Annotated in this window: 72 protein-coding genes, 1 tRNA gene and 4 pseudogenes; 42 read left to right on the top strand and 35 right to left on the bottom strand. The window is 70.2% G+C overall.

Annotated elements, in window-relative coordinates:
* Nucleotides 1-256: 256 nt before the first annotated feature.
* The 4 genes from ACFYW9_RS30490 to frc all read right to left on the bottom strand — a co-directional run bounded on the left by ACFYW9_RS30490 (nt 257) and on the right by frc (nt 5,308).
* The gene (locus ACFYW9_RS30490) at nt 257-415 is read right to left on the bottom strand and encodes a hypothetical protein (RefSeq protein WP_389157010.1); all 159 of its coding nucleotides are present in this window, start codon (nt 413-415) and stop codon (nt 257-259) included.
* Nucleotides 412-1,803, bottom strand: coding sequence for an OFA family MFS transporter (locus ACFYW9_RS30485; protein WP_351862295.1), 1,392 nt, complete (start codon nt 1,801-1,803; stop codon nt 412-414). Before ACFYW9_RS30485 ends, ACFYW9_RS30490 begins: the two co-directional genes overlap by 4 nt.
* A 123-nt stretch (nt 1,804-1,926) precedes the next feature.
* Entirely contained in the window at nt 1,927-4,074 is a 2,148-nt protein-coding gene (locus ACFYW9_RS30480) for an acetate--CoA ligase family protein (RefSeq protein ID WP_389157005.1), read from the bottom strand.
* Between the two features lies 1 nt (nt 4,075).
* On the bottom strand, nt 4,076-5,308 hold the full coding sequence (gene frc / locus ACFYW9_RS30475; RefSeq protein WP_389157002.1) for a formyl-CoA transferase: 1,233 nt from the start codon (nt 5,306-5,308) through the stop codon (nt 4,076-4,078).
* Between the two features lie 164 nt (nt 5,309-5,472).
* On the opposite strand from frc, the gene sucC reads away from it, so the two are divergent.
* The 3 genes from sucC to ACFYW9_RS30460 all read left to right on the top strand — a co-directional run bounded on the left by sucC (nt 5,473) and on the right by ACFYW9_RS30460 (nt 9,324).
* Entirely contained in the window at nt 5,473-6,603 is a 1,131-nt protein-coding gene (gene sucC, locus ACFYW9_RS30470; RefSeq protein WP_389156999.1) for an ADP-forming succinate--CoA ligase subunit beta, read from the top strand.
* An 11-nt stretch (nt 6,604-6,614) separates the two neighbouring features.
* Nucleotides 6,615-7,553 (top strand): succinate--CoA ligase subunit alpha, encoded by a 939-nt coding sequence (gene sucD / locus ACFYW9_RS30465; protein WP_389156996.1) that lies wholly within the window; start codon nt 6,615-6,617, stop codon nt 7,551-7,553.
* 142 nt (nt 7,554-7,695) lie between these two features.
* Nucleotides 7,696-9,324 carry an aldehyde dehydrogenase family protein gene (locus ACFYW9_RS30460; protein WP_389156993.1) on the top strand — a complete coding sequence of 543 codons (1,629 nt, stop codon included), beginning with the start codon at nt 7,696-7,698 and terminating at the stop codon, nt 9,322-9,324.
* A 150-nt stretch (nt 9,325-9,474) separates the two neighbouring features.
* Here ACFYW9_RS30460 and ACFYW9_RS30455 read toward each other — a convergent pair whose 3' ends face one another.
* Nucleotides 9,475-10,809: a DUF2254 domain-containing protein gene (locus ACFYW9_RS30455; RefSeq protein WP_351862301.1), complete on the bottom strand. Its 1,335-nt coding sequence runs from the start codon at nt 10,807-10,809 to the stop codon at nt 9,475-9,477.
* Between the two features lie 141 nt (nt 10,810-10,950).
* On the opposite strand from ACFYW9_RS30455, the gene ACFYW9_RS30450 reads away from it, so the two are divergent.
* A tRNA-Leu gene (locus ACFYW9_RS30450) sits at nt 10,951-11,035 on the top strand.
* A 189-nt stretch (nt 11,036-11,224) separates the two neighbouring features.
* Here ACFYW9_RS30450 and ACFYW9_RS30445 read toward each other — a convergent pair.
* The gene (locus ACFYW9_RS30445) at nt 11,225-12,448 is read right to left on the bottom strand and encodes an Ig-like domain-containing protein (protein ID WP_389156989.1); all 1,224 of its coding nucleotides are present in this window, start codon (nt 12,446-12,448) and stop codon (nt 11,225-11,227) included.
* A 200-nt stretch (nt 12,449-12,648) separates the two neighbouring features.
* Nucleotides 12,649-13,263, bottom strand: a complete 615-nt coding sequence (locus tag ACFYW9_RS30440) for a 2'-5' RNA ligase family protein (RefSeq protein WP_389156986.1) — start codon at nt 13,261-13,263, stop codon at nt 12,649-12,651.
* A gap of 289 nt (nt 13,264-13,552) precedes the next feature.
* On the opposite strand from ACFYW9_RS30440, the gene ACFYW9_RS30435 reads away from it, so the two are divergent.
* Entirely contained in the window at nt 13,553-16,333 is a 2,781-nt protein-coding gene (locus ACFYW9_RS30435) for a SpoIIE family protein phosphatase (RefSeq protein WP_389156983.1), read from the top strand.
* A gap of 60 nt (nt 16,334-16,393) precedes the next feature.
* Here the strand turns inward: ACFYW9_RS30435 and ACFYW9_RS30430 are convergent, their stop codons facing one another.
* The gene (locus tag ACFYW9_RS30430; protein WP_389156980.1) at nt 16,394-17,119 is read right to left on the bottom strand and encodes an ABC transporter substrate-binding protein; all 726 of its coding nucleotides are present in this window, start codon (nt 17,117-17,119) and stop codon (nt 16,394-16,396) included.
* A gap of 498 nt (nt 17,120-17,617) precedes the next feature.
* Here ACFYW9_RS30430 and ACFYW9_RS30425 point away from each other — a divergent pair, with 498 nt between their 5' ends.
* A complete protein-coding gene (locus ACFYW9_RS30425) occupies nt 17,618-18,412 on the top strand; it encodes an SGNH/GDSL hydrolase family protein (RefSeq protein ID WP_389156976.1) in 795 nt (264 codons plus the stop codon).
* A pseudogene (locus tag ACFYW9_RS30420) lies at nt 18,295-18,813 on the top strand (HupE/UreJ family protein); the annotation flags it as partial. The gene ACFYW9_RS30425 and the pseudogene ACFYW9_RS30420, both read left to right, overlap by 118 nt.
* Before the next feature lie 527 nt (nt 18,814-19,340).
* On the opposite strand, the gene ACFYW9_RS30415 reads toward ACFYW9_RS30420, so the two are convergent.
* The gene (locus ACFYW9_RS30415) at nt 19,341-21,326 is read right to left on the bottom strand and encodes an N-6 DNA methylase (RefSeq protein ID WP_389156972.1); all 1,986 of its coding nucleotides are present in this window, start codon (nt 21,324-21,326) and stop codon (nt 19,341-19,343) included.
* Between the two features lie 143 nt (nt 21,327-21,469).
* Between ACFYW9_RS30415 and ACFYW9_RS30410 the strand changes: the two genes are divergently transcribed.
* The 4 genes from ACFYW9_RS30410 to ACFYW9_RS30395 all read left to right on the top strand — a co-directional run bounded on the left by ACFYW9_RS30410 (nt 21,470) and on the right by ACFYW9_RS30395 (nt 31,447).
* A complete protein-coding gene (locus tag ACFYW9_RS30410; RefSeq protein ID WP_389156969.1) occupies nt 21,470-22,411 on the top strand; it encodes a serine/threonine-protein kinase in 942 nt (313 codons plus the stop codon).
* A gap of 98 nt (nt 22,412-22,509) precedes the next feature.
* Nucleotides 22,510-23,775: a serine/threonine-protein kinase gene (locus tag ACFYW9_RS30405; protein WP_389156966.1), complete on the top strand. Its 1,266-nt coding sequence runs from the start codon at nt 22,510-22,512 to the stop codon at nt 23,773-23,775.
* Between the two features lie 140 nt (nt 23,776-23,915).
* Complete coding sequence (gene drmD / locus ACFYW9_RS30400) at nt 23,916-27,155, top strand: DISARM system SNF2-like helicase DrmD (RefSeq protein WP_389156961.1); 3,240 nt, start codon at nt 23,916-23,918, stop codon at nt 27,153-27,155.
* Nucleotides 27,152-31,447, top strand: a complete 4,296-nt coding sequence (locus ACFYW9_RS30395) for an Eco57I restriction-modification methylase domain-containing protein (protein WP_389156957.1) — start codon at nt 27,152-27,154, stop codon at nt 31,445-31,447. The genes drmD and ACFYW9_RS30395 overlap by 4 nt, the downstream gene beginning before the upstream one ends.
* 85 nt (nt 31,448-31,532) lie before the next feature.
* On the opposite strand, the gene ACFYW9_RS30390 is transcribed toward ACFYW9_RS30395, so the two are convergent.
* From ACFYW9_RS30390 to ACFYW9_RS30380, 3 genes and pseudogenes are all read right to left on the bottom strand, one after another.
* Nucleotides 31,533-31,739: a DUF397 domain-containing protein gene (locus ACFYW9_RS30390; protein WP_389156954.1), complete on the bottom strand. Its 207-nt coding sequence runs from the start codon at nt 31,737-31,739 to the stop codon at nt 31,533-31,535.
* Nucleotides 31,736-32,158 carry a DUF5753 domain-containing protein gene (locus ACFYW9_RS30385; protein ID WP_389156951.1) on the bottom strand — a complete coding sequence of 141 codons (423 nt, stop codon included), beginning with the start codon at nt 32,156-32,158 and terminating at the stop codon, nt 31,736-31,738. The genes ACFYW9_RS30390 and ACFYW9_RS30385 overlap by 4 nt, the downstream gene beginning before the upstream one ends.
* Before the next feature lie 196 nt (nt 32,159-32,354).
* A pseudogene (locus ACFYW9_RS30380) lies at nt 32,355-32,597 on the bottom strand (helix-turn-helix domain-containing protein); the annotation flags it as partial.
* Nucleotides 32,598-32,760: 163 nt separating this feature from the next.
* On the opposite strand from ACFYW9_RS30380, the gene ACFYW9_RS30375 reads away from it, so the two are divergent.
* The 6 genes from ACFYW9_RS30375 (at nt 32,761) to ACFYW9_RS30350 (ending at nt 39,448) form a co-directional block, all read left to right on the top strand.
* Nucleotides 32,761-33,264 carry an ATP-binding protein gene (locus ACFYW9_RS30375; protein WP_389156948.1) on the top strand — a complete coding sequence of 168 codons (504 nt, stop codon included), beginning with the start codon at nt 32,761-32,763 and terminating at the stop codon, nt 33,262-33,264.
* A 160-nt stretch (nt 33,265-33,424) separates the two neighbouring features.
* Nucleotides 33,425-35,275, top strand: coding sequence for a hypothetical protein (locus ACFYW9_RS30370; RefSeq protein ID WP_389156945.1), 1,851 nt, complete (start codon nt 33,425-33,427; stop codon nt 35,273-35,275).
* A gap of 265 nt (nt 35,276-35,540) precedes the next feature.
* Nucleotides 35,541-36,245: a hypothetical protein gene (locus ACFYW9_RS30365; RefSeq protein ID WP_389156942.1), complete on the top strand. Its 705-nt coding sequence runs from the start codon at nt 35,541-35,543 to the stop codon at nt 36,243-36,245.
* Nucleotides 36,246-36,619: 374 nt separating this feature from the next.
* Nucleotides 36,620-37,870: a hypothetical protein gene (locus ACFYW9_RS30360; RefSeq protein WP_389156939.1), complete on the top strand. Its 1,251-nt coding sequence runs from the start codon at nt 36,620-36,622 to the stop codon at nt 37,868-37,870.
* Nucleotides 37,871-37,965: 95 nt separating this feature from the next.
* Nucleotides 37,966-38,208 carry a hypothetical protein gene (locus tag ACFYW9_RS30355; RefSeq protein ID WP_389156936.1) on the top strand — a complete coding sequence of 81 codons (243 nt, stop codon included), beginning with the start codon at nt 37,966-37,968 and terminating at the stop codon, nt 38,206-38,208.
* A 160-nt stretch (nt 38,209-38,368) separates the two neighbouring features.
* A complete protein-coding gene (locus ACFYW9_RS30350) occupies nt 38,369-39,448 on the top strand; it encodes a hypothetical protein (protein ID WP_389156933.1) in 1,080 nt (359 codons plus the stop codon).
* Between the two features lie 108 nt (nt 39,449-39,556).
* On the opposite strand, the gene ACFYW9_RS30345 is transcribed toward ACFYW9_RS30350, so the two are convergent.
* Entirely contained in the window at nt 39,557-41,569 is a 2,013-nt protein-coding gene (locus ACFYW9_RS30345; RefSeq protein ID WP_389156930.1) for a serine/threonine protein kinase, read from the bottom strand.
* A gap of 287 nt (nt 41,570-41,856) precedes the next feature.
* A complete protein-coding gene (locus tag ACFYW9_RS30340; protein ID WP_389156927.1) occupies nt 41,857-42,225 on the bottom strand; it encodes a hypothetical protein in 369 nt (122 codons plus the stop codon).
* 192 nt (nt 42,226-42,417) lie between these two features.
* Here ACFYW9_RS30340 and ACFYW9_RS30335 point away from each other — a divergent pair, with 192 nt between their 5' ends.
* The gene (locus ACFYW9_RS30335) at nt 42,418-44,787 is read left to right on the top strand and encodes a hypothetical protein (RefSeq protein WP_389156924.1); all 2,370 of its coding nucleotides are present in this window, start codon (nt 42,418-42,420) and stop codon (nt 44,785-44,787) included.
* Between the two features lie 3 nt (nt 44,788-44,790).
* Here ACFYW9_RS30335 and ACFYW9_RS30330 read toward each other — a convergent pair whose 3' ends face one another.
* Both ACFYW9_RS30330 and ACFYW9_RS30325 read right to left on the bottom strand, forming a co-directional pair.
* Nucleotides 44,791-47,340, bottom strand: coding sequence for a DUF262 domain-containing protein (locus tag ACFYW9_RS30330; protein ID WP_389156921.1), 2,550 nt, complete (start codon nt 47,338-47,340; stop codon nt 44,791-44,793).
* Nucleotides 47,341-47,506: 166 nt separating this feature from the next.
* Entirely contained in the window at nt 47,507-48,346 is an 840-nt protein-coding gene (locus ACFYW9_RS30325) for a hypothetical protein (RefSeq protein ID WP_389156917.1), read from the bottom strand.
* A 393-nt stretch (nt 48,347-48,739) separates the two neighbouring features.
* Here ACFYW9_RS30325 and ACFYW9_RS30320 point away from each other — a divergent pair, with 393 nt between their 5' ends.
* Nucleotides 48,740-54,730, top strand: a complete 5,991-nt coding sequence (locus ACFYW9_RS30320) for an AAA domain-containing protein (protein ID WP_389156914.1) — start codon at nt 48,740-48,742, stop codon at nt 54,728-54,730.
* A 99-nt stretch (nt 54,731-54,829) separates the two neighbouring features.
* Here ACFYW9_RS30320 and ACFYW9_RS30315 read toward each other — a convergent pair whose 3' ends face one another.
* Nucleotides 54,830-57,001 carry a UvrD-helicase domain-containing protein gene (locus ACFYW9_RS30315; RefSeq protein WP_389156911.1) on the bottom strand — a complete coding sequence of 724 codons (2,172 nt, stop codon included), beginning with the start codon at nt 56,999-57,001 and terminating at the stop codon, nt 54,830-54,832.
* Between the two features lie 181 nt (nt 57,002-57,182).
* On the opposite strand from ACFYW9_RS30315, the gene drmA reads away from it, so the two are divergent.
* The 5 genes from drmA to ACFYW9_RS30290 all read left to right on the top strand — a co-directional run bounded on the left by drmA (nt 57,183) and on the right by ACFYW9_RS30290 (nt 65,586).
* Entirely contained in the window at nt 57,183-61,013 is a 3,831-nt protein-coding gene (gene drmA, locus ACFYW9_RS30310) for a DISARM system helicase DrmA (RefSeq protein WP_389156908.1), read from the top strand.
* Complete coding sequence (gene drmB, locus ACFYW9_RS30305; protein WP_389156905.1) at nt 61,010-62,902, top strand: DrmB family protein; 1,893 nt, start codon at nt 61,010-61,012, stop codon at nt 62,900-62,902. The genes drmA and drmB overlap by 4 nt, the downstream gene beginning before the upstream one ends.
* Nucleotides 62,899-63,663 (top strand): DISARM system phospholipase D-like protein DrmC, encoded by a 765-nt coding sequence (drmC, locus tag ACFYW9_RS30300; RefSeq protein WP_389156902.1) that lies wholly within the window; start codon nt 62,899-62,901, stop codon nt 63,661-63,663. The genes drmB and drmC overlap by 4 nt, the downstream gene beginning before the upstream one ends.
* Nucleotides 63,664-63,977: 314 nt before the next feature.
* Nucleotides 63,978-64,529 carry a beta-class carbonic anhydrase gene (locus ACFYW9_RS30295; protein ID WP_389156899.1) on the top strand — a complete coding sequence of 184 codons (552 nt, stop codon included), beginning with the start codon at nt 63,978-63,980 and terminating at the stop codon, nt 64,527-64,529.
* A 202-nt stretch (nt 64,530-64,731) separates the two neighbouring features.
* Nucleotides 64,732-65,586 (top strand): acyl-CoA dehydrogenase family protein, encoded by an 855-nt coding sequence (locus tag ACFYW9_RS30290; RefSeq protein ID WP_389156896.1) that lies wholly within the window; start codon nt 64,732-64,734, stop codon nt 65,584-65,586.
* Between the two features lie 47 nt (nt 65,587-65,633).
* Here the strand turns inward: ACFYW9_RS30290 and ACFYW9_RS30285 are convergent, their stop codons facing one another.
* A complete protein-coding gene (locus ACFYW9_RS30285) occupies nt 65,634-66,323 on the bottom strand; it encodes a GntR family transcriptional regulator (protein ID WP_389156893.1) in 690 nt (229 codons plus the stop codon).
* A 383-nt stretch (nt 66,324-66,706) separates the two neighbouring features.
* On the opposite strand from ACFYW9_RS30285, the gene ACFYW9_RS30280 reads away from it, so the two are divergent.
* The 5 genes from ACFYW9_RS30280 to oxc all read left to right on the top strand — a co-directional run bounded on the left by ACFYW9_RS30280 (nt 66,707) and on the right by oxc (nt 73,867).
* Complete coding sequence (locus ACFYW9_RS30280) at nt 66,707-67,186, top strand: NAD(P)H-dependent oxidoreductase subunit E (RefSeq protein WP_389156890.1); 480 nt, start codon at nt 66,707-66,709, stop codon at nt 67,184-67,186.
* Complete coding sequence (locus ACFYW9_RS30275; RefSeq protein ID WP_389156886.1) at nt 67,183-68,835, top strand: formate dehydrogenase beta subunit; 1,653 nt, start codon at nt 67,183-67,185, stop codon at nt 68,833-68,835. The genes ACFYW9_RS30280 and ACFYW9_RS30275 overlap by 4 nt, the downstream gene beginning before the upstream one ends.
* Nucleotides 68,832-71,702: a formate dehydrogenase subunit alpha gene (fdhF, locus tag ACFYW9_RS30270; RefSeq protein ID WP_389156883.1), complete on the top strand. Its 2,871-nt coding sequence runs from the start codon at nt 68,832-68,834 to the stop codon at nt 71,700-71,702. The genes ACFYW9_RS30275 and fdhF overlap by 4 nt, the downstream gene beginning before the upstream one ends.
* A gap of 1 nt (nt 71,703) precedes the next feature.
* Nucleotides 71,704-71,916, top strand: coding sequence for a formate dehydrogenase subunit delta (locus tag ACFYW9_RS30265; protein WP_389156879.1), 213 nt, complete (start codon nt 71,704-71,706; stop codon nt 71,914-71,916).
* Nucleotides 71,917-72,115: 199 nt separating this feature from the next.
* Nucleotides 72,116-73,867 (top strand): oxalyl-CoA decarboxylase, encoded by a 1,752-nt coding sequence (gene oxc, locus ACFYW9_RS30260; RefSeq protein WP_389156876.1) that lies wholly within the window; start codon nt 72,116-72,118, stop codon nt 73,865-73,867.
* A 59-nt stretch (nt 73,868-73,926) separates the two neighbouring features.
* Here oxc and ACFYW9_RS30255 read toward each other — a convergent pair whose 3' ends face one another.
* From ACFYW9_RS30255 to ACFYW9_RS30245, 3 genes are all read right to left on the bottom strand, one after another.
* Nucleotides 73,927-75,552 (bottom strand): serine/threonine-protein kinase, encoded by a 1,626-nt coding sequence (locus ACFYW9_RS30255; RefSeq protein WP_389156873.1) that lies wholly within the window; start codon nt 75,550-75,552, stop codon nt 73,927-73,929.
* 66 nt (nt 75,553-75,618) lie between these two features.
* A complete protein-coding gene (locus ACFYW9_RS30250) occupies nt 75,619-77,244 on the bottom strand; it encodes an aromatic amino acid ammonia-lyase (protein ID WP_389156870.1) in 1,626 nt (541 codons plus the stop codon).
* Nucleotides 77,245-77,352: 108 nt separating this feature from the next.
* Nucleotides 77,353-78,255 (bottom strand): ABC transporter substrate-binding protein, encoded by a 903-nt coding sequence (locus tag ACFYW9_RS30245; RefSeq protein WP_389157016.1) that lies wholly within the window; start codon nt 78,253-78,255, stop codon nt 77,353-77,355.
* A gap of 401 nt (nt 78,256-78,656) precedes the next feature.
* Here ACFYW9_RS30245 and ACFYW9_RS30240 point away from each other — a divergent pair, with 401 nt between their 5' ends.
* Genes ACFYW9_RS30240 through ACFYW9_RS30225 form a run of 4 tightly spaced genes read left to right on the top strand, consistent with a single transcriptional unit; the run spans nt 78,657 to nt 82,764 of the window.
* Nucleotides 78,657-81,209, top strand: coding sequence for an ATP-binding protein (locus tag ACFYW9_RS30240; RefSeq protein WP_389156867.1), 2,553 nt, complete (start codon nt 78,657-78,659; stop codon nt 81,207-81,209).
* 2 nt (nt 81,210-81,211) lie between these two features.
* Nucleotides 81,212-81,685, top strand: a complete 474-nt coding sequence (locus ACFYW9_RS30235) for a roadblock/LC7 domain-containing protein (RefSeq protein ID WP_326790727.1) — start codon at nt 81,212-81,214, stop codon at nt 81,683-81,685.
* 58 nt (nt 81,686-81,743) lie between these two features.
* Nucleotides 81,744-82,175 carry a DUF742 domain-containing protein gene (locus tag ACFYW9_RS30230; protein WP_351862340.1) on the top strand — a complete coding sequence of 144 codons (432 nt, stop codon included), beginning with the start codon at nt 81,744-81,746 and terminating at the stop codon, nt 82,173-82,175.
* Nucleotides 82,126-82,764: an ATP/GTP-binding protein gene (locus ACFYW9_RS30225; RefSeq protein ID WP_389156863.1), complete on the top strand. Its 639-nt coding sequence runs from the start codon at nt 82,126-82,128 to the stop codon at nt 82,762-82,764. Before ACFYW9_RS30230 ends, ACFYW9_RS30225 begins: the two co-directional genes overlap by 50 nt.
* A 127-nt stretch (nt 82,765-82,891) precedes the next feature.
* On the opposite strand, the gene ACFYW9_RS30220 is transcribed toward ACFYW9_RS30225, so the two are convergent.
* The 4 genes from ACFYW9_RS30220 to ACFYW9_RS30205 all read right to left on the bottom strand — a co-directional run bounded on the left by ACFYW9_RS30220 (nt 82,892) and on the right by ACFYW9_RS30205 (nt 86,419).
* Nucleotides 82,892-83,566, bottom strand: coding sequence for an ABC transporter permease (locus ACFYW9_RS30220; protein ID WP_389156859.1), 675 nt, complete (start codon nt 83,564-83,566; stop codon nt 82,892-82,894).
* A complete protein-coding gene (locus ACFYW9_RS30215; protein ID WP_389156854.1) occupies nt 83,563-84,273 on the bottom strand; it encodes an ABC transporter permease in 711 nt (236 codons plus the stop codon). The genes ACFYW9_RS30220 and ACFYW9_RS30215 overlap by 4 nt, the downstream gene beginning before the upstream one ends.
* Nucleotides 84,270-85,409 carry an ABC transporter ATP-binding protein gene (locus ACFYW9_RS30210; RefSeq protein WP_389156851.1) on the bottom strand — a complete coding sequence of 380 codons (1,140 nt, stop codon included), beginning with the start codon at nt 85,407-85,409 and terminating at the stop codon, nt 84,270-84,272. The genes ACFYW9_RS30215 and ACFYW9_RS30210 overlap by 4 nt, the downstream gene beginning before the upstream one ends.
* Nucleotides 85,410-85,612: 203 nt before the next feature.
* Nucleotides 85,613-86,419, bottom strand: coding sequence for a CDP-alcohol phosphatidyltransferase family protein (locus ACFYW9_RS30205; RefSeq protein ID WP_389156848.1), 807 nt, complete (start codon nt 86,417-86,419; stop codon nt 85,613-85,615).
* A gap of 108 nt (nt 86,420-86,527) precedes the next feature.
* Between ACFYW9_RS30205 and ACFYW9_RS30200 the strand changes: the two genes are divergently transcribed.
* From ACFYW9_RS30200 to ACFYW9_RS30180, 5 genes and pseudogenes are all read left to right on the top strand, one after another.
* On the top strand, nt 86,528-87,508 hold the full coding sequence (locus ACFYW9_RS30200; RefSeq protein ID WP_389156845.1) for a zinc-binding alcohol dehydrogenase: 981 nt from the start codon (nt 86,528-86,530) through the stop codon (nt 87,506-87,508).
* A 137-nt stretch (nt 87,509-87,645) separates the two neighbouring features.
* A complete protein-coding gene (locus tag ACFYW9_RS30195; RefSeq protein WP_328446223.1) occupies nt 87,646-88,044 on the top strand; it encodes a 6-carboxytetrahydropterin synthase in 399 nt (132 codons plus the stop codon).
* The gene (locus ACFYW9_RS30190) at nt 88,041-89,264 is read left to right on the top strand and encodes a glycosyltransferase family 4 protein (RefSeq protein WP_389156841.1); all 1,224 of its coding nucleotides are present in this window, start codon (nt 88,041-88,043) and stop codon (nt 89,262-89,264) included. Before ACFYW9_RS30195 ends, ACFYW9_RS30190 begins: the two co-directional genes overlap by 4 nt.
* A complete protein-coding gene (locus ACFYW9_RS30185) occupies nt 89,192-90,193 on the top strand; it encodes a class I SAM-dependent methyltransferase (RefSeq protein ID WP_389157013.1) in 1,002 nt (333 codons plus the stop codon). Before ACFYW9_RS30190 ends, ACFYW9_RS30185 begins: the two co-directional genes overlap by 73 nt.
* Nucleotides 90,112-91,203 (top strand): annotated as a pseudogene (locus ACFYW9_RS30180) (lysylphosphatidylglycerol synthase transmembrane domain-containing protein); the annotation flags it as partial. The gene ACFYW9_RS30185 and the pseudogene ACFYW9_RS30180, both read left to right, overlap by 82 nt.
* A 137-nt stretch (nt 91,204-91,340) precedes the next feature.
* On the opposite strand, the gene ACFYW9_RS30175 reads toward ACFYW9_RS30180, so the two are convergent.
* Complete coding sequence (locus ACFYW9_RS30175; protein WP_387300717.1) at nt 91,341-92,102, bottom strand: creatininase family protein; 762 nt, start codon at nt 92,100-92,102, stop codon at nt 91,341-91,343.
* Nucleotides 92,103-92,140: 38 nt separating this feature from the next.
* Between ACFYW9_RS30175 and ribA the strand changes: the two genes are divergently transcribed.
* Nucleotides 92,141-92,848, top strand: a complete 708-nt coding sequence (gene ribA / locus ACFYW9_RS30170; RefSeq protein ID WP_351862347.1) for a GTP cyclohydrolase II — start codon at nt 92,141-92,143, stop codon at nt 92,846-92,848.
* A 238-nt stretch (nt 92,849-93,086) separates the two neighbouring features.
* Here the strand turns inward: ribA and ACFYW9_RS30165 are convergent, their stop codons facing one another.
* Genes ACFYW9_RS30165 through ACFYW9_RS30155 form a run of 3 tightly spaced genes read right to left on the bottom strand, consistent with a single transcriptional unit; the run spans nt 93,087 to nt 96,391 of the window.
* On the bottom strand, nt 93,087-94,310 hold the full coding sequence (locus tag ACFYW9_RS30165; protein WP_389156837.1) for a serine hydrolase domain-containing protein: 1,224 nt from the start codon (nt 94,308-94,310) through the stop codon (nt 93,087-93,089).
* 30 nt (nt 94,311-94,340) lie between these two features.
* Nucleotides 94,341-95,810: an MFS transporter gene (locus tag ACFYW9_RS30160; protein ID WP_389156834.1), complete on the bottom strand. Its 1,470-nt coding sequence runs from the start codon at nt 95,808-95,810 to the stop codon at nt 94,341-94,343.
* The gene (locus ACFYW9_RS30155) at nt 95,807-96,391 is read right to left on the bottom strand and encodes a TetR/AcrR family transcriptional regulator (protein ID WP_389156831.1); all 585 of its coding nucleotides are present in this window, start codon (nt 96,389-96,391) and stop codon (nt 95,807-95,809) included. The genes ACFYW9_RS30160 and ACFYW9_RS30155 overlap by 4 nt, the downstream gene beginning before the upstream one ends.
* Nucleotides 96,392-96,515: 124 nt before the next feature.
* Between ACFYW9_RS30155 and ACFYW9_RS30150 the strand changes: the two genes are divergently transcribed.
* Entirely contained in the window at nt 96,516-96,977 is a 462-nt protein-coding gene (locus tag ACFYW9_RS30150) for a PPOX class F420-dependent oxidoreductase (protein WP_389156828.1), read from the top strand.
* Nucleotides 96,978-97,140: 163 nt separating this feature from the next.
* Here ACFYW9_RS30150 and ACFYW9_RS30145 read toward each other — a convergent pair whose 3' ends face one another.
* Nucleotides 97,141-98,493, bottom strand: coding sequence for an MFS transporter (locus ACFYW9_RS30145; protein ID WP_389156825.1), 1,353 nt, complete (start codon nt 98,491-98,493; stop codon nt 97,141-97,143).
* A 252-nt stretch (nt 98,494-98,745) separates the two neighbouring features.
* Nucleotides 98,746-99,411: a TetR family transcriptional regulator gene (locus tag ACFYW9_RS30140; protein WP_328446205.1), complete on the bottom strand. Its 666-nt coding sequence runs from the start codon at nt 99,409-99,411 to the stop codon at nt 98,746-98,748.
* 209 nt (nt 99,412-99,620) lie between these two features.
* On the opposite strand from ACFYW9_RS30140, the gene ACFYW9_RS30135 reads away from it, so the two are divergent.
* Entirely contained in the window at nt 99,621-100,496 is an 876-nt protein-coding gene (locus ACFYW9_RS30135; protein WP_351862352.1) for a shikimate dehydrogenase, read from the top strand.
* A gap of 75 nt (nt 100,497-100,571) precedes the next feature.
* Complete coding sequence (locus ACFYW9_RS30130; RefSeq protein ID WP_389156820.1) at nt 100,572-102,455, top strand: bifunctional sugar phosphate isomerase/epimerase/4-hydroxyphenylpyruvate dioxygenase family protein; 1,884 nt, start codon at nt 100,572-100,574, stop codon at nt 102,453-102,455.
* Between the two features lie 26 nt (nt 102,456-102,481).
* On the opposite strand, the gene ACFYW9_RS30125 is transcribed toward ACFYW9_RS30130, so the two are convergent.
* The 4 genes and pseudogenes from ACFYW9_RS30125 to ACFYW9_RS30110 form a co-directional block, all read right to left on the bottom strand.
* Entirely contained in the window at nt 102,482-102,937 is a 456-nt protein-coding gene (locus tag ACFYW9_RS30125; protein ID WP_389156817.1) for a tellurite resistance TerB family protein, read from the bottom strand.
* A gap of 86 nt (nt 102,938-103,023) precedes the next feature.
* Nucleotides 103,024-103,635: a histidine phosphatase family protein gene (locus ACFYW9_RS30120; RefSeq protein WP_389156814.1), complete on the bottom strand. Its 612-nt coding sequence runs from the start codon at nt 103,633-103,635 to the stop codon at nt 103,024-103,026.
* Nucleotides 103,636-103,644: 9 nt separating this feature from the next.
* Nucleotides 103,645-104,523 carry a phosphogluconate dehydrogenase (NAD(+)-dependent, decarboxylating) gene (gene gnd / locus ACFYW9_RS30115; protein WP_389156809.1) on the bottom strand — a complete coding sequence of 293 codons (879 nt, stop codon included), beginning with the start codon at nt 104,521-104,523 and terminating at the stop codon, nt 103,645-103,647.
* Nucleotides 104,524-104,532: 9 nt separating this feature from the next.
* Nucleotides 104,533-105,078 (bottom strand): annotated as a pseudogene (locus tag ACFYW9_RS30110) (glucose-6-phosphate isomerase); the annotation flags it as partial.

Genomic DNA, 105,078 nt, shown 5'->3' with positions numbered 1-105,078 from the left:
CTACTACCCCGTCCTCAACGCCAACAGCTGACCTCCTCCGCGGGGGGGGGGGGGGGGGGGGGGGGGGGGGGGGGGGGGGGGGGGGGGGGGGGGGGGGGGGGGGGGCGGGGGGGGGCGGGGGGGGGGGGGGGGGGGGGGGGGGGGGGGGGGGGGGGGGGGGGGGGGCGGGGCGCGGGGCCCCCCCCCCCCCCCCCCCCCCCCCCCCCCCCCCCCCCCCCCCCCCCCCCCCCCCGCTTCCACCCGGGCCCGCGGGCGCTCAGCCCACCGGCCGCGGCTGTGGCGCCGAGCTGTCCGCGGTGCTGCGCCCCGGCTGCCGCAACCGCAGGGCGACCGCGATCACCATGGAGATGCCGCCGGCCGTCGCGTGGGCGCCGTCGTAGCCCCAGGCGGCGACCACCACGGGTTCCGCCGTCATGACGCCATCTCCTCTCCGAGCGGCTGTGGATTGGGGACGACACCGCGGGACCCGGGCCGGTCCGGTGACTTGAGGAACAGGGCCAGCACGGCGGACGCCAGACCGATGGACCCGGCGAGCACGAAGGCGCCGCTGTAGTCCCACGCGCCGACGACGACCGCGCCCATGCCGGAGCCCACGAGGCCCGAGATCAGCTTCGAGCTGTAGACCATCCCGTAGTTGGAGGCGTTGTTGTTCTCGCCGAAGTAGTCCGCCGTCATGGCCGCGAACAGCGGGAAGATCGCGCCGCCGCCGAAGCCGGAGACCATGGAACAGAAGAGGAAGAACGGCATGCTGCCCATCTGGCCGGAGACCAGCACACCGAACTGGGCGGAACCCAGCACCAGACACACGATGATCAGCGTGTGGCGCCGTCCGACGCGGTCGGAGATCCAGCCGATGATCCCGCGCCCGGTGCCGTTGACGATGGCCTTCAGCGACATCGCCGTGGCCACGATCCCGCCCGCGAAGCCCATGTCCTTGCCGAACGGGACCTGGAAGGCGATGCCGAAGATGTTGATCCCGGCCGTGCACAGCAGACAGAACCACATCATCCACAGAACAGGGGTACGCGCGGCCTCCCTCGGGGTGTACTGCTTCACCGCCGGCGGGTTCTTCTCCAGCGCCCGCCGGACCTTCGGGTCGTCCGGCACCTTCAGCGGGTCCACGCCCGGCGGCCACCAGCCCTTCGGCGGGTCCTTGAAGAACCAGCCGGCCGCCGCGACCACCGCGCAGCAGAGCAGACCGACACCCACCAGGACACCCCGGTAGTTGCCCAGATCCATGTACGAGGTGAACAGGAAGACGAAGGGCACGGACCCGTAGGCGAAACCGCCGTTGACGAAGCCCGTCTTGCCGCCCTTGCGCTCCGGGTACCACTTGCCGACCATGTTCACGCAGGTCGCGTAGACGAGACCCGCCCCGATGCCGCTGCACATGCCGAAGCCGAGATAGGCGACCGTCACATGCGGCGCGAAGGCAAGGGACACATAGCCGAGCAGGGTGCCGAGCGCGCCCAGCAGCATCGCCGTACGGGCGGGGAGCCTGCCGCTCTCGCGCAGTTGCCCGGCCGGGAAGGCCACGGCCGCCTGGAAGAAGATCCAGACGCCCATCAGCCAGAAGATGTGCCCGCTGCTCCACAGATGAGCCTCGTGCAGTGTGTCCTCCGCCGACGTGAACGCGTACTCGGCGGAGCTGATGCCCATCATGCCCGCCCAGGGCAGGAAGACCATCCAGGCGCGTTTTCGGCCCATGATGTCGATGTCGGTCTCACCGACGCGGTACACGCGTCCGTTCCGGTCCCGCACCTCGCGATGTGGCACCGATGTCGAGTAGCCGGTGGTTGTCATGTCGATCGAGATCCCCTTGCGTCGAAAGATCTGGTCAGCGCCCCCTGCCACATGCCTTTCGTGCGCTCACGGGTCCCGGGGGCGGCCGACGCGCACCGTCGGCCGGCCCCCCGCGTCCTCAGGTCATGAACGACCCCCCAACAGCCCCGCCGCACGCGCCCAGCGGTACTTCGCGCCGAGGACGGCCACCGGCATCTCGGTCGTGTACGGGTAGGCCACGACCCCCCGCTCGTACAGGTACCGGCACGCCTCCTCGACCTCGACGTCGCCCGCGAGCGACGCCACCACGGGCTTCTCGATGCCGCGTTCGCGGAACTCGGCCACCACGCGCGCGGTGAGCTCGGCGAAGACCATGGGAGGGGTCACGACGGTGTGCCAGTAGCCGAGGACGAGCGCGTGGACGCGCGGGTCCTCCAGTCCGAGCCGGATCGTCGCCTCGTACGTCGACGGCGGCTCGCCGCCCGTGATGTCCACCGGGTTGCCCGCGGCCCCGAAGGGCGGGATGAACTCCCGGAAGGAGGCGTCGAGGTCCGGCGGGATCTCCATCAGGGACAGCCCGTTGTCGGTGACCGCGTCCGACAGCAGGACGCCGCTGCCGCCCGCTCCGGTGATGATCACGACGTTGTCGCCCCGGGGAGCGGGCAGCACCGGCAGGGCCCGCGCGTACTCCAGCATGTCGATCAGCCCGGGAGCCCTGATGACGCCGGCCTGCCTGAGGATGTCGTCGTACACGGCGTCGTCGCCGGCGAGCGCTCCGGTGTGCGAGCCCGCGGCCCGCGCGCCGGCGGCGGTCCGCCCGGCCTTCAGGACGACGACGGGCTTCTTCGGGACGGTGGCGCGGGCCGCCTCCACGAAGGCGCGGCCGTCCTTGAGGTCCTCCAGGTGCATCGCCACGCACCGGGTGTTCGGGTCCTCGCCGAACCAGGTGAGCAGGTCGTCCTCGTCCAGGTCCGCCTTGTTGCCGAGCCCCACGATCGCCGAGACCCCCGTCTTCGTGGTCCGGGCGAACCCCAGCACGGCCATGCCGATCCCACCGGACTGGGAGGAGAGCGCGACACCGCCCTTCACGTCGTAGGGCGTGCAGAACGTGGCGCACACGTCCTGCCAGGTCGAGTAGTAGCCGTAGATGTTCGGGCCGAGCAGCCGTATGCCGTACCGCTCGCCGATGGCCGTGATCTCGTCCTGGAGCGCCTGTTCACCGGTCTCCGCGAAGCCGGAGGGGATCAGGACCGCGTTGGGGATGCTCTTGCGTCCCGCCTCCTCCAGGACCCGGGCCACCGCCCGGGCCGGGACGGCGAAGACAGCGACGTCCACCTCGCCGGGAATGTCCGCGACGCTCGCGTAGGCCTTGCGTCCCTGGATGTCGTCGGCCCTGGGGTTCACCGGATGGATCTCGCCCGCGAAGCCGCCGTCAACGAGGTTCTTCAGCACCGCGTGGCCGATCTTGCCCGGGACGTCCGAGGCGCCGATCACGGCGATCGACCGCGGCCGCATCAGCCGGTCCATGGAGGCGAGGATCTCGTCCCGGGTGTACCGGCGCCGGCCGGCCGGAGGCCCCGCGCCGAGAATCACGCGGATGTCCGCCGCGATCGCGCCCCGCGGGCCGGCGATCACCGGGTTGAGGTCCACCTCGGCGATCTCGGGGAAGTCCGTGACGAGTTCGGAGACCCGGCGGATCTGTTCGGCGAGGGCCGACCGGTCCACCGCGGGCCCGCCGCGCACCCCGCGCAGGATCTGCGCCGCGCGGATCGAGTCGAGCATCGACAGCGCCTCGTCCGCGTCCACGGGAGCGAGCCTGAAGGTGACGTCCTTGAGCACCTCGACGAGCACACCGCCGAGTCCGAAGGCGACGACCTTGCCGAAGGTCGGGTCGGTCACCGCGCCGACGATGACCTCCTGTCCCGGCGGGATCAGCTCCTGCACCTGGACGCCGTCGACGCGAGCGCGGGCGTCGTACGCGCGGGCGTTGTCGACGATCGTCCGGAAGGCGGCCCGTACGTCCGCTTCCCCTTCGACCCCGACCAGCACACCGCCCGCGTCGGTCTTGTGCAGGATGTCGGGGGAGACGATCTTCATCACCACGGGGCCGCCGAGGCGTTCCGCGTGTGTGACCGCCTCGTCCTCGTCGCGGGCCAGTTCCTCGCCGGGTACGGCGATCCCGTAGGCGTCGGCGATCCGCTTGCCCTCCGGTGCCGTCAGCGCGGTGCGTCCCTGGCGCCGCACGCCGTCGAGGAGCGCCCGCACCCGGGCCACCCGGTCCTGATCCGCCATCTCAGATCACCCCGCCCGACTTGAGAAGCCGCAATTCCTCGTCGCCGAGGCCGAGTTCGCCGATGTAGATCTCCTCGTTGTGCTCACCGAGCAGCGGAGAGGCGGTGATGTCGACGGGGGAGTCGGAGAGCTTGAGCGGGCTGCCGACGGTGACGTAGGAGCCGCGCTCGGGGTGCTCGACCTCGACGACCATGTCGTTGGCGGCGAGCGAGGAGTCCTCGATGATCTCCTTGGTCGACAGGATCGGTCCGCACGGGATGCTCTCGGCGTTGAGCTTCTCCAGCACCTGCCATTTGGGCAACGTCGCGGTCCATTCCTCGATGAGCTGGAACATCTTGGCGAGCCTCGGCAGCCGGGCCCCCGGGGTGGCCCAGCCGGGGTCCTCGGCCAGTTCGGGCCGGCCGATCAGCCGGGTGATGGGTTCCCATCCGGCGGGCTGGACGATGACGTAGACGTAGTCGTTGGGGCCGCCGGGCGCGCACTTGACGGCCCAGCCGGGCTGGCCGCCCCCGGAGGCGTTGCCCGAGCGGGGGACCTCGTCGCCGAAGTCCTCGTTGGGGTACTCGGCGAGCGGTCCGTGGGCCAGGCGCTGCTGGTCGCGCAGCTTGACCCGGCAGAGGTTGAGGACGGCGTGCTGCATGGCCACGTTGACGCGCTGGCCGCGTCCGGTGCGGGTGCGCTGGAGGAGGGCCGCGAGGACGGCGGCGACGGCGTGGACGCCGGTGCCCGAGTCGCCGATCTGGGCGCCGGTGGCCATCGGCGGGCCGTCCTCGAATCCGGTGGTGGCCATGGAACCGCCCATGGCCTGCGCGACCACCTCGTACGCCTTGAAGTCGGTGTACGGGCCGTCCCCGAAACCCTTGATGGAGGCGTAGACGATCCGCGGGTTGATCTCGCGGATGCGGTCCCAGGTGAAGCCCATGCGGTCGATCGCGCCGGGACCGAAGTTCTCCACCATGACGTCGGAGCGGCGGATCAGCTCCGTCAGAAGCTGTTTGCCGCGCTCGGTCTTGGTGTTCAGGGTGATGCTGCGCTTGTTGCTGTTGAGCATGGTGAAGTAGAGGGAGTCGGCGTCCGGGATGTCCCGCAGCTGGGCGCGGGTGATGTCACCGGTCGGCGCCTCCAGTTTGACCACGTCGGCGCCGAGCCATGCCATCAACTGGGTCGCCGAGGGACCGGACTGAACGTGCGTCATGTCCAGGACCCGGATGCCTTCGAGAGCCTTGGTCGTCACAGGTCACCTCACTTGTCCGTTGCCTTGAGCCGCCCCGGTACGGCGGCGGTGGGCCAGGTTCGGCACATTGCATACAGTCGACGAATACTGTATGAAGATTGTTATCCCGCATCCGATGGGTGATGTCCAGGGGTCGTGCACCACTTTCAGGACGGAGCCGAAACGTGGACCTGTACGAACATCAGGCGCGGCAACTCTTCGAAGAACAGGGCATCTTGGTGCCGCGCGCCGAGGTCACCGACTCGCCCGGCCGGGCCCGCGACATCGCCCGCGGGCTCGGCGGCCGGGTCGTCGTCAAGGCCCAGGTGAGGACGGGCGGGCGCGGCAAGGCGGGGGGAGTGCGGCTCGCCGAGGACCCGGAAGCCGCCGAACGCACGGCGCGCGAGATGCTCGGCATGAACATCAAGGGCCACCCGGTCCGCACGCTGATGCTCGCCCGACCCGTCGACATCGAGAGCGAGTTCTACGTCTCGTACGTCCTCGACCGGGCCGCCGGACGCTTCCTCGCGATCGCCTCCGCCGAGGGCGGCACCGAGATCGAGGAGGTGGCCGCGCTCCGGCCGGAGGCGGTGGCGCGTGTCCCCGTGGACCCGGCGGAGGGCGTCACCCCTCGGAAGGCCGCCGAGATCGTCCGGGCGGCCGGACTGCCACCGCGCTCCGCCGACGTCCTCGTCCGGCTCTGGCGGGTGCTCGTCCGTGAGGACGCCCTCCTCGTCGAGGTGAACCCCCTCGTCCGCACCGTCCAGGGACAGCTCATGGCCCTGGACGGGAAGGTCACGCTCGACGGCAACGCCCGCTACCGCCAGGCGCGTCGGGACGGACAGGAGACCTCGCACGACGACCCGCTGGAGGCCGCGGCGGCCGCCAAGGGACTCAACTACGTCAAGCTGGACGGCGAGGTCGGTGTCATCGGCAACGGCGCGGGCCTCGTCATGTCGACGCTCGACGTCGTCGCCGGCAGTGGCGCCCGCCCCGCCAACTTCCTCGACATCGGCGGCGGGGCCTCCGCGCGGATCATGTCCGACGGACTGTCCGTCGTCCTGTCCGACCCCGGCGTCAGGTCCGTCCTCGTCAACGTCTTCGGCGGCATCACCGCATGCGACGCCGTCGCCGACGGCATCGTGCGGGCGCTGGACGCCGTACGGCCGACCAAACCGCTCGTGGTCCGGCTCGACGGCAACAACGCGGCCCGGGGCCGCGCCGTTCTCGCGGAGCGGGCGCACCCCCTGGTGCACCAGGCCGCCACCATGGACGCCGCCGCCCGCCTCGCCGCCCGACTGGCCCACATCAGCTGAAGGAGCGGGACATGGCCGTCTTTCTCACCGAGGAGTCCAGGATCCTCGTCCAGGGCATGACCGGCGCCGAGGGCATGCGGCACACCCGGCGCATGCTCGCCGCCGGCACGGACGTCGTCGGCGGCGTCAATCCGCGCAAGGCCGGCCTCGCCGTGGCGTTCGACGTCCCTGGCCCCGAGGGCCGGGGAACCGCTCCGCGGACCGTCCCCGTCTTCGGGTCGGTGCGCGAGGGGATCGAGGCGACGGGAGCCGATGTGAGCGTGGTGTTCGTGCCGCCCGCCTTCGCCCGTGCGGCCGTGCTGGAGGCCGCCGACGCCGGGATCGGGCTCGCCGTCGTCATCACCGAGGGCATCCCCGTCCACGACTCCGTCGCCTTCTGCGCGCACGCCGCCGACCGGGGCACCCGTGTCATCGGCCCGAACTGCCCCGGCATCATCTCCCCCGGACGGTCGAACGCGGGCATCGTCCCCGCGGACATCACCGGGCCCGGGAGCATCGGCCTGGTCTCCAAGTCCGGCACCCTCACCTACCAACTCATGCACGAACTCAGGGACATCGGCTTCTCGACCTGCGTGGGCATCGGCGGGGACCCCGTCGTCGGCACCTCGCACATCGACTGCCTCGCGGCCTTCGAGAAGGACCCCGACACCGAGCTGATCGTGCTCATCGGGGAGATCGGCGGCGACGCCGAGGAACGGGCGGCGGCGTACGTACGCGATCACGTCACCAAGCCCGTCGTCGGCTACATCGCCGGATTCACCGCCCCCGAGGGCCGGACCATGGGGCACGCCGGGGCCATCGTCTCCGGCTCCTCGGGTACCGCCCAGGCCAAGAAGAAGGCCCTGGAGGCGGCCGGGGTGCAGGTCGGCGACACCCCGACCGACACGGCACGGCTGGTCCTGGCGCGGCTGGCGGAGCGAGCGACCCCGAGTGACGTCACTCATAGTTGACGTGAGGTGACTGCCGGAAACCGGCGGACCTCAATACCTTCCCTGACGTACGCGACGACTGTTCGCGCCGGCCCGCGCGGCCCGCCGTTCCGGCCGGATCCGGGCCCCCGCCCCCGACTGTGCACCGAGAGCGGAGACACCCATGACAACCCACGACCCCACCCCTCCTGCCCCCACCCCTTCCACCCCCACGCCGCGCCATCGCGGCCCCCTCGCCCCCGCCCCCCTCGCCCCCGCCCCCCTCGTCCTCAAGTCCGGCACGTCCTGGGCCGACGCCTGGCGGCGGTCCCTCGCCGTCGCCCCCGAGGCGTTCCGCGACGACCGGGTGCTCAACCTCTGGAACTCCGGATGGCAGGCGGACGGCCGGGCACTGCCCGCCACCAGCCCCGTCGACGGCGGCCCCGTCGCGGGACCGCCCCGGCTCGACGGCGCCACCGCCCAGGCGGCCGTCCGCGCCTCGCTCGACCGGCACCGCGCCTGGCGCCATGTGCCCCTCGCCGAACGCCGGGCCCGCGTGGCGGCGACCCTCGACGCCCTCACCGAACACCGTGAACTGCTCGCCCTCCTGCTGGTCTGGGAGATCGGCAAGCCCTGGCGGCTGGCCCAGGCCGACGTGGACCGCGCGATCGACGGCGTGCGCTGGTACGTCGACGGCGTCGAGCCCATGGTGGAGGGCCGGGCCCCGCTCGACGGGCCCGTCTCCAACATCGCGAGCTGGAACTACCCGATGAGCGTTCTCGTCCACGCGATGCTGGTGCAGGCGCTGGCGGGCAACGCGGTCATCGCCAAGGCCCCGACCGACGGCGGTGTCGCGTGTCTGACGCTGGCCTGCGCGCTCGCCGTGCGCGAGGGCATCCCCCTCACCCTGGTCAGCGGCAGCGGGCGTGAGCTGTCGGAGGCGCTCGTGCGCGCGCCCGAGATCGGCTGCGTCTCCTTCGTCGGCGGCCGGGACACCGGCGCGGCGGTGGCCACCGCCGTCGCCGACCTCGGCAAGCGCCATGTCCTCGAACAGGAGGGGCTCAACACCTGGGGCGTCTGGAACTTCAGCGACTGGGACGCGCTGACGGCGGTCGTCCCCAAGCTCTTCGACTACGGCAAGCAGCGCTGCACCGCCTATCCGCGCTTTGTCGTCCAGCGCGCGCTGTTCGACGACTTCCTCGCCGCGTACCTCCCGGCCGTCCACACCCTGCGCACCGGCCACCCGCTCGCCGTCGAGCACCCCGACGACCCCCACCCCTCGCTGGACTTCGGCCCGCTCATCAACGCGGCCAAGGCCAAGGAGCTGAACGACCAGGTCACCGAGGCCATCGACCGGGGCGCGGTCCCGCTGTACCGCGGCAAGCCGTCCGACGCCCGCTTCCTGCCCGGCCAGGACACGGCGGCGTACGTCCAGCCCGTCACGCTCCTCAACCCGCCGCCCTCCTCTCCGCTGCATCACGCGGAACCCTTCGGACCGGTCGACACCATCGTCCTGGTCGACACCGAGGCCGAACTGCTCGCGGCGATGAACGCGTCGAACGGGGCGCTGGTCGCCACGCTGTCCACGGACGACGAGGCGACGTACACGCGGCTGGCCCCCCAGATCCGCGCGTTCAAGGTCGGTCACGGCAGGCCCCGCTCCCGTGGCGACCGCGACGAACTGTTCGGCGGCTTCGGCGCCTCGTGGCGCGGCGCGTTCGTGGGCGGGGAACTCCTGGTGCGAGCGGTGACCCGGGGCCCGGCGGGGGAGCGGCTGCCGGGGAACTTCCCGGAGTACCACTTGATGCCGTGAGCTCGGCCGGGTGATCGGGCGACCGGGTGTCCAGGTGTCCCCGTGTCCGGGTGGCGGGGTGAGTCCCGTCGGCCGGGCGCGGTCCCGGGGGTGAGCGGGGCGGCGTCCGTGTCGGGGGCCGCCCCCGCGCGGTTCGGTGCGCCGGGGCGGCTACCCGATGCCCTGCCGGTCCGGTCGCAGCGCGAAGGCGCGGTCCGAGGGCTCGGCGACCGAGCGCTCCACGGCCTCGACGAGCAGGACGCGGTGCCGGAGCAGGGGCTCACGGCGGTCCGCGGGAGCGATCGCGGCGAGATCGTCCAGGCCGGCGACGAGGCGCCGGGTGACCTGCGGAGTGCCCACCGCACAGCCCCGGATCTCCGCGAACCCGAGATCGACCAGCTCCGTCCAGCCCGGTACGGGCTGCACCAGCCGTACGTCCCCGTGCCGGTCCCGGTGGAGCGCCGCGTCGAGGGGCCGGCCGGCGACGGCGGCCAGGAACTGGACGATGCGGTCGATCGCCTGGACGGCCGTGGTCGGGTCGTTCACCGCGGCCGACAGCGCCCGCAGCCCGATGTCGGCCAGCTGGCGCATCCCGAACGCGAAGTCCTGGTGGAAGGTGCGCTCCACCCCGACCGACACGGTGCGGCTCAGGGGCCGCCGGCCCACGGGAGCGGGACCCCCGTGCACGGCGAACAGCGGTGTGCCCGGCACGACGAAGTCCCCGATCCGGGGGATCAGCCTCAGTACGACACCTTCCCGCCGGGCCGCCCGCACCAGCCGGGCGATGTTCACGTCCCGCAGAACGCCGGCCCGCCCGTGGTGGGCCACCTGGGCGGTCTCGGGCCCGAGCGCGTCCTCCTCGCCGGTCGAGCGGGCGACGGGCATGTGCGCGACGACCTTGAACGCCTCGTGGGTGATGCGGTCGATGACATGGCTGATGCGCATGAGCCGCAGGGTCTGGTTCACGTACAGCACGAAGAGCAGCAGGCTCAGCCCCAGCATCGCCAGCGTCAGAACCGACTGGATCAGCGGGATGGAGGTCACGTACCGCGCGTCGGCCTGCCCCTCGTACGAGGTCAGCACGAGGAGCGACAGCAGGAACGTGGCCAGGAACACGGCGAAGGTGGCCTTGGTGATCCGGCTCCGTACGAAGATCCGCACCACGCGCGGACTGAACTGCCCGCTCGCCATCTGCACGGCGACCAGCGAGATGCTGAAGACCACACCGATGAACGTCATCATCGCCGAGCTGACCACGGTCACCACGGCCTTCGCGTCGTCGGCCAGACGCAGCAGATCGTCCAGGGTGTCGTAGTCGCGCGCCTCGTGCAGCGAGCCGACGATCGCGGTGTCGGCCGCGGTCGCCGCCGCCCACACCACGAAGACCAGCAGCATGGCCGCGGTGGGCGCGAACCAGAACGTGTCCCGCAGATGTTCGCGCAACGGCGACAGCGTTCTCGGCCGCCGCCCTTCCCGCAGACCCCCGGTAGTCATCCAGTCACCCATGGTGCGACTGTAGGCGCACCCTCACCCGGCTCCGTGGACCCGCTCCGGAGCCCGGATACGCAGGTGAAAGGCACTCCGAAACCTTGGTATTGTTATCCATGTCGCCGCGGGGAACACCCTCGGCCAGGCGACAGACACCTTGTCCGGGTGGCGGAATGGCAGACGCGCTAGCTTGAGGTGCTAGTGCCCTTTATCGGGCGTGGGGGTTCAAGTCCCCCCTCGGACACTCTCTGTAGCGATACACGAACGAGGACCACGACCGTCAGGTCGAGGTCCTCGTCGCGTTTTCCTGGCTCGAGGACTTCCCGGGGTGAGGGCCGTCCGAGCGTCCTCGGCACCGCGGGCGGCGGCCGGTGGTGTGCCGGCCGCCGCCTGACGGAAGGGAATCGGACTCGCGTGCGCGAGTGGCGTGGCGTCAGTTCGAGGCGCTGCCCGAGACCCACTGGCTCCACGGCATGTTCCAGTCGCTGAGGCCGTTGTCCGGGGACACCGTGGCCTTGTCCGCGGAGTTCTTGACGATCACGACGTCACCGGTCATCGAGTTGTCGAAGAACCACGCGGCGGGCTGCTTGCCGTCGCCGGCGTTCCTGACGTCCTTCAGGCCCACGCAGCCGTGGCTGGTGTTGACCTTGCCGAAGACCGAGTCGCCGCCCCAGTAGTTGCCGTGGATGAACGTGCCCGAGGCGGTCAGGCGCATGGCGTGCGGTACGGCCTTGATGTCGTACGAGGGCTTGCCGTTCTTCTCCGTGAGGCCGACGGTCGCACCGTTCATGTGGATCTGCCGGTACTTCTCGGAGATGACCATCTGACCGTTGTACGTCGGGTGCTCGGCGCTGCCGGACGAGATCGGGATGGTCTTGATCGTCTTGCCGTCCCGCTTGACGGTCATCTGCTTCGTCTTGGCGTCGACGGTGCTGATCTGGCTCCGGCCGATCTTGAACGTGACCGTCTTCTCGACGCCGTCGAGGTTCATCCTGACGGTGACGGTGGAGCCGGGCTTCCAGTAGTGCTCGGGGCGGAAGTCCAGACGGCTGTTGTTGAGCCAGTGACCGACGACCTGCTCACCGCTGCTGGTGCTGACCTGGATCTTCGACTCCACGGCGGCCTTGTCGCCGATCGCCTTGTCGAAGTTGAAGGACACCGGCATGCCCACGCCGACGGTCGAGCCGTTCTCGGGGGAGAGGTGCCCGAGGAAGTCGTTGGCCGGGGAGACGGTGGAGACCGTGGCGTTCTCGGTGGCGGAGCGGCCCTTCGCGTCCTCGGCCTCCGCGGCGACCTGATACCGGGTGGCCTGCTTCAGCGGGCCGTTCGCCTTCCAGGACGTGCCGTCCGCGGCCAGGGTGCCCCGGACCTCGGTGCCGGTCGCGACGGCGGTCATGGTCACCTTGGTGAGTCTGCCGTCGCTGACGGTGACGTTCACGGGGTCGTTGACCCCGAGGCTGTGGACTCCTTGCCCGGGCGTGATCCTTATTCGGGCGTCGGAAACGTCTTGAGCGTCCGCCTGAGGCGACTGTGTCTGCGCCTCCGGGTGAGTCCCGGTGTCGTTGGTGGCCGCGTAGCTGGTACCGCCCAGCGCCGTGAGTGCGAGTGCTCCGGCCGTAGCCATCAGCCCGGTGCGTCGCTTGCTTACGGTGATCAAACGCTTCTCCCATGCCGCTGGTCGTTGAATCTCGGGCTGACCGCCAGGTGGGCCATCAACCCCAAAGAAGCATTTTTGCGCATTAGTCCGTTTTGAGGGGTGGATTGTGGTGGGTTTCACGCGTTGTGCGTGCGCCGCCGGAGCTCCTCCGGCCCGCCGTCAGGCCGCCGCTCCCGGCATCGGACCACCCGGCCGTGGCCTCACCTGTCGGAGATCCCGGAGAGCCATGCCGTGTCCTCCGGGCCGGGCGCTTCGGGGCCGGGTGCGGGCAGCCGGCGGACCTCGCCCGTGCGCAGGGCGATCGTGGCCCGCGGCCGCATCGGCCCGTGACCCCTGCGCGAGAGCAGGACCAGTTCCCAGACCGTCGCCGTCATGGTGTCGAGCCGGGCGGCGCAGTCGGCGCCTACGCGCCGCGGATCCCGGGTCCGGCCCAGGGACAGGTGTGGAGTGAAGTTCCTGGCGGGCCCGTCGCGGAGAGGGAACCGCTGCCGCAGTACGTGGTACAGGTCCGCCCAGGGTTCCTTGCCGGCCGCCGCCGGATCGAGCCACACGGTGGAGTACGCCCTGTGCCGGAAGGTCCGCACCCCGTCCAGCCGGGCGGTGAAGACCGGTGTCCCGGCCGTCGCCGCGGCGAGCAGCGGGGCGGCCCGATCGAAGTCGGACTCGGGCACGAAGGGGAAGAGCACGTTGACATGCGGCGGCCAGCGGTGGATCTGCGGATCGTATTCCCGGCGGATGTCCTGGATCGGCCGCCACAGCTCCGCGGGCGGGATCCAGGCCACCGCCGAGTGACGCATCTCGTCGCTGGTTCGCATCCCGTGTCCACTCCCGCCGTCACCGCTTCCTCCTCCAGGGTGCCGCGCGTCCGGCCTTCGGCGGTCGCCCCTCACGCGCCGCGCGCCACGCTCGGGTGCGGTGCGCGATGGAGCCGCCGACTCGCGGGGGCGCCTCGGCCCGGCGCCCGTGCGTGGAGGCCGCGGACGTCCTCGACGGCGTCATCGCCGCCGAACGGCGGGCCGGACCCGGTCGGCCGCTTCGCCCCGGGAACCCGGGACCGGCCTGTCCTGAGCCGCGCCCTCCGAGCAGGTCACTGATACTGAGAAAATGGGCAAACTTGGGCGAAACGTCCCAGCGAGTCGACGGGGCGACCGCGTTCCGCCGAAGGCCGGGCCGCCGGAAGCCGGCCCGGAAGCCCGTCGCCATTCCCGCGGTCGACGTCTGCTGCCGTTCCGGAAGCCGCGCAGCGTCGCCGGTCAGGTCTTCCTGCTGCAACTGGTGGTCATCCTGCTGCTCATCGCCACGGCGGTGGTGGTGCTCGTCATCCAGGACCGCAACCGCGCGATCCAGGAAGCCGGCGACCGGTCACTGGTGGCGGCCGAGTCGTTCGCGAACGCCCCGGGCACCGCGGAGGCGATGAAGAGCGACGACCCGACGGCGGAACTCCAGCCCCATGCCGAGGTGGTGCGCAAGAAGACCGGCGTCGACTACGTCGTGTGCCTGAGCCCCTACGGCTTCCGGTGGACCCACCCGGACCCGGACCAGATCGGGAAGCACGTCTCCACCGCCTACGGCCAGGCGCTCGGAGGCGAGCCCCACCAGACCACGTTCGACAGCAGTCTGGGGAAGGCGGTCGACTCGACGGTGGCCGTCTTCGACGAGAAGGGGAACGCGGTCGGCCTCGTCACCGTGGGGGTCACGGTCGACAAGGTGACCAGTGTGGTGCAGCGCCAACTGCCGGTGATCTTCGTCTCCGGCGGTGTCGCGCTGCTGCTGGCCGCGGGTGGGTCGGCACTGGTCAGCGGGCGTCTGCGGCGCCAGACCCGGGGCCTGGGGCCGGTGGAGATGACCCGTATGTACGAGCACCACGACGCGGTGCTGCACGCGGTCCGTGAAGGCGTGATCATTCTGGACGGTGACGGAAGGCTGCTGCTGGTCAACGACGAGGCGCGCCGGCTGCTCGCACTGCCGCCGGAGGTCGAGGGCAAGCCGGTCACCGGACTCGGGCTGAGCCCGGCCCTGGCCGCACTGCTGGGATCGGGCCGGGCGGCCACGGACAAGGTCTTCCTGGCCGGGGACACCCTGCTCGCGGTCAACGTGCGGCCGGTCGGCGCGAAGGCGGGCAGCGTGGCCACCCTGCGGGACACCACGGAGCTGCGCGCCCTCGCGGGCAGGGCGGACGTGGCGGGCGGACGCCTGCAACTGCTCTACGAGGCCAGCACGCGGATCGGTACCACCCTCGACATCAAGCGCACCGCCGAGGAACTGGCCGAGGTGGCGGTCCCGCGCTTCGCCGACTTCGCCACCGTCGAGCTGGGGGAGCCCGTGATGCGCGGTGGTGACCCGACGGGGACGAATATGGAAATGCGCCGCATCGTGGCCGAGGGCATCCGGGACGACGCGCCCCTTTACCCCATCGGGACGCGTATGCCCTACGTGCCCGACAACCCCGTGGCCATCGGTATGACCGCCGGCCGACCGGTCCTGGTGACGCAGCTCGCCTCGGCGGACGGATGGCGGGCCCAGGACCCGGAGCGGGCCCAGCAGGTCATCGAATACGGTATCCACTCCATGATCTCGGTGCCGCTCCGGGCCCGCGGCCAATTGCTGGGGGTCGTGGACTTCTGGCGCTCGGAGCAGGACCCCTTCGAGCCGGACGACCTGTCCCCCGCCGAGGAACTCGCCGCCCGGGCGGCCGTGTGCATCGACAACGCGCGCCGCTACACCCGCGAGCACACCACGGCCGTCACCCTCCAGCGCAGCCTGCTGCCCGGCATGCTCCCCGAGCTGTCCGCCCTGGAGGTCGGGCACCGTTACCTGCCCGCCCAGGCGGGGGTGGGCGGCGACTGGTACGACGTCATCCCGCTGCCGGGCGCCCGGGTGGCCCTGGTGGTCGGCGACGTCGTCGGACACGGTCTGCACGCCGCCGCGACGATGGGTCGCCTGAGGACCGCGGTGCACAACTTCGCCGCCCTGGACCTGCCGCCGGACGAGCTTCTCGCGCACCTGGACGACCTGATCGCCCGGATCGACCAGGACGCGGCGGCGGAGGGCAGCACCGAGGCCGTCACCGGTGCCACCTGCCTGTACGCGGTCTACGATCCGGTGACCGGGCGGTGTGTTCTCGCCCGCGCCGGTCATCCAGGTCCGGCGCTGGTCTCACCCGACGGCTCCGTGACCTTCCCCGACATCCCCGTCGCCCCGCCACTCGGCGTGGGAGGAGGCCTGCCGGTCGAGACGGCCGTACTCCGGCTGGCCGCCGGCAGCCAGCTCGTCCTTTACACCGACGGCCTGGTCGAGGCCCGCGGCCGCGACATCGACGTCGGGCTCGGCATGCTCAGGGAGGCGCTCGCGGAGACGGACGGCGACACCCCGGACGAAACCTGCCGGGCGGTGCTCGACGCGATGCTGCGCACCAGGTCGAGCGACGATGTCGCCCTGCTCGTCGCACGCACCCGGCTGCTCGACCCGGAGCAGGTCGCGGAATGGGAGGTGCCCGACGACCCCGCCGCCGTCCCCCGGATCCGCGCCGAGGCCACCCGCAGGCTGGAATCCTGGGGGCTCGGCGAGGCCGTCTTCACGACCGAGCTGATCCTCAGCGAACTGGTGACGAATGCCATCCGGTACGGAGGAAGCCCCATCAGTCTGCGGCTGCTGCGCGACCGCGACAGCCTGATCTGCGAGGTCGCCGACGGGACCAGCACCTCCCCGCACCTGCGCCGCGCGGCCTTCACCGACGAGGGGGGCCGTGGTCTGTTCCTCGTCGCGCAGATGTCCCGCCGCTGGGGGACCCGGTACACCGACCGAGGCAAGATCATCTGGGCCGAGCAGTCGCTCGACGCCGGAGCCGTAGGGGACCTGAGCGGTCTTCTGATGGCGGACCTGTGAGGCGGGACGGAGGGACGGAGACCGGACCGCCGCCCCGGGGCATGCGTACGCCCAAAGCGGTCAGGAGCTTTCGTCGACCGTGAAGTACGGGATCTTGGCCGGGTCCTGGCCGAAAGCGGCTCCGAGATAGACGGCCGACAGTTTGGTGAGCGTCCCGTCGTCGATCAGCTGCTTGATGATCCGGTCCAGCTCGTCCTTGTTGACCGACCCCTTCGGGTACAGGGCGCCGTAACCCTGGTCGGTCCTGTACTGGCCCACGAGGCGCACCTTGCCCTCCCGTTTCTGGGGGTACGCCAGCAGGATCGTGGTGTCGTGGACGACCGCGTCGATCCGCCCCTCCTCCAGCGCCGTGACCATGTCCGGGTCGTTGGGGAAGGAGGTGACGGGCTTGGTCGGCTTGAGGCGCTTCTCGACGAACTCCTCGCCCGTGGTGCCCTCGGCCACGCCGATGCGGACGTCACGGATGTTGTCCTCGTTGATCTTCTCGCCGTCCCTGATCAGCACTCCCAGGGTCGAGGAGAGGTAGGGCGGGGAGAACTCGGCGACCGTGCTCCGTTCCGGGGTGATCGTGATCTGCGCCAGGGCCAGGTCGAAGTCCTTGGTCTTGCCGGACACGACCTCCGGGAAGGGAGCGTTCTCCACCTTCACCCGGTCGAGTCCGGACCGGTACGCGATGTTGGCGGCCATGCAGTACTCGTAGCCGCTCTTGACGGAGTCCGGCGTGTCGCCGTTCCACCAGCCGGGTGCGGGCAGGGTCGTCTTGACCGTGAGGGCGCCCGCGGTCATGGGTGACAGGTGAAACTCCCCGTGACGTCCCGAGATCTCGCAGTCGCCGTAGCGGGCCTTCGGTGACTCCGACCCGCCCTGGTCACAAGCCGATGTCGCGACGATGAGCGCCACGCTGACAGCCAGAGAGACGGTCGCTGCCGCGGCGCGCATCATTGCACCTCCGGTAGGGGCATACTCCTTGATTCACCATAAATCACCCCGAACCATACGACTGCGGGAGCCACGTGGGAGGACTCCGGAGCGCGGGTCGGGTTCCCCTCTTCCGGCGGTGTCGCCGCGGCCGGCCGCGAGCGCGAGCCGTTCCGGCGGAGCCGTCTCCCGGCCGGGCCGTGTCCCGGCCGTGCCGCACCCGGTGTGATCGGCCGGGCGGCTTCCCGTGCCTCCCGGCCGTGAAACGTGACGTTAACCCTGGAAACAGTTTTGACATGAACACTTCCTTTAAGTGGTTGCCTGTTGTACCAAATGAGGGCCAGCTTTCCCGCTCAGGGAGGTCTCGTGAGACGCGTCAAACTGCTGTCAGCCCTTGCCACGTTCGGCCTCGCGATGATGTTCAGCCTGGCGCTGACCGGTCCGGCACATGCTGCCGGGCCGGCCTATGTCGCGCTGGGTGACTCGTACTCGGCAGGCAACGGCGCAGGAAACTACGACAGTTCGAGTGGAGGCTGCCACCGCAGTCTCAGCGCCTACCCCTATCTGTGGAAAAACGCCCACGCACCGTCCTCGTTCGCCGACACCTCCTGCTCGGGCGCGGTCACCACGGACGTGACGAACAGTCAGCTCGGCCCGCTGAGCTCCGCCACCGGGCTCGTCTCCCTCACCGTCGGCGGCAATGACGCCGGCTTCTCGGACGTCATGACCACCTGCGTGACCGGCTCCGACGCCAGCTGCGTCGCCCGGGTGAACCAGGCCGAGAGCTACGCCCGGAACACGCTCCCCGCCCGCCTCGACGCCACCTACGACGCCATCCGCGCCAAGGCACCGAACGCCAAGGTGGTCGTTCTCGGCTACCCGCGCATGTATACGCTCAACGTCTTCTGCGTCGGCCTCAGCAGTACCAAGCACAGCAAGATCGACGAGGCCGCTGACGTCCTCGACAGTGTCATCGCCGCCCGTGCCGCCGCCCACGGCTTCGTCTTCGGAGACGTCCGCACCACCTTCGGCGGCCATGAACTGTGCTCCAGCGACGACTGGCTGCACTCCCTGGTGGTCTCCCCGAGCTGGGAGTCGTACCACCCCACCGCCACCGGCCACGCCAGCGGCTACTACCCCGTCCTCAACGCCAACAGCTGACCTCCTCCGCGGGCGCGTCGCCCCGCCCTGACTCCAGGGCGGGGCGACGCGCCCGTTTCGTCTCGCCCGGGGGCGGTGGCGCGACTCGGCACGGTGGGATCCGGTCCTGGGCCCTGGCCGCCACCGCCCTCGGGCGCCCGGAGATCCCCGGCCGACCGGTCGAGTTCTTCATCGCCGCAAGCATCCTCGTCGGTGCCGTCCACGCGATCCGTCCGCTGTTCCCGGGCCGGGAAGCGGTGGTGGCGGGCGTCTTCGGCCTCGGCCGCGGCATGGCGTTCTCCTTCGTGCTCGCCGAGACGCATCTGTCCACCGGACAACTGGTGTTCAGCCTCTTCGGCTTCAACCTGGGCATCGAACTGGTCCAACTCCTGCTGGTCTGCTTGGCCCTGCCCGTGCTGCTGGTCGTCGCGCGGCTGCGGGTACAGCCCGCGCTCCGGGTGGGCGGCGCGCTGCTCACCGCCACGGCGGCGGTCGGCTGGCTGCTCGACCGGCTCGGCGTGCCCAACCCGGTCGCCCGGACGGCCGACAGCGCCGGATCGCACACCATGCTGATGCCGGCCGCCCTCGCGCTGACCGCGGTCGCCGCCATCGGCTGGGCGCTGTCCATACGGTGGCGCGCGCAGGCCGAACAGGGTCGTGTCGCTCGTTTCCGGACGGGAGCACGTTCCGATGCGGCGGTCGCACCGGGACCGGCACCCTCATCCGGCTCGCGCGAGCGTGCCGGACGTGCGTTGGGGTCGGTCGATCAGGAGCTGATTGGACAGGATGAGACGGCTGACTGTGCCGCGGCCGCGCTCGGTTGTGTGTCCCGAAGCGATGGTCGACGTCGTGGAATGCCGCGTCGACCCGAGGACCGGGACTCTGCAACTCCTTCGGGTCGGCCCGCGGTTCCGCGACGGAACAGGCTGGAGCCGAACCATCGACGCCGTCAGGCGGTCAGCCCACCCGCCGCGAGCCGGTCGCTCAGGTCTCTCACCAAACCCGTGCCCAGAGTGTCCGCCCGGGTCAGAAGTGCCTCGAAACCCGTGAGACGGCGGAAGGTTTCGGCGTACACCGCCTGCTCCTCCAGGGGGAGTTGGAGTACCTGAAGGCGCCGGATGTCGACCCTGGACGAACTGGAGGCATGGGTGCCCGCCTGACGTCCGTTGGCCGGTGCGCGCAGACAGCCTGCGAGAAAATTCGCATCCAGTTTCTCCTGGTCCACGCGCAGGGCGTAGAGCTGAGGGCCCAGGGCCATCGGGGGCCCTTCATGCACCCACGCCTTGTAGGCCCGTACGACTCCGGCGACCACGACATCGCCCTCCTCGGCGATGGCGTGAGCCGCGTCGGCACCGGCCAGCCCGCTGGGAGTGCCGTCCATCAGGAGGTCGGCAACGGTGAGGAGCGGCACGGTGGATCGACGCGGTGACGCCGTGGTCTCCGATGGCTGCTGTCCGGCGCGCAGTGTCACCGCACCGGCCTTGACGAGATCCCCCACCGTGGCCGTGGTCTGGGGTGCCTCGGCCTCGAAGCCGAGTTTGGACAGGTGCTGCACGTGGCCGGCCAGCTCGACCAAGGAATCACCCAACTCGCCCCATGAAGCGGCCAGTTCCAGGCTAGAGGGCTCCGCGTTCGATGCGGTGTAGCGTCCGGGGGTCACGTCGACCTCGTCGTCCAACAGGTCGAGCAAGGGGACGCGAACGGCGCTCTCCGGAAGGACGTCGTCCGGACTGTCGAGGGCCTGCACAGCGGAGAGGACGAAGGAACCGAGAGCGTCCCAGTCGGGTCCAGGCTCACGTGCGCCGGGTCTCGCGAAGCGTGTGGCGTCCACGAGCAGTGCGTCCTGGCTCGGGGGAGCGGATGCAGGACTGTCCGGAGCGGCTCTCAGGATCCACAACTGAAGTGACACGCTGTGCGGTTGCGCGCTGCCGGGCGGCAGGGCCACGACCGCTCGAAGCACCCCCGTACGGAGCAGTGAGCCGCGGATGCGACGACCCGCCTTGCGCGAGGCGACGGCGGGAGGAAGGACGACGACAGCCGCCCCGCCCGGCTTGAGGTGGGACAACAGATGCTGCACCCAAGCCAGTTCGGGCTCGGTCCGCGGTGGCAGTCCGTGTGTCCAGCGCTGGTCGGTGGCCAGTTCCTCGTAGCCCCAGTCGCGTTCGTTGAACGGAGGGTTGCAGAGTGCGATGTCGGCACGCACTCCGGCGAACGGGTCTTCGCGAAGGGCGTCCGCCGTGGCGATCTCCGTACGGACGTCCCGGTTCTCCGTGATGAAACCGAGCCGGGCCGAGGCCAGTGCCGCGAGCGCCGGATCCCGCTCGCACCCCAGAGCCACCAGGCCCGGACCGTTGTACTCCTGCACGGCCGCGGCGGGGAGATGCCCGGTGCCACAGGCGGGATCGAAGACGGTCAACCCGCTCTGGTCCGCGCCGAGACGGACGGCGAGGGCGATCCGGGTCATCAGCGCGGCAAGTGGCGCGGGCGTTGTGCTGAGTTGCCGCACATGAGTTTCGAGCCACCGTTGCATCAGGAACTCGAAAGTCTCACGCGGCCCTTCGCTCCGGCCCAGTCTTGCCGCATCGCCCACCAACTCGATTGCCTTGTCAGAGAGTTCGGCATGCGAAACGCGGGCTCTCGGGGTGCGCATGCGTCGAGCCGACTCGGCCACGGCCAGCCCCGACTCGTCCCTGCTGCCGAGCGCCTCGAACCGCGGCCAGAGGAACTCGCGGCCGCCGATGTCCTTGAGTTTGCCGTTGTCCCGAAGCCACTGCTCGACCTCGGACAGCGAGAACTGGGGACTGACGTCAGTGCCGCCGATGCGGGTGGGGAACGAGTCGTGACGGCGGCGCCAGTTGCTCACCGCCGCGCGCCCCACTCCCGCGATCCGGGCGATCTCGGCCAAGCTGACGGGTACGGCGTTTGGTGTACTCATCGAACAGTCTCCGAGGTGCCTGGCCGGCTGGGTTGGTCGGCGTCCCAGCGGCGCTGTTGCGTGGAAGGCTACTACGCTCATTGACTTTGTTCACAGTGTAAAGCCGCGAGGGTGGCGTGTGGAAAATGTGGAGGACGGGCGAAATGCAGAAATTCACGCCGGGAACAGTGCTGCGGGACCGCTATGAGCTGAACTCGGTGCTCGGCCGAGGTGTGATGGGGCAGGTGTGGCAGGGACGTGACCTCTATCTGGAACGGCCCGTGGCGGTGAAGACGATCGCCGCGGAACTGCTGGCCGTCCCGCGGAGCCGCGAGGAGGCGCTGGCTCGTTTCAAGAGGGAGGCGCAGGCCGCGGCACGGCTGGACCACCACAACGTCACCACGGTCTTCGACGCGTCGATCACGGACGACACCTGCTGTCTGGTCATGGAACTGATCGAGGGCACCACCTTGGAGTACCTCTTCGACCAGCAGGAGAACGAACGATTCGACGTGATGTCGGCCGCCGCCGTGGCAGCCCAACTGTGCGCCGGACTGTCCGCGGCCCACGCCGCCGACCTCGTGCACCGTGACCTCAAGACCCAGAACGTCATGATCCGGCGGGACGGCGTCGTCAAGATCCTGGACTTCGGCCTGGTGAAGCTGCTCACCGACGCCGACCCGCGCCTGACCATGACCGGCGAGGGCATCGGCAACATCCTCTGCGCCTCACCTGAACTGCTCTCCGGCCAGGACCGGCTCGACGGCCGCAGCGACCTCTACGCGGTCGGCTGCCTGCTGCACCACATGCTCACCGGCAGCGCGCCCTTCGCCACCGACCAGCCGGCGCTCCTCGCCTCCCGTCATCTGAGCTCGCCCCCGCCGGCCGTCGCCGATGAGGGGGTGGAGGTCCCCGACGCCCTCCAGGAACTGGTCACGGCCCTCCTCGCCAAACGTCCGGAAGACCGCCCCTCCTCCGCCGTCGAGGTCTACGCGGCGCTGGCCCCCTACCTGCCGGAGCCGGACCCCGGGCTGGCCACCCGCCGCGGTCTGCCCGAGGACCCCCGCCGCCCCTTCCTCGTCCCGCAAGGGCCGAGGCCCGTGTGAACAGTGAGAGGATGGCGTGGTTGACCGGGTGCGCCGCGTCGCCCCCGGCCGCAAGGCTGTGACAGGCGTCGCGGGCGCCGGGACTGGGGACGGGCGCAATGCGGCGAAGCCTTGGACGGTACGAGCTCACACGCGAGCTGGGCCGGGGTGGCATGGGGGTCGTCTGGGCGGCGAACGACCCCGACAGTGGCCGCGAAGTGGCCGTGAAACTCCTCGCGCCCCGTGGTCGCGGTACCGAGCTCACCATGCTGGAACGCCGGTTCCTGCGCGAAGCGCGCCTGACCAGCCGGCTGGATCACCCGGGCATCCCCGCCGTCCATGATCACGGCAGTCATGAGGGTGAGCTCTACCTCGTCATGGATCTGGTTCCGGGCCGCGCGCTCGACGCCGTGCTCGAGAGCGACGGCCCCCTGCCCGTCGAGCAGGCTGCGGACGTCGCACGGCGCACCGCCGAGGTGCTCGCCTATGCCCACGGCCAGAGCGTCGTGCACCGCGACCTCAAGCCGTCGAACCTGATGATCACCCCGGACGGCGAGATCAAGGTTCTCGACTTCGGTGTCGCGGCCGCTCTGGAACCCCAACCCGGAGAAACCCGCTTCACGGCGGCCAACGCCACCCCCGGCACGGTCGTCTACATGGCACCCGAGCAGGCCGTGGGCAAGACCGTGCCCGTCAGTGACCTCTACTCCCTCGGCTGTGTCCTGTACGAACTGCTCACCGGGTCCCCGCCCTTCACCGACGGCAGTCCCTTCATGCTGTACCACCAGCACGCGAACGAGCCCGTACCTCCGCTCGCCGATCGTCGCTCCGGTGTCCCGGACGGATTGCGGACGCTGGTGGCGGCCCTGCTGGAGAAGAAGCCCGAGGACCGGCCCGCCTCCGCGGCCGAAGTTGCCGCACTGCTCACGGCCTGGACCCCGGTGCTGCCCGGCCCGCGCTCGGCGACGGCGCTCGCGCATCCACGGCTGGCGGAGATCGCCGCCCTCCGCCGGTCCGGACGCCCTGCCCGTGCCCTGGAGGAGTACGAGGAACTCATGGCAGCTCCCGGTGTCGGGCGCGCCGACCTTCTCGCCGCGAGAGCCGGAGCGGCCCTGTGCGTGGGCGCGCTCGGCCGCACCCGCGAGGCCCTGGACGAGCTGAAGTCGGTCCTCGCCGAGCAGCGCAGCCTTCTCGGGGCGGGGGATCCGGCGGTGCTGGACACGCGGTACGAGATCGCCGTGCTGCTGGTCCGTACGGGCGAGCGTCACGCGGCCGTGGAGCTGCTGCGGCGCCTCGTCGGCGACGAGGAGAGGGTCCTGGCCGCGGACGACATACGTAGTGGACGCACCGGCTCGCTCCTGGAGCGACTGCGGCGCATGGTTTGATCGGCGCCCGAGGCGACCATTGTTTTGTAATCTCTGTTCACAGGTATTCGCTCGTGTTACTCTCCGACCGCACCGTTCCGGTGGGGAGGCAGGACACTGTCTACGGACGGCAGCAGGAGACACCGAGGAGAACAGCGCCCATGACGCCAGCAGCTCAGCGTGAGACCGAGCGGACGGGGGCGCCGGAGCTCCCCGAGGAGGGCAATCTCGTCGAGGTCCGCGGCCAGTCCTGGGTCGTCGCCCGCGTCGAGCCGTCCCCGGCCTCCGACGGCGACGAGGAGCGCAGGCCCGCCACCCTCGTCCACCTCCAGTCCGTCGCCGACGGCCGCTTCGGCGACACCCTCTCCGTCATCTGGGAGGTCGAGCCCGGCCGCCGTGTCCTGCCCGCGGGCTCCCTCCCCGACGCCTCCACCGGCGCCTACGACCCCCCGAACCGTCTCGCGGCCTTCCTCGACGCGGTCCGCTGGTCCGCCGTCGCCTCCGCCGACGCCAAGACCCTCCAGGCCCCGTTCCGCTCCGGTGTCGCCGTCGAGCCGTACCAGCTGGAGCCGGTCTCCCGCGCCGTCGGCGCCCCCCGCGTCAACCTCCTCCTCGCCGACGACGTCGGCCTCGGCAAGACCATCGAGGCAGGCCTCGTCGTCCAGGAGCTGATGCTGCGGGGCCGGGCCAGGCGCACCATGGTCGTCTGCCCGGCCGGCCTCACCCTCAAGTGGCGCGACGAGATGGCCGAGAAGTTCGGCCTGGAGTTCACCATCGTCGACTCCGAGCACTGCGCCCGCCTGCGCCGTACGCACGGCACGGCCGCCAACCCGTTCCGCGTCCACCCGCTGACCATCGTCTCCCTGCCCTGGCTGCGCGGACAGAAGGCCCAGCGTCTCCTCGACGAGGTCATCGGCGCCTCCGAGGAGAGCCCCGACGGCGAGCACAAGCGCTTCTTCGACCTGCTCGTCCTCGACGAGGCCCACCACGTCGCCCCCGCCGCGCCCAAGCAGGTCTACGCCGTCGACTCCCAGCAGACCAAGCTGATCCGGCGCCTGGTCCCGCACTTCGAGCACCGGCTCTTCCTGTCGGCGACCCCGCACAACGGCTACCCCGAGTCGTACACCGCGCTCCTCGAACTCATCGACGACCAGCGCTTCGCCCGCGGCGTCGACCCCGACAAGGAAGCCCTCAAGGACACCGTCGTACGGCGTCTGAAGTCGACCGTCACCAACGCCGACGGCACACCGCGCTTCCGCACCCGCAAGACCAACGAGCTCTCCGTCGACTACACGCCGCAGGAGCGCGAGATCCATCAACTGCTCGGTTCCTTCGCCGAGTTGCGCCGTAAGAAGCTGACGCCGACGGCACGCGGTGGCCGCCGCGCCGCCGACCTCGTGACGCTGCTGCTGAAGAAGCGCCTCTTCTCCTCTCCGGCGGCCTTCCTCCACACCGTCCAGGTCTACCTCTCCCACCTGGAGGACACCGGCCCCGCCCGCGGACGCGCGGCAGCCGCCGAAGTCCCCGAGTGGCTGGAGGAGTTCGCGGACCTCGTCGCGGACCTCGACGACACCGGGCTCGTCGAGGCCGAGGACGACGCCCTGACCCGCTCCACCTCGCTCACCCCGGCCGAGGACGGCCAGGAACTCGACCTGCTTCAGGAGATGGAGCGCTGGGCCCTCACGCACGAGGCCGCCCCGGACTCCAAGGCCGACGCCCTGATCGCCGCCGTCAAGGCCGTCTGCCGCCCCGACGGCAAGAGGTGGACCAACGAGCGGGTCGTCATCTTCACCGAGTACCGAGACACCCAGAAGTGGCTCTACGACCTCCTCCAGCAGGAGGAACTCACCAACGGCGGCCGGGTCGAACGCCTCCACGGCGGACTGCCCACGGACGAACGCGAGCGCATCCGTCTCGGCTTCCAGGCCGAGCCCGCACGCCCCGAGGGCAAGGTCCGCATCCTCCTCGCCACCGACGCGGCCGGCGAGGGCATCGACCTCCAGAACCACTGTCACCGTCTGATCAACTACGACATCCCCTTCAACCCCAACAAGCTCGAACAGCGCATCGGCCGTATCGACCGCTGGGGCCAGAAGCACGACCCGGAGATCACCCACTTCATCGGCTCCGGCTGGCAGCAGGCCCAGGCCGGTTCCTACGAGGCCGACCTCGAGTTCCTCTCCCGCGTCGCCAAGAAGGTCGCGCGCATGGAGCACGACCTCGGCTCCGTCAACGCGGTCCTCGCCGACGCCGTACAGCGCCGCATGGCCGGCGACACGGCACCCGTCGACATCGAGAACGCCAAGCCCAAGCCGATCAAGGGCCGTCGCACGGGCGGCGAGGTCGCGCCCGAGCAGAACGTCACGGCACAGACGAAGAAGCTCGCAGACCAGTACGAGGAGACCGTCTCGTCCCTAGGTCTCACCCCGGCGAACGTGAAGCGCGTCGTCGACACGGCCCTGGCCCTCGACAACCAGCCCTCGCTGCTACCCTCCACGCTCCGCGCTGAGGACTTCGAACCGGGTGACCTCTTCGACGTGCAGCCGCTGTCCGGGAGTTGGGAGCGGGCGACCCGCGGCCTCGCCCACAAGCTCCGCGAGGGCGAGCAGCGCCCTCTCACCTTCTCCCCGGCGGTCGCCGCGCAGGGCCGCGACGACGTGGTCCTCGCCCACCTCAAGCACCCGCTCGTGGCCCTCTCGACGCGCCTACTCACCGCGGCAGTCTGGAACGCGGACTCGGTCGGCCTGAACCGCGTCACCGCCGTCGTCTCCGACGATCCGGCCGTCACCACGACCCTGGTCTCCGCCTACGCGCGGTACGTCCTCGTCGGCACCGACGGCACCCGCCTGCACGAGGAAGTCCTGTACGCGGGCGGCTGGTTCGGCGACACCGGACGCTTCCGCCGCTGGGAGTCGGTCAACGAACAGGGCCGGGTCCTGTCCCGTGCGCTCACCGACGGCACGGAGGCCGCCCCGCACCTGCGGCAGGGACTGACCGAGGCATGGGGGACCCTCCGGGACCCGCTGTACCGGTCGCTGGAGGCCCGGGCCTCCGAACTCGGCCGTCAGCTGGAGAGCCGTCTCACCGACCGCCGGACCGAGGAGGAGCGCCGCATCACCGCCACCCTCGACCGCTTCGAGGCCACCCTGCGCGCCAAGCTCAAGGAGGAGGGCGACGGCGAGGGCGAACAGCTCGCCCTCCTCTCCACCCACGAACTGACCGGCCACGAGCGCCGCCAGTTCGAGGACGACCGTCGCCGCTGGGACGACCGTCTCCAGGGTCTCCCCGCCGAGCGCGAGCGCGAACTCGCCGCGATCGCCGCCCGCTACCGCGAGCCCCGCTCCCACCTCTTCCCCGCCGCTGTCGTCTTCGTCATCCCCGCAAAGGAAGCCCGCCGATGAGCCGCCCCCGCAGCGCCATGAGCGCTGGAGTAGCCGCCGCCAAGGCCCAGGCCCTCGACGGCCGTCGGCAGCACCAGGAATGGCTCGACCTCACCGAGGTCTCCGGCCCCTTCCTCACCATGCCCGTCCTCCTGCGCGCCTGGCCCCAGCTCGACGCCCTGGAGAAGGACGAACGCGCCCGGCTGCGCGCCCGCCACGCCGACTGGCAGACCGACACGACCGCGGGCCGCGACGAGTGGGTGGCGTACCTCCTGCGCGGCCTCCTCGGCTGGGACGACGCCCTGACCCTGCGCCAGGGCGAGGCCGAGCATCACGGTCTGGACCGCCTCACCCTGCGCGTGGCCGAGCACAACACCGAGGTCCGCCCCGACTTCGCCCTCGTCGAACCCGGCATCGACCTCGCCGCCGAACCGGACACGGAATCCGCGGCCAAGCGCGTACGACTCCTCGGCGTCACCGTCCCCGCCGGTACGGCGCCCACCTCCCGCGCGGGCGGAGGCGGCGACTGGGCCGCTGCCCCCGCCGACCGCCTGGCCCGCCTTCTGCGCCACCACGGCGTCCCCCTCGGCCTGGTCACCGACGGCCGCTGGTGGTGCCTGGTCTGGGCCCCGCTCGGCGGCGTCACGACCACGGCTGTCTTCGACTCCATCGGCTGGAACGAGGCCGCCGAACGCAACGTCGTCCGCGCCTTCGTCTCCCTGCTGCGCCGCCGCCGCTTCTTCGAGTACGAGGAGGCCGAGACGCTCGTCGGCCTGCTGAAGGCGAGCCTCGCCGCCGGTGAGGACGTCACTGAGGCCCTCGGCGTCCAGGTCCGGCAGGCCGTCGAGCTCCTCGTCGACGCCATAGGACGCGCGGACGTCCGCGCCGTCGAGCACGGAGCACCGGGTCTGCACGCCTCGGGTGTGAGCGCCAGTGAGGTCTACCGCGGTGCCGTCGCAGTGATGATGCGCATCGTGTTCCTGTTGTTCGCAGAGGAACGAGGACTGCTCCCCGCCGACAACGAGGTCTACGCCCGCTCCTACTCCGCCCGCTTCCTGCGCGACGAACTCAAGGCGCGCGCGGACGAGGAGGGCGAGACGTCGCTGGAGCACACGACGTCCGCCTGGCACCGCCTGATCGCCCTGTTCCACGCGGTGCACGGGGGAGTGGACCACCCGGGCTCCGGTTTCCACCTGCCCGCGTACGACGGTTCGATCTTCGACCCCGAGAAGTACCCGTGGATGGAGCGCACGACCCCGCTCCTCCCGATCGACGACCGAACCGTCCTGCACATGCTCCAAGCGGTGCAGGAGGTCCGCGTCGGCAAGGGCAAGGACCGCGAGGTGCGCACGCTCAGCTTCCGCGCGCTGGACGTCGAGCAGATCGGTTACGTCTACGAGGGCCTGCTGTCGTTCGACGGGCGCCGGGCGACCGAGCACATGGTGGGGCTGATCGGTCCCGAGGGCCTCGAACACGAGGTGCCGCTGCGGGAGCTGGAGTCGCTGGCGGCGAGGTCCGGGGCCTCGGTGAAGGCTCTGGCGAAGGCCGTCCACGAGAAGTGGAAGGACCCGAAGCCCCCGGCGACGGCCGGGCAGTTGGAGAAGAAGCTCGCCCCGGTCGGGGCCGAGGACGCGGCGGAGGCACGGCGCCGGCTGAACGCGGTCACGAAGGACCCGGCGCTGACGGAGCGGCTGCTGCCGTTCGGCGGCATCCTTCGGGACGACCTGCGCGGCCTGCCGACGGTCATCCCGAACGGCGCGCTGTACGTCACGGAGTCCTCGCTCCGCAAGAACACGGGCACGCACTACACGCCCCGCTTCCTGGCCGAGGAAGTCGTGCTGCACGCGCTGGAACCGCTGGTGTACGAGCCGGGTCCGCTCCAGACGACGGAGACAGGGGAGTGGCGTCTCAAGTCCGCCGAGCAGATCCTGGACCTGAAGGTCGCGGACATCGCGATGGGTTCGGCGGCGTTCCTGGTGGCGGCCTGCCGTTACTTGGGTGACCGTCTCATCGAGGCCTGGGAGTCCGAGGGCCGCGCGGACGCGATGACCTATCGCGCGGGGCGGGCCGTGGACGCGGTGACGTCGGCGGACGCGGAGCAGGACCCGGTGGTGGTCGAGGCGCGGCGCCAGATCATCGAGCACTGCCTGTACGGCGTGGACATCAACCCGATGGCCGTGGAGATGGCCAAGCTGTCGCTGTGGCTGGTGTCCATGGACCCGGGGCGGCCGTTCACGTTCCTGGACGACCGGCTGGTGGCGGGAGACTCGCTGCTGGGTGTCACTTCCCTGGCTCAGCTGGAATCCGTCCATATGGATGTACGGAAGGGGCATAAGCTACACAAGGGGGCTTTCGAGCAGGAGTGGACTGAAGTCGCCAAGCAACAAGTGCACCGAGCGGCGCAGAATCGGCAAGCCATCGCCGAAGTGGAAGGTCGCAGCGTCAAGGACCTTGCCGTGAAGCGCACCTTGCTGGAGGCGGCACAGAACGATGCTCGGCGCCTCAACCTGATCGGTGACCTGGTGGTGGGTTCGGCATTGGCCGAGGAGAGTGGTCTGCGCGGAAGTCATGTACGCGCGGTCGAGCTTGCGGTCATCGCGGCCGATGACCGGGTTGCCGATTCGTCTGAAGCTCTTCGTCAAGCCCTGAACGAGAGTGCAGCCTGGCTTGGGGTAGATCTGCCCGATGGTGCCTTTAGACGACAGCCGCTTCATTGGCCGTTGACTTTCCCCGAGGTGTTCGAGCGTGGTGGTTTCGATGTGATAGTGGGTAATCCGCCATTCTTGGGTGGCCCAAAGATCACGCCATCGCTCGGCTCCTGCTATCGCGAGTTTTTGGTGGACTTTGTCTCCGACGGGACAAGCGCTAGGAACAACGACCTCGTGGCGTTCTTCCTTCTGAAGGTCCATCAGCTTCTTCGGTCTACTGGGCAAGCTGGATTGATCACCACGAACAGTGTGGCGCAAGGTGACACTCGGGAAGTCGGCCTGGATCAGCTTGTTGCAAAGGGTGTCGTCATTCGACGGGCCGTTAAGAGCAGGCCTTGGCCGTCGAAGTCGGCTTCGCTCGAGTTCAGCGCCCTTTGGACAGCGTCCACTGTTCCTGCGCCCGCCGCAGTACGCGTTCTCGATGGCGTCGTGGCTCCTCAAGGAATTTCATCGTCTTTGACGCTGAACTCTCGGATTTCAGATCGGCTTCACCGCCTAGCGATGCATAGGAAGAGGGCGTCCCTGGGGTCGTGTCTTATGGGGTCGGGCTTCATCGTGAGCCAAGCAGAGGCCCAAGCATGGATTGAAGTCGACGAGAGGAACAAGGAGGTCCTATTCCCCTATTTGAATGGGCAGGACGTGAATACCAGTCCAACTCATACTGGTGAACGTTGGGTGATCAACTTTCGGGAAATGAGGGAGGGGCAGGCGCGCTCCTACGATCTCCCTTATAGGTGGGTACGTAATGAGGTGTGGCCTGAACGCAAATTGAAGGACCCTGTCAAATATCCGCGAATGGTGCATGAGTGGTGGAAATATTGGAGCGCCAGGCCGGACCTCTATGAGGCTCTACCGGGATTGGAGCAGTGCATCGTTATCACGCGTGTCAGTAAAGTCGTCATGCCTGCTATGGTGCCGACAGGGAAAGTATTCAGCGACGCCACGGTGGTATTTGTTTCAGATGACTTTGCAGATCTTGCGATCCTGAGTAGCTCCGTTCACTATTGGTGGGCGCTCGATCGCGCATCGACGATGAAGGGGGATCTCCGTTATGCCCCTACCGACGTTTTTGAGACTCTCTATTGGCCAGCGGTCACGCAAGGGCTTCGTGATGCTGGTGTCCGCCTGCACGAGTTCCGTCGTGAGCTTATGCTGCGACGTGATGCAGGGCTTACTGCTGTCTATAACTTGTTCCATGATCAAGAATGCAACGACGAGGACATCGCCGAACTGCGAAACCATCATGAGCGGGTCGACGTGGCCACTGTTGCGGCTTATGGATGGCATGATCTTTTGGACCCCACGGGGGTGACGCCTCCAGCCGATACCGCTCATGAGACGTTCAGGCTCGACCATGGGTTTCATAGGACTGACCAAGGAGTCCGTTACACCATCGGTCTCGCTGCCCGCACAGAAATCATCGACAGGCTACGCCAGTTGAACCATGAAGCCTACGCCGACGAAGTCCGCCTCGGTTATCACGCGAAGGGTGCCTCCAAGCTCGGGACGTCGTCGTCGGCGAAAAGCGTCAGCGAACGTAAGGGGCAGAGGGATGAGCGAGGCGGGTTGGATTTCGGTGACGGTGCGGAGGGCGCCCTGTTCTGAGCCGTCGACATGACAACGGGCTCGCTCGCGTCACCCCAAGTGACGCGAGCGAGCCCGTTGTTCCGCTCGGAAGTCGTACTCGGCTCTACTCCACCGCGAGTGCCACGAACGCCGCCCACTTGCCTCGGTCGACCCGTAGCACCGACCCGCCAGCCACGGCCTTCGAGTCCCGTACATACATGGCGTCCAGGCCAGCGGCCACCTCGACACAGTCGCCACCGCTGGTTCCGCTGTAGCTGCTTTTGAACCAGTCCAGTTCAGCGGCCTGAGCTGTGTGCTGGTCGGTGCTCATAGCTCCCCTGTCATGCGTTCGATGAAACGAGAGGATTCCTCGGTGTTGAGGGCCTGTGTGCGCAGCATCCCATACCGCAGCCAGAACTCGCTGACCTCGTTCGGAGCTGTCCTGACCGTCACCACGTCCTGCGCCTCGATGTAGACCTGCCGCGTGCGATCCGCTGATTCCAGCAACACCATGGGCCCGCTGTGGGCGCCTCGGGTGGTTGGCATGATCTGGAGTTCGACGTTACGCCTCCGTGAGCATGCCAGCAGGTTTTCCAACTGTTCGCGCATTACCGTCTTGTTGCCCACCACACGTCGAAGGGCGTCTTCCTCCACCACGAACACGAAGACCGCGGGCGGGTTCTTGCGAGTCAGCAAGCTTTGCCGTGCCAAGCGGGCTGCGACGCGTTGCTCGATGGTCTCGTCGTCCAAGGCCCTGTGTCTGCAACAGCCCAGAGATGAGGAGGGGATCGTACGAGAACCTGCTCAGCGCCTCCGCTTCCAGCAGCGCGACGTTGCGGAAGAACCGAGGCAACTTCGCCCGATCTACCTCCCCCTGAAGTGCGTCCAGTACCCCATCCGCCTCCAGCACCCGCTCCGCCCCGACAGTGAACGCCGCCTTCGCCGGCCTCCGGCCCTGCTCCACCGAAGCCACCTGCTCCAGCGAGTAGCCGATCGTGTCCCCGAGTTGTTGTTGGTTCAACCCCACCCGCTTGCGCAGGTGTTGCAGTAGAACGCCGTACGCTGACCAGACACCCGGCACATCGGACCCCTCGTCCTTTGGCTTCGGCGTGTTTCCCCCCGCGTGTCCCGTACTGCCCTCACATTTCCATGCCCTTCCGTCCCGCCTTGCACCCCGCCGCTGGGCCATGTTCAACGCGATCCGCAACCAACGAGACACGCCACGGGACCCGTGTAAGCCCGTACAGGACCCGTACAAGCAAAACCACGGCCAGTCGTCCCGCCGTACGACAACAAAGCCGTACGACCGTCGTACCTGTTCACCGGGCCATCCACCCCGCCACGCTGACCCCGTGATCCACCCCCAGATCACCGGCGAAGCCAAGTCGCCCCATACGTCCGTCCCGCACCTGACCCTGCGCTTCAGCAGCGCCAGACGCGGCGCCCGCCTCGCCCGCCAACTCGCCGTCCAGCAGTTCACCGAGTGGACAGGCCTCCCGCACGACTGCGACCTCGCACACACCGTCGCCGTCCTCATGGCCGAGCTGGCGTCGAACGCCGTCCGCCACGGCAGCCTCCCCGGCCGGGACTTCAGGCTCGCGCTGCTCCTCCTGTCGGACGCACTTCGCGTCGAGGTGACCGACACCCGCCCGGAGCGCCGTCCGGAACCCGCCTCCACCGCCCCGCAGTCACTCGACGCCCCGTCGGGACGGGGACTGCTGCTGGTGGAGGCGTACGCCGAACGCTGGGGCTGGGAACGCCGGGACGCTTGCACGAAGACCGTGTGGGGCGAGGTGGCGCTCCCGTCCCCGCCAGAGACGCAGAAGGCGACGAATTCGGCGAAGAATCTCTTGTGAACTCAGTGCATGAAGAAGATACTGGTCTCGTCCCCGTCGCCCGTGCCCCGTTGGGTGAACACTCCCCGGGCGTCCCCTGTGAGGTTCCGTGCTCGACCACCGTCTCGTGCAGACTGCCGTGATCGGTAACGCAAGCTCCGACCACCCGGTGATCCTCCCCATGGAATTCACGGAGCTGGAAGCCTGGCGCAGGCGCCACCCGCACTACACCTACTGGTGTGGCTACGAACTCGGTGGGTGCGGTGGCAGGTTGATGGACCGCCTGTACCACGACAAGGTATGCCACTTCGCCCACGTGGCCGGCGGACCCACCTGCGGACGTGCCGCCACCGGCGAGTCCAGCGCCGACCACCTGTTCATCAAGCGGGGCCTGCGCGACCTGCTGAGCAAGCACGGTCAACGGGGTGACGTGCGGACCCATGACCTCGGCTCGGGACCCGGCGGCGCGGTGGACCTGCACCTGCCCGCCGCCCGCCGCAGGCTCCGATTCCAGCTCTCGCGTCTCGACTACCGAGGGTGGCGTACGGCGAACCTCGCCCTCGGTGGCGACGTGGACGAGGTCGACTGGCTCTTCGGTTCGGACGGCTCGCTCACCGAGGAACTCCTGGCCCGCAACGGCTACGGTCTGCGCTTCCGCCTGGAGACCGTGGGCGGTGAGCGCCGTGTGTACGTCGGTACCCGGACCTACGACGAACAGTCCGTCCGCTGGGACCTCTTGGAGGACTGCCGGATCGAGCGGGCCGGCCTGCTGACGCCCTCCGCGGCGGCCCTGCGCGTACCCGTTCAGCGCCCGGAGCCGTTCGCGTTTCCTCTCGACGGCCCCACGATCTTCATTCTGGACAAGGAAGCTCCCGTCCCCGACGACTCGCCGTTCGCCGCCGAGGGGCGCCGCCTGGTCATGGCTGACGTCAAGCCTCTCGGCAGCCCTGTCGTACGAGCGGTGCTGTCCCTGCCCGACGACACCGCACTGCCTCCGGCGCAGTACGTCTACCGAGCAGCCGACGGCGCACGCCTACTGGTTCGCGAAGGCGCCGACGGGTGGGCCGTCCACTTGGACCGTTTCGTACGTCTCAACGCCCATGAGGCGGCCCGCACGGGCCTGGCCGGGGTGCTCCCCGAGTCGCCCGAGAGGCAGCCGGCTCCAGCACCTCGGATGCGTCAGCCAGATCCTCGGCCGCCCGTCGCGCCCCTGAGGGCCCAGCCTCCGGCGGCGGACCGGAAGCAGAGGGCGAAGAAGGGCGTGCCCCTGACCCGGGACCAGGCCATCGTCCGCGTCCGCGAGATCCTGAGAGCCTCCGCGCCAAGAGGACGCACACATCATTGGTCCGCCCTCGCCGCACAACTCGGTGAGCCGCTCACCAATATGTCCGCGAGCGAGCACATCGACTTCCTCGTCGAGGTCGACAGCCCGCTCTGGGACACCAAGGCGGTGCTGTCGGTGCTGCTCCGCGACGATGCGGGCCTCTTGCCGTGCCTGCCCGCCGTACTCGCGAAGCTCGGAGTGCGAGGCGCCGAGGGGCTGTCGGCCGATTCGCCAGCCTTGCTCTCCTGGGTGAACCAGGAGACGGAACGGGCCATCGCGCTGTACGCGAAGCCGTCACGTGCAGTGCTGAGACGACAGCCTGTCACCAGCCCTGCACGTGCACTGACCGTGCGGCAGGAGAGAGAAATAGGTGCGTTGATCAGGCGCGTCCAACAGCACCAGCCCAAGCAGGTCCGGTTCGAGAGCCGGGACTCCACTGCCGCGGAAAGGCAGCAGGTCCGTGAGTTGCTCAAACGCGTAGAGAAGAGGATGTCCGTCTTGGGCGGCGCGTTCAAAACGAGCAAACAGACACGCCGGACGCTTCGCGTCGCCCGTGTGTGGCTCACTCTTGCTGTCCCGGGCTACCTGATCCCTGCCAACCCCTCGCCGCTGGAGAACCAGGCGCTCAGGACGAGCGCTGCCGACGTTCTGGTCCGACTGAGTGCAATCGCCAGGACGTTGGAGGCTACGAAGCTCAAGTATTGGTGATTCGAGCGTGCCGAGACAGGCCCACCACATTCGAAGACCCGGGAATCAGTGGGTAGGGCTGTCCGCGACCGACGGGCCTGAGTGAATGCTCGGTCCCCGCCCACAGTCACGTGGATTCTCGTCCGCCCCGATCGCCTCGTAGAGGAAGTCGCGGATCCGCATCACGGAATCGACGTACCCACCCGTACAGCCAGGTCCGGCTTGAGACTTGGCCGTACATCGACGCCCTCGAGGCGCTCGCCATCCGAGAGGACCAGAAGACTTCATGAGCAAGGCCGATGACGCCAAGAACCTGATCCAGCAGGCCTTCGACAAGGCGTTGGTCGCCCAGCAGCCGCTGGCGAGGAAGAACGTCGAGCGCCTGCGGCGAGTCCACTCCGACGACACTCCACAGGAACTGATCCGTCGGTTGGACCGGTACTACCTCGCCGGCATCACCGCGTCCGGAGGAGCGTCCGGCGCGGCAGGAGCCGTGCCCGGCGCCGGGATACCGGCGGCTCTGGCCGATGCCATGCTCTTCACCGAAGCGTCAGTGCTCTACACGCTGTCGCTGGCCGAGGTGCATGGCACGCATCCTGAGGACTTCGAGCGACGCAAGCTCCTGGTCCTGACCGTCCTCCTCGGCGACGGAGCGGTGAAGGTTCTGGACAAAACCATTGGGCGTACTGGCCCCTACTGGGCACGGCGCATCGTCAGTTCGATCCCGATGAGCGCGATCAACAAGGCCAACAAGGTGCTGGGTCCGCGGTTCATCACCAAGTACGGGACCAAGCAGGGTGTCCTGGTGCTGAGCAAACAGGTGCCGCTCGGTATCGGTGCCGCGCTCGGGGCCGGCGGCAACCATGTCTTCGGGCGACTGACGATCAAGTCCGCACGCGCCATCTTCGGAGAGCCCCCGGCGAGCTGGGCCGGCGATGACCGTGAGGACGAGGTGCCCTTCGGCCCTGCCTCGGGGAATTCGACTCCCTGACGTCGCTTCGATGTTGACAAGGCCGAGGTCGCCCAGACAGTGGAAGGCGGTCGGATCGGGGCAGGCGAAGCCCGCCGTCGGGGTGGCGTCGGACACGTCCAGGTCTTCTGGATGAGGCGTGCGGGAACCCCCGACAGTCAGGAGACCTCGACTCCTACCGGCTCAACGCGCCGACCCTCGTCACACCTTCGACGATGAGGAACCGGTGCCGGCCTGGACGCCGGCTTCGCGTCCGCGTCAGGGAAGCAGGTCCTGGGTCCTGTCCGGGCCTGTCCCTCGATCTACTGTCGTCGGAAGACCTTGGCCCCTGCCCGGCGATCGCCGCGCGGACCCCGACCGAGCACAACTGCGAGAAGCCACTTCAGGAGCGGACGATGGGCAACGAGATTCAGCTGATCAGTGATGGTGACGGACTGGCGGTCATCGGGAATACGGCGGACGTCGAACGCTTCCTCCTTTCGGAGGGCCTGCCGTCGAAGGACCTGGGACTGCAACGGCTCAAGTCTGTCTTCGGTACCGGGGCCGCAGCCGCGCAGGCAGGTTCGGACGTCGCCGCCAACTCCGGTCGTTGGATGAAGCTGACCAATGAGTCCGCGCAGCGTGTCAAGAAGTTCGGGCTGATGGAGAGCAAGACGCCAGGCGTCAGCCACGCGATGGTGGGAAAACCCGGCTCGATCAAGTCATGGCTCCAGTTCGAGAAGGGGGCCGGCTCGTTTCTGACCAACCCGGCGCTTCTGGCCGGTGCCGCGGGGATCATGGCACAGCTCGCGATGCAGCAGACCATGGACGAGATCACCGACTATCTCGCCACGATCGACGAGAAGGTCGACGACGTGCTCCGCGCTCAGAAGGACGCGGTGCTGGCCCGCATGATCGGAGTGGACCTCATGATCGAGGAGACCATGACCATCAGGGAGCAGGTGGGCCGGGTATCCGAGGTCACGTGGTCGAAGGTGCAGGCCGGGCCAGCGACGATCGCGGAGACCCAGGCCTACGCGTTGCGTCAACTCGACGCGCTCGCGGAGAAGATGGAGGGCAAGACCAAGATCGGTGATCTCGCCACGACGACCAAGGAAGCCGAGTCGACAGTTCGGCAGTGGCTCGCTGTGCTGGCTCGCTGCTTCCAGTTGCAGGACGCGATCGCCGTGCTCGAACTCGACCGGGTGCTGGACGCGTCTCCGGAGGAGCTGGACGGGCATCGCCTCGGACTGAAGGCTGCCCGGCAGCGTCGGCTGGAACTCATCTCGCGGAGCACCGAGCGTCTGGTGGCCCGGATGAACGCGGCTGCCGACTCGGCCAACGCGAAGGTGCTGCTGAACCCGGTCAAGTCCCCGGCGGTAGTCCAGTCGAGCAACCATGTCGCGACCGGCGTCCACGAATTCCACGGACGGCTCGGGATCGAGTCCGGTCGCCAGTCGTCGGAGGCGAGACGATGGGCGGACGCGGCCACGGAGGCTAGGGACAAGGCGCTCGAGACGGGAGCGAAGGGCGTCGGTGCCGCCAGAAGCCTCGGCAACGAGACCCTCGACCGGGCCGGCTCGGTAAAGGACAAGCTCTCCAGCGGTATCGCCGAGCGAGCGCGCCGTCTGCTCGGGGACGAGGAGGAACGCGGCGGGGAAGGCTGAGTGGGCGCCGACCGTCAGCCATGTACGCAGCCAGGCCGCACCCTCGACTGCGAAGAGCCGCTTTTCGTCCGGGCCGTGTCGGTCTGCTGGTCGCCGTGGAGCAGACCGGCGGCGGATCGGTCGCCGAGATGGCGGCCGCCTGTCGCTGGCTGGGCAGCCGACCTGATACGCCGAAGCGCAAGCCGATGCAGAGCCGACGCGCGAAGAAGGCCGTGGACGTGAAGAAGTCGGCGCGAGCGAAGAAGACGGTGCAGCGCAAAAAGGAGAAGAACCCGCTGAACGGTGCACGTCCCCTGCCTGGGGTCGGCGACCCACGACCCAAGAAGAAGCCGAAGTGAGCGGAGTCGTCGCCACGAGTGCCTGCGGCTCCGGACTCGCTGGTGCGGTCCGACCGCGGACGTGATTCCGTTCTCCGAGTCCACCGCATGCGAAGGACGGCGCTCCCTCGACCGATCAGCCGACCAGCCCGTCACCATTGAACGCACACGGAGTTGCCCCATGTCCAGATACCGCCGTGCCGCCGGCACCGCGCTCCTCGTCGCTACCGTGCTCGCCGTCGGCGGCTGCGGGAGTGACACGGAACCCTCTTCCGCGCGTTCCTCCGCCGCTCCGGAGGACGTGACCGAGGATCAGTCGGCGGCGCCGGAGGACGAGTCGGATGCGAATCCCGTGCCCGAGGAAACGGAGGACGAGGACGACACCTCCATCGAGGACTTCCTGGCCGCCGCCGGTGTCGACGACGACCTGGTCAACCGGCTCGGCGAGATCGGGGACGCCAACAACTACGGTCTCGGTGCGGGAGTCGAGACCGGCCTGGAGGACCGGCGTCGGCTCGCGACCAGCCAGGTCGACACCTGCCGCAACGTGGCTGTCAGCTATCGGACGTGGAAGGGCGTCCGGTACTCGGACGAGTCGGGCGGCGCGACGGAGGACCAGGCCGCGGCGATGGCCGACTTCCTGCGGACGGAGTTCTGTCCGCACGTCGCACCGTTGAAGGAGGCCCGTCTTCCCGAGCAGACCCTCGGAGGACCGGCCGAGGACGACCGTGGCGGCCGGGGGCTGACCTCACCGGTGACCTGGTGGGACGGACGCTATCCGCGCGTTTCCTGGTCCAAGGAGTGCGCGGCGCAGACGGGAATGCCCGTCAGTGACCCCGTGGCCTACCGCCTGGCGAAGGACGAGGTCGTCTGCGCCACCGTCCCGCCCGCCGCGTCGCTGAAGAAGCACCTCATCAGCCTGGATGTCGTCTTCTCGTCTCCGGTGGACGAGGACCGGGCACGGAGGGCCGTGCTCGCCCTGCTCCCGTCCGACGCGTCGGCGACGGAGCCGACGGAGGGCACCAACCCCGACTGGTCGTACATGGAGGGCGGCTGTCTGAACACCAACTTCCGTACAGCGACGATGGAAAGACTGACGGACGGGCTGCAGAAGGACGCGGAGCCCTGGGCCTCGGCCCTGTACTACTCCGAGGGGTCGATCGAGGACGGAGCCGTGGGTGACTACACCGGCGAGGTCAAACAGATCTCCCTCTCCACGGGTGCCGACGAGCCGGCGGCGTCGGGCGACCTGACCTGCTGAAGGTCACGGTCCCGCTCTCGGTCACCCTGAGCACGCCGAGGTCGTGCGGCTCGCCGTCCTGCCCGCGCTTCTCGCCTTTACGGACCGGGCCGGTCGCCTGTCCGTCACTCAGGCCGGACAGGCGGCCCGCGTGGTGGCGGTGCCCCCACGGATCATCATGTAGTGAGAGCCGCCGATCTCCGCCACGGCATAGCGTGAGTACGGCCAGGCACTTCCCGCGCTCTCGCGCTCACGCACGAGTGCCCGGCACGCCTCACCGGCGGCGAGGCCCGCCCAGGACTCGACCTGTCCCTCGTTCCACTGCACGTAGTCCGACCAGACGTACATCACCGAGTTGACGGGGTCGAACCCCACCTTTATCTGCGCGTTGCCGAGTACGCGGTCCGTGCCGAGTGTCCGACGGATCCCGTTGGTCCCGGCGATGATCTTCCTGGCCGCCCCGTCTGCGACCCGGATCTCCGCGCTGTCGGTGCTGGGGATCATCGCCAGACCGAGGCCGTCCTCGTCCGGCTGCCAGTCCTGAGCGGTGTCCGAGTCCTGAGCGGTGTCGTTGTCGGCCGCCGACCGGCACTGGGAGTTCGCGACGAAGTCGTCCCGCCATGTCACCTGGGGATCACGGCCGTTCTCCTCCTTCACCATGACGTACGTGCGGTAGGGCAGATCCGGGTGCAGGCGGAGTACGACGTCCCTCACCGTCAGACACATGTTCCTGGCGATCTCCGTCTCCGCGTACATCGTCCCCTCCTCGTCGGAGGTGAGCGTGTAAGAGAGGTATACCTCCCGCCGCGACTCCTGGAACTGCACGCTCTTCGGTGAGAAGTCGACGCCGTCGCCCAACTCCTGGGCGACGACACCCTCGTCGTGCAGGACCGCACGAGCCACGTCGTGCTCGCCCGCGCCCTGCGCCGCCCGCGTCAGGGCCCAGCTCTTCGCGGTCGCCGAGCCGTTGCTCAGGGCTTGCTGGTTCGCGGCCGTGTCGTCCTTCGCGGTGCTCGTTAGAGGCCGCGCGGATCCGGTCGAGGAGGACGGTGAGACGGAGGCCGTGGACGACGACGTGTGCGTGCCGTCACCGGCGCCTCCGGGCAACAGCGCGGCCACTCCTCCGGCCAGGCCGCCGATGACCCCCGCCGTCAGGACGACGGCGCCCAGCAGTCGCCTCCTCGAAGGGCTCCGGTCCGGGGGCAGACGCCATGCGGGATCCTCCCCGGCCGGCACGTCCCAGAGAGCCGCGACCATGTCCACGGCCGTCGCCGGTATCGCGTCGGCGCCCACCACCTGGGTGGCCTGGGACGCAAGCAGGGTGACGCACTCCTGGGCGGCCTCGGCGGCCGAAGGGCGGTCGCCCGGCTCCTGGGCCAGTGCCTCCTCCACCGTACGGCGCAGTGACGCGGGGATGCCGTCCAGGTCGGCCTCGCCCGACATCACGCGGAAGGCCACCACATCGGGCGCGCCGGATCCGAAGGGCAGCCGTCCGGTGGCGGCGTAGGCCACGAGCGCCCCCCACGCGAACAGGTCACCCGCCGGACCCGCGGTGCCCTGACGGTACTGCTCCGGGCTGATCCAGCCAGGGGTGCCGGTCATCACCCCGGTACGGGTGACGCTGGTGCCGTCGGCCGCATGCGCGATGCCGAAGTCCAGCATCCGGGGGCCGGCGGGGGTGAGGAGGACGTTCTGCGGTTTCACGTCGCGGTGCACCACTCCGACGGCGTGAATGGCGGCCAGGGCCTGTGCCGTCGCGGCCGCGAAGGCGTACAGGTTCCCTCCCGTGAGCGGCCCGTGCGCGAGCACGTGCTGGTTCAGCGTCGGTCCCGGAACGTAGGCGGTGGCCAGCCACGGGGTCGGTGCGTCCGGATCGGCGGTGAGGAGCGGGACCAGGTGCGGGCCGGTGACGCGGGAGGACAGTTCCACCTCGCGCCGGAACCGGGCCCTGAACTCCGGTTCCTGGGCCTGCTCGGGATGGATCATCTTGACCGCCACACGCATTCCGTCGGAGGCGACTCCGGCGTGGACGGTGCCCATGCCGCCCGCGCCGAGACGTCCGAGGATGCGGTAAGGGCCTATGTGGGAGGGATCGCCGGGACGAGCCGGCTGGACTCTTCCGGCGGGGCCGATTGCGCTCACGAACACTTCCTTGTACAGAGGGTCGGCCTGGGCAGGCCAGAGTGTTGACAGGCGGTCAGAGGAGAGCCGGCGTCAGGCGGCTGGGCGCTCCTGGGCCAAGGCGGAACGCGGGGGTGCCGCGATCGCTCAGGAGGACGAGCCGCGGACGGAAGTTCGCCTGAGACCGGAAATCGATGGACTGGAGGATGGTCCGGTCGTCGTGTCGACAGTGCCGGGAACGAACAGGCCGAGCGCCGGATGTAGTTGCGCAGGGGCGAGCCCGCGCCGGAGCGCCGAGCCGGCGGACGTCACCGGTCGGCGTAATGCCGCGCCAAGTGCTTGAGTTCGTTGATCCACAGCTCTGTGTCGTCGCCGGGGCGCCGGTACGGGGTACGGCGGGCCGGTCGGAAGAAGCCCGCCGACGGTCGGCCAGTCTCCTGCAGCACGACGAGAGCCGACAGCATGGGCAGGGATCCGTCCGGGCTCTCCTGTGCGGACGCGTCCTCCAACAGGTGGGGCATCGGCCCCTCATGGGATGGAACATGATGACCGAGATGCCGCAGCTCGGTGCTGAGCCGGCCGTACTGCACGGTTTGCGCCTCCTGGCGTGCCAGGGCCCGCAGAATCTCGACCATCGCGTTCAGCGCCCGCTCGTACTCGACACTGCCCTTCCGCATCGCGGTTCCCTCTCCGGCGGGCGACTTGTGCGGGGTGAGCCTATGCGCATTGCCGGCTCATGCACAGTCAGGTGATGGACTTTCATGAAGAATGCTTGTGAACTCTGTGCATGGATCGCATACTGGCGGAGCTCGCGTCGTCTGCTCTCGAGCCGGGTGACCGGTGTCCCCGGCATCCTGCTGTGAGGTCCCATGTTCGACCACCGTCTCGTGCAGACCGCCGTGATCGGCCACAAGACCTCCGATCATCCGGTCATCCTGCCGATGGAGGCCTGGGAGCTGGACCGGTGGCGCGAGGCGCATCCGAACTACAGCTACTGGTGCGGGTTGCAGCTCGGTGGCTGCGGCGGTGAATTGAGCGACCGTCGGTACACGACCAAGGTCTGTCACTTCGCCCACCACCCGACCGCCCCCGTCTGCCACCGCAAGAACAACGGTGAGTCGAGCGCCGACCATCTGTTCATCAAGCGCGGTGTCCGGAGCCTCCTCGGCGCGAGGCGGGTGCGAGGACAGGTGGCCACCCGGGATCTCGGCACCGGACCCGGTGACGCGGTGGACGTGCACCTGCCCGAAAGTCGACGGCACCTGCGTTTCCAGCTCAGCGCCATCGACTACCGGACGTGGCGCCGGGCCGACGACGAACTCGCCGCGGACGCCGACGGAATCGACTGGATCTTCGCGTCCGACGGGGCCATCACCCAGCAGTTCCTCGGCCGCCACGGCTACTGCCTCAGGGTCCGCTGCGAGACGGTGGGCGGCGAGCGCCGTGTTCATGTCGGTGCCGAAGCCCGCGACCGTACGGTGACCTGGACCCCGCTGGAGGACTGCGTGCTCACGCCGTCCGGCATCGTCACACCGGATACCGAACGGATCCGCCTGAGCCGTCCGCGCCCCAGGCCGACCACGTTTCCGCTCCAGGGCGGGCTCGTCTTCGCCCTCGTACCAGAGGCCGAGGTACCCGCCGACTCCCCGTTCGCCTCGGAGCGACGGCAGCTCCTCGCCGCCGATGTGAAGCCCGTCGACAGCCCCATCGTCCGAGCCCTGGTCTCCCTGCCGGCGGACAGTCCGGCGCCGCCCGCCGAGCACGTGTACCGCATCACCGACGGAGCGCGGCTGCTCGTCGCCGAAGGCACCGCGGGCTGGGCGGTCGAGGCGAAGCGGTACGTACGTCTGAACGCACACGACGCCGAGCGCACAGGTCTGTGGACGCCTCCGCCTGCCCTGGTTCCCCGACAGGCGGATCAACCGAAGGCGGCGACGTCGCAGCAGCGCAAGTCCGAGCCACCGGCCCTCAGGAAGGAAGCCGAGCCCGTCCGTGCCGTGTCCGCCGCGCCTGGCACCGAAGTCCCGAAGGACAGGACACTTCTCAGCCGTGCCGAAATGGTGACCGCCGTGCGTGACGCCCTGGGGCAGCACGCGCGACTGCAGTCCACGACCACGTGGGACACCTTGGCCCGTACCGTCGGTCCGGCGTTGAAGAATTACTCGGACACCGGCAGACGCGATCTGCTGGTCGCGGTCGACACCCCTTTGCGGGAGCACGCCCCGGTCCTGTCCGCGCTCGTCAGGGACGGGGGCGAGCCGCTTCCCTACCTGTTTCGGGTGCTGGCCGAGCTGGGCGTGGAGAACGCGTCGGTGTCCCACCGCATCAAGCGCTGGGCCGCGGTCGAGACCGAGCGCGCCTTCGCCGCCTACGGTGTCCCGCCGCGCGCCATGCCACCACGGCTTTCCCTCCGGCTGGCACAGCCCGTACTGCAGCGGCCGGCGGCGGTTCGCGGCCGAACGGCGACCGAGCCCCAGCGTGTCGTTTCCGGCGCGGCGGCAGGCGCCACGAGGATGCGGTATCTGCGTTCCCTCGTCCTCGAACTCGAAGGCTTGCTGCCCGCTTTGGGCAAGGCGCCACGCAAGCGAGCCCGCAGGTCCCTCGCCTCGGCTCAGGCCTGGCTCGCCCTCCAGGACGGTGAAGTACTCCCGGCGTCTCAACGCGCGAAAGTGGCTCAGAAGAAGCTGGGCCACCTTGTCGTGATCGTCGAGGAAGGGCTGGAGACGGCGAAGGCGAGCATCGAAGCGGCCAGACGCACCCGGGAGAGCCAGGAAGCCACACGGCTCACCAAAGCCGATCGGAACCCCGACGAGACCCAGGTGCGGCAAGAGACACAGTCCACCTCACGCGCTACGGCAGCGGCCGAGCAAGCCGCCGTAGCGCAGCTCAGGACACAACTGGCCCAGATCGCGGCACAGGGCGGCACGATCGAGATCGGGCACCTGCGCATAGACCTCAAGAGCCACGGTGCCCGCCGCGTGCTCGGTGAGATCGAGAGAGGAGCGGGCACCGACGCGCCGATGCTCTCCGCGGTCGTCGTCGCCAGGAAGGGCGGTCCTGTGCCCTTCTTCCGTGACATCCTCAAAGCCGCGGGCCTGGCGGTTCCGCAGACCGACGAGGCCCTGCTGGCGATCTGGCGCCGGGAGCGAGAACGCGCGTACGCCGCCTACGCGAACCCGCCCCGGCCGCTTCCGCCGAGGCTCGTGCCGACGGCGTCTCAGGCCGCGTCGACGAAATGAACGTCAGTCGTCCCTCCGGGCCAGGTCCAGAGCGGCCGTGTGCACGAACCAGTCCAGCACCTCGCAGATCTCCTCGACGTGCTCGGCGAACACCCGCACCGGGAACGAGGGGCGCAGCTCCAGCTTCGCCTCGGGAAGTTCGATGCCGTCGATCTTGTTCAGGCGGGTCAGGAGTTCCCGGCGCTGTTCCATGTCGTCGAAGGGGCTGCGGGTCTTCAGATACTGGAAGACCACCTCGACCGTTCCGCTGACGGGATAGATCCCGACCGGCCACACCAAGTGGGGCCGACGGCCGGTCCCGGCGTCCAGCATCGGGAAGCAGCTCGTCTCCTCGTGCCGGCCATAGGTCACATGGCCGCCTTGGCGACGCCAGAAGTCGAGGACCGTCACGACTCCTTCATACGCGTCCGGCCAGTTCCCCCGTAGCTGCGAGCGGAATCGCTCGGCCGCTGCCGCGTCCTCCTCCTCGGGGAGCGGATCTTGCGCGGTCTGCTGCGCCACGTCCCTGCCCAGCAGGGTGGCCAGCTCGGCGGCGGACAGGCGCTGGGAGTGGTGGGCGCGCCCCAGGGAGTCGAAGCGCACTCCCTCGCTCGTCAGCAGTTCCTGCGGCGGCGGACGGTCGCTGCCGTCCGCCCAGCGGAACGCCGGGGAGACCTTGCCCTCCACGGTGAGCACGCGGTAGGCGCCGATCACCGCCGTGTTGGCGCCCAGGTAGGCCCCGACGGGCACCGGATGGCTGCCGATCAGTTCGGCGACATCGCCGTACGTCGTCCACGCGCCGGTCGGCATCGCGACCAGCGCGGCCCGCAGTTCGACCCAGCCCGGTGACTCCTCGTCGGCCGGCCTGACCCCGCCGATCGGGCCGGGCCACAGCTCCACCGCACGGTCGGCCAGACGGTCGGCACGGTCGAGGATCTCGGCCTTGCCCCAACGCTGCGCCGAGGAGATCTCCAGGTTCATGCGCAGAGCGCTCGAATCGAGGATCTGCTGTTTGCGTTCGAAGGGGTGATTCGAGAGCTTGGCATTGTCACCGGTCAGTGTCAGGTTGCCGAGTGTGTGCACCAGCAGGTCGTGCAGTTCCTGCGGTGTCTGACCCGGCTCCGTCTCGTCGGCGAGCAGGTCGAACCAAGCCTGGGCGGGCCGCTGCGGCAGGACGTGTTCCACGCTGAGGGAGGCCTTGGCGAAGTCCACAGGCTCGGAGGCGAGGTAGCTTTCCTCCAGGCGGCGCAGAATGTGGTTGCGCTGCGGAGGGCGCCCGCTCCAGTAGAACGGTTTGGTGCGGATCGCCTCGCGCAGTTCCTCGTTACTCGGCCAGCGTCGGCGCCGGCCGGACAGGAACCGTCGGACCGCTTCGGCGGCCGACCGGTCGGTCTCCAGCTCTTTCGGTGCCTCCATGAAGATCCGGTTGAGGTTGCTGGTCGGCGTCTGGCAGATCAGGCGACGCACCAGATAGGACTCGACATAGCCCAGCGCGCGGGCCGCGTCCTCGGGGGTCGTCCCGCCGGCGTCCAGCAGGTCCAGCAGATGCAGCGCGAGCGGATAGTGGGTCTGGCCGCCCCAGGAGGCCAGGCGTTCCAGGACGGCACGGAGAGCGGACGACTGCTCCCGGGCGGGATCGACGATGCGCAGGAATCTCCGGGCCCGCTCGGCCAGTTGCTCGATCTCGCGCTGCAGCGCGTCCTCGTCCCCGGTCAGCGGCTGGAGCCGCTTCTGCTGCTCCCGGTAGATCTCGCTCTGCTTCGTCTTGTAGTGGCCGCGCACCACCAGGTCGAGCCAGACCAGCAGTTCCAGGTTCTTCGGGCCCAGACTCTGTTGCATGGGCAGCCACAGTTCCTGGTAGATCCGCTCGCCCCGCTTGGGCAGCAGCATGAACACGTAGTTGCGCAAGAGGTCGCTCTGACTGAGCCCAACACCCGTGTTGTTGATCGACTCGAAGATCCGGTACACGTTGTCGCCCGGCTCGGCGGTGATCTCCACGATGGAGAGCAGATCCTTGAGGACCGTCTCGACCGTGGCGGTCCACCGTTCGTCGCCGGCCTCGTGGCCCTCGGCCAGCGCACCTCGGAAGAACCGGTAGGCGACTCCGATGTTGTCGCCCCCGCCCGCCTCGGCCCGGGACTGGACGCAGGCGGTGTACGCGTCCCGGTCGGCCTGGGTGGGCAGCAGCCGGTAGTGATCGGGGCCTTCGTGGAACTCGTTGACCAGAACCTGTCGGTGCACCCGGTCGGCCGCTCGCGAGTCACCGCTCTCCTTGAGGTGATCACGCAGGGCGGTGAAGGCGAGCATCAGGGTGGTGAGCCGTTGCTGGCCGTCCACGACGAGCCACCTCTGTACGCCGCCGGCCTGGATCTGACCCGGCGCCAGGACCACCGATCCGAGGAAGTGAGGGGCCGTGGGCTCCCCGGACATGTGCTGGTCGGCGAGTTCGCCGATGTCCTCCCAGAGGCGCTTCAGCTGTTCCCTGCCCCAGCTGTACGTCCTTTGGTAGAGCGGTACTTGGAACTGCTTGTCCCCCTGGACGAGTTTGAGGAAGGTGATTTCCTGAGCGCGCATGTACTTCCTTTCCCTGCCGGAGACACAGGTCTGGCCCATGTGTCCGATGGTGCGTGCTTGGGGGACAGCGATTCCATGAATCTAGCGTGAACTCAGTCAACGATGGCAGGGTTCCGTCATCTTGAAGAGTCGATATGCCAAGTCCGCACTGCCGTGGCGCCATCCGCTATACGTTCCTGGCCCCCGCCGCGATGGCCGACTGGTGGGAGATCCTGGGCATCGTCTCGTTGGGGGACCGGCGCAGCAGCTTGATGGTGCGGCCTTCGACCCAAGCGTTCCACGACTTGAGGTAGTAGAGCAGGTGCTCGCGCGAATCGTCGCGACGGCGATGGGTCTTGCCCGCGGCCAGGCTGAGCATGGTGTTGCGCAGGGTGAGACGTGGATCGCCGGATTCCAGTCGCGCGCCGGTGACCACGCCGTCCTTCCATGCGGACTGATCGATGTCGGGGCGCGCCTCTGTGGTGACGTACCAGCCGATGGTCGCGGCCGTGACGGTGATGCGGCACGCGCGGTTGAGCGCGATGCCGTGAGTGAGGGCGTCACGAACGCCCGGATTCTTCTCCAGAAGGACCAGGAGTTGATCGTTGCTGGTGACGGATGAGCCTCCGCTCCATGCGGAGTTCGGCGCGTGCAGGTACAGATGGAGCCCGCGCAGGGCGGCGGCCATGTGCGTAGCGTTGGCCTCACCCGCGAGAGCGAGCGCGTCCCGGCCGGTGCGTTTGCGACCCGTGTCCATCACGGTGAAGGCGGTGCGGGGCACGCCGTGTGTGACGGTCAGCGGCACGGTGAGCCCGGCTCTGACGATCGCCGCCAGTCGGTGCTGACCGTCGATCAGCACATCGTCCTCGTCGAACGCGATGCCCTGGTGCGTCAACTGCCACTCGCCGCGCTGGATCTGGTCGGCCAGCTGCTGCACCGTGCTCTTGCTGAGGGGGCGGTTGCTGGTGTTCCGAGTGAGCCACGTCGCGGCCAACTCGGGTGATACGCGGAGCACTTCCATATGCATGGCGTGTGTGCCTTCCCTGGACGGTAAGGAATCGGGCGGGTGGCTCTGACGCACTCATCCTGCTGGTGAGTGTGAACTTAGTCAACTGTCTGCTGATATCGTCGGGGTGTTCCCGGTTGCGTCTCGCGTGCGACTGGTGGCGTCGGAGGCGGTCATGGCTGCATCGGTGGCGAGGCCTGTCGGGTAGCGCGCGCGTGCTTCATCGGCGTCGCGAGATGGTCAAATCTCTCAAAGGGGCCTCTGGGGCGTCGCTCCTGATACTCTCGATCCGTGTGCTCAGTTCACACTCGAGTTGACGCGCTGGGGGGCGCGTCGTGTTCGTATCTCGGGTGGCCGGGGCGGGATTTCGCGGAGTGGCCACCATGTGGCCCTCAGGAGCTAGTGGGGTGGCGTGTGAGCCAGGGTGAGAGCGGCCCGAGCGACGGTGTGCAGCCGGTCGGCTCCGTCTATCAATATGCCGACGGGCTGTATGTCCGAATCGACGATGTCATGCCGTACGAGATCGTGGATATGGACGACGCCTACGGATACCGGCAGGGCGATGACGTGGTCAGGTGCACCTTGTACCTGAGCAACGGCACCGGACAGCCCGTCGATGTCGACGGAATCAGCCTGCTCGTCCGGAGCGGGCCGTACGGGAAGACGGGGCGCCAGGTACAGGACCACCAGAGCGAGATCCTCGACAGCGCACTCGAAGGTACCGTGCGCAGGGGCCGCAGGATCTCGGTTACCTGGGCGTACAGCATCCCGGCAGGCACCATCGAGGAGCTGGACATCGAGGTGCGGTTCCCCGGCGGACAGAGGCGTGAGGGCGTCACGTTCACCACTGTCCCGACCGCCGCCCCTGCCGCCACTCGCGTGACGGCGGGAACCACATCGACGTCGATCCCCGATCAGGCCACACTGTTCGGCGAGCGTCAGCCGTCCTTGTTCGTGAACGACGAGCCGGACGCTGCGCTCGGCCACGGTCTCGCCGAGGACGCCGGACATCCCGGAGTTCCCCCTCGGGCGGTGCTCGGGAGGATGCCCTCTCAGCCGACCGGCCCGGGGCGACAGGCCGCACATGTCCGGACGCAGGAGCCGTCCAGCGAGGAGACCGACGCCACGCGTGTGCGTCAGATCTTTCGATTCCTCGCCGAGGCCGAGGAATCGAAGGCCCGTCCTGTCCGCACTCTCGACGGTGCCGCCGGCACGGTGTGGTTCGAGGAACTGCCGGACACCCACGGTGTCCAGGTGATGCTCGACGGGGTGCTCGCCGCGGACGATCCGGCCTGGCTGACCGTGGTACGCCCCGAGCGCGAGGACGCCCCGCACCCCAAGCCGCTGCTCGCGCCCTGGGTGGACGAGACGCGCATCCGGGACTTCAAGCAGACCCGCGCCCCGCACCTGCGCCGCCGGATCGAACCCGAATTCCCGGACTGGAGTCAGGGAATCCCGCTGGAGAAGGCCTACCACGAGCTGGACGAACACCCGAAGCAGGAGGCGATCGAGAAGCTGTACGCCGCCTGGGAACAGGACTGGCTCGGCTGGGCGGAGCGCCGCCGCGCGATCGATCCTCTCGTCAAGCTGTACGACACACTTCACAAGATGCACGAGGATGCCGCCAACCTCGGCGAGGCGTACGAACTCGTCCTCGGGCTCGGTCGGCTGACCTGGCAGACAAGCACTGGCCAGCGTGTGGAACGGCACCTCGTCACCCATCGGGCCACCCTCCACCTCGACCCGGCCACCGGCACGCTCACCGCCGCCCCCGACCCGACCGGCTCGGGCCTGGAGCTCGAAGAGGGCATGCTCGAAGGGGCCCAGCACGTACCGGGTCCCGTGCGGGAGGGAATCGTCGAGGTGCTTGAAGAGGGCTCCGACGTGACCGATCCCGAACAGCTCGAAGCCGTGCACACCGCCCTGCGCAGCTGGGTCAACGCGGCGCACAGCGCCGGAAGCTATCTGCAGACCGTGGAGCGTGCCAAGCCACGGACCCTCGACGTGCCGCAGGTGGGACTCACACCCGCACTCGTCCTGCGTGAACGAAACCGTCGCTCCACGATGGACGCGCTCAAGTCCATCGCCCGCCAGATCGACGGTGGCACGCCCCCTACCGAGCTGCTCGGCTACATCGCGGGCCGCGACGGAGCCCTGACCGCCGCCGACCTCGCGGCGGCCGAGGGCGAGGAGACGGACGCCGACGCCGGTGAGATGTACTTCGCGCTCCCCGCCAACGAGGAGCAGCGCACCATCGCCGAACGGCTGCGCGCGAACCGGCTCGTCGTGGTGCAGGGCCCGCCCGGCACCGGCAAGACGCACACCATCGCCAACCTGGTGACGGACCTCCTCGCACAGGGCAAACGCGTTCTCATCACCAGCCACACCCCGCGCGCCCTGCGCGTGCTCCGGGACAAACTGCCGGAATCCATCCGGGACCTCTGCGTCAGCCGTACAGAGGACGGCGCGGCCGCCCAGCGCGAGCTGGAAGCGTCCGTACAGAAGATCCTCAGCGAGTACGCCGGCTACGACCAGAAGGCTTCACAGCGCGAGATCCGTACCCTCCAGAAGCGGCTCACCGCGGCGCGGTCCGCCCAGCAGGCCATGCTCCGTGACCTCGCCGTACTGCGGGAACAGGAGACCCATCGCTTCGAAGCGGAGATCGGCGACTACAGCGGCAGCCTCCAGGAGATCGCCGAGCGCCTCACGACCGAGGCAGGGCGGTACGACTGGCTCGGCCAGGTCCCACAGGAACAGCCCGGTCTGAGCGTCGACGAATCGCTGAGCCTCCTGTACACCACACGTGCGTTCACCCCGCACCACCGTGCCCTGGCCGCCGAGGTGCCCGGCCCGTCCGAGCTGCCGGGCCCCGGCGACTTCGAAGAGGCCGTCTCCGTCGTGCATGCCGCGGAACAGGCGCACGCGGCGGTGCGGCAGGACCCGCTGAGCGAGGAGTACGACACCGCCGTACGCGGCCTCTCGGAGGGCGAGCAGCAGCGGCTGTCGACGGCTCTCGACGCCTTCACCGCAGCCCGCGCCCGCGCCGCGTCGCTCGCCGCCGCGGCGGCGGGCGAGTGGGCCGTGGCACTGCTGAAGGAGGTCAACGCCGGGCAGGACTGGCAGGCTCGCAGCAGGCGGGCGGCCGTCGACGAGACCCTCGCGGCGGTCGACGCCTCGCTCTCCACCCTGGGCACCGCGATGGTCAGCGGCCTGGAACAGTACGACCCCGCCACGGCGCTCGGCCAGGCCACCGTCCTGCACGACGGGCTCGGGCAGGGGCAGAAACTGCGTGGTCCGCTGGGTATCCGCTCGAAACTGGCGAAGGCCGCCGGCGCGTTCGCGGAGGCCGTCCGGGTCGACGGACGGACCCCGGAGGACATCGGAACAGCGGCGATCGTACTCGCGCGCGTTCAGCTCGAACTGCGCCTCGCACAGGTCGAGTCCGAGTGGGGAAGCCCCGTCGGCGCCTGGCACGGACACGGTCCGCGACTCGCACGCCTGCGGCAGGACGCCGAGGTCCTCGAAGCACTTCTCGCCGTCGCCGCCGCCCGCACCGACGTGCTCACCGCCGCCGCGACATCACCGGTACTGACCGTCGCCACCTGGCATGACCGGCCCGTCGAGAACGCGGTACGTGCCCTTTTGCGCGCGGCCACCACACTGCGCGCCGCCGAACGCTCGCGCCGGGTCATCGCGGACACCGAGGAACTGCTGCGCGCCTGGAGCGAGCGGCCGGGTGTCGCGCCCGCCGTCACGCGCGCACTCGACGCCGTGCGCGCCCAGAACCCCGACGGCTACCGGGAATTCAGCCACGAGATCGCCGAGGTCCGCGAGGCCGCCCGACTCCGGGCAGAACAACACACGGCACTCACCCGTGTGCGGGAAGCGTTCCCCTCGCTCGCCGAGCGGATCACGGACACCCCGGAGGACGCCGGGTGGGACGCCCGGCTTCCTCGGCTCGCCGAGGCCTGGGCCTGGTCCGCGTGGCGCGACCGCATGGAGCGGCTCACCGACCCCGAGGCGGAGCGTGTCCTGCGCAGACGGCTGACGGAGGCCGACGACGAGGCACGCATCATGCTCGCGAGGCTCGCCGCCGCCCGCGCATGGCACCGTTGTCTCGGACTGCTCACCGGCGACCAGTCCCGGGCGCTCAGCGCCTACCAGCAGGCCGCCCGCCGGATCAAGGGCAAGTACCAGCACCGCTATCGGCGTGACGCGCAGGCCGCGCTGCGCAAGGCACAGAGCGCGGTGCCGGCCTGGATCATGCCGCTCCACCAGGTCGCCGAGACCGTGCCCATGGACCGCCCCGGCATGTTCGACGTCGTCATCGTCGACGAAGCCAGCCAGTCCGGCCTGGAAGCCATGCTGCTCAGCTGGCTCGCCGACCGGATGGTCGTCGTCGGCGACAGCAAGCAGGTCAGCCCCTCCAACGTCGGCCTCAAGCAGGACGAGTACTTCCATCTCAGGGATCGGCTGCTCACCTCACTCGAACCCGATGTCCGCAGCCTCTTCGGCCCCGAGTCCAGCTTCTTCGACCTCACGGAAGCGCTCTCCGCGGGCCGCGGCACGCTCATGCTCAAGGAGCACTTCCGGTGCATGCCGGAGATCATCTCCTTCTCCAACGACCTGTGTTACAACGGCAGGCTGCAGCCGCTGCGCCAGTACGGGGCCGACCGGCTGGCGCCCGTCCGTACCGTGTACGTCGAGAACGGCGAAGCCCTCGGGAGCAACACCCGGCTGGCCAACACCGCCGAGGCCGAAGCGCTCGTCGACGCGATCGTGCGCTGCTGCGCCGACCCCGCGTACGACGGGAAGAGCATGGGCGTCATCAGCCTCCGTGCCGGCAAGGGGCACTTGGCGGAACTGGAGAACCTGCTGGCCGAACGCCTCGACTACGAGCAGCGTGAGGAGCGCCGCATCCGGGTCGGGGACGCGGAGGACTTCCAGGGCGACGAACGCCACGTCATGTTCATCTCCTGCGTCAACTCGGCCACCACGGCGGCCGGTTCGGTGCCCGGGGGCTTCAACGGCAAGACGTACGAACAGCGGCTCAACGTCGCGGCGTCCCGCGCCCAGGATCAGGTGTGGGTGTTCCACAGCGCGCGCACCGAACAGTTCCACGAGAACGACCTGCGCCGACAGTGGCTCGACCACCTCACGCGGCCCGCGGAGGAGGACACCGTCGCGGTCGACGGCGAGGTGCTCCCGGACGTACGGCATGAAGCGTTCGACAGCCTGTTCCAGCAGAAGGTGTACCTGGAACTGACCAGACGGGACTACCGCGTGAGGCCGGGGTACCGGGTCGGCCGCCACTCCATCGACCTGGTTGTCGAAGGTGGTACGCGCAGACTCGCCGTCGCCTGCGACGGCGACGCCTTCGCGGACGGTGAGGACGCGTCGACGGCGGCCGCCAGGCAGCGTGACCTGGAGCGGGTCGACTGGACCTTCGTCCGCATCCGCGGAAGCCGGTTCCATCTCGACCCGGAGCAGGCGCTCGCGCCTCTGTGGGCGGAGTTGGAACGGCTGGGGATCGAGCCGGTCCGTGAGGAGGCGCAGGAGCCCGCACCTCGGTCGGAGGACGCGGGGAGCGAAGCCCTGAGCGTCGGTGATACGCCTGGGGACAGCCGAGGGGGCGAGATTCCGGAGCTTGAGCCCACGAAAGGCATCCACCCGCGGCCCGATACCCGGGCGAGTGCCGTCGAGCCGGCCCCGTCGGTGGATTCAGTGGCCCTTACGCGAGACCTGCGTGGGTCCGGTCCGGTTCCCGCGCGGAACGAGGGACCGAAGAAGGCTCCGGCGCAGGCGAGACCTCGGGCCGCGGCACCCGCGCGCATATCGGCACCGGTGGCCGGGCGTGGCGCACGGCCGGTGACATCCACGCCGCAGCCGCAGCCGCAGCCGCAGCCGCGGCCGCAGGGCCAGGCGAGTGACAGGGCCGCACAAGGGTCCCTGCCCGTTCAGGAGATTCCCGCCGCCGCCTTCCAGCGGCTGGTCCGCGAGATGCAGGGGCTGCAGACCGCCGTGGACGCCCCGGACGAGACTCCCGATGGCATGGACATGGCCAACCTTGTCTTCCTCAGGAAGACGCAGGCCGATCAGCGCGAGCGTCGCACGAAACGCCTCGGCTTCTTGCGGACCTTCCTCGACGCCGTGGGTGTCGGGCAGGAGGCGGGCACGCCGGGAGTCGTGATTCCCGGCGTGCTGCTCGTCCTCGAATTCGACGGACAGGTCGATGAGGACACCTTGTACACGGTCGCCGAACTGCCCACCGCAGAGGCGGACATCGTGTCCCCGTCGTCTCCGCTGGGGCACGCGCTGATGTGGCAGCCGACGGGACGTGACATCTCGTACGACGCCTCTCAGGGCAAGACACACAAGGTTGTCGTCCGGGAGATCCGGGCCTGAGGACCTGGACCGCGGCCGGACGGGGACCCGGCATGTCGGCGTCCTCGAGATGTCCCGCCGACCGACCGTCGTACGGTTCGGTCGGCGGGCCCTCCGACTTCAGTCGGCGACCGGGTCCAGCATGCGGCTGCGCTCACCGCTCCACGAGATGGCCAGTGCGTCACGGGCCCGTGTGCACGCCACGAACAGCAGACAGTGCTCGGCCAGCAGATCCGACTCGTGTTGTACGGGATCGACGTCGGCAGGCGTCACATGAGGGGCGAACGGCAGCACACTCGACGTCACGCCCACGACGGCCACACAACGGAACTCCAACCCCTTCATCGCGTGCATGGTGGCCACTCGTACACCCGAGGTGCCCGGCCCCGGATCGTCCTTGACTGCGACCGCAGCGATGCCCTCGCGCCGCAGGCGGGCGATGACCGCGTCGACCATCGTGTTGAAACGGGCGCACACCGCCACCTCGGACGGCTTGACACCGTCCTGATCGATCCAGGTCCGGATCTGCTCGATCAGCGCCCGCAACTCCTCGTCCTGGCTGCCGTATCCGCGTGCCGCCGGGATACGGCCGTGCAACTGGGACCGGTAGCCCCGGAGGGAGTCCCGACCACCGTCATCGTCGTCGTCCTCACCGAGCCGCCCCACGGGCTGACCGTCGAGCAGGGAGGCGGACCAGCGCAGGATCTCCTCCGTGCTGCGGTAGTTGAGGCGAAGCCGGGAAGTGCGTCCGCGTACGTTGATCCCCAGCGAGCGCAGCGAGACGCGGGAGTCGTAGATCCGCTGATGAGGGTCACCGACGAGGAACATGTCGTCGGAGCGGGGGGCCACGCAGGCGCGCAGTACGCGCCACTGGGCCGGGTGGAGGTCCTGGGCCTCGTCCACGACGACATGGCGGTAGCGCGGTCCGGCGTCGGCGAGAATCCTCGCGGCCTGGTCGCACAGCAGGGTGTACGTCGCCGAGTCGCGGGAGGCCAGATCCGCGGTGAACCGTTCCATCACGCGCCACAGCCGGGCTCGTTGCACCCGTCCCACCTGCGTGCCGCGACCCCGCCGTACACAGCGCAGGTACTCCTCGGGCGTACGCAGGCCCTGGGCCAGCACGACGTTACGGAACTCCTGGGACAGGAACTGTTCCGGCCAGGGGAGTTCCTCACGTGCGGTGGCTCGCGTCCAGGCGCTCTTCTCCGCCGCGGCCGAAAGGGGTTTCGGTGAACTGCCGCGAGACTCTCGGATGACCCGGGCAGCGAGGGAATCGACCGTCGTGACCTCGACGCGCTCCAGGAGGTGGGCGTCCGCGTCGCCGAGCAGCAACGCCAGACTGTCCCGCAGGGCGGCGGCCATCGCGTTGGTGAACGTGGTGAGCAGGATCCGGTCGCCCTCGCGGCCGGTACGCAGCAGATGCCGGACGCGGTGCAGGGCGACGACCGTCTTGCCGGTGCCGGGGCCGCCGGTGACCTGGGCCGGTCCGTTGAAGCCCGGGTGGTAGGCGTATCTGCGCTGGGCCGGGTGGAGGAAGATCCGCCAGCGGGTGAGGTCCTCGGTGAGGATGCGTTCCAACTCGCCGGGGCCCGTCACTTCCACGATGCGGTCGGGTGTGTTGAGGATGGCTTCCGTGAGGGTGACGCTCGGCCGGTCCTCCGCCGTGCGCACGGTCTGGCCGCGCGGAGCGATGAGCTGTTCCCAGACGTCTTCGGGGGTGTACGCGGCGGCCAGGTACTCCAGCACTTCGAACTGGTCGGCCGGCATCATGGGCGGCGCCATGACCGTCAGGTCCTCGGCCGTGACGCAGACACGTGCCAGGCGCAGGACCTGGTCGTCGATGCCGAGGTCGCGGAGCACGGTGTCGGAGTGCTTCTGGAACAGGCGGGCAGGGGTGGCGACCGCCTTCGTCTCGAAGTAGGTCTCCATCTGTTCGAGGGCTTCGACGTTGCGCACCTCGAGGCCTCCGGTGGCGCCGTTGACCGAGTAGGCGCGCTTGCAGGCCCAGTTGATCGCCTCGTCGTGCGGGGCGACCCGAAGCAGTGTGAACAGCTCGCTTCCGTCGTCGGGTGCGAGGAGAACGCCCCGGTAGAACTTGGTGACGCGTATGGTGCGGATCCGGGGATCGCGCGCCCGCTCGAGCTTCTCCAGGTGCATGCCCTTGCTGGCGTGGAGCTGGGGAACGGTCAGGCTCCGGAACATCTGGATGGCGTCGTTGACTTCCTTCTGGACGGGCCTCTGAAGCGATATGAGGTCCGCGACGAAGTCGTCGGAGAGGGCGAGTCGGGGCATGAGCGTCCTCGGGTGGCGAGCGGGTGGTGGCCGGGGCCCCAGCCTAGAGACTTGTTCCACCCGGAGCGACGGAGCATCACATAATCATTGTGTGAACTCAGTCAACGGTCTATATTGCTGATGTTGTCGTAGCATCGATTCACGCTCGTGACCGTCGGACCTGTCCGGAAGGACTCTGCCCATGCCGGCCCAGCCTGCCCAGGCCGCTGTACCTCACCCGCTCGACGAAGTACCTCAGACCTTTCGTGCCGGGGATTCGTACGTCGTGCGGGACGGGCTCGTCACCTACGTCCGCCGCGACCTCCAGGGGCCCTGGGACGGCGAGACCGAGGTCCTTTCCAACGCCTCCTCCGGGCCGCGCGACCGCTATCTCGTGGGCATGCTCGGGCCGCAGTCGCAGTCGGTCACCGGCGAAAAGATCGCCCTCGCGGCCGCCCAGAGCGCGGACGGCGACTCGGGTGACGAGCAGGAGGGCGACGACGGTGAGCTCCAGGAGAGGTTGACCCCGCAGGCGGCCGGCCACATCTGGGCATCGTCCATGGGGTTGTCCTTCACGGTTCCCGCCTCCGTCGGCACGCTCAGTGCCCAGGTCCGCTGGGGCCGCTACACCCAGTCCGAGGAAGCCACGGACCGCGGTACGACTCGCAGGGTGTGGTCGCGCGAGCCGGTCGAGCGTCCGGTGGACATCGATGTGACCAGCATGGCAGGCCGTATCGTCGAGCTGGAAGGCGAAGCCGTCGTCCTCGACGTACAGGTGCGACACCATGCGGGTCGTGCGGGCGCCGAAGAGCTACGTGTCGTCGAACTGACCCTGGTGAACCGGCAGCAGGACAGCCGTGAGGCCCGCGATGCCCACTGGCTCTTCCAGACCGAGATCGACATCACCGCGTTTCCCGACGACCAGGCCGCGATCTTCCTGCCGGTGGACGACCCTCTCGACGTCGCGAACCGAGGGAATGCCCCTGAGGACTCCGAGGACCGTCGGCTCCGCCTGCTCTACCGGGACAGCCTCAGCCATGCCAAGGGTCGAAACGTCGCCGTACACGCGCATGTGCGTGACGGTGAGCGCAATGCGCATCGGCTCACCACCACCTGGCTCCCGGAGTACGACGTCCGGGCCACCACCGCGCCGACGCTCGAGGACCAGGATCTCCTCCGCGGGCTCGAGCTCGGTATGGACGAACTCGCCGCGCTCGCGGTACCGGCCCGGCGGAACGAACTCAGCGCCGCACTCGCACCGCTGGCCGACGGCTATGGCACGTGGCTCGAACAGCAGCGCCTCAAGGCGCGGTCGCTCCCCGACGACCTGCGCGAATCGGCAGGCGTCGCCATCGAGCAGGCACTGGAGATCTGCGACCGCATCACACTCGGCATCGACAGGCTCGTGGCCGACGACACCGCTCTTGAGGCATTCCGGTTCGCCAACCGTGCCATGGCACTTCAGCGGCGCAACACCGCTGTCGCCGCCGCCCGCGCCGGGCGCGAGGACGACCACAGCTCGTACCAGGAGGCGTACGACGAGATTCACGCCAAGGGCAAGGAGGCTGCGAGCTGGCGTCCGTTCCAGCTTGCCTTCGTCCTGCTGAACCTGGATTCCCTCACTCAGCCCGGACACCCCCACCGGGGGACCGGCCGCGAAGCACTCGTCGACCTTCTGTTCTTCCCGACCGGTGGCGGCAAGACCGAGGCCTACCTCGGCCTCGCCGCTTACACATTCGCGCTGCGGCGCCTGCAGGGCACCCTCGGCTCGGGACTGGAGGCACGCAGCGGTGAGGCCGGCGTCGGTGTCCTCATGCGCTACACCCTGCGCCTCCTGACCGCCCAGCAGTTCCAACGTGCCGCCGCTCTGGTGAGCGCTTGCGAGGTGCTGCGGCGCGAGGAGTTCGCGCGGGACGTCCGCTGGGGCGCGACTCCGTTCCGCATCGGACTCTGGGTCGGAACGTCCGTCTCGCCCAACTGGTTCGACGAGGCCAAGGAGCAGATCGCCGGCGCCAGGGAGAGCGCGAGCGACAAGCACGCGCGAGTGCTTCAGGTCCTCACCTGTCCCTGGTGCGGAAGCGGGCTGACGGCCCGTTCCCACATGGAGTACGACGAGGCACGGCGTCGCGTCCTGCTGTACTGCCCGCGTGCGGAAGGAGAGGACCGCTGTCCCTTCTCGCGGCGTGAGTCGCCGGGTGAGGGCATCCCCGTCCTCACGGTCGACGAGGAGATCTACCGGCTCGCCCCCGCACTGCTGATCGCCACCGTGGACAAGTTCGCCCAGCTCCCCTGGAACGGGTACGCCGGTCTGCTGTTCGGCAGGGTCACAGAGCTCTGTCCCCGGCACGGCTACCGTCACGACGACCTGGACGCCAAGACCGGCTGCGGAAGCCGCCACAACGCGAAAGGCGACCTTCCCGGCGTCACCGCGCAGCCGGTGACCCGGCTTCGGCCTCCGGACCTGATCATCCAGGACGAGCTGCATCTGATCTCCGGCGCGCTCGGCACCATCGTCGGCCTCTTCGAATCCGCCGTCGACCAGCTCTGCACGTGGAGCGTCACCGACAGGAACGGACAGCGCCGCGAGGTCGGGCCCAAGATCGTCGCATCCACCGCGACCACCAAACGGGCGGCGGATCAGGTGCTCGGCGTCTTCGGCCGCAAGGTCGCGGTCTTCCCTCCGCAGGTGCTCGACGTCGGTGACACCTTCTTCTCCCGACAGGTCGAGCTGAGCCGGGAGAACCCCGGCCGCCGCTATCTGGGCGTGTGCGCGCACGGCACCCGTCTCAAGGCGGCCGAGATCCGGGTCGCCGAGATCCTGCTTCTCGCCGCACAGCAGCTCTTCGACGACTACGGCAAGCCGGCCGACCCGTACATGACCCTGGTCGGCTATTTCAACGCGACCCGTGAACTCGCGGGCATGCGCCGGTACATGGACGACGACATCACCACCCGGGTGCGCTCCAACGGCAGTCGCCGCGGCCAGGACACGCTGGCCGATCGCATCGTCAGCAGAGCGGGCATGCTCAGCATCCAGGAACTGACCTCGCGCATCTCCTCCTCAGACATCGGTGCGGCCCTCAAGCGCCTGGAGATCGGCTTCGATCCGGAGCGCGACACCTCGGACAGACGGCGTGCTTTCCTGCGCGAATACGCGACCGCCATGAAGGAGAAGCGCGAACCCCGTGCCGCCATGACGCCCACGGCCAGACAGGCCGTCGATGTCGTTCTCGCCACCTCCATGCTGCAGGTCGGCGTCGACGTCTCACGGTTCGGGCTGATGCTGGTCGTCGGTCAGCCGAAGAACACCGCCGAATACATCCAGGCGTCCTCGCGAGTCGGCCGTGACGCCAGACGCCCAGGCCTCGTGGTGACCCTCTACAACTGGTCTCGTCCCCGAGACCTCGCGTACTACGAAGACTTCGAGCATTATCACGCCACGTTCTATCGGCAGGTCGAAGCTCTTTCCGTCACCCCGTTCACCCGCCGGGCCCTGGACCGGGGCGTGGCCGCCACGTACGTGGCCGCATTGCGTCAGGCGTCGTACGACACGTCACGCAACCTGGACGCTCATCACGTCGATCTCGACGGGCCGATCGCCCAGGAAGTGGAGCGTCGGTTCCTGGAACGGGCCGAACGGGTGGGGGGCGAGTTGCCCCGCCAATATCTGAGCGAGCGCCTGGACCGGCTGAAGGACGAGTGGCGCCGCAAGCGCGATGAGAACAGCTCGGCCCTCGGCTACCGGAAGGAGAAGCGCAAGACGACGATCGTGAGCGGGCTGCTGAGGCGGGCGGACGGTACCCAGTGGACAGAGCTGACCGTCGGCATGTCGATGCGCGAGACGGAGAACGAGATCAACCTCCTCCTGCCTGGTGGAGGGGCCTTCCTCGAGGAACCCTCGGGTGGGGGCCCGGTCTGGAACTTCGGAGCGTCCGACCCCGATCTCGACGCCGACCAAGACATGGCAGCCACCGTGGATAGTGACGAGTACGGACCGACCAGCGCCGATGCGGCCAAGAAAGGACAGCGATGAGTGCCAACGGTAATCGCAGGGTCGGCGCCGTTCGTCCGAGCCACCTCATGTTCACCGCCGGTATCGGCTCCCTCGTCGACCTGCCGAACTTCTCGGTTCTGGTCAAGGGACTCGACTCCTGGAGCTACTCCGGCATCACCGACTACGACATCGACGAACCTCGGCTGAGGGCCGCCGTCAACCGGTCCCTCCAGCGCTACGGGCGCGGACAGGTCGAGCAGTTGCGCGCCGCCCCATGGCTGGAGGGCGGGGACACGGACCCCAAAGGGTGGGCCGCACAGGGGGTCGGGGTACCCGTCACACCATTCCCCCAATGGCTGCGCTGCACGGCCTGCAATGTGCTCGCCGCCGTCGACTCGGCCGAGTTCGCCTTCATCAACTCCAATCCGCGTACGCCGCACGAGGCGAAGTTCGTCCATGACTGCAAGCGGGGGAAGCCTCTCGCCGTGGCTGCCCGTTTCACCCTTGTCTGTACTGTCGGCCATCTCGACGAGTTTCCGTACACGGCGTACGTCCATCACGGGCAGGCCTGTGCCAAGACTCCGCGCCCCAAGCTGCGGATGAAGGACCACGGCGGCAACCAGGCCGCCAACGTGACCATCGAATGCGTGGCCTGCGGCGTGAAGCGCAATATCCGGGAGGCGATGGGCGAGCGTGGCCGCCGCAACCTGCCCGGGTGCCGAGGACGTCACCCTCACCTGGGCACGTACGAGACGAACGGCTGCGGTCAGGATCCGGTCCTGATGGTGGCGGGCGCGTCCAACCAGTGGTTCCCGCTCACCCTCAGCGCTCTGGCCCTGCCGAAGGGGCGGGGCGGAGACATTGACAAGCTCCTCGACGATCACTGGCCCGACCTGCAAATCATCAACGAACGTGGCCAGTTCGACTTCATGGCGAGCATGCCCAAGTTCGGGTTCCTCAAGGAGTTCGACGCCGACGCGGTCGTCGCGGCGATCGTGGCGCGCAAGCAGGGAGCCGACGCGCCGGCTCCCTCCGCGCCCGATGTCCAGGCCGACCTCTTCGGCCCCGAATGGGACGCGCTGTCCGGTTCCATTCCACCGCCCAGCGACGATTTCGCCATGCGGGAGGTTTCCGTACCGAGTGCCCTTGACGAATTTTTCTCCGACATCCGCCAGGTCGAGCGACTGCGCGAGGCACGCGCCCTGATCGGGTTCACCCGGCTGGACGCTCCCGACCCTGAGTCACCGGAGATCGCGTCCCGGGTGGACCTCTCACGCGGTGCGCAGAACTGGGTGCCTGCCAGCGAGGTGCGCGGTGAGGGCATCTTCGTGCGTGTACGGGACGACCTCATGGCCGACTGGGTCGCACGTATGGAGAAGTCGCCGCAGATGGAAGCCCACCGGGAGGCTTTCGGCCGCTTCCGCTCCAACCGGAAGTCCGACCGCAAGACAAGTGACTTCGACCCCTACTATGGCTGGCCCGGGGCGCGCTACATCGCACTGCACACCCTTTCCCACCTGTTGATCCGTACGATCGCCCTCGAATGCGGGTACAACTCGGCCTCGCTCGCCGAGCGGATCTACGCGGGAGACGAAGAGAACCCGAGGGCGGGACTTCTCATCTACACCGCTGTTCCGGACTCGGAGGGCACTCTGGGCGGGCTTGTCTCCCTCGCCGAGGAGCGTGAGTTCGACCGGATCGTCCGTCGTGCTCTGACCGACGCCGGGCATTGCTCGGCCGACCCGCTCTGCTCCGAGCGCCTGCCGCACGACCCGGGTGACTATCTGCACGGTGCCGCATGTCATGTCTGTCTCTTCGTTTCGGAGACCACGTGCGAGCGCGGCAACCGGTTCCTGGACCGTCGCTTCCTCGTGCCGCTGACCGGGGACAAGGATCAGGTACTGACGCCTGTCACCCTGCTGTCGTGAGCAGGAAGGAGTTCGAGGCCGCCGCCGAGGCTGCTGTTATGGCACTCGGCCTTTCGCGGGCCAAGGATCTCGCGGGCCTGCTGGCCCAAGGGCGGACCCGGGAGAGGGCACTGACGGAACTGGCGACACCGGGGATCAGTGCGGTCGTCGAGAAGTTGTACGACGTGGTGCGGACGGAGTCGGTTCCGGTGACGGAGGCTGCCGCCTATGTCCGGGGCTACGTGGCAGCCACGCTGCGTGCCCGGAACGCGGTTCAGGTCCGGACGGTGTGGAGCGGCCCCTCGACGCCGTCGGTACCTGTACGGGCGACTGCGCGCGTGCTGATCGAGGTCATCGAGGAGGCCAGTGATGAACTGCTCGCCATGACGTACGCGGCCCGACCGTACCCGGCGCTGACACGGGCGCTGACCGAGGCTGTGGCACGGGGGGTGAAGACCCACGTAGTGGTGGAGACGCTGGCCGGCGCGCGCGGACTTCTCTCGGGCCGGGAACCGGCCGACGCGTTTGCCTCCGTGCCCGGGGTGCGACTCTGGCACTGGGCACGTGACTCGGCTGGCCACGCTCACTCGCGTCAGCACGCCAAACTCGCGGTGGCCGACCGGCGCATGCTCTACCTGGGCAGCGCCAACCTGACGGAGTCGGCGGCGCGGCGCAACATCGAGGCGGGGGTGCTGGTGACTGGTGGCGAAGCCCCACGGCGTGCGGCCGAGCACATCGTGGAGTTGCAACGGCTCGGAATCCTCCGGCCCCTTCGTTCTTGAACGCCTCGGTCGGCGATCCTTGGAGCAGGCTCCCGAGAACCGCCTCGACACGTCTTCGCGTCACCCGGGCAAGAAGCGTGTTTGAGGATATCGTCCACCCCATACCCCATACCCCATACAAAATGTGGGTAGGTATCCTCCGTGCGTTCCTCCGACCTCGGGTCCCCGCTCCGCGGTGGGCGCCTGGGGGAGCATCGAGTGGGAACGCATCATCGATGCGGTCGTGTCCACGGCGTTCCTGCTGTGGGCGCGATCTTGTGTTCGCGACGTGATGAGTGGTCTTTTCGCTGTCTACCGGAGTGAGGTAGCCCGCCATGTCGACTCCAGTACCCCGATCCGTCCCGTCCGCCGATCGTCTTCAGGGCGGCGGGACGGTCACAGACCGGCTCGTGACGGCCAACCGTGCGTACGCGGCCGGGTTCGTGGATACCGGCAGGGACGCCCGCCCTGTCCAGCGCGTCGCCGTCGTGGCCTGTATGGACGCCCGGATCGACCTCCATGCCGCGCTCGGACTCCAGTTGGGCGACTGCCACACCGTGCGCAACGCGGGCGGTGTCGTCACCGACGACACCATCCGCTCACTGACGATCAGTCAGCGTGCCCTCGGGACCCGCAGCGTCGTACTCGTCCATCACACGGGCTGCGGGCTGCAGAGCATCACCGAGGAGTTCCGGCACGAGCTGGAGATGGAGGTCGGGCAGCGACCGGCCTGGGCGGTCGAGGCGTTCCGGGATGTCGACCAGGACGTACGGCAGTCGATGCGGCGTGTCCGTACGTCGCCGTTCCTTCCCCATACCGACGATGTCCGCGGCTTCGTCTTCGACGTCACGACCGGGCTGCTGAGGGAGATCGACCCGCGGGTCTGAGCCGCGCTGTGCTCTTGTCGCCGGTCGCCGGTCGCCGGTCGCCGGTCGCCGCGCGCTCGCCGCCGGGTGTACCGGTCGTCGTCCGGCGGTGAGGGCGCGGCCCTCCTGGATTCGCCTCCGCAGCTCCCTGGTGCGCTTCGGTATCTGGCTGCATACTGTATGCAGTTCCCGTGGGAAGCTGTTCGCGCGGAGGGGGCCTCCCTTGTCCTATCGCACTTCTCTCTCGGTCGTCCTGGCCGAAGTCGTCGCGCCCGCAGCCGAACCGGCTGCCAGGGAAGGCAGGTTCCCCCGGGATGCCGTGTCGGCGTTGGGCCGTGCCGGGCTCCTCGGTCTCACCGTCGCTCCGGAGTCAGGAGGCGGTGGGCTCGGGCTGTCCGAGGCCGTCGACGTGGTCGCGCGGACCGCCCGTGTCTGCCCGGCGACCGCCGCCGTGCTCGCGTCCCATTTCGCCGCGGTCGCCGCCATCGAGTCCTGTGGTGGTTCCTGGGTGCGGGAGGAGGTCGCCGCCGGACGGCACCTCGTCGGCCTCGCCCTGTCCGAGGGCGGATCCGGAGAGGCGGAGGAGGGTGAGCCGTACGGGAGGGAGTTCGGGGAGCCCCGCTCGGGCGCTGTCCGTTTCGCGGACGTGGTCGCCCTGCGGGGCCGTAAGAGGCAGGTGGTCGCGGCGGGTGAGGCCGACAGCTACCTCTGGTCCTCGCGACCGTTCGCGGGGCGGGACGGTCTGACGCTGTGGGTCGTTCCGGCGCAGGCCGCGGATCTGTTCGTCCCGGACCGGCCCGCCGGGGGAGGGCCCGGCGGCAGTGCCACCTCCACCCTGTACGCGGATCCGGTGCTCGTTCCCGCCGACGTGATGCTCGGACGGGACGGTGGAGGGCTCGACGTCCTGACGGGCAGCGTGCGGCCGTGGCTGCTGGAACTGGGAGCCGCCGTCGAGGGCGCACTGCCCGGACCTGGCTACGGCGCCGACACCTTCCGGCCGGGCGCCGATGCTCTCCGGTCCGGCGGCGGCGACCTTAAGCCCGGGGGCGAAGGCCTCCGGCCGGTGCCCGCGGCGTGAGCTGGCGGGCGGTGTGGGTGATGAGTCCCGTGCGAGGCGCCCCTCGGTCAGTCCTGGTTCGCCCCGGCGGCGAGCTGCTTGCGATAGAAGCCGGTGGTGCGCTCGGTGTGCTTGCGCATGACCTCGCCGGCGCGGTCGGAGTCGCCCTTGGCGATGGCCCTGATCAGCTGGGCGTGTTCGTTCCAGGCCTCCTTGCCGCGGGGCCGCGCGATCGGCGTGTAGTACCAGCGCACCTTCTGGCTCACCCCCGCGATCAGTTCGGCCAGGACGGCGTTGTCGGCGATCGAGGTGATGAAGGTGTGCAGCGCGGTGTTGGCCGCGACCAGCCGCTCGATGTCGCTCGCGGCGAGCGCGTCGACTCCCTCCTGGTGCAACGTCCAGAGTCGCTCGACGTCCTCGGGTTTCGCGTGCTGGGCGGCGAGTTGGGCCGAGTAGGTCTCCAGAACCGCGCGGACACCGAGGAGTTGGGCGGCCTCTTCTTCGGTGGGGGAGTGGACGAAGGCTCCCTGGGCGGGGCGCAGGTCGACCCAGCCGTCGGTCTGGAGCCGTTGGAGCGCCTCCCGCACGGGCTGGCGGCTGACCCCGAGGTGCTCGGCGAGCTCGGCCTCGACGAGATGCTGGCCGGGCTTGAGGGAGCCGCTGACGATCAGCTCGGTCAGGGCGTCGTACACCGCTTGCCGCAGTGGTGCCGGGCGGGTGACGCGCCGGGCCGCGGCGGCCGTGAGTGCCTCGCGCATGGGAGCCCCGTTCCGCCACCGGCCCCGCGGGGCCGACGGCTCTGCCAAGAGGTGGCCGCCGAGAGGGTCGCCGACGGCTGCGTCAGCATACAGGTTTTCGTATGCAGGATGGGGGGTTGCCGGGAGGCGATCCCAGGTCGGCCGGGGTGCCGCCGGTGGCCGGTGGCACCCGCCGGCGAGGTGGCGTCGGCGTGCGGGGCGCTCCTCGGCGGGTACCTTCCGCCGCCCGCGGTGTCCGTCGCTGTCGCCCCGAGCGGTCAATTGCCGTGCGGAGCAGGAGGGTTGATTCGGATTGAGTTCTGTATACAGAAGCCTGTATGGGGTAGTGTTCAAGTCTCCCGCACGCATCGCCGGGGACCCGCACGACGGAAGGCGGAGCGATCATGACGGCAAGCGTGAGTGACGTGACGGTCGAGAGCGTGGTCCGGACGGCGGCGGCCGTTCACCGGGATCGACGCGGCGCGCTCCTGCCCGTACTGCATGCCGTACAGGCCGAGTTGGGGTGTGTGCCCAAGGAGGCGATTCCCGTGCTCGCCGACGAGTTCAACCTCTCCCGGGCGGACGTCCACGGAGTGGTGACCTTCTATCACGACTTCCGCGCGGAACCGGCCGGACGCACCACCGTGCGCATCTGCCGGGCCGAGGCCTGCCAGGCGCTCGGCGCCGACGGCCTGGTGACCTACGTCCGTGAGGCCGGACTGGTCCTCGGGGAGACGAGCGCGAACGGCGCCGTCACCGTCGAGCAGGTCTTCTGCCTCGGCAACTGCGCCCTGGGCCCGTCGGTCGAGGTGAACGGCCGGCTGTACGGCCGCGTCGGACCTGCCCGGCTGGGCCCGATGCTGAACGGGGAGGTCTCGTCATGAGGGACGAGGCCGGCGTTCCCGTCGTGAGCGACGAGGCCGACGACACGACGCACCCCACGGCCACCGTCTACGTACCCCGCGACTCGGCGGCCCGGTCCGTCGGCGCGGACGACGTCGCGGACGCCCTGCGACAGGCCGCCGTGCGAGGCGACTTCGCCCTCGACGTCGTACGCAACGGATCACGCGGCATGCTCTGGCTGGAACCCCTCGTCGAGGTGGTGACCCCGCACGGGCGCGTCGGATACGGACCCGTGGCCCCGGCCGACGTCGAGGACCTGATCGCCTCCGGCATGCTCGACGGCGCCGACCATCCGCTGCGGCTCGGTGTCGTGGACCGGCTCCCCTGGCTGGCCCGGCAGAACCGGGTCACCTTCGCCCGGGTCGGTGTCACCGACCCGCTGTCCACGGACGACTACCTGGCGCACGGCGGCCTCGCCGGACTGCGTGCCGCGCTGGAACGCCCGCCCGCTGACGTGGTCGCCGAGGTCACCGCGTCCGGCCTGCGCGGCCGCGGAGGCGCGGGCTTCCCTGCCGGCGTCAAATGGAAGACCGTCCTCGACTGCGCGGACGAGCTCAAGTTCGTCTGCTGCAACGCCGACGAGGGCGACAGCGGCACCTTCGCCGACCGGATGGTCATGGAGGGCGACCCGTTCATGCTCATCGAAGGCATGATCATCGCCGCGCACGCGGTCGGCGCGAGCGAGGGCTACCTGTACATCCGCTCGGAGTACCCGGACGCGGTGGCGACCATGCGGGCCGCGATCGGCATCGCACGGGAACACGGCTGGCTCGGCAAGGGCGTTCTCGGCTCCGCGCTCGACTTCGAGCTGCACGTCCGCGTCGGCGGCGGCGCGTACATCTGCGGCGAGGAGACCTCCATGCTGGAGAGCCTGGAGGGCAAGCGCGGCACGGTCCGCGCCAAACCCCCGATCCCGGCGATCGAGGGCCTGTTCGGCAGACCGACCGTGGTGAACAACGTGCTCACCCTCGCGACCGTCCCCGTCGTGCTCGCGGACGGCGCGCGGGCTTACGAGGAACTCGGTGTCGAACGCTCGCGCGGCACCCAGGTCTTCCAGCTCGGCGGCAACATCGCGCACGGCGGCATCGTCGAGACCGCGTTCGGCGTCACCCTGCGCGAACTGGTCGAGGACTACGGGGGCGGCACGTTCTCCGGGCGTCCGGTGCGCACGGTGCAGGTCGGCGGACCGCTCGGCGCCTACCTGCCGACGTCGATGTTCGATCTGCCGATGGACTACGAGGCCTTTGCGGAGGCAGGCGCGATGGTCGGCCACGGAGGTGTCGTCGTCTTCGACGACACCGTCGACATGGCCGCCCAGGCCCGCTTCGCGATGGAGTTCTGCGCCGCCGAGTCCTGCGGCAAGTGCACACCGTGCAGGGTCGGTTCGGTACGCGGCGTCGAGGTCATCGACAAGATCGTGGCCGGCCGGCACCCGGACGAGAACCTGGCGCTCCTGGAAGACCTGTGCGACCTGATGACCGACGGCTCGCTGTGCGCGATGGGCGGGCTGACACCGATGCCCGTACGGAGCGCCCTCACCCACTTCCCCGACGACTTCCTCGCCCGTGAGGCCGGCCGGGAGGCCGACTCCCGCCGGCCGAGCGGCGCGAGGAGGGAGGCCACGTCATGACACTGCTCAAGGAACCCGACTTCGGAACCCCGGAACGGCCCGGCGAGGCCACGGTGGTGGTGGAGGTCGACGGGCTGGCGGTGACCGTCCCCGAGGGCACCTCGGTGATGCGCGCCGCCGCGCTCGCCGGGGTCGACATACCCAGACTGTGCGCCACCGACAGCCTGGAGCCGTTCGGCTCCTGCCGGCTGTGCGTGGTGGAGATCGACGGCCGGCGCGGCACCCCCGCCTCCTGCACGACTCCGGTGGCGGACGGGATGACGGTGCGGACCCAGACACCGAAGGTGGAGAAGCTCCGCCAGGGCGTCATGGAGCTGTACATCTCCGACCATCCCCTCGACTGTCTCACCTGCCCCGCCAACGGCGACTGCGAACTCCAGGACATGGCGGGCGTGGTGGGGCTGCGGCAGGTGCGGTACGGCTACGAGGGCGAGAACCACCTCGACGCCGAGAAGGACACCTCCAACCCGTACTTCGACTTCGACCCCTCCAAGTGCATCGCCTGCTCCCGCTGCGTGCGCGCCTGCGGCGAGGTCCAGGGCACCTTCGCGCTCACCATCGAGGGACGCGGCTTCGACTCCAAGGTCTCGCCCGGCGCCGCGGAGACGTTCATGGACTCCGAGTGCGTCTCCTGCGGAGCCTGCGTCCAGGCCTGCCCGACCTCCACGCTCCAGGAGAAGTCGGTGGTCGAACTCGGCATGCCGACCCGGTCGGTGGTCACCACCTGCGCCTACTGCGGTGTCGGCTGCTCCTTCAAGGCCGAGCTGCGCGGCGACGAACTCGTCCGCATGGTGCCGTACAAGGACGGCGGCGCCAACGAGGGCCACTCCTGTGTGAAGGGCCGGTTCGCCTTCGGCTACGCCACCCACCCCGACCGGGTGTTCAAGCCCATGGTCCGGGACAGGATCACCGACCCCTGGCGCGAGGTCGGGTGGGACGAGGCCATCGGCACGGTCGCCCGGCGGATGCGGGACATCCAGCGCCGCCACGGATCGGGTTCGATCGGCGCGATCTCCTCGTCGCGGTGCACCAACGAGGAGGTGTACGTCGTCCAGAAGATGGTCCGCGCCGCGTTCGGCAACAACAACGTGGACACCTGCGCCCGCGTCTGCCACTCCCCGACCGGATACGGACTCAAGCAGACCTTCGGCGAATCGGCCGGAACCCAGGACTTCCGCTCCGTGGCGGAGGCCGACGTCATCATGGTGATCGGGGCCAACCCCACCGACGGACACCCGGTGTTCGCCTCCCGCATGAAACGGCGCCTGCGCGAGGGCGCACGGTTGATCGTCGTCGACCCCCGCCGCATCGACCTGGTGCGCTCACCGCACATCGAGGCCGCGCACCACCTCCAGCTCCGGCCCAGCACCAATGTCGCCGTCGTCAACGCCATGGCCCATGTGGTCGTCACCGAGGGCCTGGTCGACCGGTCCTTCGTGGACACCCGGTGCGAAGGCTTCGACGCCTGGGCGGAGTTCGTCGCCCGGCCCGAGAACAGCCCGGAGGCCACCGAGGAGATCAGCGGCGTCCCCGCCGGCCAACTGCGCGCCGCCGCGCGCCTGTACGCGACAGCGCCCAACGGCGCGATCTACTACGGGCTCGGCGTCACCGAACACAGCCAGGGCTCGACCATGGTCATGGGAATGGCCAACCTCGCGATGGCGTGCGGCAACATCGGACGCGACGGCGTCGGGGTCAACCCCTTGCGCGGCCAGAACAACGTCCAGGGCTCCTGCGACATGGGCTCCTTCCCGCACGAACTGCCCGGCTACCGCCATGTGTCCGACGACGCAGTCCGCGAGGTGTTCGAGAACCTGTGGGGCGGCACCCTCCTCGCCGAACCCGGGCTGCGCATCCCCAACATGTTCGACGCCGCGATCGACGGGACCTTCCGCGGTCTGTTCGTGCACGGCGAGGACATCGCGCAGTCCGACCCCAACCTCCAGCACGTCACCGCCGCCCTCGAGGCGATGGAACTCGTCGTCGTGCAGGACCTGTTCCTCAACGAGACGGCCAGGTTCGCGCATGTCTTCCTGCCCGGCGCGTCCTTCCTGGAGAAGGACGGCACGTTCACCAACGCGGAGCGCCGGATCAACCGGGTGCGCGCGGTGATGAAGCCGAGGACGGGCAGGCACGAGTGGCAGATCGTGTGCGAGATCGCCACCGCCATGGGCTACCCGATGGCGTACGAGCATCCGGGCCGGATCATGGACGAGATCGCCGCGGTCACGCCGACGTTCACGGGAGTGTCCTTCGGCCTGCTCGACAAACTGGGCAGCGTGCAGTGGCCGTGCAACGCCACCGCTCCCGAGGGGACTCCGGTCATGCACGTCGACGAATTCGTGCGCGGCAAGGGCCGGTTCGTCGTCACGGCCTATGTGCCGACCAACGAGCGCAGCACCCGGCGCTTCCCGCTGGTGCTCACCACCGGGCGCATCCTCAGCCAGTACAACGTCGGCGCGCAGACCCGGCGTACCGGCAACGTCGCCTGGCATCCCGAGGACATCCTGGAGCTGCACCCGCACGACGCCGAGGTCCGCGGCATCACCGACGGAGCGCTGGTGACACTGGCCAGCCGGGTCGGGCGGACGACCCTGCGGGCGGAGATCTCCGACCGGATGCCGGCCGGCGTCGTCTACACCACGTTCCACCACCCCGTGACCGGCGCCAACGTGGTGACCACCGAGAACTCGGACTGGGCGACCAACTGCCCCGAGTACAAGGTGACCGCGGTCCAGGTCGGGCTCGCCCGTCCGCTCGGGCACGACGACGGGACACCGCGGCGGGCTCGGGGCGAGCGGTCCGTACGCGCCGGGGACGAGACGCCGCGGCCGGCCGACGACGACGTACTCACGGTGGGGGACTGAGATGACGGCGACCGTGCCTCCCGAGCGCCGGATGGCGAACGACATCGCCGCGAACCTCGGTCACCTGCCGCAGGAGTCGGCCGCCGAGGCCGTCGCGGGTCACATCGGCCGCTTCTGGGACCCGCGCATGCGTTCCCGGCTCCTCGCGTACGCCGACGCCGGAGCCGACGGCCTGGATCCGCTGGTGATCGCGGCGGTGCGGCTCATGCGCTGAGCGAGGTGCCGCAAGAGGCAAGAGGCAGGAGGCAAGAGGCAAGAGGCAGGAGGCAGGAGGCAGGAGCGAGCGGGAGAAGCAGCCGCACCGCCAGGACCAGCCACCGCCAGGACCAGCCACCCCTAGGACCAGCCACCCCTAGGACCAATCACCGTCAGGACCGGAAACCGACAGGACCAGCCCAAGGAGGATCTGGACCATGACCGCTCCCTCGACACCGGAGACCGCGGCGAACGCCGACGCGCGGACCGAGCTCACCGACGGGTATCACCTGGTCGTCGACGCGCTGAGGATGAACGACGTCGACACCGTCTACGGCGTCGTCGGCATCCCGATCACCGACCTGGCCCGCCTCGCGCAGGCGCGGGGCATCCGCTACATCGGCTTCCGGCACGAGAGCAACGCGGGTCACGCCGCGGCGGCCGCCGGCTTTCTCACCAAGAAGCCCGGCATCTGTCTGACCGTGTCCGCGCCGGGATTCCTCAACGGTCTGGTCGCACTGGCCAACGCCACCACCAACTGCTTCCCCATGGTGCAGATCTCCGGCTCCAGCGAGCGGCACCTGGTCGACCTCAGGCAGGGCGACTACGAGGAGATGGACCAGCTCGCCGCCGCGCAGCCGTTCTGCAAGGCCGCCTACCGGGTGAGCCGTGCGGAGGACATCGGCCGGGGCATCGCCCGTGCCCTGCGCACCGCGGTCTCGGGACGTCCGGGCGGTGTGTATCTCGACATCCCCGCCGCGGTCCTCGGCTCCGTCATGGACGCGGACGCGGGCGCGAGGACACTGAGCCGCCTCGTCGACCCCGCGCCGCGCCAGCTCCCGGGGCCCGAAGCGGTGGACCGGGCCGTCGAACTGCTCGCGGGCGCCGAACGGCCGCTGCTCGTGCTCGGCAAGGGCGCAGCGTACGCGCAGGCCGACGAACGCATACGCGAGTTCGTGGAGTCCACCGGCATCCCGTTCATCCCGATGTCGATGGCCAAGGGCCTGCTGCCCGACGACCATCCGCAGTCGGCGGCCACCGCCCGTTCGCTGGCCCTGAAGAAGGCCGATGTCGTGATGCTCGTCGGCGCCCGCCTCAACTGGCTGCTGAACCACGGCCGGGCACCGCAGTGGAACCCCGGTGCCCGGTTCGTCCAAGTCGACATCGAGGCCAGGGAGATGGACAGCAACCAGCCCATCGCGGCCCCGCTCGTCGGCGACATCGAGTCGGTGCTGGACGCGATCGCCGAGCGCGCCAAGCCCGGCCGGATCGCGGCCCCCGCCGCCTGGCGCGCGGAACTGGCCGCGCGGTCGGCGCAGAACGTCGCGAGGATGGCGGAGCGGCTGAAGGCGGATCCGCACCCCATGCAGTTCATGGGAGCCCTGAAGGCCGTACGCGACGTCGTGCGCGAGCACCCGGAGACGTACATCGTCAACGAGGGCGCGAACGCGCTGGACATCGCGCGCAACGTCATCGACATGCACGTACCGCGGCACCGCCTCGACAGCGGCACCTGGGGTGTCATGGGCATCGGCATGGGCTACGCGATCGCCGCCGCCGTCGAGAGCGGCGCCCCGGTCGTCGCCGTGGAGGGCGACAGCGCCTTCGGGTTCAGCGGCATGGAACTGGAGACGATCTGCCGGTACGGGCTGCCGGTCGTCACGGTCGTCATGAACAACGGCGGTGTGTACCGCGGCGACGACGTCAATCCCCTCGGCGACGCGCCCTCCCCGACCACCCTGATGCCCGCGGCCCGCCACGACCGGATGATCGAGGCGTTCGGCGGCAAGGGCTACCGCGCGACCACACCGGCCGAGGTCACCGCGGCCCTCACCGAGGCACTGGCCTCCGGCGGCCCGGCACTTATCGACTGCGTCATCGACCCCTCCGCCGGCACCGAGAGCGGCCACATCGCCCACCTGAACCCGAAGGGCATCACAGGCGGAAACATCGGGTCCGCCGCGAGGTGAGCCGCGAGCTCCCCTCCTCGCGATCGAGCCCGCGTCCGGTGACCGGGAGTCCGGCGTGGTCAGCCGCTCGTGCCGAAGTGGCTGCCGGTGGTCTCGCCGTCGTCCGTGACCGCCGCGGCGACGCAGCGGAACACCCGTAGCCCCTCGGCCCACTGGGGGGCGGTCGGCGGCAGGACGTCCACGTTCCAGCGGGTGCCGTCCGAACGGCTCGTGGACGTCAGGGAGTCACGCATGACCTGCTGCGAACACAGCGTCCTGACGTCGGGATGCCTGACGAGATCCCTCGCGTTGTATGTCGTCCCGTCCTTGGGCAGCGGGGCGACGGCGAAGGTCTGCCACACGTGCGCGACGTGACAGTCGGCGCGGCTGACGGTGATGGTTCCCGAGACGTCGGTGATACCGCTCCAGCACTCGGGGGTCGTGACACAGCGGCCGCCCACCCCTTCGACGTCGGCGGCCGCGCAGCCGCTCCGGGTGGTCCGTACGCCGCCGAAGGCCGCGCCGGCTCCCGGCGAGGCCTTGCCCGAGGTGCTGGGGGGCGGGGATCCGCCCACCGAGGAGCCGGGGCCGCCCGGCGATCCGTACTCGTTGACCACCCAGGTGACGGACACGCTCACCGAGACCACGGCCGCCACCACGCCGATCAGGCCGGGGCGCCACCGTGAGGACCCGCGCGTCGCCGGTTCGGCCACCGTGCTCGCCTCTCCACCGGCGGCGGGCCGGCCGTCCGGCCGCGCCGGGTCCGGAGTCCGCGGGTCCGTGGGCGGTGGGGGGAGGGTGTAGGACGTGGGGGGCGTGTCCCGATGGGCGGGACGGGTGGTGGCCGTACGGGGTACCGGCCCGGACCCGCCCTGTACGGCGCCGTCGACGTCGACGGCGGCCAGGGCGTCCCGCAAGGATGACGCGTTCGGCATCCGGGAGGCCGGATCCGTCTCCAGGGCCTGTCGGAGCACCTCGTTGAGGGCGCCCGGCACTCCCGGCAGGTCGGCGTAGGGCCAGGTGTGCCGGACGATGAGCTCCGCGAGGCTGAGCTGGGTGCCGTCGTCGGGGTGGTGCGGCGGGCGGCCCCGCAGGAGGGCGTAGAGCGTCGCGGCGAGCGAGTAGACGTCGCCCGTCGTCGTGGGTTCGGCCAGATGGAAGGCCTCGGGCGGCGCGTACGCCGGGGTCAGCGCCTCGCGCGTCACCGACAGGTCCCGGCCGGGTCTGGGCATGGCGGCCAGCCCGAAGTCGGTGAGGGCGGCGGCGCCGTACCGGTTGACCATGATGTTGCCCGGCTTGATGTCACGGTGCAGCACCCCGGCGGAGTGCGCCGCGGCCAGCGCGTCGGCGATGCCGAGCCCGATGTCCCGGGCCTCCTTGACGGCGAGCGGCCCATGGCGGTGCAGGCGCTCGCCGAGCGAGCCGCCCGGACACAACTCCATGACCATGTACGGGCGGTCGTCGCCGAGGACGCCCGCGTCGTAGACCGGGACCACGTGCGGATGCCCGGACAACCGGCCCGCGGCCGTGACCTCGCGCAGGAAGCGCTGCCGGTCGCGGTCCGAGGCCAGCACCCTGCTGTCGACCTTCAGCGCGACCTCCCGGCCCACCGCCACCTGGTGCGCCCGGTAGACCGTGGCGAAGCCGCCCCGGCCGAGGACCTCCTGGATCTCGTACCCGGAGAGTTCCACGTGCTCGTACCGCATGGTGCCGTCATCCCCCAACGCACAGCCCACCCACGGCAGAACGTCCGGCCGGGGACCGCGCCGACTCTAGCCCAGCCGTGCGGGATCCCACGCGTCGCCCGTGAGTTCGGCGAACCCGTCCAGCAGGGCCGCGGCCACGGTCACGTCGTCGGTGAGGGGGCGGTCCCGCATGTCCGGGTCCAGTGCCGCCGCCGCGCGGGCGTAGGCGCGGCCCGCCGGGGTGCCGGGTGCGGGCGGAGTGCCCCGCAGCCGCAACGCCCTTACGGCGGCGACGAGTTCGCAGGCCAGGACCAGCCGGTACGCCTGCGCCGCCCGCAGCGCCTTGCGGGCGGCCTGGGGCGCGAAGGTCGCCGCCTCCTCCATGCCCTGGGACAGCACGACATGCCCGAGCGAGGCCGGGGTGGCGCACGCCTGTATCTCGGCGAGGGCCGAGGCGGCGCTGTACTCCAGGATCATCATCCCGGACCCGGCCGAGGAGGCGTCGGCCAAGTAGGAGCGCAGTCCGGTCAGTTCGGGACGGCCCAGGGCGGACAGCCGGGCCGCCGAGAGCCGGGCCGTGCCGAGCACGGCGAGGGCGAGCTGGTCGAGCGCGAGAGTGAGCGGCGCGGTGAAGAAGCCGCCGTGATGCCGGGCGACGGGACGGTCCGTGATGTCGTCCCAGCCGATGAGGGGGTTCTCGGCGGCGGAGTTGAGGTCGATGGACAGCACCCGGTCCAGGCCGGACCACGCCTCCATCGCGGGGCCGTGGGCCTGCGGGAAGCACCGGAAGCCGAAGGGGTCCTGCACCCGTGTCGGCGTTCTGTCCGGCAGCCCGGGTACACCTGCGTTCCTGCCGGTCGTCGCGCCGAGCAGCCGGCGGACGCGTGCCGCCACCCCCGCGATCGCCGGGTGCGCGTGGGCTTCGTGGACCTCCGGCGCGTACGGTTCGAGGGAGCCGTCCACCGCGTGCAGGGCCAGCGCGGCCACGAGGTGTGCGGCACGCAGCGGCACCCCGAGGTCGTGCCGGGCGAGAGCGGACTCCCCGAGGGTGAGGGCGTTGCTGCTCAACAGGGCCAGCGCGTCCCCGCGTCGCAGGGGAAGGCGCTCGGGGAACGGGTCAGGGGGGACAAGGCTCTCCGAAACCGCCCGGTCCCGTGTCCAGGTGTCGTGTCCGAAGAGCGCGAGCCCCAGCCGGGCCAGCGCGGTCAGATCACCGGTGCCCACGGACCCGTACTCGAGCACCCGGGGACGCACTCCCGCTCGCAGTGCCTGCGCGACGGCCGTGGCGGTCTCGGGGCCCAGCCCCGAACCACCGGCCAGGAGCTGATTCGCGCGGACCACCATCATCGCCCGGACCCGGCGGGCCGGCAGGGCTTCGCCCACACCGCCCGCGTGGCTCAGCAGCAGCCGCAGATCGTGGCCCGCGCCGTCGTGTTCCTCGACGGCGAGTCCCCGGTGCGCTCCCACGCCGGTGCTGCGTCCGTAGACGCGGGCACCCTCGGCGGCCAGCCGGTGGGCCGCCCGGCGCGTGCGTTCCATCGCCTCGAGTGCCTTCGGGCACAGGGAGAGCGGCGTCGCCCCATCGGCGATCCGGGCCACGGTGGCGGCGTCGAGACTCCGGCCGTCGAGGACGACACCCGGTGACGCGCTCCCGGTGGCCGGGCGGTCTGCGGCCGGGGCGCCGGTGGTGGTGCCGGCCGTGCGCTCGAGCATGACGGACGTTCACTCCTCAGCCGTACGCGGTCGCCGTCGGGAGGCCGGGCCGGGAGGACACCCTCCCGGCCCCGGGCACTGATCCGGCTGCCGGTGCCGGTGCAGACGTCAGCTCAGTCCCGCCGAGGCCAGCCAGTTCTTGGCCACGTCCAGCGGGTCCTTGCTGCCTTCCTGCACGTCGCTGTTGAGCTTCACCAGGGTCTCGGTGTCGAGCTTCGCCGAGACGTCGTTGAGAACCGAGACTCCGGCCGCGGGCAGAGCGCTCTTGTACGTGAGCGGAGTCACATTCTGGAACCCGAAGAGATCCTTGGGGTCCTGCAGTACGACGAACTTGTTCTTGCTGATTCCGGGGTCCGTCGTGAAGATGTCCGCGGCCTGGATGCTGTTCCCCTTCAGTGCCGCCACGGTCAGCGGGCCGCCCGCGTCCAGTGCCTTGAAGCTCTTGAAATCGAGACCGTATACGGACTTCAGGCCCTTCAGGCCCTGCTGCCGGGTCTGGAACTCGGGCGAGCCGCCGACGACCAGGTCCTTCGCCACGTCGGCGAGGTCGCCGATGGTCGACTTCCCCGTGAGGCCGTACTTCTTGGCCGTCGCCTCGTTCACGGCGACCGCGTCCTTGTCCTGGGCCTCGGAGGACTCCAGCAGGGACAGCTTCGGGTCGAGTTTGGCCGAGACGGCCTGGTTGGTCTCCTCGACGCTCGTCGGAGCGGCCTTGGCGTCCAGGTAGGCGAGCAGCGCGCCGTTGTACTCCGGAAGGACCGTGATCGTACCGTTCTTGATCAGACCGTACGTGGTCTCACGGCTGCCGATGTTCAGCTTGTAACTGACGTTGATGCCCTTGGACTTGAGGGCCTCGCCGTAGATGTCGGCGAGCAGGATGCTCTCGGGGAAGTTGTTGGAACCGACAACGACCGTACCGGCCTTGGCGGCGTCGCCCTTCAACGGGTCCTTGCCGTCGGTGTCGTCGGAGGAGCCGCATCCCGTCAGTGCGGCAGCGGCCACAACCAGCAGGGAAACGGCGGAGGTTACGGAGGTTCGAGTGCTTCTGGCGATGGTCACTTGGTCATCCAGACTTGGCAATCGGTGGGGCGTTGGTGGCTGGTGGGCACGGGTGACGGTCCTGACGATCCAATCGATCCGCCTCAAGTACCGTCAAGACACGAATAGATCACTGATGGGGACCGTACAGCTTCAGCCTGTAGGCGCAACGTGACCGAAACAGGAGCGAACCAGGCGTCTTCGCGTGCCACTTTTCGGTTGATCATGGCCGTACTCTGACGGCAGCCGCTAGTGTTGGCCGCGTCGAGGGCCCCCTTCCACTTGTCGGCCCGATCGCGCTGCTCGTGACCATTTGATCCATGCAGGCGGCCTGCTACGAGGCTTCCAACGGGGAATGAAGTCAAGGAGGTTGGGTGCCCGCGCACAGAAAAGCCGCCTCGGGGCAGCCGTCCGACGCTCTCGGGACCGGCCGGACACCGTCTCTGCTGGACCGCTGGCCCTTCCGCCGGAAACTCAACGTCCTGGTGATCGTGCCGCTCGCCGTCATCTCCGTGATGCTCGCCTATGTCGTCTCCGGCGAGATCGGCCGGGCCCGGTCCGCCGCCGACACCGCCCAACTCGTCCGCGACAGCACGCAGGTGACGAAACTCATCGACGCCGTGCAGACCGAGCACCGCCAGGCCCTCCTGGTCTCGCTGCGCTACGAGGCCGCGCCCTCGGCGAAGAGCGCGCCGGACACCGCCGCCTACCTGGCCGCGCAGGCGCAGGTCGGCGCCCGCATCGAAGCGGTCCGGGCCGCCTACGGCGACCGGCTGCCCGACGGCGAGGCCCAGGCGCTGAAGGAGCTCGAAGGCCTGGACAGCCTCCGCAAGACCGTCGAGCAGGGGCCGATCCCCGCCGACAACATCGACCCCGCCTACGGATCGGTGATCGAGGGGCTCATCGACGGCCTCGGTCTCGGCCGGTCGGGCAGCGAGTCCTCCGCGTCCGCGGGCAATCTGCTCGACGCGCTGCTGCGCGCCGACACCGCCCACGCCTCCTTCGAGACCAGCGTCTTCGCCGCCCGCACCCGTGACTCCAACGCGCTCATCGAGTTCACCGGCGCCGTCGGCGACTACGACCAGTACACCTACCAGGCCGAGCGGTTCACCCGGTTCGCCGGCACGGAACAGGGCAGCGACCTCGCCGAGATCGAGCACAGCCCGTACCAGAGCGTCATCACCCAGCACTGGGCCGCGCTCCAGGTCGACACCGGAGCGCTGGTCGCCGAGAACGCGACACAGTTGCGGGCCGCGCTCGACGAGGCGCTGCGCGCCGGTCCCACCTATGAGCGGCAGGCCGAGAACCGCCTGAAGATCGTCCAGTCGCTGATCGGCGGCATCGCGGGGAACGCCCAGTCCGCGTCGAACTCCGCCTGGTGGCGGGTGGTCTGGCTGATCGCCGGCATCCTGGCCGCCTTCGCGGCCTGGCTGCTGTTCTCCGTGCTGACCCGGCGTTCCGTGGTGCGGACCGTACGGACCCTCACGGCGGCGGCCCAGCATGTGGCCGGTGCCGCGGGGAGCGAGCTCGCCCGTGTCGCGGACGACGACGCCGACGACGCGAGCCCGCCGCGGCTGGAGGCCGTTCCCGTGCTGGTGCGCGACGAGATCGGTGAACTGGCCGAGGCCTTCAACCGGGTTCAGGTGACCGCGAGCGCGCTGCTGGAACGCCAGGTCGTCAGCCGGCGCAACATCGCCGAGATGTTCGGCAACGTCGGCCGCCGCGTCAGTAATCTGACGGCCCGCCAACTCGCCCTGATCGACTCGGTGGAGCGCGGCGAGACCGACCCCGAGGTGCTGGACCGGCTCTACCGCATCGACCACATCGCCGTCCGCCTCCAGCGCAACGCCGACAGTCTCATGCTGCTCGCGGGGATCAGCGAGACCGGTCTGAACACCGAACCGATGCGGCTCAGCAACATCGTCCGTGCCGCGCTCGGCCAGATCGAGGGCTTCCAGCGCGTGACTCCGCACGCCGAGGGCGATGTCACCGTCGTCCCCGACATCGTCGGCGATCTGACCCTCATGCTCGCCGAACTCCTGGAGAACGCCGTGATGTTCTCCCCGGCGACCAGCGGCGTCGAGGTCGTCCTGAGGCCCCGGCACCAAGGGGGCGGAGCCCTCGTCGAGATCATCGACCACGGACTCGGCATGAGCCCCGAGCGGTTGGCGCAGGAGAACGCCCGGCTGATCCGGCGCGAGCGCCTCGACCTGGCGCCGACGGAGGTGCTCGGTCTGTTCGTGGTCGGCGGTCTGTCCCGGCGCTGGGGCATCGAGGTCGCCCTGTCCCGCACCCCGGGCGGCGGTGTCACCGCCACCGTCGCGGTGCCCGCGGCCCACCTCGTGCCCGGTGACCAGGCCTCCGCCGCCGTACGGGCCCCGCGGATGCAGCCGCCCGCGCGCCGCCCCGGCCCCGGTGAGCCGCGCAAGGCGCGGCTCGAGGCGCCGGCCGGACCCGCGGGCCTGCCCCGCAGGGTGCCCTCGCGGCCCCGGGGCACCGAGCCCCCCAACCACGCCCGCCGTTCGGAGGCGGCGGACACCGGCGCCGAGCGCCCGACGACGCACGGCGGTGCCCGGCCCGGCACCGCGGCCGACCCGGCACCCACCGGCCCGGCGCGGTCCGGCGACACCGGTCCGCTGCGCCGCAGGGTACGCGGGGCGACCCTGTCGGCCGGCACCGCCGCGAGCCGGCTGCCCAGACCCACCGAACCACCCACCCACCGCAGGCCGCCCTCCTGGCAGCCCACGGACGCCGAGGCCGCGCGCTCCGAACTCGACGAGTTCGAGGCCGCCGTGCTGCGGGCCGAACGCGAGAGCGCGACCGAGGACCACACGACCACGGTGACCCGGCCGGGCGGCAGAACCGGTCCCACCGGGACCGACACCCAGAACAGAAGACCCTCTTCTCCGGAAGGCATGAGCACGTGACGATGTGGACAGGCGGGCCCGAGTCCCGGACAGCGGAACCCGCGGCGGACGTGAAGGCCGCCGCCGCCGACTTCAACTGGCTGCTCAACCGATTCGCCACCGAGACGGCCGGGGTCGTGGACGTGATCGGCGTCTCCTCCGACGGGCTGCTCATCGCGGTGTCCCAACTGCGCGGCCAGGCCGACTCCGAGCGGCTCGCGGCGATCGTCTCCGGAATCACCAGCCTCGCCATGGGGGCCTCCGGCAACTACGGCCTCGGCAGCCTCAACAAGGTCATCATCGACCTGGAGGAAGGGCATGTGCTGGTGTCCGCGCTCGGCGCCGGCGCGGTGCTCGGCGTGGTCACCTCGAAGGAGGCGAAACTCGGCAACATCGCCTACGAGATGACCCTCTTCGCCAACCGGGCCGGTGCCGTGCTGAGCCCGCAACTGGTGATGGAGCTGAAGAGAACCGTGGGCGTCGCACCGGCCGGCTGATGTCCGACGGCGCGTCACATGACCGGTGACGCGCGCACAGGTGAAGGGGGAGGACGTGATGACGTCCGGCGAGCCATTGGCCGGCGGCGGCGCCGAACGGGGAGTGGAACGCCCCGCCTCGGTCGTCCGGCCGTTCCTGCTGACCGCGGGACGGATCGCCGGCGGCGACAGTCTCGTACCGCCGATCCCGATCGAGACACAGGTGGTGGCCACGAATGTGGGACTGGCGACGCTGGACCGCTTCGTCTTCGACCAGCACCGCGACATCATCACGGTCTGTCGTGAGCCGCAGTCGCTCGCGGAGATCGCGGCGAGGCTCCGGATGCACTTGAACGTGGTCCGGGTTCTCGCCGACGACCTGCGCGCCGACGGTCAACTGGCCCTGTACGCGCCGCAGGCCCGCTCCAACCGCGATGTCACTGTTCTGCGAAGGGTGATCGATGGTCTCCGAGCTGTCCCCGACTCCCGGGGCTCGATCCGTGAGGGATGACGACGAGCGTCCCCGGCCGCCGCTGCCGGTCAAGATGGTGATCGCGGGCGGCTTCGGCGTGGGCAAGACCACGACGGTGGGGGCCATTTCGGAGATCGAGCCGCTGACCACCGAGGCGTCCATCACCTCGGTCGCCGCCGGTGTCGACGACCTCTCCCACACCCCGGAGAAGGTGACGACGACCGTCGCCATGGACTTCGGCTGTGTCACCCTCGATCCGACCCTGAAGCTCTACCTGTTCGGGACCCCCGGCCAGGAACGGTTCGGGTTCATGTGGGACGACCTCGTCGAGGGCGCGCTCGGCGGACTCGTCATCGTCGACACCCGGCGGCTCGACGACTGCTACGCGGCCGTCGACTACTTCGAGCACCGGGACATCCCCTTCGCGGTGGCCGTCAACGCCTTCGACGGCCGGGTCGAACACGATCTGAACGACGTACGGTGGGCCCTCGACGTCGCCGACCACGTGCCGCTGACCGTGTTCGACGCCCGCGACCGGGGGTCCGTACGCGACGCGCTGCTCGTCGTCCTCGAACACGCCCTCGCCAGGGCCGAGAGATCGGCGCACGGTCCGGGAGAGCGTCCCTGAGCGAGGGCGCGTGCCGCCCGCGGGTTCCGGCCGGACGGCCCGAAAGCCGTCCGGTCCGGCCGGGACGAGGACGGGGACGGCCCGAAGGCCGTCCCCGTCGTGGTGGTACCGCTGTCGGGCGGTGTCGCTACGCGGCGCGGCGCCTGCGTACTCCGGGTGAGACCGTCCCCCGGCCCACGGCCCAGAACAGCACGAGGACGAGCAGCGCGAGGACGGCCGTGAGGGCGGCTCCGCCGGCCACCTTCTCGTAGTTGTGCTGGTACAGGCCGTCCAGGATGTAGCGGCCGACCCCGCCGAGGGACACGTAGGCCGCGATCGTGGCCGTCGAGACGATCTGGACCGTCGCCGAGCGCAGCCCGCTGAGGATCAGGGGCAGCGCCGCCGGGACCTCGACCTGGAAGAGGATCCGTGCCTCCGGCATGCCCATGCCGCGGGCGGCGTCGACGGGGGAGGGGTCCACGGTGCGGACCGCCTCGTAGGTGGTGATGAGGACCGGCGGGATCGCCAGCACCACGAGCGGGATCATCACCGGCACGATGCCGAGGCCCAGCCAGACGAACATCAGGACCAGGAGCCCGAAGGTCGGCAGCGCGCGCGCCCCGGCGGACACGAAGGCCAGGGCGTTGCCGCCGCGCCCGGTGTGCCCGGTGACCAGGCCGATCGGCAGACCGATGGCCGAGGCGATCGCGAGGGCCGCGGCCGTGTACTGGACGTGCTCCCACACCCGCTGCGGGATGCCGTCGTAGCCGTGCCAGTGCGAGCCGTCGCTGAAGAAGGCCTGCATGAAGTTCAGTACGTTCACGAGGCGCCCTCCGGGGTGCCGGCACCGGCGTCCGCGGCCGCGGCTCCGGAGCGCCCGGCGGCACCGCCGGACGGAGGCTGCCAGGGGGTGAGGACCCGCCGCAGCAGGACCAGCAGGGCGTCGATCACGACCGCGAGAACGGCGATGGTGACCACCGCGGTCACGGCGAGCCGGGGGAGACCGTACAACTGCGCGTAGGTCAGCAGATTCCCGAACGCGCCCTGGTTGCCGATCAGCGCGCCGACGCTCACCAGGCTGATGCTCGAGGCGACGGCCACACGCAGCCCGGCCATGATCGCCGGTACCGCGATGGGCAGTTGGACCTGGAAGTAGCGGCGCACGACACCGATGCCCATGGCGGAGGCGGCGGCGTTCGTCTCCTCGGGGACCGAGCGGACCCCGTCGACCACCGCCGGGACGAGCACGACGAGGCTGTACAGGCACAGCGGGATCATCACGGTCAGCAGACTCAGCCCGGTGTAGTCGATGAGCACCACGAAGAAGGCGATGGAGGGGATCGCGTAGAGCACCGTCGAGGTCCACAGCACCGGCGCGTAGAGCCAGTCGTAGTGGACGCACAGCAGGCCGATCGGCACGGCCAGCAGCAACCCGGCCAGCACGGGGACGAGCGCCTCCTCCAGATGGAGGACGATCAGGCCGGCATAGCTGTGCTGGATGGCGCTCGGGATGTCGAAGAACCCGTTCATCGCGCGGCCTTCGCCGTCGCCGTCTCCTGCGGGGCGTCCGCCGCCCGGCGCTGCCGGGCCGACCGGATCGCCGCGGCGACCGTCTCCTGCCCGGCGACCCCGAGCACCTTCCCGGAACCGTCGACGCCGACGGCCCGTCCGGTCGGCGACAGCACGGCACGGTCGAGCGCGACCCGCAGCGAGTCGCGGCCCACCTCGAAGCTCGGGCCGTACGGTTCGAGGTCCGCGACGTCTCCGCCCCAGGTGCCGGGGTCGGCCCAGCCGAGCGGCCTGCCGTCGGCGTCGGTCACCAGCACGGGCGTCCCCTCCGGGGCGCGTCCGGCGATCTCCCGCCAGTCGGAGCCGACGGGGAAGACCCGGGAGCGGTCGAGTCCGAGATCGCGGGTGGAGAGGAACGACAGACCGCGGATGCCCCGGTCCGCGCCGAGGAACCGCTCGACGAACGGGTCGGCCGGCGCCGAGAGGATCTCGTCGGGGGCGGCGAACTGGGCGAGCCTGCCGCCGGTGCGCAGCACGGCGATGCGGTCGCCGATGGTGATCGCCTCGTCCATGTCGTGGGTGACGAACACGATGGCCTTGCCCAGTTCGCCCTGGATGCGCAGCAACTCCTCCTGGAGTCCCCGGCGTACGACCGGGTCGACCGCGGAGAACGGCTCGTCCATGAGCAGGATGGGCGGGTCGGCCGCCAACGCCCGCGCGACGCCGACGCGTTGCTGCTGGCCGCCGGAGAGCTGGTACGGATAGCGGCGGGCCAGGGCCGGATCGAGGCCGACCCGTTCCATCAGTTCCGCGGCGCGCTCCCGGGCGCGCTGCTTGGACCAGCCGAGCAGCCGGGGCACGGTGGCGATGTTGTCGACGATCGTCCGGTGCTGGAAGAGGCCGGCGTTCTGGATGACGTAACCCATCGAGCGCCGGAGGGCGTTGACGGGGCGGGCGCGGATGTCCTCGCCGTCGACCCGGATCGTGCCGCTGCTCGGCTCGATCATGCGGTTGATCATGCGGAGCGTGGTGGTCTTGCCGCAGCCCGAAGGTCCGACGAGAACGGTGATGGAGTGATCCGGTATCTGGAGGGACAGGCGATCGACGGCCACCGTGCCGTCGGCGTATCGCTTGCTGACATCTTCGATGGCTATCAAGCGTCGAAACCCTTCGGGAACGGCCTTGCCCGCGCGTGGCGCGATCACGTGCACGAGGGTGCGTAGTCTAGCCAGACGATGTTCGTTCCCGGTCATGACAGATCGTGAATGTCGTGCGTACGTCCGCTTTTCCCGGGCGCACAGGGCCTCCCGGCCTCACGGGGTCCCGGTCAACTCCTCCCCGGGCCCGTACCGTTCGGCGATCAGCCCTCGGAACCCACGGAAGCCGAGCCCGCGGTGACCAGTTCCCGCGGGCGCTCGTTCTCCAGGGGCTGCTGCATCCGCTCCACGGGCCCGCGGCCACCCTGCCGCCACAGCCACGCGATGTCACGGCCGAACGACCACACGAGCAGCGCGAGCGCGGTCAGCACGGCGGCCATCTCCGCTTCGTACGGCAGGAGTCCGGAGCCCGCGACCAGCAGGATGACGCCCTGGAGGGCCGCCACCGTCTTGCGCGCCATGCTCGGCGGCAGCTCGCCGTTCAGCCACGGCATCACCCGGGCGGCGGCGACGAACGCGTACCGCATCGTGCCGATCAGCAGCACCCACGGACCGAGCGACATCCCGACGTACACGCTCAGCACGAGGATCAGGAACGCGTCCACCTCCATGTCGAAGCGGGCGCCCAGGGCCGAGGACGTTCCGGTCCGCCGGGCCACCTTGCCGTCGACGCCGTCGAGGATCAGCGCGACCGCCGTCAGACCGACCAGCAGGCTGACCGGCGGCGAGCTCTCGAAGGAGTCCGCGACCAGCGCGGTGACTCCGCCCACCAGGATCGCGCGGCCGAGCGTGACCCGGTTGGCGGGTCCGAACGAGCGGGGCTGTGTGCGCCGCAGCGCGCGGGTGAGCACCGCCCAGGTGGCGAACGCGAACACCAGGCCGGTCAGCCAGCCCGCGGGCCCCATCCCGATCGCCGTGCCCAGCAGGGCCAGGACCAGGAGCTGCACGCCGGCTCCCACCATGGTCTCCTGCTGGGGAAGCCTTGCGCCGTACATGTTGTTCAGGGCCACCGCAGATCCTCCGGCCGAATGACAGATTCGATCAACGCCGCGTACCGTGTGCGCGACTTGTCACTGCTCCGTACGTGAAGAGCTGCGGAATCGTTCAGGGGGACGCTCATGGAACTCACAGCTCGCGCCTTCTGGCTCGCATCTCCGGGCCACGGCGAGATCCGTGACGTCACCCTCAACGCGCCCGCGCAGGACGAGGTACTCGTCCGTACGCTCTACTCCGGAGTCAGCAGGGGCACCGAGACCCTCGTGTTCCGCGGGGGAGTCCCGGAGAACCAGCACGCCTCGATGCGCGCGCCGTTCCAGGACGGGGATTTCCCCGCACCCGTGAAATACGGCTATCTGAGTGTCGGCCGAGTGGAGGAAGGACCCGAGCGTCTGCTCGGGCGGACGGTCTTCTGCCTCTACCCGCACCAGACGCGGTACGTCGTCCCGGTGAGCGCCGTGACCGTCGTACCCGAGGCGGTGCCCGCCTCCCGCGCCGTCCTCGCCGGCACCGTCGAGACCGCGGTGAACGCCCTGTGGGACGCCGCCCCGCTCATCGGCGACCGGATCGCCGTGGTCGGCGGCGGCATGGTCGGCTGCTCGGTCGCCGCGCTGCTCGCCCGTTTCCCCGGGGTGCGCGTCCAGCTCGTCGACGCCGACCCGGCACGCGGTGCCGTCGTCCGCGCGCTCGGCGTCGATTTCGCGCTCCCCGAGGACGCCGAGGGCGAACGCGACCTCGTCGTGCACGCGAGCGCCACCGAGGCCGGACTGAACCTCTCCCTCGGTCTGCTCGCCCACGAGGGGACCGTCATCGAGCTGAGCTGGTACGGGGACCGCCGGGTCGCCCTGCCGCTCGGCGAGGCCTTCCACTCGCGTCGGCTGACCCTGCGCAGCAGCCAGGTGGGCTCCGTCTCCCCCTCCGGCCGGGCCGGAAGGACGTACGCGGACCGTCTGGCGCTCGCCCTCGAACTTCTCGCCGAACCGGCCTTCGACGCCCTGATCACCGGCGAGTGCTCCTTCGGAGAGCTCCCTGACGTGATGGGGAAACTGGCCTCCGGATCGATACCCGCCCTGTGCCACCGAGTCGCCTACGAAGAGGTTTGAGCCGACGAGAACCGGCCTGACCTCTACGGACTCCGAAGAAAGGGCGACACGCGGCTGAACAAGGTGAACCGGACAGCCGTACTACACGACGTGATCCCGGCAGGGGATCAGACGCACCGCACCTGGAGGGTCGTCCGTTGTTCAGCATCACCGTCCGCGATCACCTGATGATCGCCCACAGCTTCCGTGGCGAGGTCTTCGGACCCGCGCAGCGCCTCCACGGGGCGACGTTCCTGGTGGACGCCACCTTCCGTCGCCCCGAGCTGGACGACGACAACATCGTCGTCGACATCGGCCTGGCCACGCAGGAGCTCGGCGCCGTCGTGAGCGAGTTGAACTACCGCAATCTCGACAGCGAGCCGGACTTCAAGGACACCAACACCTCGACCGAGTTCCTGGCGAAGGTCATCGCCGACCGGCTCGCCGACCGCGTGCACGCCGGAGCCCTGGGCGCGGGCGCCCAGGGCCTCACCGGCATCACCGTCACCCTCCACGAGTCGCACATCGCCTGGGCGAGTTACGAGCGTGCCCTGTGACCGACGTGACCCTCGACAAGGCGTCCGTGCCGTCCGGGCGTGCCGCCACGGTCCCCGGACCCGGCGCCCTGAACTACGTGCCCGTGCAGAACGCGGCTCTCAAGAACGCCGAGATCATCCCCATGTCCCTGCGCACCGTGCACTTCGTGATGCCGGGCGGCGTCGACGACCCGGCCACGCCGAGCGGCGGCAACGCCTACGACCGCCGGCTCTGCCTCGACCTGCCCGGCTTCGGCTGGCAGGTCGAGCGGCACATCGTCGCCGGCGAGTGGCCCCGCCCCGGTGCCGCCGCCCGTACGGAACTCACCCGCACCCTGGCGGACCTGCCCGACGGCACGGTCGTCCTCCTCGACGGGATCGTCGCCTGCGGAGTCCCCGAGATCGTCGCTCCCGAGGCCGACCGGCTGCGTCTCGTCGTCCTCGTCCACCTGCCGCTCGGCGACGAGACGGGACTCGAGCCCGCCGTGGCCGCCGAGCTGGACGCCCTGGAACGTACGACCCTGCGGGCCGTGTCCGCCGTCGTCGCCACCAGCGAGTGGGCCGTCCGCCGGCTCGTCGCCCACCACGGCCTCGCCCCCGACCGGGTCCACGCCGCGGCCCCCGGCGCCGACATCGCACCGCTCGCCTCCGGAACCGACGGTGTCTCGCGGCTGCTGTGCGTCGCCGCGGTGACCCCGCGCAAGGGCCAGCACCGGCTCATCGAGGCCCTCGCCACCGTCACCGACCTGCCCTGGAGCTGCGTCTGCGTCGGCGGTCTGGCCCAGGACCCGGCCTACGTCGACCATCTGCGCGCCCTGATCGCCCAGCACGGCCTCGGCGACCGGCTGCACCTCGCCGGACCGCAGGCCGGCGCCGAACTCGACGCCAGCTACGCCTCGGCCGACCTCATGGTCCTCACCTCGTACGCGGAGACGTACGGCATGGCCGTCACCGAGGCCCTGGCCCGCGGCATCCCCGTGCTCGCCACGGACGTCGGCGGTGTGCCCGAGGCCGTCGGACGCGCCCCCGACGGCGGGGTGCCCGGCATCCTCGTCCCCCCGGAGGACCCGGCGGCCCTCGCCGCCGAGCTGCGCGGCTGGTTCGGCGAGGCCGACGTGCGGCGCCGGCTGAAGGCCGCCGCCCGCGGACGCCGTGCCGCGCTCGACGGCTGGGCCACCACCGCGCGCAGCCTGGCCGGTGTGCTCGGCCGGCTGCCCCAGGAACCCCGGAGGGCGGCGTGAGTACCGCGACGACCCCCGCGAGCGGGCCGGACTCCGGCCTCCCCGAGGAGAAGGTGAGGACGGGCGTGCCCGGTCAGCGAGTCGGGGACCCTGAGGCCGAAGAGGTGCGCTACGCGCCCCAGTGGCTCCAGCTGCGCGAGCCCGCCGACGCCGCCGCGCGGGCGGTCGACCTCCTCGACCCGCTGCGCATCCGGCTGGCCAACCGGCCCGTGCGCGGCGGCCTGGCCATCCACGACCTCGGCTGCGGCACCGGCTCCATGGGCCGCTGGCTGGCGCCCCGGCTCGACGGCGCCCAGCACTGGATCCTGCACGACCGGGACCCGTACCTGCTGCACTTCGCCACCGTCGGGGCGCCCAAGGCGGCGGCCGACGGCAGCCACGTCGGCGTCACCACCCAGCGCGGTGACATCGGGCGGCTGACCGCGGACGCCCTGGCCGGCGCCTCCCTGGTGACCGCGTCGGCGCTGCTCGACGTGCTCACCGCCGAGGAGATCGACCGGCTCGCGGCGGCCTGCGCCGGCGCCGGCGTGCCCGCCCTGCTGACGCTGTCCGTCGCCGGCCGGGTCGAATTCAGCCCGGCCGACCCGCTGGACGCCGAGATCACCGAGGCGTTCAACGCCCACCAGCGGCGCGGCGACCTGCTCGGCCCGGACGCCGTCACCGCCGCCTGCGAGGCGTTCGCCCGCTACGACGCGACCGTGCGGGTGCATCCGAGCCCCTGGCGGCTCGGCCCCGACGAGGCCGCCCTGACCGCGGAGTGGCTGCGCGGCTGGGTCGGCGCGGCGGTGGAGGAGCGCCCCGAGCTGGCCGGACGGGCGGAGTCGTATCTGGAGTCGCGCCTGGCGGCGTGTGCCGCGGGCGAGCTGCGGGTCGTCGTCCACCACAGCGATGTGCTGGCGCTGCCCCACCCTGTCGGGGGTGCGGCGTGAGCGCGGGCCTGGAGACACTGGGACCGGCCGCCTCCTTGGCGGCCGCGGCCCCGGACCTCGACGGCCCGCTTCTGAACATCCCCGCGGAGTCCGGCGCCTCGCGGGCGCCGGGCCCCACGGGTGCGGGACCGGGGTCCGTCCCGGCCGAGGGCTCCGGGAGCCCGGCGGCCGGGGGAACCCCCCGGGCCCGGCGCGTGTCCGGACGTGTGCGCAAGCACTTCGGCGCCACGGCCGGCGTCCTCATCCTCGGAGTGCTGCTCTGGCGGCTGGGTACCGGGGTGTTCGTGGACGGGCTGCGGCGCATCGACGGGACCACCCTGACGGTGGCGATGGCGATCGGGCTGCTCACCACGGTGTTCAGCGCCTGGCGGTGGTGCCTGGTCGCGCGCGAGCTGCGCATCGAACTCCCGCTGGGCGCGGCCGTCGCGGACTACTACCGCGCGCTGTTCCTGAACGCCGCGCTGCCCGGCGGGGTCCTCGGCGACGTGCACCGGGCGGTACGGCACGGGCAGAGCGCCGGCGACATCGGCCGGGGCGTGCGCTCGGTGGTGCTGGAACGCACCGCGGGACAGGCCGTGCTGGTGGCCGTCGGCGCGGTGGTGCTGCTCACCCAGCCGTCACCCGTGCTCGCGCAGGCCCGCGAGGCCGCGCTGCTCCTCGCGCTCGTCTCGGTGTGCGGCGCGGTGACCTTCGGTGTCGTCCGCAGGCGTCGGACCTCTTCCGCCACCGGACGGTACGGAGCCGTCCGCGGCGCGCTCGCCGAGGCCCGGGGTGCCCTGCTGGCCCGGCGCAGCTGGCCCGGTGTGACGCTCGCGTCGGTCCTGGTGCTCGCCGGTCATCTGGCGATGTTCGTGCTCGCCGCCCGGGCCGCCGGATCCGGCGCGTCCGTCGCCCGGCTGACGCCGCTGGCCCTGCTGGCCCTGCTGGCCATGGGGCTGCCGCTGAACGTCGGGGGCTGGGGCCCCCGCGAGGGCGCCACCGCCTGGGCGTTCGGCGCCGCCGGGCTCGGCGCCGGCATGGGACTGACCGTCGCGGTGATCTACGGCGTGCTCAGCCTCGCGGCGAGCCTGCCCGGCGCCGTGGTCCTGGTCGTCCGGTGGGGTGCCGCGCTCCGGCGCCCCCGGGAGGAGAACGCGGGAGGACCTGATCAGTGCAGCGTCTCGGACGTCACCAAGGAGAAGTACGCCCCGAAGGCCTCGGTCAGCCCGGCGAGGAGTTCCTTCCCCTTCTCGGCGCCTGCCATCGAGGGACGGCCGATGACCCCGGACTCGGTATAACCCGACATGCCGAGAGTGAGCAGATGCCGACGGTCGTCGGCCACGAAATCGGAGGTCTCATAACCGTCTTTGACGCATTCCGGATGGGCGTGCAGGAGAATGGACGTCTCGATTTCTCCCGCGTGCATATCCGTGAGCAACGACGTCTGCACACCGGCCCGTTCACACGCGCCTTCCCAGTCCTCCATGGCGGGGAAAAGCGCCATGCGTGTACCGGTGCCCGCGGATTCCTGGACCACATTGCCCAGAACGTAATTCCCACCGTGCCCGTTGACCACGACCAGGGTGTCGACGCCCGATCGCCGCAACGAGGCGGCGATGTCCCGGACGACGGCGTACAGCGTGACGGCGGAAATGCTGACCGTACCGGGCCAGGCCGCGTGCTCGTGCGAGCACGAGATCGTCACCGGAGGAAGAAGATGCACCGGATAGGCGGCCGCGATCTCCCGCGCGATGGCGCACGCCACCAGTGTGTCGGTCGTCAGGGGCAGGTAGGCGCCGTGCTGTTCGAGGCTTCCGACGGGAAGGACGGCGACCTGGCGGGCGACACCGGCCCCCCGCTCGCGGACATCCTCCGTGGTGTCCAGTGACAGCACACCGGACTCCATCACGCGCGTTCCCGAACTACTCATCTTTCACGGCCCTTTCGACTCTGCTTAGGAACCAGATCATGACAGATAACTTTGGCGTACTCGGCGGGAATGCCCACCTCACAGGTGTCGAACGAGTCGTGATTGCCCCGCTGCCCACCGTGTACGGCGATTTCCACGCCGTCGGCTACCTCGACCACGACCGCGGCGAGGAACAAGTCGTCCTCGTGTACGGCGACTTGGACACCCTGGGAAAGGGTGACGTCCTGACCCGGCTGCATTCCGAATGCCTCACCGGCGACTCCTTCGGATCGCAGCACTGCGAGTGCGGCCCCCAGCTCATCGCCTCGCTGCAGGCCATCGCTGCCGAGGGCCGCGGCGTCCTCGTCTACCTGCGCGGGCACGAGGGCCGGGGCATCGGCCTGCTCGCCAAGCTCAAGGCGATGAAGCTCCAGGCGGAGGGGCTCGACACCGTCGAGGCGAACGTCGCCCTCGGCCTGCCGGTGGACGCCCGCGACTACCGGGTGGCGGCGGAGATGCTGCACGACCTCGGCGTGCGGTCCGTGCGGCTCCTGTCGAACAACCCGCGCAAGCGTGAGTCGCTGCTGCGCCACGGCATCAAGGTCGCCGAGCAGGTGCCGCTCCTGATACCGCCGTGCGAGGACAACCTCACCTACCTGCTGACCAAGCGGGAACGCCTCGACCACTACCTGCCCCACCTGGACGGCGAGGAGTGGGCCAAGGCGATCTTCGCCGGGTCGGCGAAGACGGTCGTCACCGAGGAATGACCGTGGAGGCCGGCGGAAGCGGGACGACGGAAGAGGAATGACGGAAGACGGGCGTGCGGTTCCGGGGCTGTCCTGATCAGGGCCCCGGACCGCCCCGCCCTCGTATGATCACCGCGCACCCGAGGGCACCCGACGGAACCGGACGCCCCCACGGCGACGGCAGGGGCCTCGCGCTCGCCCATCCGTTGACCGCGCAGGGCGGCGGAGCCGGATCGCCAGGCCTACCGCACCGCCCGGCTTACCGCACCGCCTCGTGCACCAGCCGCTTGAGGTCGGGGAAGACCGAGTGCGAGCCCTTCGGGCGCAGTTGGCTCAGGAACTGCACGGTCAGGTCGCGCCGCGGGTCGACCCAGAAGGTCGTGGTGGCCACTCCGCTCCAGCCGAACGCGCCCTCGGCGGCAGGCGCCCGGGTGACGGCCGGGTCCACCACGACCGAGAGGCCCAGGCCGAAGCCGAGGCCGGCGTTGCCGGGTTCCTGGTGGACCGGGCTGCCGAAGGAGCGCCGGTCGGCGTTGCCGGGCAGCTGGTTGGCCGCCATCAGGTCCACGGTCCCGGGGCGCAGCAGACGGGTTCCGTCGAGTTCGCCGCGGCGCCGGAGCATCTCCATGAAGCGGTGGTAGTCGTGGGCCGTGGCGACCATCCCCCCGCTGCCGGACAGGAAGCGGGGCCGGCCGCGCAGTGGGAGACCGGCGATCGGGGTGAGTTCTCCGTCGTCGTCCTCGCCGTACAACTCGGCCAGTCTGCCGGCCTGTTCGTCCGTGACCTGGAAGCCGGCGTCGGTCATCCCGAGCGGCCCGAGGACGCGCCGGTGGAGGAAGACGTCGAGGTCCTGGCCGGACACCACCTCGATGACACGGCCGAGGACATTGGTGGCCACCGAGTAGTTCCACTGTGTGCCCGGCTCGAACTGGAGCGGCAGCCCGGCGTACACCTCGCAGGTCCCGGCCAGGTCGGTGTCCGGAGCCACCGAGGACTCCACACCCGCGTCGCGGTAGAGCCCGTCGACGGGGTGCGCGTGATAGAAGCCGAAGGTCAGGCCCGCGGTGTGGGTGAGCAGGTGGCGGATCAGGACGGGCTGTCGGGCGGGCCGGGTCGTCGTGTCCGGTCCGGACCCGCCGACGTACACCCGTGGTTCGGCGAAGGCGGGAAGGAAGTCGGACACCGGGTCGTCGAGTCCGAGGCGGCCCTCTTCGAGCAGCATGAGCGCCGCGACCGAGGTGACCGGCTTGGTCATGGAGTAGATCCGCCACAAGGTGTCGCTCTCCACCGGGAGTTCCGCCGCACGGTCGCGCCGGCCGTACGTGGTGAGGTGGGCGACCTGCCCGTGCCGGGAGACGGCGACCAGGAAACCGGGGAGCCTGCCGTCGTCGACCAGAGCGGCGAAGTGCCGGTCGAGCCGGTCCAGCGCCTCGGGGTCGAGGCCGACGGATCCCGGCTCGACTTCCTGTCGCAGATGTCCCATGGTTCTCCTTCGGACCGCGGCTCGTGTTCCTCATCGTCCCAAACGGGCCGGTGACGCGTCGCGCGGGCCTGCCCGGACGGCCCCCACGGTGTCCTTGTGCCCCGGAAGCCTCAGGGCGAGCAGGGTTCCCGCCGCGGAGAACAGCGCGAGCGCGGTCAGCGGGGGGCCGACGGCGCCGGGCGTCAGAGACATCAGCGTGGCCGCCACCGCGATCCCCAGCGTGGGTCCGATGTTCATCGCCGTCTGCTGCAGTCCGCCCGCCACACCGGCCGACGCCGCGGGGGCGTGCCGCACGGCGACCGCCGTCGTCGTCACCATCACCGTCACGAAACCGGCACCCAGCAGCAGGAAGCCGCAGGCGACGGGCAGGGCGGTGGACGCCGGTCCGAGCCGGCCCAGGAGCAGGACGCCGAACGTGAGGACGAGCGTTCCGGCCACGGCGGTCCGCCGCGGGCCGGTCCTGCGCATGAGGACGGCGGCGAGGGGAGCCCCGAGCACCATCATCACTCCGGCGGGCAGCGCCCGCAGGCCGGTCTCCTGCGGGTCGAGACCCAGGGTGCGCTGGAGGAAGTAGCTGGCGGTGAACAGGGTGCCGAGCAGCGCGGCGGACACGGCCACCAGGGTGCCGAGCGCCGCGCCGATGGTCGCCGAGCCGAGGATCTCCGGCGGCACCAAGGGGTTCGCGGCCCGGCGCTGCCGGCGTACGAACGCGGTGCCGGCGGCGGCCACCAGGGCCGCTCCGGCCACCCTCGCCGCCGTCCAGCCGGTTTCGGGTACGGCGACCAGGGTGTGCACCAGGGCGACCAGGGCGACGGTGAGCAGACAGGCTCCCGGCACGTCGAGGCCCTCGGCCGCCGGCGGGCGGACCGTTCTCCTCCCCGGGTCGGCGGGCGCCCGGACAAGGAGCGCGGCCGCGCCCATCGCCAGCGCGGGCGGCACGTTGAGGAAGAAGACGGACCGCCATCCGAAGTGGCCGACCAGCGCGCCGCCGAGCAGCGGACCCGCGGCCGCGGCGATCCCGATGGCGCTCGCCCGCAGCGCGATGGGCGTCCCGAGCCGGTCGGGCGGGTACGCGGCGCGCAGCATGCCGAGCGTGGCCGGTTGCAGCAGCGCGCCGAAGACGCCCTGGGCGACCCGCAGCGCGATCACCCAGCCGATCCCGGGCGCGAGGCCGATTCCGGCGGACGCCGCCCCGAAGCCCAGGATGCCGAGGGCGAAGATCCGCTGGTGTCCGTAGCGGTCGCCGAGGCGTCCCGCGAACACCAGCAGGCCCGCCACCGCGATGAGATACCCGGTGCTGGTCCACTGGACCTGTGCGAACGAGGCGTGCAGGTCGCCCTGGAGCGCGGGCTGCGCGACGGTGAGGACCGTGCCGTCGAGGGCGACGATCACGGCGCCGACGACGCTGCTCGCGAGGGTGATCCGGCGGTGTGCCGCCCCTGGAGGGGCGGGGCGCGCGGCCGCCGTGGGGGTGACGCTGTCGGAGCCGGGGGCTGTCATCGTTCCTCCGGGCCGAGGTGCGCGTCGAGCGCCGCGTTCAGCAGGGGGGTGCAGTCGTCGGCGTCCGTGGTGAGCTTCAGGCTTCCCCAGCCCCACAGTTGGGCGATGCCGTGCAGGTTCGCCCACAGGGCGCCGGCGACGATCCGGGCGTCCGCCTGCGGACGCACCCGGCCGACGAGTTCCACCAGTGTCCCGAACAGCGGCAGACTGGTCTCCCGGAGCCCCAACCGGTTGCTCTCCAGCAGGTCGTGACGGAACATCAGCTCGTACATGCCGCGCTGGGTCAGCGCGAAGTCCAGGTACACCTTCGCGAGGGCGGTCAGCCGGGCCCGGGGGTCGCTCTCGCCGTCGCCGGCCGTGTGCGCCGCGCGGTGCTGGAGGTCGGCGAAGCCGCGGCGCGCGATGGCGGACAGCAGCTCCAGATGGGTCGGGAAGTAGCGGCGCGGGGCGCCGTGCGAGACCCCCGCCCTGCGGGCGATCTCCCGCAGGGTCAGCGCCTGCGCTCCCTCCGCGGTCACGAGATCGACCCCGACGTCGATCAGGCGCGTCCGCAGTCCGGTGGTGGGTTCCGGCTCGTTCATGGACACTGTCTACCAGACGGGAGTAGACACTGTCTACGCGCCTGACCGCAGGGTGGGGTGAGAGGGGGCGGGGGAGGGCCGCCGGCCCGGAATGACGTACCGGATCCGGAGCGTTGACCCTGATATGACTGAGGAAGCGACCAAGAGCGCGACGCCGGACACGGCGCAGGACGCACTGCTGAAGCTGCTCTCCGCGTACAAGGGCGGGGTGCTCGTCACCCTCAAGAAGGATGGCCGGCCCCAGCTGTCGAACGTCAGCCACGTGTACTACCCCGAGGAGGGGGTCATCCGCGTGTCGCTCACCGACGACCGCGCCAAGACCCGCAATCTGCGCCGGGACCCGAGGGCCTCGTACCACGTGACCAGCGCGGACCGGTGGGCCTACACGGTCGTCGAGGGCACGGCCGAGCTGACGCCCGTCGCCGGGGATCCGCACGACGAGACCGTGGAGGAGCTGATCAGGGTCTACCGGGACGTCCTCGGTGAACACCCCGACTGGGACGACTACCGCGCGGCCATGGTCCGCGACGGCCGGCTGGTGCTGCGGCTGCACGTGGAGCGGGCGTACGGGATCCCCGCACGCTGACACCCGCTGTCCGGGCGGGCGGGTGACCGCGGTCCGGGCGTGCCCGGGTCCCCGAGCGGATCTGCGCGTCGGGGACCCGGGCTTGTCGTTCGGATCATGCGGCGGGACTCGGGACTCGGGACTCGGGGCCCGGGACTCGGGACGCGGGACGCGGGCGTCCGGGTCAGGCGGTCACGGTCTCGCGGTGCACCGTGTCGCCCGCGCCGCGCAGGCCGAGCCGCTCGGTCGGCACCTCGTGGGTCTCGCGGGCGGTGAGCACGGCGAGCACCGGCGGCACGCACAGCGCCGCGGTGAACAGCGCGACCGAGGACCAGTCGTCGCCGTCGGGACCGGCGATCTGCGCGGCGAAGGTGACGGCGAACCCGGCCACGGCGAAGCCGATCTGGGTGCCTATCGCCGTGCCGGAGAGCCGGACGCGCGTGGAGAACATCTCTCCGTAGAAGGAGGGCCAGACACCGTTCGCGGCGCTGTAGACGACGCCGAAGGCGAGGATGCCGAAGAGCAGGACCAGGGGGTAGGAGCCGGTGGAGATGGCCCACAGGTAGGCGAACATCAGGCCCGCGCTGCCCGCGGCGCCGATCAGGTACACCGGGCGGCGGCCGATGCGGTCGGAGAGCATGGCCCAGGCGGGAATCGCGCCGAGGGCCACCAGGTTGGCCAGCGCGCCGACCCACAGCATCTGCGTGCGGGAGAGGCCGACCGCGTCACTGGTGCCGTAGGCCAGCGCCCACACCGTGAAGATCGTGCTGACCGAGGCGATGAGCGCACCCGCGACCACGCGCAGCACGTCCGCCCAGTGCTCGCGGAACAGCACGGCGAGGGGCAGTCCGGCGACTCCTTCGGTCTCCGCCTGCCGGGTGAAGGCCGGAGTCTCCTGGAGGGTGCGGCGGATGACATAGCCGACCACGGCGACGGCGACGCTCGCCCAGAAGGGCACGCGCCAGCCCCAGGAGAGCAGTTGGTCCTCGGGCATCGTGGCGACCGCCAGGAAGACCAGGGTCGCGATGAGCTGGCCGCCCTGGGTGCCGCTGAGGGTGAAACTGGTGAAGAAGCCACGCCGTTTTGGAGGCGCGTGCTCCAGCGTCATCGAGTTGGCTCCGGCCTGTTCGCCGGCCGCGGAGATGCCCTGGAGGACGCGGCACAGGACGAGCAGGACCGGGGCGATGCCGCCCACCTGGGCGCGGGTCGGCAGACAGCCGATGAGGAACGTCGACAGTCCCATGAGGATCAGCGTGAAGACCATGATCTTCTTGCGGCCGAGCCGGTCGCCGAAGTGGCCGAGGAAGAGAGCGCCGACCGGGCGGGCCGCGTAGGCGACGCCGAAGGTGGCGAGCGACTGGAGGGTCGCGGTGGCCGGGTCGGACTCGTCGAAGAAGACCTTCGGGAAGATGAGGGCCGCGGCGCTGCCGTAGATGAAGAAGTCGTAGTACTCCAGGGCGCTGCCGATCCAGGCGGCCATGGCGGCCTTTTTGGGCTGGCCGGGTGGCGCGTCGAGCGGGGCTGCGGGTTCGGACACGGCTTGCTCCTTCGGGTGACTCCGGGGACGGGAGTGCGGCGGGGCACGGGGTGCGGGGCCGGCGCCGTGGCCCCGAGGGGCGGGCCGTGGCACCACCGCCGTACCGGAGGGAGCCCGGACGGCGGTGCGACGGTGGCCGGTCCCTGGCCCCGTGGTTAATTAACCCACTGGATAGTTAGTAGCGGATGGCTACGGATGGTGCGCCCAGGTCACCCGGGTGTCAAGGGGTCGCGCCGAAGGACGTTCCCGCGCTCAGTCCGCCGCGCGGTCCGCGGTCAGATAGGCGATGACCATGTCGCCGAGCATCGAGCGGTAGTGCTCCCGCTGGTCGGGGGCGGTCAGGTCGCGGCCGAACAGGGCGCCGAACGTATGCCGGTTGGAGACGCGGAAGAAGCAGAAGGCGCTGATCATCGCGTGCAGGTCCACGGCGTCGACGTCGGCGGTGAACAGGCCCGACTTCCTCCCGGTCGCCAGGATCCGGCGGATCACGTCGAGCGCGGGCGAGCCGATCCTGCCCAGCGCCTCGGAGTCCGCGATGTGTTCGGCCTCGTGGATGTTCTCGATGCTCACCAGGCGGATGAAGTCGGGGTGCGCCTCATGGTGGTCGAAGGTCAGCTCGGCGAGCCGGCGGATGGCCGCGACCGGGTCCAGGTGCTCGACGTCCAGCTCCTGTTCGGCCTGCCGGATCACCGAGTAGGCGCGCTCCAGGACCGCCGTGAAGAGCTGCTCCTTGCCGCCGAAGTAGTAGTAGATCATCCGCTTCGTGGTGCTGGTGCGGGCGGCGATCTCGTCGACCCGGGCGCCCGCGAAACCGGCGCGGGAGAACTCCTGGGTCGCCACGTCGAGAATCTCGGCCTTGGTGCGGGCGGCGTCGCGGATGCGCCCGCCGGGTCGTGCCGGTTCTTCGACGCTGGTCATCGGGTTCCTTCGGGCGAGACGGTCGGTGTCCGCGATTCTAGAAGCAGGGCGGGCCCGGGGGAGATCGCGAGACGTCCTCGCGTGCCTTCACCGGGGCGGCCCTTCCCTTCGGGGAGGCGGCTTGATATGACTAACGAACCAGTTCGTACATTAGTGACGGCCGATCGGTCACCGCTCGCCCGCCGACTCCACGCCTCCGGAGGCCCGCCGTGTCCCAGACCTCGTACCTCGTCGGCCTCATCGGCTCCGGAATCGGTCCCTCCCTCAGCCCCGCCCTGCACCAGCGGGAGGCCGACCGGCAGGGGCTGCGCTGTCTGTACCGGCTGATCGACATCGACACCCTCGGCGTTCCGCCGGAGGCCGTCGGCGATCTCGTACGGGCCGCACGCGACGTCGGCTTCGACGGGCTGAACATCACCCACCCCTGCAAACAGCTCGTCATCCCGCATCTCGACGATCTCGCTCCGCAGGCCGCCGCACTCGGCGCGGTCAACACCGTCGTCTTCGAGGACGGCCGCGCGACGGGACACAACACGGACGTCACCGGTTTCGCGGCCTCCTTCGCGCGCGGACTGCCCGACGTCCCTCTGGAACGGGTCGTCCAGCTCGGCGCGGGCGGCGCGGGGGCGGCCGTCGCCCACGCCGTGCTCACCCTGGGCGCGGGACACGTCACCGTCGTCGACGCCGTGCCCGACCGCGCCGCCTCCCTCGCCGCCGCGCTGAACGGCCACTTCGGCGAGGGCCGGGCCGCCGCGGCGGCACCGGACACACTCGCGCCCCTGCTCGCCGGCGCCGACGGCGTCGTGCACGCCACCCCCACCGGCATGGCCGCGCACCCGGGCCTCCCCTTCCCCGCCGCGCTGCTGCGCCCCGGCCTGTGGGTGGCCGAAGTGGTCTACCGGCCGCTGGAGACCGAACTGCTGCGCACCGCCCGCGCGGCCGGCTGCGCCACGCTCGACGGCGGCGGGATGGCCGCCTTCCAGGCCGCGGACGCCTTCCGGCTGTTCACGGGGCGCGAGCCCGGCACGGCACGGATGCTCGCGGACATCGCCGAGCTGGCCGGTGCCGCGGGCGCCCGGAACTGAGGGCGTCGCGCGGGAAGGCCCTGGGACCTGTCCGACCGGACACGTCCTGGACGAACAGACCGAAGGAGCAACGCCATGCGTACGTCCATCGCCACCGTGTCCCTCAGCGGCTCCCTGACCGAGAAGCTCACCGCCGCCGCCCGGGCGGGCTTCGACGGAGTGGAGATCTTCGAGAACGACCTGCTCGCCAGCCCCCTCACCCCCGAGGAGATCCGGGCCCGCACCGCCGACCTCGGCCTGCGCATCGACCTCTACCAGCCGATGCGCGACATCGAGGCCGTCGCGGAGGAGGAGTTCACCCGCTCTCTGCGCCGGGCACGCCACAAGTTCGAGCTCATGCGCCGCCTCGGTGCCGGCACCGTGCTGGTGTGCTCCAGCGTCTCGCCGCACGCCGTGGACGACGACGCGCTCGCGGCGGAGCAACTGCGCCGGCTGGCCGTCCTCGCCGAGGACTTCGGCGTCAAGGTCGCGTACGAGGCGCTCGCCTGGGGCCGGCACGTGAGCACGTACGACCACGCCTGGAACATCGTCGAGGCGGCCGGGCACCCCGCTCTCGGCACCTGTCTGGACAGCTTCCACATCCTCGCCCGCGGATCGGACCCCAAGGGGATCGAGGACATCCCCGGGGACAAGATCTTCTTCCTGCAGCTGGCCGACGCGCCGCTGATGGCGATGGACGTGCTCCAGTGGAGCCGTCACTACCGCTGCTTTCCCGGCCAGGGCGGCTTCGACCTCGCGGGACTGCTCGCCCACGTCCTGCGCGCCGGTTACGACGGGCCCCTGTCCCTCGAGGTCTTCAACGACGTCTTCCGGCAGGCCGAGGCCGGTCCGACCGCCGTCGACGCCCGCCGTTCCCTGCTCGTCCTCCAGGAGACGGTACGGCCTCTGCTGCGCGAGGCGGCCGGGCTCGCGGCACCGCCCGCTCCCGTCGTGCCGACCGGCGTCGCCTTCGCCGAACTCGTCACACCCGATGTCGTCCCCGTCGCCACCCTCCTCGGCGCCCTCGGTTTCGCCCGTACGTCCCGCCACCGCAGCAAGCCCGTCGACCTCTGGGAACAGGGCGAGGCCCGCGTCCTGGTCAACACCGGACCGGCCGCCCGGCACGGCGGCACCGCTCTCGCCGCGATCGGCCTGGAGTCGCCCGACCCCGCCGCCGCGGCCCGGCGCGCCGAATCCCTCCTCGCTCCCGTCCTGCCGCGCCGCCGCGCCCTGGAGGACGCGCCCCTCGACGCGGTCGCCGCACCCGACGGCACCGAACTCTTCTTCTGCGCCTCTCCCCGGCCCGCGGCGCCGCCGGAGGGCGGAACTTCCCCCGCCCGCGGCGAACTCCCGGTCTGGACGGACGACTTCGAGCCCGTGGAACGGGTGCCCCACGACGAACCCGCCGAGGGGGAACCGGCCGCCTCGCGGGTGACCCGGATCGACCACCTGGCGCTCACCCAGCCCTGGCACCAGTTCGACGAGGCCGCCCTGTTCCACCGCGCCGTCCTCGGACTGGGCGCCCAGGAGAGCGTCGACGTCGCCGACCCCTACGGACTGCACCGCAGCCGCGCGGTCACCAACGGCGACGGAAGCGTCCGGATAGCCCTCGGCGTCGGCCCCGCGCCCACGGACGACGCCGCCCGCCCCCAGCACATCGCCCTCGCCACCCGTGACGTGATCCAGGCCGCCCGGCGCTTTCGCGTGGCCGGCGGCCTGCTGCTGGCGGTACCCGCCAACTACTACGACGACCTGGCCGCCCGGTACGGGCTCGGCGACGAGGAACTGGCGGTGTACCGCGAGCTCGGCATTCTCTACGACCGCGACGGGGAAGGGGAGTTCCGGCACTGCTACACGCGGACCGTCGGCCGTGTCTTCTTCGAACTCGTCCAGCGGGACGGCGGATACCGGGGGTACGGAGCGCAGAACGCCCCGGTGCGCCTCGCCGCGCAGCGCGCGGAGGGGCGGCCGGGGCGCTGAGCCGACCGGGCCCGAGGGCGGGTGTCCTACAGGTCGAACTCGTGCGGCGGCAGGTCCAGCGTGAAGCACGCCTCACGCACGACGGCCTGCTCGGTCTTGTCGAAGTCGCCGTCGGCGCCGCCGATGACGATGCCGATCTGGATGACCGCGCGCGCCTCGGCGGGCTTCTTCTTCGCCTTGGCGATCTCCTGGAGAACACTGACCTTGCCGAAGGCGAAGTCGACCGTCAGCTTGCTCAGGTTGTCGTCGAAACGGCGCTGCAGGTCCGTGGCGTCGAAGTTCTGGAGGACCTCGTTCGTGGCGATGAGCTGGGCCACGCGCTGCCGCTCGGACGGGTCGATCGTGCCGTCCGCCGCCGCGACCAGGGCGCACATCGCCATGCTCGCGTCGCGGAAGGCGCCGCTCTTGAGATCGTTCTTCTTCGCCACGAGCTGGGTCTGCATCGTCGACGCGGACTCTTTGATGCGGTCCCACAGGGCCATGAGAACTCCACAGGTGGTCAAGAGCCCGGTCCGCCCGAGCGGGCGGACCGGAGGACTCTTCGGTTTCTACAGCGGCACCGTGGAAACTAGTGGACCGTGACGGAAGTTCCCGGTTGATTCCAGGCGGCGATCACGGGACCGCCGTGCTCGGTGGAGAGCCTGCTGACGGTCCCGGTCGAGAGCTGGAACAGCCGCCCCGACTCGGGCGGCAGCCCCAGCCGTCGCGCCGTGAGCACCCGCAGGAAGTGCGCGTGCGCCACCAGCACCACGTCACCGGGGTGGTCGCAGAGCGCGGCGTCCACCCGGGAGAGCACCCGGTCGGCTCGCACGCCCACCTCGCGAGGTGATTCGCCGGGGTGGCCGTCCGGGCCGGGCGGCACCCCGTCGTCCCACAGCACCCAGCCGGGCCGGGCCCGGTGGATGGCGATGGTGGTGATCCCCTCGTAGCCGCCGTAGTCCCACTCGTGCAGATCGGGGTCGGTCCGCGCGCCGGACAGCCCCGCGAGCTCGGCCGTCCGGACCGCGCGGCCGAGGGGACTGGTGAGGACCTGGGCGAAGGACCGCCCGGCGAAGAACGGCGCGAGCGACTCGGCCTGCTCCTCACCGTGCGTGGTGAGCGGAAGATCGGTCCAGCTCGTGTGCTGTCCCGTCAGCGTCCACTCGGTCTCTCCGTGGCGGACCAGGATGAGATCGCCCATGGTCCTTGCCTACTTCGCCGACTCGACGGCGTGGCCGCCGAACTGGTTGCGCAGCGCCGCGATCATCTTCATCTGCGGCGAGTCGTCCTGGCGGGACGCGAAGCGGGCGAAGAGGGACGCCGTGATGGCGGGCAGCGGAACGGCGTTGTCGATGGCCGCCTCGACGGTCCAGCGGCCCTCGCCCGAGTCCTCCGCGTGGCCGCGCAGCTTGTCCAGGTGCTCGTCGCCGTCCAGGGCGTTGACCGCGAGGTCGAGCAGCCAGGAACGGATGACCGTGCCCTCCTGCCAGGAGCGGAACACCTCCCGTACGTCGGTGACCGAGTCGACCTTCTCCAGGAGCTCCCAGCCCTCGGCGTACGCCTGCATCATGGCGTACTCGATGCCGTTGTGGACCATCTTGGAGAAGTGGCCCGCGCCCACCCTGCCGGCGTGCACGAAGCCGAAGTCGCCCTCCGGCTTGAGCGCGTCGAAGACCGGCCGCACCTTCTCGATGTTCTCGGCGTCGCCGCCGACCATCAGCGCGTAGCCGTTCTCCAGGCCCCACACTCCGCCCGAGACGCCGGCGTCGACGAAGCCGATGCCCTTGGCCGCCAGCTCCCCGGCGTGCTTCTCGTCGTCCGTCCAGCGGGAGTTGCCGCCGTCCACGACCGTGTCGCCGGCCTCCAGCAGGTCACCGAGTTCGTCGATGACGGTCTGGGTGGGGGCGCCGGCCGGCACCATCACCCAGACCACGCGCGGGCCTTCGAGGCTGCCCACGAGTTCGGCGAGGCTGTGCACGTCGGCGAGGTCCGGATTACGGTCGTAGCCGACGACGGTGTGGCCGGCGCGGCGTATCCGCTCGCGCATGTTGCCGCCCATCTTGCCGAGACCGATGAGTCCGAGCTGCATGTCAGTTCTCTACTTTCGGAGGTTGCGGTAAGCGGCCACGAGAGCGGCCGTGGAGGGGTCGAGACCGGGTACGTCGGCGCCTTCGGTGAGGGCGGGTTCGACGCGCTTGGCGAGCACCTTGCCGAGTTCGACGCCCCACTGGTCGAAGGAGTCGATGTTCCAGATCGCGCCCTGGACGAACACCTTGTGCTCGTAGAGGGCGATCAGCTGGCCCAGGACCGAGGGGGTCAGTTCGGCGGCGAGGATCGTGGTCGTGGGGTGGTTGCCCTCGAACGTCTTGTGCGGCACCAGTTCCTCGGGCACGCCCTCGGCGCGGACCTCGTCCGGCGTCTTCCCGAACGCCAGCGCCTGCGTCTGCGCGAAGAAATTCGCCATCAACAGGTCGTGCTGGGCCGCGAGTTCGTCGCTCAGTTCACCGACCGGGTTGGCGAAGCCGATGAAGTCGGCGGGGATCAGCTTCGTGCCCTGGTGGATCAACTGGTAGTAGGCGTGCTGGCCGTTGGTGCCGGGCGTGCCCCACACCACCGGTCCGGTCTGCCACTCCACCGGGTTGCC

Source organism: Streptomyces sp. NPDC002698 (genome assembly GCF_042888945.1).
In the GTDB taxonomy this organism is placed as follows: domain Bacteria; phylum Actinomycetota; class Actinomycetes; order Streptomycetales; family Streptomycetaceae; genus Streptomyces.
Note: the sequence above shows the minus strand (reverse complement) of the source record. Positions and strands in the feature narration are given on the sequence as shown.

What these genes read in the sequence shown, in the direction of transcription:
- ACFYW9_RS30440 (WP_389156986.1), bottom strand. Translation starts at nt 13,263, where the DNA reads ATGCGAACCAGCGACGAGATGCGTCACTCGGCGGTGGCCTGGATCCCG.
- ACFYW9_RS30315 (WP_389156911.1), bottom strand. Translation starts at nt 57,001, where the DNA reads ATGCCCCGACTCGCCCTCTCCGACGACTTCGTCGCGGACCTCATATCG.
- ribA (WP_351862347.1), top strand. Translation starts at nt 92,141, where the DNA reads ATGACAGATAACTTTGGCGTACTCGGCGGGAATGCCCACCTCACAGGT.
- oxc (WP_389156876.1), top strand. Translation starts at nt 72,116, where the DNA reads ATGACCGCTCCCTCGACACCGGAGACCGCGGCGAACGCCGACGCGCGG.
- ACFYW9_RS30125 (WP_389156817.1), bottom strand. Translation starts at nt 102,937, where the DNA reads ATGGCCCTGTGGGACCGCATCAAAGAGTCCGCGTCGACGATGCAGACC.
- ACFYW9_RS30365 (WP_389156942.1), top strand. Translation starts at nt 35,541, where the DNA reads ATGAGCAAGGCCGATGACGCCAAGAACCTGATCCAGCAGGCCTTCGAC.
- ACFYW9_RS30150 (WP_389156828.1), top strand. Translation starts at nt 96,516, where the DNA reads ATGACTGAGGAAGCGACCAAGAGCGCGACGCCGGACACGGCGCAGGAC.
- ACFYW9_RS30415 (WP_389156972.1), bottom strand. Translation starts at nt 21,326, where the DNA reads ATGAGTACACCAAACGCCGTACCCGTCAGCTTGGCCGAGATCGCCCGG.
- ACFYW9_RS30405 (WP_389156966.1), top strand. Translation starts at nt 22,510, where the DNA reads ATGCGGCGAAGCCTTGGACGGTACGAGCTCACACGCGAGCTGGGCCGG.
- ACFYW9_RS30390 (WP_389156954.1), bottom strand. Translation starts at nt 31,739, where the DNA reads ATGAGCACCGACCAGCACACAGCTCAGGCCGCTGAACTGGACTGGTTC.
- ACFYW9_RS30165 (WP_389156837.1), bottom strand. Translation starts at nt 94,310, where the DNA reads ATGGGACATCTGCGACAGGAAGTCGAGCCGGGATCCGTCGGCCTCGAC.
- ACFYW9_RS30430 (WP_389156980.1), bottom strand. Translation starts at nt 17,119, where the DNA reads ATGACCGCGGGCGCCCTCACGGTCAAGACGACCCTGCCCGCACCCGGC.
- ACFYW9_RS30410 (WP_389156969.1), top strand. Translation starts at nt 21,470, where the DNA reads ATGCAGAAATTCACGCCGGGAACAGTGCTGCGGGACCGCTATGAGCTG.
- sucD (WP_389156996.1), top strand. Translation starts at nt 6,615, where the DNA reads ATGGCCGTCTTTCTCACCGAGGAGTCCAGGATCCTCGTCCAGGGCATG.
- ACFYW9_RS30340 (WP_389156927.1), bottom strand. Translation starts at nt 42,225, where the DNA reads ATGCGGAAGGGCAGTGTCGAGTACGAGCGGGCGCTGAACGCGATGGTC.
- ACFYW9_RS30460 (WP_389156993.1), top strand. Translation starts at nt 7,696, where the DNA reads ATGACAACCCACGACCCCACCCCTCCTGCCCCCACCCCTTCCACCCCC.
- ACFYW9_RS30140 (WP_328446205.1), bottom strand. Translation starts at nt 99,411, where the DNA reads ATGACCAGCGTCGAAGAACCGGCACGACCCGGCGGGCGCATCCGCGAC.
- ACFYW9_RS30285 (WP_389156893.1), bottom strand. Translation starts at nt 66,323, where the DNA reads ATGCGCGAGGCACTCACGGCCGCCGCGGCCCGGCGCGTCACCCGCCCG.
- ACFYW9_RS30325 (WP_389156917.1), bottom strand. Translation starts at nt 48,346, where the DNA reads ATGCATATGGAAGTGCTCCGCGTATCACCCGAGTTGGCCGCGACGTGG.
- drmB (WP_389156905.1), top strand. Translation starts at nt 61,010, where the DNA reads ATGAGTGCCAACGGTAATCGCAGGGTCGGCGCCGTTCGTCCGAGCCAC.
- ACFYW9_RS30275 (WP_389156886.1), top strand. Translation starts at nt 67,183, where the DNA reads ATGAGGGACGAGGCCGGCGTTCCCGTCGTGAGCGACGAGGCCGACGAC.
- ACFYW9_RS30230 (WP_351862340.1), top strand. Translation starts at nt 81,744, where the DNA reads ATGACGTCCGGCGAGCCATTGGCCGGCGGCGGCGCCGAACGGGGAGTG.
- ACFYW9_RS30120 (WP_389156814.1), bottom strand. Translation starts at nt 103,635, where the DNA reads ATGGGCGATCTCATCCTGGTCCGCCACGGAGAGACCGAGTGGACGCTG.
- ACFYW9_RS30330 (WP_389156921.1), bottom strand. Translation starts at nt 47,340, where the DNA reads ATGCGCGCTCAGGAAATCACCTTCCTCAAACTCGTCCAGGGGGACAAG.
- ACFYW9_RS30370 (WP_389156945.1), top strand. Translation starts at nt 33,425, where the DNA reads ATGGAATTCACGGAGCTGGAAGCCTGGCGCAGGCGCCACCCGCACTAC.
- ACFYW9_RS30490 (WP_389157010.1), bottom strand. Translation starts at nt 415, where the DNA reads ATGACGGCGGAACCCGTGGTGGTCGCCGCCTGGGGCTACGACGGCGCC.
- ACFYW9_RS30265 (WP_389156879.1), top strand. Translation starts at nt 71,704, where the DNA reads ATGACGGCGACCGTGCCTCCCGAGCGCCGGATGGCGAACGACATCGCC.
- ACFYW9_RS30250 (WP_389156870.1), bottom strand. Translation starts at nt 77,244, where the DNA reads ATGCTCGAGCGCACGGCCGGCACCACCACCGGCGCCCCGGCCGCAGAC.
- ACFYW9_RS30395 (WP_389156957.1), top strand. Translation starts at nt 27,152, where the DNA reads ATGAGCCGCCCCCGCAGCGCCATGAGCGCTGGAGTAGCCGCCGCCAAG.
- ACFYW9_RS30160 (WP_389156834.1), bottom strand. Translation starts at nt 95,810, where the DNA reads ATGACAGCCCCCGGCTCCGACAGCGTCACCCCCACGGCGGCCGCGCGC.
- ACFYW9_RS30485 (WP_351862295.1), bottom strand. Translation starts at nt 1,803, where the DNA reads ATGACAACCACCGGCTACTCGACATCGGTGCCACATCGCGAGGTGCGG.
- ACFYW9_RS30280 (WP_389156890.1), top strand. Translation starts at nt 66,707, where the DNA reads ATGACGGCAAGCGTGAGTGACGTGACGGTCGAGAGCGTGGTCCGGACG.
- gnd (WP_389156809.1), bottom strand. Translation starts at nt 104,523, where the DNA reads ATGCAGCTCGGACTCATCGGTCTCGGCAAGATGGGCGGCAACATGCGC.
- ACFYW9_RS30130 (WP_389156820.1), top strand. Translation starts at nt 100,572, where the DNA reads ATGCGTACGTCCATCGCCACCGTGTCCCTCAGCGGCTCCCTGACCGAG.
- ACFYW9_RS30335 (WP_389156924.1), top strand. Translation starts at nt 42,418, where the DNA reads ATGTTCGACCACCGTCTCGTGCAGACCGCCGTGATCGGCCACAAGACC.
- ACFYW9_RS30455 (WP_351862301.1), bottom strand. Translation starts at nt 10,809, where the DNA reads ATGGGTGACTGGATGACTACCGGGGGTCTGCGGGAAGGGCGGCGGCCG.
- ACFYW9_RS30235 (WP_326790727.1), top strand. Translation starts at nt 81,212, where the DNA reads ATGTGGACAGGCGGGCCCGAGTCCCGGACAGCGGAACCCGCGGCGGAC.
- ACFYW9_RS30480 (WP_389157005.1), bottom strand. Translation starts at nt 4,074, where the DNA reads ATGGCGGATCAGGACCGGGTGGCCCGGGTGCGGGCGCTCCTCGACGGC.
- ACFYW9_RS30350 (WP_389156933.1), top strand. Translation starts at nt 38,369, where the DNA reads ATGTCCAGATACCGCCGTGCCGCCGGCACCGCGCTCCTCGTCGCTACC.
- drmD (WP_389156961.1), top strand. Translation starts at nt 23,916, where the DNA reads ATGACGCCAGCAGCTCAGCGTGAGACCGAGCGGACGGGGGCGCCGGAG.
- ACFYW9_RS30215 (WP_389156854.1), bottom strand. Translation starts at nt 84,273, where the DNA reads ATGAACGGGTTCTTCGACATCCCGAGCGCCATCCAGCACAGCTATGCC.
- ACFYW9_RS30255 (WP_389156873.1), bottom strand. Translation starts at nt 75,552, where the DNA reads ATGCGGTACGAGCACGTGGAACTCTCCGGGTACGAGATCCAGGAGGTC.
- ACFYW9_RS30155 (WP_389156831.1), bottom strand. Translation starts at nt 96,391, where the DNA reads ATGAACGAGCCGGAACCCACCACCGGACTGCGGACGCGCCTGATCGAC.
- ACFYW9_RS30435 (WP_389156983.1), top strand. Translation starts at nt 13,553, where the DNA reads ATGGGCAAACTTGGGCGAAACGTCCCAGCGAGTCGACGGGGCGACCGC.
- ACFYW9_RS30175 (WP_387300717.1), bottom strand. Translation starts at nt 92,102, where the DNA reads ATGAGTAGTTCGGGAACGCGCGTGATGGAGTCCGGTGTGCTGTCACTG.
- fdhF (WP_389156883.1), top strand. Translation starts at nt 68,832, where the DNA reads ATGACACTGCTCAAGGAACCCGACTTCGGAACCCCGGAACGGCCCGGC.
- drmA (WP_389156908.1), top strand. Translation starts at nt 57,183, where the DNA reads ATGCCGGCCCAGCCTGCCCAGGCCGCTGTACCTCACCCGCTCGACGAA.
- ACFYW9_RS30360 (WP_389156939.1), top strand. Translation starts at nt 36,620, where the DNA reads ATGGGCAACGAGATTCAGCTGATCAGTGATGGTGACGGACTGGCGGTC.
- ACFYW9_RS30225 (WP_389156863.1), top strand. Translation starts at nt 82,126, where the DNA reads ATGGTCTCCGAGCTGTCCCCGACTCCCGGGGCTCGATCCGTGAGGGAT.
- ACFYW9_RS30200 (WP_389156845.1), top strand. Translation starts at nt 86,528, where the DNA reads ATGGAACTCACAGCTCGCGCCTTCTGGCTCGCATCTCCGGGCCACGGC.
- ACFYW9_RS30295 (WP_389156899.1), top strand. Translation starts at nt 63,978, where the DNA reads ATGTCGACTCCAGTACCCCGATCCGTCCCGTCCGCCGATCGTCTTCAG.